The sequence below is a fragment of the Nakamurella endophytica genome, from assembly GCF_014646215.1.
GTDB classification, from domain to species: Bacteria; Actinomycetota; Actinomycetes; order Mycobacteriales; family Nakamurellaceae; genus Nakamurella; species Nakamurella endophytica.
The window spans coordinates 637,260-752,357 of sequence record NZ_BMNA01000001.1 but is presented as its reverse complement, the minus strand read 5'-3'; the positions used below and the strand labels follow the sequence as shown (position 1 = coordinate 752,357).

The window sequence follows — 115,098 nt, the reverse complement described above, 5'->3', positions numbered from 1 at the left end:
CGGCCGCTGGCCGAGAGCCCGAGGCCGATCAGGTACAGCAGGATGAGCGCCAGCAGGGACAGCACTCCCGAGAGCAGCAGCACCGCGGCCGCCGTGGCCGCACTCGCCCCGTTCTTGCGGTACTGCCGGTAGGAGTAGCCGGCCCCGAGGGCGCTGCCCGCCGGCATGCTCATCGAGATCGCGGTGCTGGAGTAGGTGATCGCGAAGACCCGGGACAGCGGGACCGGGACGCCGAACGCGCGCAGCAGCCGCCGCTGCTGGCGGATCAGCATGCCGATCGAGGCCAGCTGCAGCACGAAGGCGGCGACCACCCATCCCCAGTCGGCCGTGCGGAAGGCCAGCAGGACCTCGTGCGGGGACGGGACCTTGTCGCGGAGCACCGCCACGACGACCACCGCGACGACCACGAGCGCGGCCAGCCGCAGGGCGTGCTGCCACCAGGGCCGGCGGTGGGGGCGCCCGGCGTCGCCCAGCTCCTCCTCGACCTCGCGCTCGACCTCGTCCTCGACCAGGGTGGCTCGGGCCTGGACCTCCGCGTCGGCTCCGGCCGACGTCCGTGTCGCCGCGGCCGGGTTTTCGGGTCCCGACCCCCCGGTCCGGACGGGCCCGGCGCCCCGGGCGGTCCTGCGCGCCCGCGGCCGCCACGGGTGGCTGCCCGCGGCGTCGGGGGCCGCCGGTGCTGGCGCGTCCCGGCCGTCCGGTCCCTGCGCGGGTGCGCCGCCGGCCGGTCCCGTGGCGTCCGCGGTCCCGTGGTCCGCCGCCGTGTTCACCCGCCGGCGCCCGTCACGTCGCCGTCGATGTAGCGCTGCAGGGTCGGCGCCACGGCCGCCACCACCGCCTCGGGCGGCAGGGAGGCCAGCGGCTCGACACCGACCACGTACCTCGCGGTGATCACCCCGAGCACCTGGGAGACGACCAGCGCGCCGCGCAGGGCGGCCTCGTCGTCGGGCACCCGGTAGGTGCGCAGCAGCTTGACCACGACCTGGGAGACGACGAACTCGCGGAGCATCCGGGCGGTCGAGGCGTCGCCCAGCGCCGACCGCACCAGCGCCAGCAGCGCCGGACCGGCCGGCGACTCCCACTGCTCGAGCAGCGTGGACAGCAGCCGTCGACCGAGGTCGGAGATCTCGCCCTGCGCGAGCCGGCGGGCGATGTCGGCCGGGTCGATCGGCGCCTGGACGGCGGCCATGAACAGGGCGTTCTTGGAACCCCAGTAGTGGTGCAGCAGGGCCGTGTCGACGCCGGCGGCGGCGGCGATGCCGCGCATGGTGGCGCCGCCGTACCCGCTCCGGGCGAACTCGCCGGCCGCAGCGTCCAGGATCGCCTGCCGGGTGTCGGGATTGCCCGGCCGGCGTCCGGTCCGGCCGCGCACCGCGGGGTGCTGGCCGACCCGGACCGTGGTCATCTCGTCCGCCTCCGCATCGTGGCCGCTGCGAGGGCCAGTGCCAGGATCACACACCCGGCGAGGATGCAGACGTCCCGCCACAGGCCGGCCGTGTCGGGTCCGGCGGAGCGCTGGATCGCCTGGACGGCGTAGGACAGCGGCAGGGCGTCCGACACCGCGTGCAGGACCGAGGACATCGACTCCCGCGGCACGAACAGCCCGCACAGCAGCAGCTGCGGAATGACGACGACCGGCAGCATCTGCACCGCCTGGAACTCCGTGCGGGAGAAGGCCGACGCGAGCAGCCCCAGCCCGACGCCGAGCAGCGCGGTCAGCTCCGCGACCCCGACCAGCGCTGCGGCCGGACCGGCACCGTCCAGCCCGAACACCGCGAGCGCGACGGTCACCATGCTGCCGGCCTGGACCGACGCCGCCACCGCGAAGGCGAGCGCGTAGCCGGCGATGAGCTCGGCGGGCCGGGTCCGTGTCGTCATCAGCCGCTCGAGGGTGCCGGTGGTGCGCTCGCGCAGCATGGCGATGCTGGTCACCAGGAACATGACGGTGAACGGGAAGACGGCGACCATGATCGGGGCCACCCGGTCGAACGCCCCGGGCTCCTCCTGGAACATCCAGCGCAGCAGGCCGAGCAGCAGCAGCGGCACCAGGACCAGCAGGGCCACGGTGCGGCGGTCGTGCCGCAGCTGGCGCAGCACCCGTCCGGCCGTCGCCGGCACGACGGCGGCGCTCATGACGTGCTCCCGGACGTGGCGCCGACGGGGGTCCGCTGCTGCTGCCGGCGGATCAGGGTCAGGAACGCGCTGTCCATGTCGGTCTCGCCGGCCTGGGCCATCACCGATCCCGGCGTTCCGGACGCCAGCACCCGGCCGTCCCGCACCAGCAGCAGGTCGTCGCACCGCGCCGCCTCGTCCATGACGTGGCTGGACACCAGCACCGTGGCGCCGGCCGCCGCACGGGCGCGGAAGCTGCGCCACAGCTCGTCCCGCAGCACCGGGTCCTGGCCGACCGTCGGTTCGTCCAGCACCAGCAGGTCCGGCCGCCCCACGAGGGCGCACGCCAGGCTGACCCTCGCCCGCTGGCCGCCGGACAGCGCGCCGGCGAGCCGGTCGGCCCACCGTGCCATGCCCACCTCGTCGAGCACCTCGACCACGGCCCCGGGCGCCGCACCCGCCAGGGCGGCGAAGTAGCGGACGTTCTCGGCGACCGTGAGGTCCGCGTACACGGCCGCCGCCTGCGTCAGGTAGCCGATCCGCGATCGCAGCGCGGGGGATCCCGCCGGCAGCCCGAGGACCCGGACCGAGCCTGCGCTCCACCGCTGCACGCCGACGACGACGCGCAGCAGCGTCGTCTTGCCCGCGCCGGACGGCCCGAGCAGCCCGGTCACCCGACCCGCGGCGACCCGGGCCGTGATGCCGTCCAGCGCCGGCGGGCCGTGCCGGTCCCGCCGCACCACCACTGCGTCCACCTCGATGGCGTCCATGGTCGCCCACCCTCCTGCCCCGCAGGGCATGAACTTGTCGGTTGATGAGTTCACTGTCTCGCTCGATGCCCCGGAAGTCAACGCTTGATGAATAACGCTGTCCGCAGTGCTCGAAGGGGGGTCGTTGTGCACGGTCGGGCGGAGACGGGTCCGTCGGGCAGGGGACCGGCGGCAGCGGGCGGGCTGCGGCTGGGCTCGCGGGTCGGCCGCCGCGACGGGCGGTGCCCTAGCCTGGGCGGGTGGCCCGCAGCGTGTACATCGCCTCGCCGGAGGGTGACTCGGGCAAGTCCACGGTGGCGTTGGGCGTGGTGGACCTGCTCACCCGGCGGGTGGGCCGGGTCGGGGTGTTCCGGCCGCTCGCGGCGTCCGCCACGGAGACCGACCTGGTCGTCGAGCTCTTGCTGTCGCACCCGCTGGTCCGGCAGGACTACGCCGACGCCCTCGGCGTCACCTACGAGGCCATGCACCGGGATCCCGACACCGCGCTGGGCGAGATCGTCCGTCGCTTCCGGGAGCTGTCCACCCGGTTCGACGTGCTGGTCGTGCTCGGCAGCGACTACACCGACGTCTCGACGCCCAGCGAGCTCGCGTTCAACGCCCGGGTGGCCGCCAACCTCGGCACCCCGGTGGTGCTGGTGGTGCACGGCCGGTCGCGGACACCGGCGGAGATCCGCACCACGGCGGACGTCGCCCGCATGGAACTCGCCGCGGCGCACGCGCACCCGGTCGCGGTGATCGCCAACCGGGTGGCGGACGCCGACGTCGACGAGGTCCGGCAGGCGCTGGGTGAGGGCAGCACCTGGCCCGTCTCGGTCATCCCGGAGATCCCGCTGCTGTCGGCGCCCACCGTGGGTCGGCTGATGGCGGCCTGCGGCGGCCGGATGATCAGCGGCAACCCGCAGTGGCTGGACCGCGTCGCGCTGGGCTTCGTCGTCGCCGCGATGTCGCTGCCCAACGTGCTGACCCGGCTGCACCCGGACGCCACGGTCATCGCCCCCGGCGACCGGCCGGACCTGCTGCCCGGGCTGGTGCTGGCCCACCAGTCGGGCACCTTCCCGCACCTGTCGGCGATCGTGCTGACGGGCGGGTACCCGCCGCCCGAGTCGGTGACGCGGCTGCTCGACGGCGTCCCGACCGACCTGCCGGTATTGCTGTCCGACCTCGACACCTTCGAGACGGCCACGCTGCTCGCCGGCGTCCGCGGCCGGCTGACCGCGGGTCAGCGGGTCAAGGTCGAGACCGCCCTGCGGGTGTTCGCCGAGTCCGTGGACGGTGCCGCGCTGCTCGAGTCCTTCGACGTCGCCCGGTCCGGCGTGGTCACGCCGTTGATGTTCCAGTACCAGTTGCTGGAACGGGCCCGGGCCGACCGCCGGCACATCGTCCTGCCCGAGGGTGACGACGACCGCATCCTGACCGCCACCGCCACGCTGCTGCGGCTGGGCGTGGCGCGGCTGACCCTGCTCGGCGACGAGACCGCGATCAGGGCACGGGCTTCCGCTCTCGGCATGGACATCTCCGAGGCGGCGGTGGTGTCGCCGGACGATCCCGAGCTGGTGGAGCGGTTCGCCGCCGAGTACACCCGGCTGCGCGCCGCCAAGGGCATGACGCTGCAACGGGCCCGCGAGACCGTGCGCGACGTCTCGTACTTCGGCACCATGATGGTGCACCTCGGGTTGGCCGACGGCATGGTGTCGGGAGCGACGCACACCACGGCGCACACTATCCGGCCGTCCTTCGAGATCATCAAGACGGCACCGGGGACGGCCATCGTGTCGTCGGTGTTCCTGATGTGCCTGACGGACCGGGTGCTGGTCTACGGCGACTGCGCCGTCAACCCCGATCCCACCGCCGAGCAGCTCGCCGACATCGCGGTGTCGTCGGCCGCGACGGCGGCGCGGTTCGGCATCGAGCCGCGGGTCGCCCTGCTGTCCTACTCCACCGGCACGTCCGGCGGCGGCGCGGACGTCGACAAGGTCCGCGCGGCAACCGATCTGGTCAAGCGGGCGCGGCCGGACCTGCTCGTCGAGGGGCCGATCCAGTACGACGCCGCGGTCGACGCCGGGGTGGCCCGGTCGAAGCTGCCGGGGTCGGCCGTCGCCGGGCGGGCGACGGTGCTGATCTTCCCGGACCTGAACACCGGCAACAACACCTACAAGGCCGTGCAGCGCAGTGCCGGGGCGGTGGCCATCGGGCCGGTGCTGCAGGGCCTCAACAAGCCGGTCAACGACCTGTCCAGAGGAGCCCTGGTGGCCGACATCGTGAACACCGTGGCCATCACCGCCATCCAGGCGGCCGAGGCCGCCGGCGCGACCGAAGTCCCCGCCGGCGCGGGCACTGCCGAGGTGGCCCGGTGAGCCGCCCGGTGCTGGTGATCAACTGCGGCTCGTCGTCGATGAAGTACCAGCTGGTGGATCCCGTCGGCGGCGACGCCCTGGCCGCCGGGCTCGTCGAGCGGATCGGCGACGACGACGGCGGCCACGCCCGGCACACCCCTGCCGGCGGCGAGCCGACCGAGTGGTCCGGGCCGGTGCCGGACCACCGCCGGGCCGTCGAGCTCATGCAGGAGCTGTTCGCCCGGTCCGGGCACCCGTTGGACGGCCACGGCCTGGCCGCGGTCGGCCACCGGGTGGTGCACGGCGGCCCGGAGTTCACCGATCCGGTCCTGGTGGACCGCGACGTGCTGCGCCGGATCGCCGACCTGGCCGACCTCGCGCCGCTGCACAACCCGGCGAACGCCGCCGGCATCGAGCAGGCGATGGCCGCGTTCCCGGGCGTGCCGCAGGTGGCCGTGTTCGACACGGCGTTCTTCGCGGACCTGCCCGCCGCGGCCGCCACCTACGCCGTCGACCGCACCGTGGCGCAGCGGTACCGGCTGCGCCGGTACGGGTTCCACGGCACGTCGCACCGGTACGTCTCGGGCCGGGTGGCCGAGTTCCTGGGCCGGGACGCCGGATCCCTGCGCCAGATCGTGCTGCACCTGGGCAACGGCGCCTCCGCCTCCGCCATCCGCGGCGGCAAGCCGGTCGAGACGTCCATGGGCTTCACCCCTCTCGAGGGACTGGTGATGGGGACCCGTAGTGGGGACGTCGATCCCGGGGCCCTGCTGCACCTGCTGCGCGAGGAGGGCATGTCGCCGGCCGAGCTGGACACGCTGCTCAACCGGCGATCCGGCCTGCTCGGCCTTGCCGGGGTCAGCGACGTCCGGGACCTCACCCGGCGGGTGCAGGACGGCGATCCGGACGCGGACCTGGCCATGGACGTGTACTGCCACCGGATCCGCAAGTACGTGGGCGCCTACCTGGCGGTGCTCGGCGGACTGGACGCGCTGACCTTCACCGCCGGGGTCGGCGAGAACGCCGCGGAGATCCGGGCAAGGGTCACGCACGGCCTGTCCGGGCTGGGCATCGAGGTCGACCCGGCCCGCAACGGTGCCACCTCCCGCGAGGCACGGCGGATCTCGCCCGACGGGACCGCGGTGGCGGTGCTGGTGGTACCGACCGACGAGGAGCTGGCGATCGCCCGGGATGCCGCGGCTCTGGTCGGCGGCCAGCCCGCGCGCTGAGCCCTGTGGCCGCGGCGGCCGGTTCGCCGGCGGTGGCGGCACGGACTGGTGATTCCGTGCAGTCCGCGCCCCGGTGTGCGGTGCCACTGTCGTCCGGACCGAACACGGATCGTGGGCCGAGGAGACAGACGTGGACGCGCCGACCTGGACACCGTCGGGAGTGCGGTTGCGGGCCGCGCGCCGCAACCCTGGGACGACGGACTGGCTGTTCCTGCCGGGCGGGCCGGGCATCGGCTCGGAGAGCCTGGCCGAGCTGGTGGACGTCGTCGACGTCCCCGGCACCAGCTGGCTCGTCGATCTGCCCGGCGACGGCTCGAACGTCGACGCGCCCGGCGCTCCACCGGACCCGTACGCCCTGTGGCCGGGCGTCTTCCGGGAGGAGGTCGACGCGGTGCGCGAGCCCGTGTGCGTCGGTCACTCCACGGGCGGCGAGTACCTGCTGTCCGTGCCGTCGCTGGAGCGATCCATCCGCGGTCTCGCCCTCGTCGACACCGCCCCCGACGCCCGGTGGATGCCGGTGTACGAGGCCATGACCCGGGCCGCCCCCCTGCCGGGGGTCACCGCAGCGGCGGAGCGGTACGTCGAGGACCCCTCCGACGCCCGGCTCGCCCGGGTGGCGGTCGAGTCGGCGCCGTGGAACTTCACCGCGGCCGGCCTGGAGGCCGGTCGTGCGCTGCTGGGCCGGATGCCCTACAACCGGCGTGCCGTCGACTGGTCCGACCGGCATTTCGACCGCACCTACACCGCCGCCTGGTGGCCCGCGTCGCTGCCGACGCTGGTCCTCGGCGGGGGAGCGGACCGGATCGTCACCCAGACCCTGTGGACGACGAGCGTTTCCACGGGGATCACGTGCTGCACCGGACCGTCCCCGGAGCCGGGCACTGGCCGTGGATCGACCGTCCCTCGGCCGTCCGCGAGGCGTTCGCCGAGCTGACCGACCGCATCCTGCGGGGCGGCGGGCTCCCGCGCCGGTGACCCCGGCACCGCGGGCCGCGGGATCAGTCGGGGCCCAGGACCGTGGACTGCGCCGCGGCGGCGCGGTCGTCCGGCGGATCGGCAAGCGTCGCCTGGTCGCCCGGGCCCGCGGACGGGTCGTCCGCCCGGACGGGATCGTCCGGCCCGGAGGCCTCCACGTCGTCGAAGTCAGGGTTGTCGGCCGGATCAGCGGTCATGACGGTCCTCTCGTCGTAGTGGCGTGTTCCCCCAGCAGTTCCCGGCGGTCGGCGGGACAGTCGGCGGAACGAGCGGTGGCCCGCCTTCCCGGAGGGAGGCGGGCCACCGCAGGAGCGCCGGTCGCCCGGCGAACCCTCTCGGGTCAGGCGCGGACGCCGAGCGCCCGCGTCATGGTGCAGAACAGCGCGGTCTGGTCCGTGACCCCCAGCACGTTGGCGGCCTGGGGTCCCTTGGCGGCGATCCGCACCTGGGTGCCGGTGTGCTGCTGCGAGCCGGACACGGCCGTGGCGTAGCTGATGGTCATCTCGGCGTCGTCGGCGGTGATCACCGACGCGGTGACGCCCGCGGTGGTGCTGCCGGCCTCGACGATCTGGCTGGTGTGCCCGTGGTCCGCGGTCACCACGACGAGGGTGTCCGGGTTGCGCTTCTGGTACGACAGCGCCACCGCCACGGCCTTGTCGAACTCCAGGGTCTCGCCGATCTGGCCGCACGGGTTGGCCGCGTGGTCCTGCTTGTCGATCGAGGCTCCCTCGATCTGCAGGAAGAAGCCCTTGCTGCGGCCGCGGGACTGCTTGTCCAGGGTCGAGATCGCCATCGTGGCCATCGAGGACAGGTGCGGCTGGGCCTTGTCCCGGGCGGTGTTCACCGCGCACCGGGCCGGGGCGGTCCCGGTGCGGGTCGGCGTCGGGCCCACCAGCTCCAGGTCGAGATTGCCGGGAGCGAAGGTGCCGAGCACCGGCCGGTAAGGGTTGACCCGGCTCAGCTGGCCGGCGTCGGTGACCACCTGGTACCCCGCGGCCCTGGCCTGGTCCAGCACCGTCCGCCCGGCGAAGCGGCCGGCGGTCACGGTCTCCTGGAAGTACTGGCGACCGCCGCCGAGCAGCACGTCCGGGCGGGTCTGCACGAGCTGCTCGGAGATCGAGCCGGCGCCGCCGTTCTCCTTGGCGTTGGCCGGGCACAGCTCGGAGGTGGCCGACGGGCCTTTGCAGTCCCGGTCGACGACGTGGGCACCGAGCACCGCGGGCGTCGCGTCCTGCAGCTCGGCGGTGGTGACGTCGCCGGTGCGGTAGCCGGCGCGCTTGGCCAGCTCCAGCACGGTGGCCACCGAGCGGCCGTCGGGCAGCACACTGATCGCGCCGTTGTAGGTCTTGTGCCCGGTCGCCCAACCGGTTCCGGACGCGGCGGAGTCGGTGACGTAGTCGGGCTTGGATGGGCGGTCACGCTGCACGGAGTAGGTCGTGTAGGCGCCGGTCAGCGGCAGGGTGTCCATGGCCAGCCGGCCGGCGGCACCCTTGCCGTAGTTCCGCGCGATGGTGATCTCCGAGTCGCCCATGCCGTCACCGATCAACAGGATGACGTTGCGCGCCGTGCCGCCGATGACCGCGGCCCGTGCCGCGTTGGTCCGGTCGCTGTGCGACGACGCCGTCACCGCGACCGCCACGCCGCTGCCGCCCAGCACCAGCGTCGCCGCCGCGACGACGCCGATCCGGCGGATCATCCGTGTTCTCTGGGTCATCTCACTCCTCGCCACCGGCCCCGCCCGGGTGGTCCCGAGCGCCCAGGGGCCACGGAGGAGTGAACGGGCCGCTGGTGTACCGGGCGCGGGCACCGGGTGAACACAGGGCGGGGCTCAGGTAAGGAGCGCGTAAAGCCTGCGGCGGGTCGACGGTCCCGGGCGCGGGTGACGCCGCTCAGCCGAATCGGGCCGGGAACCCGCCGGTGGCGACGGGCGACCACCGGTCCGGGGTGACCCGGATCAGGCACTTGCCCTGGTCGACCATCGCCTGCCGGTACTCGGCCCAGTCGGGGTGCTCGCCGGAGACGGCGCGGAAGTAGTCGACCAGCGGTTCGACCGCGTCCGGCAGGTCGACCACCTCGGCGGCGCCGTCGACCTGCACCCAGGCGCCGCCGAAGTCGTCGGACAGCACCAGCACCGACGCCCGACCGGTGCGCCGGACGTTGACCGACTTGGCGCGCTCCGGGTAGCTGGCCACCACGACCCGACCCTCGGCGTCGATGCCGGCGGTCACCGGCGACGCCTGGACGCTGCCGTCCCGGCGCGTCGTCAGGAGCACCATGTGGTGACGCGGCCGGGCGAAGTCCAGCAGACCCGCCCGGTCGACCGTCGTGGTGGTGGCGATGGTCCTCGGCATGGTCCTCCTGTCGCGGGTGTCCGGCCACCCTACGCAGGCGGAATCCCCGGACCCGCTCCGGCGTTGCCGCTGTCAGACGGCGCCGCTCCGGGCGCCGCCCACGAGGTGACCGACGGACGAGCGGAGGACCGGCGATGGCGACAGCGACCTGGAACGGCACGGTGATCGCGCAGAGCGACGACACCGTCGTCGTGGAGGGCAACCACTACTTCCCGCGGGAGTCCATCGCCCAGGGCGTGACCTTGGCGGCGAGTGACACCCACACCGTCTGCCCGTGGAAGGGCACGGCGTCCTATTACACGGTCGAGGTCGGCGGCGCCGCGAACCCGGACGCCGCCTGGTACTACCCCGAGCCCAAGCCGGCCGCGCAGGAGATCACCGACCGGATCGCGTTCTGGCACGGGGTCACCGTCACCGACTGACGTCGATAGGCTGCCGGCGTGCCCCGCGAACCGCTGAGCCGCCGGCAGGCCTCGACCGACCGCCTGCTCGCGGCGGTGATCTACGTGGTGTCCGGGCTGTTCGTCGGTGTGGCGGTCGGCATCGCCACCGGCAGCGGCTGGCTGTGGACCGGGATCGGGCTCGTCGTCGGCGTCGCGGTGGCGGCGTTCATGGACCGGCGGGGTCGGCGCCCGACGGGCTGAGCCCGTCCTCGGTCGACGCGTCCGGGTGCAGCGAGAGCAGTGCGCGCCCCGTCGCCGGGTCGAACGGCACCGACTCGTGGTCGTGCACGATCCGCCAGCGACCGTCGACGCGGCGGCAGCCCAGCGTCGCCCGTACCCACATGTCGACCTCGTCGCCACCGCGCAGCCGGCCGCCGACGTGGTACAGGAACGAGCAGAAGCCGACGTCCGCGTCCGCGGTGACCTCGACGTCCCGGACCGAGTAGTCGATCGGCCCGTCGTAGCCGTCGAACCACTCCTGCAGGTGCCGGACCATCGGGCCGGTGCCGCGGGCCCGCAGCGGCGGCAGCACGTCGAAGGACAGCACGTCCGTCACCGGCCGCCCGGCGAGCGTGGCCACGTCCCGGTCCCGGACGGCCCGCACCCGCTCGTCGACCAGCGCCCGGAGCTCGTCCTCGGCGGTCACGACTGCCCCTGCAGCACGGTGTCGAGGCGGTCGAGCTGCGCCGCCGTGCCGGTGCGGCGGGAAGCCGCGGAATCCAGACCGTCCAGGTACGCGCCCTGTTCGGTGTAGGTCAGCCGGGTGCCGCCGGCGGTGCTGTCCAGCTCCACGGTGGCGACGGACACCGAGATCCGCCGGCCGTCCACGGTCATCTCGTAGGTCGTGACGATCCGCCGGCCGTCGACGATGTCCCGGTACTGCGCGTCGTAGGTGTAGATCGGCCGGACATCCGCCGGCGTGCGGAAGGTCTCCCGACCACCGACCCGGAAGTCGCTGCGATAGTCCGGATCCGGGGCACCGGACAGGTCGAACCACCGCACCTTCACCGCGGGGTCGGCCCACGCGGCGAAGACCCGGTCGGGCGGGTGCGGGTAGTCGCGCTGCACGGTCCAGGTGTCGTGCTCGACGGTCATGTCAGGGGTCCTTGCTCCCGGTCGTGCCGGGTGGTCGATGTCGGTCGGGGCTGCTCGTCCAGGACCGTGCCCAGCCGGTCCAGCCGGCGTTCCCACGTGGTGCGCCGGTCGGCGAGCCACTGCTCGGTGGCCCGCAGGGCGTCGGCGTCGATGGAGCACGTCCGCACCCGGCCGGTCTTGCGGGTCCGGACGAGCCCGCTGGACTCGAGGACCTGGACGTGCTGCACCACCGCCGCGAGCGTCATCCGCAGCGGGGCGGCGAGCTGGCTCACCGTCGCCGGCCCGTCCACCAGCCGGTCGAGCATCTGGCGGCGGCCGGCGTCGGCCAGGGCCCGGAACCGGAGGTCCAGCACGGCCAAATGGTCAAGCATGTACTTGACTATAGTGGCGGCCGCGCCGGCGTCAACCGGTGGCGGCGACGTCCTGCGGTGCGGGGGATGCGGAACCCGGTTGCCGACCGCCGCCGTCCCCGCGACGATCGCGGCATGCCGTCGATGCGCGACCAGGCCAGGTCCGTGGCGCTCGGGTTTCCCGAGGTGACCGAGGACCACCCCTGGGAGGACGACCGGGTGGTCAAGGTCCGGAAGAAGATCTTCTTGTTCCTCGGCGCCGACCATGCCGCCGACGAGGCCCGGATCGGCGTGAAGCTCACCGACTCGCTGGAGCAGGCGCTGGGGTTCGACGGTGTGGAGCCGTCCCGGTACGGGCTGGGCCGGCACGGCTGGGTGACCGTTGCGCAGGACGGCTCGGTGCCCGTCGAACTCGTGCTGGACTGGGTGGAGGAGAGCTACCGCACCGTCGCCCCGGCGACCCTGGTCCGGCAGCTCGACGCGGGTGTCGACCGGTGAACCCGGATCCGGGCGCCGCTGGACCGGCCGACGGGAGTGTCGAGATCGCCGGCCGCCGCAAGGGACAGCCCGCCCCGCCGCACATCGTCTGGCGGTCGCTGACCGACCCGCACGAGCCGGGTACCCGGCCCTGGCTGTCGTTGCGGGACGACGAGGTCGAACCGGTGATCCTGTCCGCGACCTCTCCGGTCGAGGTGGTCTGGTCGTCGATCTTCCCGCAGCGCCCGGACGACCGGATCCGCTTCCAGCTGGCGCCCGACGGATACGGCACCCTGCTGACCTGGAGCCTGACCGTCGCGGCGGACGACCTGCCCGACGCCGGCCACGTCGGCCACGCCCGGTACCGGCTGAACCAGCTCGTCAACGCCGAGCTCCGGTACAGCTACGGGTGAGGGCGGGTCAGGCGTCGAAGTCGACGGTCACCTGGTCGGAGACCGGCTCGGACTGGCAGGTGAGCACGTACCCCCGGTCCGTCTCGGCCGGCTCCAGGGCGAAGTTGCGTCGCATGTGCACCTGACCGCCGGTCAGCAGCGCCCGGCAGGTGCCGCACACGCCGCCGCGGCAGGCGAACGGCAGGTCGGGCCGGACCCGTTGCGCGGCATCGAGGATCGTCGTCCCGGCCGGCACGGTCAGGCTGCTGCTGCGACCGTCGAGCACGACGGTCGCGCGGCTGCCGCCGGCCGGTGCGGTGACCGGGTGCTGCGCCACCGGCGGCGGCTGGTCCTCGACGAAGAACAGCTCCCGGTGCACCCGTTCCGCTGCGACGCCCAGCTCACCGAGCACCGCCTGCGCGTCGGCGACCAGGCCGTAGGGACCGCACAGCCACCAGTGGTCCACCTCGGCCGGCTGGACCGTGGCCGGGACCAGCAGCCGCAGCTTCGCCGCGTCGAGACGGCCGGAGAACAAGGGGACCTCGTGCGGCTCGCGGGAGAGCACGTGCACCACCTGGACGCGGGTGGGATAGCGGTCCTTGAGGTCGCACACCTCGTCGGCCAGCATCACGCTCCAGGCGGCGCGGTTGCCGTAGAGCAGGGTGACGCGGGCGTCGGCCGACCCGGCCAGCACGGTCGCGGCGATCGACAGCACGGGGGTGATGCCGGAGCCGGCGGCGATCGCGACGTGCCGGCCCCCGACGGCCGGGTCCACGGTGAAGGTGCCGGTGGGTGGCTGCACTTGCAGGACGTCGCCGGGCCGGAGCCGGTGCACCAGGGTGCCGGAGACCCGGCCCCCGTCGACGGTGCGGACGGCGATCCGCGGCGCGGCACCGGCCGGGGAGCAGAGCGAGTACGACCGGCGTTCGTCGCCGATCCGGACGGTCAGGTGCTGCCCGGCCCGGTGGCGGAAGGTGTCGGCCAGAGCGGCCGGGACGGCGAGGGTGACCGCGGCGGAGTCGTCGGTGAGCCGGTCGACGGCGGCCACGGTCAGGGCGTGGAACGGGGCGCGCACCGGCTACACCGCCCGGACGGCTTCGAACGGCTCGCCGCAGGCGCGGCAGCGGTGCAGCCCGCGACAGGCCGCCGAGCCCCAGGCCGACGTCCGCACCGTGTGCCGGGAGCCGCAGCGCGGGCAGACCGCCGGCGCGGGCGGCCGCAGGTCCAGGTCCACCGTGCGCGAGCCGTCTCCGGTCGGCGCCGTCGCCGGACGGTCCGGCGGGGCGATGCCGGCGCCGGCCAGCGCCCGTCGGCCCCGCTCGGTGATCCAGTCGGACGTCCACGGCGGGGCCGGCTGCAGCACCACCCGCACCTCGCCGAGCCCCGCGGCGCGCAGTGTCCGTCCGGTCGCGGCGAGGATCTCGGCGGTCGCCGGGCAGCCGGCGAACGTCGGGGTCACCGTCACCTCGAGACCCGCGTTTCCGCAGGTGATCCCGCGGACCACCCCGAGGTCGACGATCGAGATGGCCGGCATCTCCGGGTCGGCGACGCCTGCCAGCACCTCCCACGCGCGCTGCTCGACCGGCGTCGTCGCGGGGCCGGTCACCACGAGGCCCCAGGATGTGCACGCGCGACGCTCTGCAACTCGTCGATCATCTCGGCGAAGTCGGGGCCGTGGTGGCCGTCGCGGCCGGCGCCGGTCGCCGGTCCGGGGGGCGGTCCGTCGACGCCCGCCCGGTCGAGCACGCCGGAGAGCGCGTCCTCGACGGCGTCGCGGACCGCGGCAGCCGGGACGGCGACACCGGGCAGCCGCGCGACGACCGGCGGATCCCGGTACAGCTCGCCGCGCAGCGGCCACAGCCGGTCCACCGCCGCCTGCATGCGCCGGTGGGAGAGCTCGGTACCGCGGCCCAGCCGGACCACCCACAGCGCGGCGTGCTCGCGGTGGTAGCGCAGCTCGGTGGCGGCTGAGGCGGCGATCGCCGCCAGCACCGGATCGGCGCCGTGGCGCAGCTCGAGGCACACGGCCTGGCGCCAGGTCGCCAGCAGCAGCACCCGGGCCACGAGCTCGGCGAAGTCGGCGTCCCGGTGGTCGGCCAGCGGGACGCTGAGGAACTCGTGCGGCGCGCGCCAGTACGCCAGGTCGTCCTCCGAGCGGCCGCTGCCGTCCGCCGTCCCGGAGCGGGTGAGCAGCCGGCGTGCCTGGCCGAGGAGGTCGAGTGCGATGTTCGCGATCGCGGTCTCCTCCTCCAGCTCGGGCGCGCGGGTGACCCACTCCTGCAGCCGCTGGCTGTGCACCAGCGCGTCGTCGCCGAGCATCCGGCAGTACATCGCCAGCGCGCCGCCGTCGATCCCGGCGGGGACGCGGGTGTCCACCCCGGCGAGCGGATCGGTGAAGCCCGTGCCGAACGCCCACCGCCCGTCGTCGGTCTCGTGCACCAGATCGGCGTACACGGCGAGATCGTCGGCCAGGTCGTCGGCCGGTCCGGCCGGTCCGGCCGGTCCGGCACCGTGGGGCTGGGGAGCGGTCACAGGTGCGGCACGTCCTCGGGCAGCCGGTAGAACGTCGGGTGGCGGTAGGCCTTGTCGCCGGACGGCGCGAAGAACGGATCCCGCTCGTCCGGGCTGCTGGCGGTGATCGCCGCCGCCGGCACCACCCAGATGCTGACCGCCTCGTTCCGGCGGGTGTAGAGGTCGCGGGCGTGGTGCAGCGCCAGTTCCGCGTCCGCCGCGTGCAGCGAGCCGACGTGCACGTGGTTGAGGCCGCGCCGTCCACGGAGGAAGACCTCCCAGAGCGGCCAGTCGGCGCGGACCGGGCCCGGGGCCGGCTCCACCGGGACACCGTCGGTCGGCACGGCGCCGTGCCCGCCCTCGGCCGTCCATCCCGCGGTCACGGTGACACCGCTGCAGCAGCAGCCTGTCCCGCCGCGTAGGCGGTGGCGGCTTCGCGCACCCAGGCGCCCTCGTCGTGGGCCGCCCGCCGGCGAGCGAGTCGCTCCGCGTTGCACGGGCCGCGGCCGGCCACCACCTCGGCGAACTCGGCCCAGTCGACGGCGCCGAAGTCGTGGTGTCCCCGCTCGGCGTTCCAGCGCAGCTCCGGGTCGGGCAGCGTCACGCCCAGCCGCTCGGCCTGCGGCACCGTCATGTCGACGAACCGCTGCCGGAGCTCGTCGTTGGTGTGCCGCTTGACGCCCCAGGCCATCGACCGCGCCGAGTTCGGGGAGCGGTCGTCGGGCGGCCCGAACATCATCAGGGCCGGCCACCAGAAGCGGTCCACCGATTCCTGCACCATCGCCCGCTGCGCGTCGGTGCCGGCCATCAGGGTCAGCAGCAGCTCGTAGCCCTGGCGCTGGTGGAACGACTCCTCCTTGCAGATCCGCACCATCGCCCGGGCGTAGGGACCGTAGGAGGACCGGCACAGCGGGACCTGGTTGCAGATGGCGGCGCCGTCCACCAGCCAGCCGATCGTCCCGACGTCCGCGTAGCTCGGGGTCGGGTAGTTGAAGATCGACGAGTACTTCTGCTGCCCGGCCAGGAGTTTCGCCGTCAGGTCGGCTCGGTCGGCGCCCAGGGTCTCGGCCGCCGCGTACAGGTACAGCCCGTGCCCGGCCTCGTCCTGCACCTTGGCCAGCAGGATCGACTTGCGGCGCAGCGACGGCGCGCGGGTGATCCACGCGCCCTCCGGCTGCATGCCGATGATCTCGGAGTGGGCGTGCTGGGCGACCTGCCGGATCAGCGTGCGGCGGTACTCCTCGGGCATCCAGTCGCGCGGCTCGACGCGCCGGTCGCGCGCCACCGTCTCCTCGAAACGGTCCCGCAGGGTCCCGGTCTCCACCGGGTCCGCCGGTGTCGGTGTCACCGCGGTCATGCCGGCTCCTTGGCGACCAGGGTCAGCACGTCGTAGGTCGCCGCGATCTCGCCGTCCTGCTTGGTGACGACGGCGTCCCAGCACACCTCGCCGTGGTCGGCGTCCGCGCGGGCCGAGAGCGCCTTGCACGTCAGGGTCACCGTCAGCGCGTCACCGGGGTACACCGGTGTGCGGAAGCGCAGGTGTTCGAGGCCGTAGTTGGCCAGCACCGGGCCGGGCGCCGGGTCGACGAACAGCCCCGCCGCGAGCGAGAGCACCAGGTACCCGTGCGCGACGATCCCGTCGAAGAACGGGTTGGCCGCCGCCGCCGCCGGGTCGGTGTGGGCGTAGAACCGGTCCCCGGTCAGCTCCGCGAAGCGCTGCACGTCCTGCTCGGTGACCGTGCGCGGGCCGGCCTTCAGGCAGTCGCCGATCCGCAACTCGCGCAACGACTTCCGGAACGGATGCGGCGGCTCCGGGTGTTGCGGAGCGCCAGCCACCCAGCGACCGGTGACAGCGGCGAGCGTGGCCGGGGTTCCCTGGAGGGCCGTCCGGCGCAGGTGCTGCAGCACGGCCCGGATGCCGCCGAGTTCCTCGCCGCCGCCCGCGCGGCCGGGGCCGCCGTGCACCAGCGTCGGCAGCGGCGAGCCGTGACCGGTGGACTCGGCCGCGTCGTCGGGATCGAGCACCAGCACCCGGCCGTGCCAGGGCGCGCAGCCCAGGACCACCGCCCGCGCGACCTCCGGGTCCGCGGTGACCACCGAGGCGACCAGGCTGCCCCGGCCGCGGGCGGCCAGCTCGACCGCGGCATCGACGCCGCGGTAACCGACGATCGTGCTGACCGGGCCGAACGCCTCGACCTCGTGCGGCTCCGGCCGGTCGGCCGATCCGGCCCGCAGCAGCAGCGGTGAGACGAAGGCGCCGCGGTCCGCGTCGGCCCCGACGACGGCGACCCCGTCGGGGTCACCGAAGACCACGACGGCGCCGGTCCGCAGGGCCTTGACGGAACGGCGGACCTCCTCGCGCTGCTCGAGCGACGCCAGCGGACCCATGCCGACCTCGCGGTCGCGGGGGTCGCCGACGCTGATCCGGGACAGCCGGTCGGCCGCCGCGTCCGCCACCGCGTCGACGAGGTGCTCCGGGACCAGGGCCCGGCGGATGGCGGTGCACTTCTGGCCGGCCTTGACGGTCATCTCGGTGACCAGCTGGCCGACGTACAGGTCGAACACCTCGGACCCGGGCTCGGCGTCGGGGCCGAGCACCGAGCAGTTGAGCGAGTCGGCCTCGGCGTGGAACCGCACGCCGCGGCCGACCACGACGGGGTGGGTGCGCAGCCGGGCGGCCGTCGCGGCCGAGCCGGTGAACCACACAGAGTCCTGCTCGCCCAGCTGGTCGAGCAGGTCGCCGGCCTCACCGGCCAGCAGCTGGAGCGAGCCGTCGGGCAGAATGCGTGCGGCGTCGACGATCTCGACCAGCCGCGCGGTCAGGTAGGCGGTGCTCACGGCCGGCTTGACGATGCTGGGCACACCGGCGAGCAAGGCCGGTGCCAGCTTCTCCAGCGGCCCCCAGACCGGGAAGTTGAAGGCGTTGATCTGCACGGCGACGCCGGGCGGCGAGGTCAGCACGTGCTGCCCGGCGAAACTGCCGCCGCGGCTCAGCATCTCGACCGCGCCGTCGGTCGCGACGGTGTCGTCGGGCAGCTCCCGCCGGCCCCGGCTGCCGTAGGACAGCAGGGCCCCGATGCCGCCGTCGACGTCGAAGCGGGCGTCGGCGCGGGTGGCGCCGGCCCTGGCGGAGAGCTGGTACAGCTCGTCGCGGTGGTCGCGCAGGTGGAGCCCGAGCTGCTTGAGCAGCGCGGCCCGCTGGTGGAAGGTCAACGCGCGCAGCGCAGGGCCGCCGACGGACCGGCCGTACTGCACCATCCCGCCCCGATCGATCCCGCGGGCGGACACCGAGGTGACCCGCTCCCCGGTGACCGCGTCCAGGACGGGCCTGCCGTCGTCGTCGGGGGCGACCCAGCGCCCGGCGACCAGACTGCGCAACGGCATCGGCGCTCCCTTGCGTCCGAATAACTGACCGACCGTTCGGTAATCACGATAGCGTGGCCGGTGGTCGGCGGCCAGACCCAGGGACGGGAGTGCTCGGTGGACGACGCCAGGGGCGGGAGGTCGGGACGGTTCGGTCCGCCCGCCGCGCCGGGGACGGCCGTCGTGGCAGCTGCCCGCCCTGCGGTGCACCGACCGCGGCGTGGTCGTCCGGGGCACGACCTGGATGCGGTGCTCGATGCGTCCGTCGCGCTCTTCAACGAGCGGGGTTTCGACCGCACCAGTGTCGCCGACGTCGCCGCCCGGCTGAACGTCGGCAAGTCGGCGCTGTACCACCACGTGCCCGGCAAGGACGCCTTGCTGGGGTTGGCGCTGGACCGCGCCCTCTCCGGCCTCGAGGCCGTCGCGGACGCGGTCCGGACAGCGGACGCCGACCCTGCGGAGCGGCTGCGGCTCCTGGTGTCCGGCAGCGTGCACGTGCTGGTCGAGCGGCTGCCCTACGTCACGCTGCTGCTGCGGGTCCGCGGCAACACCGACGTCGAGCGGGCGGCGCTGGAGCGTCGGCGCCGGTTGGACCGGCTGGCGGCCGACCTGGTGCGGGAGGCGGTCGCGGCCGGGCGGCTGCGTCCGGACCTGGAGCCGCGCACGACGGCCCGGCTGCTGTTCGGGACGGTGAACTCCCTGGCCGAGTGGCTCCGGCCGGGGGATAGTGGGGATGTGGCCGCGCTCGCGGACCGGGTCGTCGGCATGGTCTTCGACGGCCTCCGGCCGCGGTGATCACCGGGGTGCGACCGCAGGGACCGGCACGGACCGGCAGGGAGGTGACGCTTCGGTGGCGGATCGCCGGCTGGACCTGCGGTGCCGGTGGGGGCTGCACGACCTGCAGGACTTCCCGGACCCCAACCCCGAGTCGGGCGGACTGGAGAAGCAGGGCTACCGGGCGTGCTCGCGGTGCCCGAAGGTCAAGGACGCCAAGGCGTACCTGCCGCCGTACGGGCTCGGCGCCGGTTACCGCCGCTGAACCGGCGGCGCGAGCGCGGGATCGTCGCCGGCACGGCCCGCCGGGTCAGCCGCGCGGCGGCGGAATGGTCGTGGCCGCCACCGTCGGCACCCCTCGCCCTGGGCAGCCGGCGAGGACCCGGCGCAGCGCGTCGCCCTCCGCGGGCGTCACCCACAACCCGTAGCGCTGCTTCACGGCCACCTGCCGGGCCGCGTACAGGCAGCGCGCCTGGGTCAGCGGCGGAAGCCAGGTGGCCGCGTCGCCGTCGCCCTTGTCCTGGTTGACCTGGCCGGCCACCGCCAGGAGGTTCAACGGGTCGTTGGCCAGCTCCGCGCGGCGCTCGACGGACAGCTGCTGCGCGCCGGTGCGCCAGGCGTCGCCCAGTGCCACCACGTGGTCGATCTGCACGTCGGGGCTGGTGTCCGGGCCGCGGTGGAACAGCACCGTGCCGCCGGTGTACGGGTCGACGAGGACGCCGGACACGGCGACGCAGCCCCCGGTGCCAGGTTTCAGCGCCAGGTCCTCGAGGTCCCGCCGGAGCACGTCCTCCCGGGTGTCGCACCCGTTGTGGCCGCCGTCCACCGCGACGTCGTCGGTCCAGGACTCGCCGAACGCCGCGCGCCGGTAGCCCGCCCCGGAGGCGCGGTCCTGGACCCGGAGCCCGTCGAGGACGTCCATGGCCATCGCCGGATGTTCCGGGAAGGGCGCTCCGCTCCCCGAGCTGGGGGAGTCGGCGCGCGAGGGACCGAAGCAGCCGGCCGACACCAGGCCGGCGACGGCCACCGCGACCAGCGGGTGGACGAGGCGGCGACGGCGGGACACGCGGGCAGCATCGCATCCGGGGTCGTCCTGCCGTGCTGCTTCGCACCCAGTGCCGTCGGTGGCGGCGCCGCGCCGCGGAGGGACGGGGACCCGGCTCGCGCGGGGTCCTCCGGTCGCTCGCTCCCGCCCACCATGACTCGTGCTGCGACGAAGCCGATCTCGATGGGACGTCGACCGGTCGGATAGAGGTCACGATCCGATCACGGTGCTGGACGGCAGAATCTTCGGAGGTTAACTTACCGCCGAAGTAAGTCGATGAGGACGGAGGTGGCCGGTGCGGGGACGCGCGACGGTCGACCGCGGCGGGCTGCTGCCGTCGGCGATCCTGGCCCTACTGGGTTCCAGAGGGTCGGCGTCCCGGGCGGACCTGGCCCGGATCCTGAACGTCAGCTCGGCCACGGTCACCCAGGTGACCAAGGTGCTGCTGGCCCGGGGATTGATCGCCGAGCTCGACGTCACGCCGTCCCAGGGCGGGCGGCCCGCCACGCAACTGGGTCTCGTCCGGTCGGCCGGCCACGCCGTCGGCGTCAAGATCACGCCCGACCACGTCGGGGTGGTACAGGTCGAGTTGGACGGCACACTCGGCGCACCGAGCCTGTTCCCGTTCGATCCCGGCTCGCCCGGCTGCATCGACGAGCTCGCGGCGACGCTGCGCCAGCGGATCGGGGAGATGAGCGGCGGGCTGCTCGGCGTGGGTGTCGGTGTCCCGGGCGCCGTCGACGCGCAGGACTCCGGCATCGTCAGGGCGCCCACCCTCGGCTGGTCCGAGATGCAGGTGGGTCCGCTGCTGCGCGGCCAGCTCGGCGTCCCGGTGCTGGTCGAGAACGACGTCAACACCCTGGCTGTCGCGGACCGGCTCTACGGCCTCGGCGAGGACTTCAACACCTACATCGTCGTGACCATCGGCCGCGGGATCGGCTGCGGGGTGGTCATCGACGGATCCATCTACCGCGGCGCCTTCGGGGCGGCAGGCGAGATCGGGCACACGATCGTCGACCTGAACGACGACCAGGTGTGCGAGTGCGGTTCCACGGGGTGCGTCGAGGCGACCATCGGCGACGAGGGCCTGCTGCGCGCGGCGCGCCGGGCCGGCGTGGTCGGGGACGGCGACACGGTGGCCGAGCTGGTGGCCGCCGCGGACGCCGGGGACACCGCGGCGCGGGCGCTGTACGCCCGCGCCGGCCGACTGCTGGGTGCCGCGCTGTCCGGGGTCGTGCACACGGTGGATCCGGAAGTGATCATCCTGTCCGGGGAGGGCATCTCGGCGTGGCCGCACTGGGAGGCCGGCTTCCGGGAGATGTTCCGGCGGCACCTGCTCCCGCGGTGGCGCAGCATCCCGTTCCTGGTCGAGCAGTGGGACGAGACCAAGTGGATGCTGGGCGCGGCCAGCCTGGTGCTGACGACGCCGTTCGACACCGTCGGGGTGGGCGGGTCCCAGGGTCGCCTGGTCCGGGACCGGTTGCAGCGCAACGGCTCGATGGTGACCGCATGACCCTCGTCCAGGCGGCGCCGCCGCCGTCGACGGCCGCCGCCGACGCGGTGCCCGCGGCGCCGCGGGGCAGGCGCCGCGGAGGCCTGCGGAACCTCGGATGGGTGCTGTTCTTCCTGCTGCCGAGCGCCGTCCCGTTGCTGCTGTTCACCTTCGTGCCGATGGTCGGGTCGCTGTGGGTGAGCCTGCACCGGTGGAACCTGATCTCGTCCCCGAAGTGGGTCGGGCTGGCCAACTACGAGCGGCTGCTCAAGGATCCGCAGACCCTCAAGGTCTTCCTGCACACCGTGGCGTACATCGCCGGGTACCTGCCGCTGGTCTACGTCGGTGGCCTGGCGTTGGCGGTCGCGCTGAATCAGCGGATGCGTGGCCGGTCCTTCTTCCGGGCGGCCATCTTCCTGCCCGTGGTGACGAGCTGGGTGGTGGTCGCGCTGCTGTGGCAGTGGTTGCTCAACCCGGCCAACGGCCTGGTCAACCACGTGCTGGCGGCCCTGCACCTGCCGACACCGGGCTGGTGGACCGATCCGGACTGGGCCATCCCGTCGGTGATCCTGGCCTCGGCGTGGAAGGACCTGGGCTTCGTCATGGTCATCCTGCTCGCCGGGCTGCAGGCGATCCCGTCGGACCTGTACGAGGCCGCCACCGTCGACGGCGCCTCGGGTTGGCAGCGGTTCCGCAGGATCACCCTGCCGCTGCTGTCGCCGTCCACCTTCTTCGTCGTCGTCATCTCGCTGATCAACGGTTTCCAGGTCTTCGACCAGGTGTTCGTGATGACCGGCGGGGGACCGGAACAGTCCAGCCAGGTCGTGGTGGGACAGATCTACAACCTGACGTTCCGCTACGGGCGCGCGGGCGACGCCTCGGCCCTGTCCTGGCTGCTGTTCGTGGTCATCCTGGTGATCACGGCGATCCAGCTGCGGGTGCAGCGGCGGTGGGTGACCAATGCATGAACAGACCCGGTCGCCCGCCCGCCGTGCCGGGCTCTACGGGCTGCTGTCCGTCGCAGCGTTCGTCATGCTGTTCCCGTTCCTGTGGACGGTGGTGACCTCGCTGACCGCCGGGGGCAACCTCGGCGACGGTCCCACGCTGTGGATCAAGAACCCCACTCTCGACGCGTACCGGACGCTGCTGTCGGCGCTGCCGATGTGGCGGGTGACCGTCAACTCCTTCGCGGTGGCGGTGGTGTCCACCCTGGCGCAGCTGGTCACCGGTGCGATGGCGGCGTATGCCTTCTCCCGCCTGCAGTTCCGCGGGAAGGGACTGGTCTTCGGCGTCTACCTGGCGACGCTGATGGTGCCGCTGCAGGTGCTCGTCGTGCCCCTGTTCATCGAGATGAAGACGTTCAGCCTGCAGGACACCTACTTCGCCCTGCTGGCTCCGTCGTTCGCGTCGGCGTTCGGCATCTTCCTGGTCAAGCAGGCCATCGACGGGGTGCCGCGCGAACTCGACGAGGCGGCCACCATCGACGGCGGCAGCCACCTGCGGATCTTCGCGACCATCATCCTGCCGCTGGTCCGGCCCGCCCTCGCGACACTGGCCATCTTCGCCTTCATGGGCAGCTGGAACTCGTTCCTCTGGCCGCTGGTGGTCATCCGCTCGCCCGAGTTCATGACGCTCCCACTGGGACTGTCGACGCTGCACGGCCAGTACACGACCCAGTGGAACGTGGTCATGGCGGGCAGCGTGTTCTCGATCATCCCGATCGCCGTGCTGTACCTGGTCGCCCAGCGACACATCATCACCGGCCTCGCCCACACCGGCCTGAAGTAGTCCGCACCACGTCGCGTCCGGCCCGTGCCGGCGCGCGCCGTCCCACCGTCCCTGCACCCGCCGGCACGCCCGCCGGACCGAGAGGAACCGTCCATGAAGCGCTCATCCGCCGTCGGCTGGCTCGCCGTCGGCTGCACCGCACTCACCGTGCTCGCCGCCTGCTCGCAGGGCTCCGCCACCGCCGGGTCCAACTCCAGTTCCAGTTCGAGCTCCACGGAATCCGGCTCCACGGCTGCGAGCTCCGCGGACGCGAGCACGGCGGACGCCGGCACGACCGCCGGCTCGACCGCCGGGGGCTCGGGATCCCCGTCGACCGCCGCGTCGTCGTCGGCACCGTCCAGCTCGTCCTCCGCGCCGGCGGGCAACACCACGATCACCTACATGGACTTCTCCGCCAGCGGCGGGCACGAGAAGGACCTGCAGAAGATCGTCGACGGCTTCCAGAAGGAGAACCCCGGCATCACGGTGAAGGTCCAGAACGTCGCGTACGCCGACTACTTCACCAAGCTGCAGACGGCGGTCGCGGGCGGGACGGCCGCCGACGCGTTCGAGCTGGACTACCAGAACTTCATCAGCTACGCCGACAACGGTGCCCTCGCCGAGCTGTCCGGGGTCGACCGCAGCGTCTACCGCACCTCGCTCTACGACGCCTTCACCATGGACGGCAAGCAGTTCGGCCTGCCGGAGTCCTTCAGCGACGTGGTGCTGTTCTATAACAAGACCCTGTTCGCCAAGGCCGGCGTGCCGTTGCCGACCAGCTCGTGGACGTGGGCCGACGAGAAGGCGGCGGCGCAGAAGCTGACCGACAAGTCGGCCAAGGTCTGGGGCGACTACCAGCCGATCACCTACAACGAGTTCTACAAGGCGCTGGCGCAGTCGGGCGGCCAGTTCTTCAACGCCGACAAGTCCGAGGCGACGTTCAGCTCGCAGCAGGGCACCGAGGCGGCCGACTGGCTGATCGGCAAGTCGGGGACCGTGATGCCCACCGTCGCGGAAGGGGCGGGCACGCCGGACTTCGACACGAACCTGTTCAAGTCCGGGAAGTTGGCCATGTGGCACACCGGCATCTGGATGTTCAGCGCGATGGCCGACGCCCCGTTCGACTGGGACGTCGTCGTCGAGCCGGGCAACACCACCAAGGCGTCGGCGATGTTCGCCAACACGGTGGCGGTGTCGGCGAGCAGCAAGAACCAGGCCGCCGCGCAGAAGTGGCTGCAGTACCTGACCGCCTCGGACACCGCCGTCTCGACCCGGCTGGCCGCGTCCTGGGAGCTGCCGCCGATCGCCGACGACGCCAAGCTGGCCACGTACCTCAAGGCGGGCAAGCCGGCCAACCGCAAGGCGGTCTTCGACGCGCTGGAGAAGACCGTGCTGGCACCGGTGATCACCAACCAGCAGGAGATGCAGGACGACGTCAACGACGCGCTGACCGCGGCCGCGGCGGGCCGCACGCCCGTGGACAAAGCGCTCTCGGACGCGCAGTCCAAGGTGACCGCCCTGCTGGGTGGCTGAACCCGGCCCGCATCGACAGATCCGCTCCCGCCCCGACGCACCCCGACCGAGGTCCAGACCTGTGATCCGCCACCGCCCGTTCGGCTCCGAGCACCCCTACGCGACGACCGGCGACCAACGGGTCCCGGCCCGGCCGGAGGTCGGCCAGCAGGTGACCCTCGGGGTCGCAGCTGCTCCGGCCGTCACCGGGATCCTGTGCCGATGGGTCGCCGACCGGGACGGCGGGACGTCGGTCACCGAGCTGCCGATGACGCGGGAGCCCGACCCGGGCTCCCGCGCCGCGGCGGCGGACGCCGGGGTACACTCTGTCGCGCCCGAGGTCCCGGTCGGGACGGACGCCGCGACCGACGGCGACGGCCACCTGGCCGCGGCCCAGGCGCGGGCCGGCCGCGGCGCCGGTTCGCACTGGACGGTCGAGGTCCCCGCCGTCGAGGCGGGCACCCGCTACCGGTACCGGTTCACCGCGACGGCGGCGGACGGGCGGGTCCGCCGCAGTCGCGAGTTCGTGGTGGACCCGGTCAGCTGGGTGGCCGACGCACCGGGCTGCTCGCTGCGGGTGCCGACGGACCGGTTGATCGGCGACAGCATCCGGTGGCTGCATTCGGCCGCCGGTGTGCACCGGGTGCGGTTCGCCCTGCGACTGGACGACGGCGAGCGGGTCGTCGGCTTCGGCGAGCGCTTCGACCGGTTGGACCAGCGCGGGCACCGCCTGGACGCCGTGGTCTTCGAGCAGTACAAGTCCCAGGGCGAGCACGGCCGCACCTACCTGCCGATGCCCTTCGCCCACGTGGTGTCCCCGTCGGGTCCGGGGTGGGGGCTGCACGTGCGAACCACGCGGCGCAGCTGGTACGACGTCGACAGCACCGGTACCGGCCGGCTGGTCGTCGAGGTGGACCTGGGCGGGACCGACCGGGAGCAGCTCGACGTGGCGATCCACCACGGCACCCCGTCGCAGGTGCTCGACGCGTTCCTGGCCGAGGTGGGCCGGCCGGAGGAGTTGCCGGACTGGGTGTTCCGGCTCTGGGCGTCCGGCAACGAGTGGAACACCCAGCAACTCGTCCTGGAACGCATGGACGCCCACCGGGATCTGGACATCCCCGTCGGCGCCGTGGTGATCGAGGCCTGGAGCGACGAGCAGACCTTCGCCGCCTTCCGCGACGCCCGGTACGACGTCACGGCCGACGGCGCCGCGCACCAGGGGTCCGACTTCACCTACCCGGCCGAGGGTGCGTGGCCGGACCCGGCCGGGATGGTCGCCGAGCTGCACCGTCGCGGCATCAAGGTCGTCCTGTGGCAGATCCCGCTGCAGAAGATGCGTCCGCATCCCCGGGGTCAGGCGCGGGCCGACGCCGAAGCCCTGGTCCGGGACCGGCATGCCGTGCTGGAGGCCGACGGTCGCCCCTACCGCAACCGCGGTTGGTGGTTCCCGCAGGCCCTCGTGCCGGACCTGTCGGTGCAGCGCACCCGCGATTGGTGGACCGGCAAGCGGCGCTACCTGGTCACCGACCTGGACGTCGACGGCTTCAAGACCGACGGCGGGGAGCATCCCTGGGGCCACGACCTCCGCTACGCCGACGGGCGCCGCGGCGACGAGGGCAACAACCTGTTCCCCGTCCACTACGCCCGGGCGTTCGGGGACCTGCTCCGCTCGGCCGGCAAGGCGCCGGTCACCTTCTCCCGCGCCGGCTTCGCCGGATCACAGGCGCACGGCATCGTCTGGGCCGGCGACGAGGACTCCACCTGGCCGGCGTTCCGACACTCGATCACCGCGGGGCTCACGGCGTCGGCGTGCGGCATCCTCTACTGGTCCTGGGATCTGGCCGGCTTCTCCGGACCGGTCCCGGACCCGGAGCTGTACCTGCGGGCGGCGGCCGCGGCCACCTTCATGCCGGTGATGCAGTACCACTCCGAGTTCCACCACCACCGGCGCCCGCTGCGGGACCGCACGCCCTGGAACATCGCGGAGCAGAGCGGCGACGCGCGGGTCGTCGAGGTCTTCCGCAGCTTCGCGCACCTGCGCGAGACTCTGGTGCCGTACCTGGCCGCGCAGGCCCGGGACGGCATCGCCCACGCGCGGCCGCTGCTGCGGGCGCTGTTCTTCGACCACGCGGACGACCCGGAGGTCTGGAACCACCCGCTGCAGTACCTGCTCGGGTCGGACCTGCTCGTGCACCCGGTCACCGAGGCCGGCGCGGACTCGTGGGCGACGTACCTGCCGGCGGGCGACTGGGTCGACGTCTGGACCGGTGAGGCCATCTTCGGCGGACGGAGCGTCCGGCGGCCGACCCCGGTGGACGTCATCCCGGTCTACTGCCGCGCGGAGTCCTGGACGACGATGGCGGCGCTGTTCGGGCACCACGACACCGTGCCGACCGGCTGAGCCGCACCCGCGGCCGGGATCGGCGACCGCGCCGGCGGATCCGTGAACCGACGCGGCTCCTGGCCGGGGCGGGCGAGTGCCGCACCGCCGGCGCCCATCGGGTCTCTGCGCGAGCCGTGCCGTCGGCGGTGGCGGGACGCGGCCCCCGTCACCGTGCAGGCAGCAGGCGGACGTCGTAGTCCTCGAACCTGGCATCCGCCGTGACGACGGTCAGATCCCGACGGCGGGCTTGCGCGATCAACATCCGGTCGAACGGGTCGTCATGGTGTCGGGGGAGGGCGCCGGCAGCCAGTCCGTCGGCCACCGTGACGGGCAGCTCGTCGAAACCCTGTTCCCCGAGATGACTGTCCAGTCCGGCCGGGAGTCGCAGCTTGCCCGACGCCGCCTTGATCGACATCTCCCAGGCCGAAGCCGCCGAGACCGCGGCTGCCGTCCCGGCGGAGCCGATGGCCGCCCTCGCCCCGGCTCCGAGACGGTCGTCGTCGGCGAGCCACCACAGGACGACATGGGTATCCAGGAGAAGCCTCACGGTCGCGTCGGATCGTCGTCCGCGACGAAGGCGCCGGCGATCTCGGCGGGCGTGTCGTCGAAGTCGTCGGCGATCCAGAGCTGGTTCCGGAGTGATCCGGGCGTGCGGATCCGCGCGGATCCGGCGGCCACCAAGCGTGCCACCGGCTTGCCGGCGCGGGCGATGACGATGTCCTCGCCTCGTTCCACCGCCTGCAGCAGACGCGACAGCTGCGTCTTGGCCTCGTGGACGTTCACCGTACGAGTCATGCGGCCAGTATGCTGGCTAAGTCGGACTAAGTCGCGGCGCCTCGAGGAGGAGTCCGTGGCGCGACGGCGTCGCCGGTCGCCGGAAGTGCCCGCCGGCGCGCCCCGGCCACGGTGCACCGCCGGACACCGCGGCTGCCGTCGCCGACACGGACGGACGAACGGCCGGGGTTACCCTGGCGGGACCTCACCCCAGGAGCCTGCCGCCATGCCACCGCTTCGTTCCCGCACGTCCACCCACGGCCGCAACATGGCCGGAGCCCGCGCCCTGTGGCGCGCGACCGGCATGACGGACGGGGACTTCGGCAAGCCGATCGTGGCGATCGCCAACAGCTACACCCAGTTCGTCCCTGGACACGTGCACCTCAAGGACATGGGCGACCTGGTGGCGTCCACGGTGGTCACGGCCGGCGGGGTGGCCAAGGAGTTCAACACGATCGCCGTCGACGACGGCATCGCCATGGGCCACGGCGGGATGCTGTACTCGCTGCCCAGCCGCGAGCTGATCGCGGACTCCGTGGAGTACATGGTCAACGCGCACACCGCCGACGCCCTGGTGTGCATCTCGAACTGCGACAAGATCACCCCGGGCATGCTGATGGCCGCGCTGCGGCTGAACATCCCGACGGTGTTCGTCTCCGGCGGCCCGATGGAGGCCGGCAAGGCGGTGGTCGTCGACGGTGTCGCGCACGCGCCGACCGACCTGATCACGGCCATCTCGGCATCCGCGTCGGAGCAGGTGGACGGTGCCGGGCTCACCGAGGTGGAGCGGTCCGCGTGCCCGACCTGCGGCTCCTGCTCGGGCATGTTCACCGCCAACTCGATGAACTGCCTCACGGAGGCGCTCGGGCTGTCCCTGCCGGGCAACGGGTCCACCTTGGCCACCCACGTCGCGCGGCGGGACCTGTTCCTGCGCGCCGGTTCGCTGGTTGTCGAGCTGGCGCAGCGCTGGTACGCCGGTGGCGACGAGTCCGTCCTGCCGCGCAACGTCGCGAGCCGGGAGGCGTTCGCGAACGCCATGGCGCTGGACGTCGCGATGGGCGGGTCGACGAACACCGTGCTGCACATCCTCGCCGCCGCCCAGGAGGGCGAGATCGACTGGACGCTGGGCGACATCGACGCGGTCAGCCGCCGGGTGCCGTGCCTGGCCAAGGTCGCGCCGAACTCGGACTACCACATGGAGGACGTGCACCGCGCCGGCGGCATCCCGGCCATCCTCGGGGAGCTGGATCGTGCCGGCCTGCTCGACCGGTCGGTGCACTCGGTGCACGCGCCGGACCTGCAGAGCTGGCTCGCCGCCTGGGACGTCCGCGCCGCGGAGCCGACAGCGCAGGCGCTGGAGCTGTTCTCCGCCGCGCCGGGCGGAGTCCGCACCACGCAGGCGTTCTCCACGGCGAACCGGTGGAGCTCGCTGGACACCGACGCGGCCGCGGGGTGCATCCGCGACCGGGCGCACGCCTACACCGCCGACGGCGGGCTGGCGGTACTGCACGGGAACCTCGCCGAGGACGGCGCCGTGATCAAGACCGCCGGCATCGATGAGGAGCTGTTCCACTTCGTCGGGCGGGCGATCGTCGTGGAGTCCCAGGAGCAGGCCGTGGAGGCCATCCTCGGGAAGAAGGTGCAGCCCGGGCACGTCGTCGTGGTGCGGTACGAGGGCCCGGCCGGCGGGCCCGGCATGCAGGAGATGCTGCACCCCACCTCGTTCCTCAAGGGACTGGGGCTGGGCAGGGTGTGCGCGCTGGTCACCGACGGCCGGTTCTCCGGCGGCTCGTCGGGCATCTCGGTCGGGCACGTGTCGCCGGAGGCCTCCGCGGGCGGCGTGATCGGGCTGGTCGAGGACGGCGACGAGATCGAGATCGACGTGCACCGGCGCGTTCTCCGGGTCGTCGTGAGCGACGACGAGCTGGCCGTCCGGCGCGCCAAGATGGAGGCGTCCGAGCGGCCGTGGGAGCCGCGCGACCGCGACCGCACGGTGTCCCGGGCCCTGCAGGCCTACGCCGCCATGGCGTCGTCCGCGTCCACCGGTGCGGTGCGGCAGATCCCGGCGCGGCGGACCCCCGGCAGCTGAGCACTGCCGGTCCCGGGCGGACCTCCGGCCGGTCAGCGGTCCGGCGGGGAAGTGCCCGCGCCGCCCGGGACGTCGCCGGCGCGGCCGAGCAGCAGGTCGCGCTCGCGGGCGTTGCGGGTGAGCGCCGCCGCGGACCGGAACGCCCGCGCCGCCTCGTCGGTCCGGCCCAGCCGGGACAGCAGGTCGCCGCGGACGCTGTCGAGCAGGTGGTAGCCGCGCAGGGCGGGTTGCCGGGCGAGCTCGTCGACCAGCGACAGGGCGGCCTCAGGGCCGACGGCGTAGGACACGGCGACCGCGCGGTTCAGCTCCACCACGGGTGACGGCCGGACGTCGGCGAGCCGCTGGTAGAGCAGCGCGACCCTGGTCCAGTCGGTGTCCCCGGCCCGCGGCGCGCGGGCATGGCAGGCCGCGATCGCCGCCTGCAGCGCGTAGACGCCCGATGCGCCACCGAGGCGGACCGCGCGGTCGAGGGCGGCCAGACCGCGGGCGATGGCCAGCCGGTCCCAGCGGGACCGGTCCTGGTCGGCGAGCAGCACGGGCGCACCGCCGGCGTCGACCCGGGCGGCGGTCCGCGAGGACTGCAGCTCGAGCAGGGCCAGCAGGCCCAGCACCTCGGGTTCGTCCGGGAGCAGGCCGGCGGTGATGCGGGCCAGCCGGACCGCCTCGAACGTAAGGTCCGGCCGCAGCCACGTCTCGCCCGCGGTGGCCGCGTAGCCCTCGTTGAACATCAGGTAGAGCACCTCGAGGACGGACGCCAGGCGCGTCGCCCGCTCCGGCCCTTCCGGCACCTCGAACGGCACCCCGGCGCGCTCCAGGGCCTTCTTCGCCCGGGTGATCCGGGCGGCGACCGTCGCCTCCGGCACCAGGTAGGCCCGGGCGATCTCCGCGGTCGACAGGCCGCACAGCAGGCGCAGCGTGAGGGCGGACCGGCTCTCCGGACGCAGCACCGGATGGCACGCGGTGAACACCAACCGCAGCAGGTCGTCCTCGATGCGGCCGTCGACGGCCCGGTCGAAGTCCGGCAGCTCGGTGTCCGCACCGCGGCGGCGGGCCAGCTCCCGGTACTTGTCGCGCAGAGCGGCGTTGCGGCGGAACAGGTCCACGGCGCGTCGCCGGGCCGCCGTCGTCAGCCAGGCGCCCGGGTTCGCCGGCACGCCCTCGGCCGGCCACTGCTCGAGGGCCGCGACGGTGGCTTCCTGGGCCAGCTCCTCGGCCAGCCCGACGTCGCCGGTGATCCGCGCCAGGCCGGCGATCACCCGGGGCAGCTCCATCCGGAAGACCGTCTCGACGGCCCGGTGCGCCTCGCCGGACCGCCCCTCGCCCGCCCCGGTCACCCGGCACCGGCCGGCACCGGCCGCCGCCCGGCCACGGATCGCCCCACACGGCGATCGTGCCATCCGGACGACCGGCCGCCGGCCGTGCCACCGGCCGCCCACCGCCGGGGTGGACGGCCGGCCGGGACGGGGTCAGCGCGCCAGGATCACCCCCGGGCCGGCGGCCCGGCGACGACCCCCGGACCGAACACCTGCCGGATCCGGGTCTCGCCCGGGCCGGCGATGCCCAGGAACCGCTTCGCCCAGGCGACGGCCTCGTCGGCGTCCCGGCACTCCACCAGCGCCCACCCGCCGATGAGCTCCTTGGCCTCGGTGTAGGGCCCGTCCAGGACGGTGTAGTCGCCGCCGTCGGTGAGGGTCAGCCGGATCTCGCTCGCGCTCGGCGCGAAACCGCCGGTGGCCAGCAGCACGCCGGCCTTGACCGCGTCCTCGGCGAACCGGCCCATCTCGGCCATCAGCTCCGGCGTCGGCGGCGGGGTGGGGACGCTGTCGTCGCCGACGGAGTACATCAGGTACTGGGGCATCTCTTGCTCCTCGTGACAGTGATGGCCCGGTGGTGTCCGGGGCCCGGGCGCTCCGGTCGAGCGCCGTCGACACCGCGTCGAACAGGGTGGGTGCCGGATCGACAGCCGGGACGGTCCCGGGCGGGATTCACCCGTTCGGGGCCATCGGCGGCGCCTCGTCGGCCGCCGTCGGGTCGGCCGCAGCCCGGGGCCGGGCACCGGAGAGCAGGTCGCGCAGCACGGCGAGCGCGTCCCACACCGCGGTGAACGACGTGGTCAGCGGTGCCAGGCCCACCCGCACGACGTCGGGCGTGCGGAAGTCGGGCAGCACGCCCGCCGCGGCCAGCTCCGCGCACAGCCGGCGGGCGTCCGGGTGCCGCAGGCTGACGTGCCCGCCCCGCCGGGCCGGGTCCCGCGGCGACGCCACCTCGACGCCCAGCGGCGCCAGCCAGGCGTCGGCGAGGGCGACGGTCCACTCGCCGAGCGCCACCGACTTGGCCCGGATCGCCGGGACGCCGGCGTCGGCGACGACGCGGACCCCCTCCCGGACCGCGAGCAGCCCGGCGATCGGCGGGGTGCCGGAGAGCATGGAGCGGATGCCGGGCGCCGGCCGGTGGTCCGGACCCATCTGGAACGGGTCCGCACCGCCCAGCCAGCCCCAGATGGGTTGGTCCAGCCGGTCGTGGTGGCGACGGTGCACGTAGAGGAACGCCGGTGCGCCGGGGCCCGCGCCCAGGAACTTGTAGGTGCAGCCGGCCGCGAAGTCGACCTCGCAGCGGTCGAGTTCGACCGGCAGCACGCCGGCGGAGTGGCACAGGTCCCACAGCACCAGCGCCCCGGCGCGGTGGGCCAGATCGGTGATCGCCTCCATGTCGGCGAGGAAACCGGACCGGTACGCCACGTGCGACAAGGTGACCACCGCGGTGTCGTCGTCGAGCACCCCGGCCACGTCCTCGGGCCGGACGCCGCCGTCCGGATCGGCGGCGAGCCAGACGAGTTCCAGGCCGAGGTCGCGGGCCAGCGACTGGGCGACGTACCGGTTCGTCGGGAAGTTGTCGCGGTCGACGACGACCCGCCGGCGGCCGGGCCGCAGGTTCAGCGCGGCGCGCAGGCACTTGTAGAGGTTCACCGTGGTCGAGTCCGCCACCACGGTCTGGCCGGGGGCCGCGCCCAGGACCGAGGCGGCCAGCTCGTCGCCCACCGTCCCGGGCAGCTCCATCCAGCCCTCGTCCCAGCCCCGGATGAGCCGGCCCGCCCAGTCGCGGGCCAACCCGGCCCACGCGTCGGCGACCGCCGCGGCCGGTCGCCCCAGCGAGTTGCCGTCCAGGTACGCCACCACATCGGGACCGGTGGGCAGGAAGAGGTCCACCCGGTCCCGCAGCGGGTCGGCGCGGTCCCGCGCCAACGCAGCGGACCGGTCCAGGACGTCGCGGAACCCGTTCACGTCGCTCATCGTTGTCCCTCCGGCCGGACGTCGGCGTCCGGCCCGCCCGCGCGTCCGTCCCCCGGCCGGCGGGCCGACGGGTCCCTCCGTGGGACCCTGGTGCCCGTACAGCGGTGTCCCGGCAGGTCGGGACGCCGTCTGCAGCGCACGGACCCACCGTGGTCCGCAGCACAGAGAGGTATCCGCATGAGTGTCAGCCTGTCCAAGGGCGGCAACGTCTCGCTCAGCAAGGCAGCTCCCCATCTCACCGCCGTCACGGTGGCCCTCGGCTGGCAGGTCAGGGCGTCGACGGGCACCGACTACGACCTGGACGCCAGCGCGCTGGCGCTCGGTCCGGACCACAAGATCCTGTCGGACGCGCACTTCGTGTTCTTCAACAACCTGCGGTCGCCGGACGGCTCGATCGAGCACCTGGGCGACAACCTGGTCGGCGGCGCCGGCGGGGACGACGAGCAGATCAACGTCGACCTGGTGGCCGTGCCGCCGTCCGTCTCGTCCATCGTCTTCGCGGTGTCGATCTACGAGGCCGACCTGCGCCGGCAGAACTTCGGCCAGGTCCGGGGCGCCTTCATCCGCGTCGTCGACCAGGCCACCGGGACCGAGCTCACCCGGTTCGACCTGACCGAGGAGGCGTCGACCGAGACCGCCATGGTCTTCGGCGAGCTCTACCGGTACCAGGGCGAGTGGAAGTTCCGGGCCATCGGCCAGGGCTACGCGTCCGGGCTGCGCGGCATCGCCACGGACTTCGGGGTGAACGTCGGATGAGCGCGCCCGCAGCGGTCGCCGGCGGTGCCGGCCACAGCGCCACCCGGATCTTCGCCGTCTCCGCGATCATCTCGGTGCTGGCGGTCGTGGTCGCCTGGTTCTACGGCGGCTGGACGGCGGCCGGGCTGACGCTGATCCTCGGCGTCCTGGAGATCACCCTGTCGTTCGACAACGCGGTGGTGAACGCCAAGGTGCTCGAGCGGATGAGCGAGCGCTGGCAGCAGATCTTCCTGACGGTCGGCATCGTCATCGCCGTCTTCGGCATGCGGCTGGTCTTCCCGCTGCTCGTGGTGGGGATCACCGCGCACCTGAACCCGGCCGAGGCCGTCCGGCTGGCCTTCGCCAAGGGACCGCTGTCCGACCCGAACAGCTACGCCAGCCTGCTGCAGGCGGCGCACCCGCAGATCGCCGCCTTCGGTGGGATGTTCCTGCTGCTGCTGGCCCTCGACTGGTTCTTCGAGGACCGGGAGATCACCTGGCTCAGCTGGCTCGAGCGTCCGCTGGCCCGGATCGGCAAGCTCGACCAGCTGTCGGTGATCATCGCGGGCATCGCCCTGTACATCGTGGCGGAGCTGACCGCGGAGAAGCCCGGCACGGTGCTGGCCGCCGGCGTCCTGGGCATCATCACCTACCTCGCGGTCAACGGGCTGGGCGGACTGTTCGAGAACTACGAGGAGCACCAGGAGGAGGAGTTCCAGGAGCGTGCGCGGTCGGGTCCGTCGCAGCTGGCGAAGGCCGCCGGCAAGGCCGGCTTCTTCCTGTTCCTCTACCTCGAGGTGCTGGACGCGTCGTTCTCCTTCGACGGGGTCATCGGTGCCTTCGCCATCACCCCGGACCCGATCATCATCGCGCTGGGTCTCGGCCTGATCGGGGCGCTGTTCGTCCGGTCCCTGACGGTGTTCCTGGTCCGCAAGGGCACGCTGAACGACTACGTCTACCTGGAGCACGGGGCGCACTGGGCGATCGCGGCGCTGGCCGTGATCCTCCTGGTGTCGATCAGCGTGCACGTCGACGAGGTGGTCACCGGCCTGATCGGTCTGGTGCTCATCGTGGCCGCGTTCGCCTCGAGCGTCGTCCGGAACCGGCGCATCCGCGCCGCGGACCCGGACGCCGACCTGGTGTCCACCGGCAGCTGATCCCGCCGCGGCCGACCCCCTCGCCCGCGGGCGAGGGGTCAGTCGCGCAGCAGCGCGGCGACGCGCTCCGCCGCACCCGGATCGCAGCCGGCGAGCGCGGCGCGGTCGGCCAGCTCGAAGTCCGTCCACTCGAACCCCGGCGTGACGACCGCGGTGACCAGCGTCCAGTCGCCGGTGGTCCGCGAGCCCTGCCAGGTCCCCGCGGGGACCACCTGGTGCACCACCTGGCCGGCGGTGACGTCCGGTCCGAGCAGCACCTCGCGGACCCGGCCGGTGCCCGGGTCGAGCAGCAGCATGGACAGCGGGGCGCCGGCGTGGAACAGGTAGATCTCGTCGCTGGACCGCATCCGGTGCAGCGCCGAGAACCCCTCCGGGGTGACCAGGAAGTGGATGGCGGTGGTCGCCGCGCCGGTATAGGTGCGCCGGAACCAGCCGCCCTCCGGGACCAGCGGCTCCAGCCCCAGCCGGTCGATCACGGCGCGGGCCGAGGTGCCGGGGTCCGTTGCGTCCACCCGGGCATCCTGCACTCCCTTCGGCGTCCCGCCCTGTCCGGCCCTTCCCCCGGGTGTCCATCGGCCCGGGCCGGGGGCGTCCGGGAATCCGCACCGCCCCCGCCCGGTTGGCCGCTCTTGGACCCTGGTCGGCGCAGGGAGCAGAGGAGACAGGGACATGGCAGAGAAGGTCTGGTTCATCACCGGCGCCTCGCGCGGCTTCGGCAAGGAGTGGTCGACGGCGGCGCTGGACCGAGGCGACCGGGTGGCCGCCACGGCGCGCGACACGTCGACGCTCGACGACCTCGTGCAGGCCTACGGCGACCGGGTGCTGCCGCTGCAGCTGGACGTCACCGACCGGGCCGCGGACTTCGCGGCCGTGCAGCAGGCGCACCGGCACTTCGGCCGGCTGGACGTCGTCGTCAACAACGCCGGGTACGGCCAGTTCGGGATGATCGAGGAGATCTCCGAGCAGGAGGCCCGCGCACAGTTTGAGACCAACGTGTTCGGTGCCCTGTGGGTCACCCAGGCCGCGCTGCCGCTGCTGCGCGCCCAGGGCTCGGGCCACATCGTCCAGGTCAGTTCGATCGGCGGGATCAGTGCGTTCCCGAACATCGGCATCTACAACGCCAGCAAGTGGGCGCTCGAGGGGATGAGCCAGGCCCTCGCGCAGGAGGTCGCCTCGTTCGGCGTCCGGGTCACCGTCGTCGAGCCGGGCGGCTACAGCACCGACTGGGGCGGGGCCTCCGCCCGGCACGCCGCCCCGCTGGCCGACTACGACGACTTCCGGGAGGAGAGCCAGCGGCAGCGGGCCGCCCGGCAGGCCACCCCCGGCGACCCGACGGCCACCCGGGCCGCCATCCTCGAGGTGGTCGACGCGGACGAGCCGCCGCTGCGGGTCTTCTTCGGCTCGGCACCGCTGGGCATCGCCACCCGCGACTACGAGTCGCGGCTGGCCCTGTGGCGGGCGTGGGAGCCGGTGTCCGTGGCGGCCCACGGCCAGAGCTGAGCCCGACGCCCGCCGGCCGGTGAATGCGCCGGCCGGTGAATCCGCCGGCCGGTGACGCCCGCCGGCGGGGACAGGGTCGGTCGCGATCGGTCGGGCGGTCGGTGCGAGCCCCGGGGAGGTCAGCCGCCGGCGGGCGCGTGCCGCAGCCACACGCGCGCCTCCCAGGGCCGCAACGGGACCGTGTCCGCGCTGCCGTCGCCGCCGACCGGTCCGGACGGCCCCGCGTGGTTGTGCAGGATCTCCTCGCCGGCCACCGAGCCCGCCGGCAGCGACACCCGCACGGCGTCGTCCCCGAGGTTGGCGACCACCAGCAGCTGGTCGCCGGCGTGGGCCCGCCGGAACGCGAACACGTGCCCGGGGTCGACCGGCAGGTGCGTCCAGTCGCCCACGGCCACCACCGGCTCGCGGTGCCGCAGCTCGATCAGGGCGCGGTAGTGCTCGAAGACCGACCCCGCGCGGCCGCGCTGGGCGGCGGCGTTGATCCGGTCGTGGTTCCGGTTGACCGGGATCCACGGGGTGCCGGTGGTGAACCCGGCCTCCGGGCCGTCGTCCCACTGCATCGGCGTGCGGGCGTTGTCCCGGCCGACCGGGCGGACGGCGGCGAGCGCCGCCTCCGCGTCCACGCCGGAGAGCGTGGCGGCGCGCAGGAAGTTGATCGACTCGATGTCCCGCAGGTCGGCCGGCGAGGCCAGGTCGGCGTTCGTCATGCCGATCTCCTCGCCCTGGTAGACGTACGGCGTGCCGCGCTGCAGGTGCAGGACGGTGGCCAGGGCCTTGGCCGACTCCGCCCAGAACCTGCCGTCGTTGCCGAACCGGGAGACCGCGCGCGGCTGGTCGTGGTTGTCCCAGTAGAGGCTGTTCCAGCCGACGTCGGCCAGCCCCTCCTGCCAGCGCGACAGGTTCTCGATCAGCCGCCCGCGGTCCAGCGGGCGGTGGTCCCACTTGCCTCCCGGGCCGTAGTCCAGCCCGACGTGCTCGAACTGGAACACCATGTCGACCTCGGCCCGCCGCCGGTCGGTGTACAGCCGGGCCTGCTCGATGGTGACCCCCGGCGTCTCGCCCACGGTGATCAGCGCGGCGGAACGCCCGGCGAAGACCTCGCGGTGCATCTCCTGCAGGTATTCGTGGATGCGCGGCCCGTCCGTGTACGGCGACCGGTCCTCGGCGTAGGGACTGCCGGGCGTCGGCGGCGCGTCCTGCAGCGGCAGCCGCTTCGAGACCAGGTTGATGACGTCCATCCGGAAGCCGTCGACCCCCCGGTCGAGCCACCAGCGCATCATCGCGTGGACCGCGGCCCGCACCTCGGGGTTCTCCCAGTTCAGGTCGGGTTGCTTGGTGGAGAACAGGTGCAGCACGTACTGGCCGGTCTCCTCGTGCCAGAGCCACGCCGACCCGGAGAAGAACGAGCCCCAGTTGGTCGGTTCCGCCCCGAGCGCGCCGCCCTCGGTGCCGGGCCGCGGGTCGCGCCACCAGTACCAGTCGCGCTTGGCGGCGTCCCGCGACGAGGCCGACTCGACGAACCACGGGTGCTCGTCGGAGGTGTGGTTCACCACCAGGTCCATCACCAGCTTCATGCCCCGCTCGTGCAGCTCGCGGATCAGCTCGTCGAGGTCGGCCAGGGTGCCGAAGACCGGGTCGACGTCCTGGTAGTCGCTGATGTCGTAGCCGTTGTCGTCCTGCGGCGAGCGATAGATGGGGGACAGCCAGACGACGTCCACGCCCAGCTCGGCCAGGTGGTCCAGCCGGCCGATGATGCCGCGCAGGTCGCCGATGCCGTCCCCGTCCGCGTCGGCGAAGCTGCGCGGGTAGACCTGGTAGACGACGGCGGACGTCCACCACGGCGGAGCGGCCTCCGGCCCGGCGGCGGTCTCCGCCCCGGGCTGTCCCGGAGCAGGCGCGCCGTGGTGGGACCCGGGGTCGACGTCCGTGGTCACGCTGCCCTCCGCTGCCTCGCGGCCGCCCCGTCGGGACGGCGGTCCGGCCCACCGTACGGTGCCGCCGGCGGCCGGCGCCCGGGGAGGCGGCGACGGTCCGGCGACTGCGCCCGGGCCGGACGGGGAACAGCACACCGCCGCCGGACGGTCGGCGGGACGGCGACGAGCGGACGAGGTGGACCGTGGCGGGACGGATCATGGTTCCCGGTGTGCGGCGGGTGGTCGCCGTCCGCGGGTGGGCGGCGACCACCGCGGCGCTGGGCGTCGTCACCCTGGCGGCGCCGCACCGGCTCGGCCGGTGGGCCTGCGGGCGTGGCAGCGTCCCGGACGCGGCGGTGGTGCGCGTCCTCGGTGCCCGCCAGGTCGTGCAGGGGGCGGTGACGCTGTGGCGGCCGTCGCCGCTGGTCGCCGGTGCGGGTGTGCTGGTCGACGCGCTGCACGCGGCGAGCATGGTGCCGCCGGCCGTGGTGTCCCGACGGTTCCGGACGGCCGCGCTGGTCAGCGGTGCCGCCGCGGCGGTGTCGGCGCTGGCCGGAGCGCTGGCGCTGCGGCTGCCCGAGGTGCTGGACGCCGCCGGCCGGCACTGACCGTCCCGCCGGGACGTCCGCTCAGTCCGCGGCCCCGCCGGCCGGGCCGGGGAGCGGGCGCGGTGGTACGGCGGCCGCGTTCCGGCGTAGCTCGGCCAACGACAGCAGCGGGGTGTCGGCGTCGCCGCGGGCCTGTTCGTACCGGGTGAGCAGGTACGGCGCGGCGATCGGCATGGTCATCTCGACCCGGCCGCGGTGCGGGGCGTGGATGTCGCCCTCGCGCAGCAGTTCCTGCCGGATCCAGGACAGTTCCTGCGGCGTGCGGCGCAGCGTGGCGGCCAGCACGGCGGTGCTGGCCCGTCCGCCGTGCACCGCCAGGGCGGCCAGGTACTCCAGCTGCCGGTCCGCCATCCGGTCGAACCGCGGACCGAGCGTGCGGCGGGCCAGGTCGGCCTCGAAGTGGGGCATCGCCCGCCGGACGTCCGCCGCCGTCACCAGGTGCGGCCCGGTGGCCGCGGTCCACACCACGTGCGCCAGTTGCTGCAGGTGCGCCGGGTACGCGCCGCTGGCCCGCACCACCGCGGCGGCCGCGTCCGGGTGCCAGTTGACGCCGAGCCGCCGGCCGGGTTCGACGACGGCGTACACCGCGTCGGCCTCGGCGAGCGCGACCGGCAGGGCCTCCAGGTTGAACAGCCGGTCGGGGTGCGTCACGCCGGCCACCCGCAGCACCTCCAGGGTGTGCGGCAGCCCGGTGCCGGCGAAGACGACCGGCGCCTGCGGGTGGTCGACGTTGAGCCGGTGCAGCGCCGCGGCCAGCAGGGCCAGGTCACCGGCCGCGGCCACCTGCACCTCGTCCAGTGTGAGCAGCACGCCACCCTGCGGCGCGTCCCGGCGTACCTGCCCGGCCAGGTCCGCGAGCGCGGCGGCGAGGGTGTGCGCGCCCACGGTGACGGGCCGGTGCTCCTCCCGGGTGACCACCCCGACACTGACCCCGGCGGCGCCGAGGCTGACGCTGGCGATGCGGTCGAAGGACGCCCTGGCCCGCCGCCAGGGACCGGAGTGCTCGGCGGCGCGGCGGTCCGCCCACTGCAGCAGGGACTCGACCAGGCCGCCCTGACCGGACACCGCCTGCAGGCCGACGACCTCGAAGCCGCCCGCGGCGGCCCGCCGGCCGTAGGTGGTCAGGGCGACCGTCTTGCCGACCCCGCGCGGACCCAGCAGCAGGAGGTCCTGCGCGCGGATCCGGCCGACGACTGCCGCGTCGTTGAGACCGAGGGCCAGGCGGTGCAGCATGGCGTCGCGCCCGGCGAGCACCGGCGGCACCGTCCCGGCACCCGGGGTGTACGGGCTGTTCTCCACGGCACCACCTCTACTGTCCTATACGACGGCCGTTGTATAGGACATATTAGGCGGCGGGATTGCCGGACGCGATGGGCGGGCGGCGAAGTTACCCCCACTCGCGGACCCTGCCGGACGTCGACGACGCCGCCTTCGCGCGCAGTCTCGGCCTGGAGGCGGTGAACGTCGACCGCGGCGACCAGCTCGGCCCGGCGTGGGAGCGGGCGCTGGCGGCGGACCGGCCGACGGTGCTGGACGTGCGCTGTGACCCGGACGTGCCGCCGGCACCGCCGCACACCACCGTCGAGCGGGCCAAGGCCACTCTCGGCGCGATCGTGCACGGCGACGAGGACGCGTGGGGAGTCGTCCAGCAGGGCGTCGAGGAGAAGGTGGAGCAGTTCCTGCCCGGCACCAAGCAGTCGCCGGCGTCCCGCGCCGGTCCGGCATGATCGGCACGTGGCAGGAACGGTGCAGGCGCGCGGGCTGGCGGCCGGACACGGAGCACGGGTGCTGTTCTCCGGCCTTGACCTGGTGGTGGCGCCCGGGGACGTGGTCGGCCTGGTCGGGGTCAACGGGGCGGGCAAGTCGACGCTGCTGCGCCTGCTCGCCGGCGTCGACCGTCCGGAGCAGGGCACGGTGGCGGTCAGCCCGCCGGAGGCGACCGTCGGCTACCTCGCGCAGGAGGTGGAGCGCCGGCCCGGCGAGGACGTGGCCGGACACCTGGCCCGGCGGACGGGCGTCGCCGCCGCCGAGTCCGCGCTGTCGGCGGCGGCCGAGGAGCTCGCGGTGGATGCGCCCGGGGCCGACGAGCGCTACGCCCAGGCACTGGAGCGGTACCTGTCGCTGGGCGCGGCCGACCTGGCCGAGCGCACCGACCAGGTGCTGGCCGACCTGGGTCTGGCGGTCGACCTCGAGCTGCCGATGACGGCGCTGTCCGGCGGCCAGGCGGCCCGGGTCGGGCTGGCCGCGCTGCTGCTGTCCCGGTTCGACGTGCTGCTGCTCGACGAGCCGACCAACGACCTGGACCTGGACGGGCTGGCCAGGCTCGAGCGGTTCGTGCAGGACTGCCGCGCCCGCGGGACCGGCACCGTGCTGGTCTCCCACGACCGAGAGTTCCTCACCCGCACGGTGACCACCGTGGTCGAGCTGGACCTCGCGCAGCAGCATGTCGGGGTTTACGGCGGCGGCTACGAGTCCTACCTGGCCGAGCGGGAGGTGGCGCGCCGGCATGCCCGCGAGGCGTACGACGAGTACGCCGACACGGTGTCCGGGCTCAAGGAGCGGGCCAGGATGCAGCGCGCATGGATGGATGCCGGCACCCGCAAGGCGGTGACCCGGCAGCGGGACAACGACAAGATCGGCCGCAACAAGCGGGTCGAGCAGACCGAGAAGCAGGCGGCGAAGGCGCGGCAGACGGAGCGGCTCATCGAGCGTCTGCCCGAGGTCGCGGAGCCGCGCAAGGAGTGGGAGCTGCGGTACCGGATCCAGGCGGCGCCGCGGTCCTCGTCCGTGGTGGCGGTCGCGCGGGGGGCCGTGGCGCGGCGCGGGTCGTGGACGCTGGGACCGGTGGACCTGGAGATCGACGCCGGCGACCGGATCGGCATCACCGGTCCCAACGGCGCGGGCAAGACGACGCTGCTGCAGGTCCTGCTGGGCCGGGAACCCGTGGTCTCGGGAGCGGTCTCGCTGGGCCCGTCGGTGGCCGTCGGCGAGGTCGACCAGGCGCGGCGCTCGCTGGTCGAGGACGGCACAGTCGGCACAGTCGGCACAGTCGGCGCTGTCGGCACATCCGGCGCTGCCGGCGCTGCTTCCGCTGGCGGCGCTGCCGGTGCTGCCGGCGCTGCCGGCGCTGCCGGTGCGACGGTGCTGCGGCGGTTCGCCGACCAGGTCCCGGACTGGCCCGAGTCGGAGGTGCGGACCCTGCTCGCCAAGTTCGGGTTGACGGCGGACCACGTGCTCCGGACGCCGGTCTCGCTGTCGCCGGGCGAACGGACCAGGGCCGCCCTGGCGCTGCTGCAGGCGCGCGGCGTCAACCTCCTGGTGCTCGACGAGCCGACCAACCACCTGGACCTGCCGGCCATCGAGCAGCTGGAGGCCGCGCTGGAGCTCTACGACGGCACGCTGCTGCTCGTCACCCACGACCGGCGGATGCTCGAGGCGGTGCGGCTGAACCGGCGCTTGCACGTCGAGCACGGCGCGGTGACCGAGACCTGATCCCCGAGGACCGATCCGACCGCCGCCGGTGCCGGACGCGCGGCGCGGCAGGGCTGGTCGCTCAGCCGACGCCGTAACGGGTGAGCCACTGCGCCATCTCGTCGTAGGCGCGGCGCCGGGCCTCCGGCCGGGACAGCAGCACGTCGTGCAGCGCGTCGGGTACCCGCACGCAGGTGACGTGCCGGCCGAGCCGTGGGGACAGGTCGGCGATGCGGTCGGCGTCCAGCACGGCGTCCCCGCGCAGGAGGTCCTCGGTCCAGACGTTGGTCCGCACGGTCCTGGTCGAGCACAGCACCAGCACCGGGAACGGCAGGCCGAGGTTGTGGCGCAGCCGGTGCTGGCCGCGGCGGATCGCCGCCAGCCAGCCCAGGTGGACCGGCACGCCCTGCACCGGCTTCCACTGCAGGTCGAACGTCCACTCGCCGTCGTGCTGGGCGCTGATGCTGCGCCCGTACAGCCCGTGGTCGGGCAGCGGCAGCACGCCGCCGGGTCGCCAGCGGGAGGCCAGCGACACCCCGGGACCGACGACGGTGCGGACGAACGCCGAGGCGTTGATGGCCAGGAACGGGCTGTTGAGCACCAGGGCGTCCACCGGACCGGGGTCGGCGCGGTCGGCGAGCCACAGCGGCGTGATCAGGCCGCCGGTGGAGTGCGCCTCCACGGTCACCCGGTCGTGCCCGTCCGCGGTGATCAGCGCCAGCGCCGCATCGAGTTCCACCGTGTACTCGGCGAGATCGCCGGTCTGGTAGGGCGTCTGGCCGGGCAGCAGGGAGCGGCCGTAGCGCCGCAGGTCCACGGCGTAGAAGTCGGTGCCACGGGCGACGTGGAAGTCGGCCAGTTCCGTCTGGAAGAAGTAGTCGGCGAAGCCGTGCACGTAGAGGATCGCGCGACCGGTCGGCTCGGGAGCGCGGCGGCGCACCACCGTCGCGCGGAGCGGCTGCCCGTCCTCCGGCGGGAGGTGCAGCGGGATGGCCTCGTAGCCGTCGCCCAGGACGTCGGGCACCGGTTTCCCGACGGTGACGCGGCCGGGCGGCCCGCCGGCGAGCCCGGCGGTCGGAAGGGTGTCGGACACGCCGGTCAGCCTAGATCTCGAGGGCTCGTCCCGTCCGTCCCGTCCGGCTCGGGGACCGGCGTGACCGGGACGGTGTGCCGGCGCCGCACCCCGTGGGTCGGCCACAACCACCAGACCGTCAGGATCACGGCCGCGCCGACGGCGACGGCCAGCACGGCCGGCAGCCGGCCGTTCACCACGTCGACGGCCAGCCCCAGCGCCCCGAGGAACGACAGGGCCAGGAAGCACAGACCGGCGGCGGCCAGCCGGCCGGTGAAGAGGACGAGCTCGTCCTTGAGCCGGCGACGGAACAGGATGCGGTGGGCGGCCACCGGCGCCACGAACAGCACGACCGCCGCGCCTGCGCACAGCAGCGTCGTCAGGTACCAGTTCTTCTGTTCCTGGCTCAGCTGCGCAAAGCGGTTCTGGAACGGGATCGTCAGCAAAAAGGCGAAGAAGATCTGCACCCCGGCCTGGGCGACCCGGACCTCCTGCAGCAGTTCGGCGTAGTTCCGGTCGAGCCGCTGCGCCTCGCTCTCGTTGCGGACGTACGTCTCGCGGTCGGGTCGCGTCCAAGCCATGGCGCCAGTATCTGGCCGTCGCCGGGCGCCGGCGGGCTGCCGGCGCGCGCGGCCTCGCGCCCTGCGCCCTGCGGTGGTACATCGGGACGATGGCGGCGCATCCTGGCGGCCCCACCGGACCGAGCGGGGCCGGAGCGCGCGGCGGACCCGACGGGCGGGACGTGCCGGTCCCCGGTGACGACGGGACGAGTCGCGCGGGCGTGTCCCGCTCGGGCTCCCCGGCGGCGCCGGACACCGGCGGGTCCTCGCCCGGGCACCACGACCTGCTGGCGCAGCCGCACAGCCACGAGGAGGGGCCGGTCGCGGACGCCGAGCGTGCCGCCGCCCGGGACGCCACCCCCGACCGGCCGCTCGGGCGGCCGGGGCCGCGGTTCGACCGCCGGTCACCGTTCTTCGTCGGCATGTGGGGGTCCGCCGGGGTGGCCGTGACCTACGGCGTCGTGCAGGCCGTGCCGGCCGCGGGCCAGCCCCTGGTGCTGATCGGGTTCGGCTGCTTCCTGGCGGTCGGACCGGAGCCGGCGGTGTCCTGGCTGGTGCTGCGGCTGCGGATGCCCCGCTGGGCCGCTGTGCTCACGGTGCTGGCCGGCACCGCGGCTGTGCTCGCCACCGTGCTGTGGAGCGTGGTGACGCCGCTGGTCCGGAAGGGTGCCGAGTACCTGCGGCAGGCACCGCACTACTGGCAGCAGCTGCAGGACGAGCACTCGACGCTGGGCCGGCTCAACAGCCGGTTCCATGTCCAGGAGCGGCTGCAGCAGGCCGTCGACGCGTCGTGGAGCGGGCTGGCACACGGGGCGCTCGGCGTGGGGCGCCGGGTGCTCGGTGCGGTGTCGAGCTTGCTCGTCACGGTGGTGGTGATGGCCTACGTGCTGGCGGACCTGCCCCGGCTGCGGGCGGCCGCCTACCGGCTGGTGCCGGCGGAACGCCGAGCCCGGGCCGTCCTGCTCGGCGACCGGATGATGCTCACCGTCGGCGGGTACGTGCTGGGCAACCTCTCGATCTCGGTCGTCTGCGGCGTGACGACGTTCGGGTGGCTGTGGGCCGTCGGCGTGCCGTACCCGTTGCTGCTCGCCGTGCTGGCCGCGCTGCTGGACCTGGTGCCCACCATCGGCGTGCTGGCCAGCGGCATCCTGATGGGCGCGGCCGCGCTCACCGTGTCCGTGCCGACCTGCGTCGCCACCCTGGTCTTCCTGGTGGTCTACCAGCTGGTCGAGAACTACCTGCTCACACCGGTGATCATCGGCCGCACCGTGCACATCCCGGCGGTGGCGACGGTGGTGAGCATCCTGGTCGGCGGTGCGCTGCTGGGTGTGGTGGGCGCCCTGACGGCCATCCCGGTCGCCGCGGTGCTCGTCCTGCTGGCCCGCGAGGTGCTGTTCCCGCGGCTGGACCGGCGCACCGGTCCCGCGGCCCACCCACCGTGCGAGCGCGGGCTCAGTCCGTGACGCCGCGCAACAGCCGCAGCAGGGTGGTGACCTCGTCGGCCACCGCGTCGCGTCCCGGTCCCAGGTAGCGGCGCGGGTCGGAGACCTGGGGGTCGGCGGACAGCACGGCCCGGACCGCGGCGGTCATCACCTGGTTCAGCCGGGTGGCGATGTTGACCTTGCTGATGCCGGCGCGGACGGCCGCCCGCAGCCCCGGGTCGTCGACGCCCGACGAGCCGTGCAGCACCAGCGGGACCGGCACGGCGGCCGCCAGCCGGCCGACCAGCTCGAGGTCCACGACGGCCGACCGGTCCGCCATGGCGTGCGAGGTGCCGACCGCCACGGCCAGGCTGTCCACCCCGGTGGCCTCGACGAACCGGGCCGCCTCGGCCGGGTCCGTGCGCACCCCCGGGGCGTGGGCACCGTCCTTGCCGCCGATCTCGCCGAGCTCGGCCTCCACGGCCACTCCGCGTGCGTGGCAGCGCCGCACCACGTCGGCGGTGCGCGAGACGTTCTCGGCGTACGGCAGCGTCGACGCGTCGAACATGACGGACGGGAAGCCCAGCTCGACGGCCGCGGCGACCAGGTCCTCGTCCTCGGCGTGGTCCAGGTGCACGACGACCGGGACGGACGCCTGCGCCGCGACGGCCAGGCACGCCGAGCCGATGCCGGCCAGCCCGCGGTGGTAGTGGACGGTGTTCTCCGAGAGCTGCAGCACGACCGGCAGTCCCGCGGCCTCCGCGCCGGCCACGATGGCCTCCGCGTGCTCGAGCTGGATGACGTTGAAGGCGCCGACCCCCGCGTCGTCCGCGCGGGCCGCGCGCAGCAGGTCGGTGGGGCTGGTCAGCGGCATGGGGGACACCTCGTGGTCGGGGCGGGCGGGGCGTCCGCCGATCGTAGGTCGGGACCGGCGGTGCCCGGCCCGGCGACCGGAAGCACCACGGGTGCGGCGACCCGGACGACCACCGGGTCCCATCGGTCCCGCGGCCGGGTGTCGCGGCCGGTGGCGCGGGCAGGTACCGGCGGGCAGGCCGGTACCCGGTCGCCCGTCCCGGTGCGCCGGCCGGTACCCGGTCGCCCGTCCCGGTGCGCCGGCCGGTCGCTGCCCGGACGTCGAAGGGGGCGCCGGTCGGCGCCCCCTTCGGTGGCGGAGGATAGGGGATTTGAACCCCTGAGGGCGGTTAACCCAACACGCATTCCAAGCGTGCGCCATAGGCCACTAGGCGAATCCTCCGCGTAGCAGTGTAGCGGCGCCGGAAGGGTCGAGGGACCGGCCGCGGTGCGTCGCGGCCGGTGCCCCGTCGGCCGGCCTGCGCGCAACCGTTGTCGAGGTCCCGACAGCAGCGCCGCGGGCGGCGAGGGTTCGCCAGGGCCGGGCGGCGGCCGCTACAGTGGTCGGCGGACCCCCGCGGCGTCCATCTCATCAACCCCCCCAGGGCCGGAAGGCAGCAAGGGTCCGTGAGCTCTGGCGGGTGCGGGGGTCCCCTTCTGTTCCTGGCCGCTGCGGCCCGTCCGGTTCGGGCGGTCGAGACGGCCCCCGACCGGCGCTGGGCGAGGCTCGCCGCAGGTGGGGACGGGTCGGGTGGGACTGTCGGCGCGGGGCCGTACCCTCGCCTGGTGGCACTGGCTCTCTACCGGAAGTACCGCCCGGCGACCTTCGCCGAGGTGGTCGGCCAGGACCACGTCACCGTCCCGCTGCGTACCGCGCTGGCCGCCGGCCGGGTCAACCACGCGTACCTGTTCTCCGGCCCGCGGGGCTGCGGCAAGACGTCGTCGGCGCGGATCCTGGCCCGGTCGCTGAACTGCGTGCAGGGTCCCACCCCCGATCCGTGCGGCGTGTGCGCCTCCTGCGTGGCGCTGGCGCCGGAGGGGCCGGGGTCGCTCGACGTCGTCGAGCTGGACGCCGCTTCCCACGGCGGCGTCGACGACACCCGCGACCTCCGGGACCGCGCCTTCTACATGCCCGCCGAGTCCCGCTACCGGGTCTTCATCATCGACGAGGCGCACATGGTCACCACGCAGGGCTTCAACGCCCTGCTCAAGATCGTCGAGGAACCGCCCGAGCACCTGGTCTTCATCTTCGCGACCACCGAGCCGGACAAGGTGCTGCCGACCATCCGGTCCCGCACGCACCACTACCCGTTCCGGTTGATCCCGCCGGCCACCCTGCGCTCGCTGCTGGAGCGGCTGTGCGAGCAGGAGGGCGTGACGGTGGAGCCCACGGTCTACCCGCTGGTCATCCAGGCCGGCGGCGGCTCGGCGCGCGACTCGCTGTCCGTGCTCGACCAGCTGCTGGCCGGGGCCGGTCCGGAGGGCGTCACCTACCGCAGTGCTATGGCGCTGCTGGGCGTCACCGACACCGCGCTGCTGGACGAGACGGTCGACGCGCTGGCCGCGGGCGACGGCGGTTCCGTCTTCGGCGCCGTGGACAAGGTGGTCGAGGCCGGGCACGACCCGCGCCGGTTCGCCGCGGACCTGCTGCAGCGCCTGCGGGACCTGATGATCCTGGCCGCCGTCCCCGAGGCGGGCAGCAAGGACCTGCTCGACGCCCCCGCGGACCAGCTGGCGGCCATGGCCGGGCAGGCCGACCGGCTCGGCATCGCGACCGTCACCCGGCTGGCCGAGATCCTGCACACCGGGCTGGTCGACATGCGGGGCACCACGTCGCCGCGGTTGGTGCTGGAGCTGCTGTGTTCCCGCATGCTGCTGCCCGCGGCGACGGTGTCCGAGGGAGCGCTGTTGCAGCGGTTGGAGCGGCTGGAACGCCGCCTCGCGATCGCCGACGACGCCGCGCCGGCAGGGTCCGCGGCGTCCGCGCCGTCCGGCGCGGCATCTCCGGCCCGCTCGGCGGGCACCGCCCGCGGCACCGACGACATCCGCGGTCACGCCCCCGCGGCGCCGGACGGCGGCGTCCCGACGGGGTCCGCGGCAGTCAGGAAGCCCTCGGCCGGGCAGGCAGATCCGGTGCCCGGCTCGCCGGCCGGCGGCACCGATCGGACTCCGGCCGCTCCGGCCGATGCGGCGGGGGCGCAGCCGGCACGCCCGTCGGCGGACCGTCGCGCGGAGCCCGACCTCTCCGCAGCCGACGACCTCGGCCTCCCCAAGCCGCCGGAGCTGCTGTCGCGGCGGTTGACGTCCGGGCGCCCCGAGACCCCGCAATTCTCCGCACCCGCCGGCCGCGGTCCCGGCGCGCCGACCGCCGGCGACCCTGCGGCCGGGGACCGGCCGTCCGCCCGCGGTCCGGCCACCGGCGACGGCGCGCGTGCCACGGGGGACCGCGGTGCCGGGCGGACGGCACGCGGGGATGTCGCCGACCGTGCCGACCGTGCCGACCGTGCCGACCGGGCTCGGACGCCGGCGGGTGACCCCGGCCGCGAGCGCGCCGTGGACCGGGACGCCGACCGTCCACGGGGCGGTCAGGACCGGCGCGGTGCACCCGCCGACAGGCCGGCGGCGGGTGGACCGGCCCGGCCCGGGGTGCCGGGCGGCGGGCCGCCCGTGCCGTCCGCTCCGGCAGGCGCGCCGTCGGCTCCAGCCGGCGTGCCGTCCGCTCGAGCCGGCAGGCCGGCCGCCGCCGCCACCGCGCCGGACGTGACGGACGTCCGCCGGCTGTGGTCGGAGATCCTGGACCGGGTGCAGCGGCACCGGCGCAGCACCCGGATCCTGCTGGCCGACGCCACGGTGTCGTCGCTGGCCGGCGGCGTGCTGACGCTGACCATGCCGTCCGCAGGCCTGGCCAAGCGCGTGGTGGAGCCGGCCAACGCGGACCTGATCCGCGCCGCGCTCAAGGAGTTGCTCGGCGTCGACTGGCGGATCCGCTGCGAGGCTGCGGGTGGGGGTGGTGACGCCGCCGGCTCCGGTCGCGCGCCGGACCTGCCTGACGGTCCGCCGGACGACGACATCCCCGACGACTACGGCGAGGAACCGGATCCGTCCGCCCCGCCCGTCCCGGTCCGGGACCCGCAGGAGGTGGCGATCGAGCTGCTGACCGCGCAGCTGGGCGCGCGACCACTGGACCCGTCGGCCTGACGGCCGTCCCGCCGCCGGGCACCGACTGCCGGCTGCGCGCCGTCGCCACGGCTGCGGCAGGATCCCCGTCGTGGACGAGGATCTCGCACCGTTCCCGATGGACTGGCAGCGCGCCCTGGTGCTCATGGCGCATCCCGACGACCCCGAGTACGGCGCCGCACCTGCCGTGGCCACGTGGGTGGCCGCCGGGCACGAGGTGCGCTACGTGCTGGGGACCCGGGGCGAGGCCGGCATAGCCGGGCTGCCGCCGGCGGAGTCCGGTCCCCTGCGCGAGGAGGAGCAGCGGCGTGCCTGCGACCAGGTGGGCGTGCGGGTGCTCGAGTTCCTGGACCACCCCGACGGCCGGATCGAGGCCACGCTGGCGCTGCGGCGGGATCTCGCCACCGCCATCCGCCGGCACCGGCCGGACCTCGTCGTGACGTTGGGCAACCACGAGAGGTGGGCACCGGGCATCCGGAACAGCGCGGACCACCGCGCGTTCGGCACCTGCGTGCTCGACGCTGTCGCGGACGCCGCGAACGAGTGGATCTTTCCCGAGCTGGCCGAGGCCGGTCATGCCCCCTGGGCGGGGGTCCGGTGGATCGCCGTGTGCTCGCCGACCCCGACGCACAGCGCGGAGGTCACCCCGGAGGGCTACCGGGCGGCCGTGCGTTCCCTCGCCGAGCACCGCCGCTACCTCGCGGCGCTGTCCGACGACCCCGTCGAGGAGCAGGCGCGACGCGTGGTGGACATGGTCTGCCCGGAGCGGGAGGGTCGGCGGGCGGCGGCCTTCGAGGTGTACGCGGGCTGACCCGTCGCGCGGCTGCCCACCCGGATGCCGCGCCGCCCGTGCGCCTGCTCCACGGGTTCGTCGCTCCCGTGCGTCCGGCGCACGACCCCGGCGTCCGGCGCCCCGTTCGGATCCAGGTGCACCGCCGTTGCCCGTCCGTTCGCCTGCCGTTCTCCTCGGCCGAGCACGGTGGGGACGACCCACCGGCGGGATGTCGCCCGCCGGGCGGCACCGACGCGGGTCCGCCCGAACGGAGCTGGGGCATGGAGCAGTGGTACTGGTGGACCGGTCCGGTCGCCTTCGGGCTGGCGTGGCTGGCGGTCGGCCGGCCGACGCGCCGCTCGGGACCCCGGTCCGCCCGGCGCCCCCGGCCCGGTGCTGCCGCCGCCCGGGTCGGCTTCCGGCACGCGCCCGCGGTCCGGGAGCCGGTGCTGGTCAGCGCCGGCGGCAGCCGTCCGGCGGAGCCGCTGCACGCCCGGACGCTGCGCCCGGTGCCTGTCCGAGGTGCATCGGCGCTGTCCGCGGAGACCTCCGGTGGCCGCCGCTCCCGCGGCACCGCGGTCCGGTGGCGGCACTGCCACTACGGCGCGACCGTCGACCCGGGAAGGCGCCGGTTTGGCACCGGCTCCGGCACGGCACTGTGAGGCCACGGCGACGGCACTGCGACGCCGACGGACGGGATGGTGGACGGTGACGGCAACACGACCCGACGAGCTGGACCTGGGCAACTACCGGGTCCAGGTGGACGACCACGACGACGACCCGGTCCTGCTGGGGCCGGACGGCGAGCCGGTCGAGACCTGGCGGGAGGACTACCCGTACGACGAGCGCATGGCCCGGCACGAGTACGAGACCACCAAGCGGGCGCTGCAGATCGAGCTGCTGAAGCTGCAACGCTGGGTCAAGGACACCGGCCAGAAGATCGTCGTGCTGTTCGAGGGCCGGGACGCCGCCGGCAAGGGCGGCACCATCAAGCGGTTCACCGAGCACCTGAACCCACGCGGGGCGACCGTGGTGGCCTTGGAGAAGCCGAGCGAGCGCGAGCGGACCCAGTGGTACTTCCAGCGCTACATCACCCACCTGCCGGCGGCCGGTGAGATCGTGCTGTTCGACCGGTCCTGGTACAACCGCGCCGGTGTCGAGCGGGTGAGGGGCTTCTGCACGGCGGAGGAGTACCGGACCTTCATGCAGCAGACCCCGGACCTCGAGCGCATGCTCGTCGGCTCCGGCATCCACCTGGTCAAACTGTGGTTCTCCGTCACGCAGTCCGAGCAGCGGACCCGCTTCCTCATCCGGCGCATCGATCCCGTCCGGCAATGGAAGCTCTCGCCGACCGACCTCGCGTCGCTGGACCAGTGGGACGCCTACACCGACGCCAAGGAGGCCATGTTCTTCTACACGGACACCGCCGAGGCGCCGTGGACCGTGATCAAGAGCAACGACAAGAAGCGCGGCCGGATCAACGCCATGCGGCACCTGCTCTCCGGGCTGGACTACACGGACAAGGACCCGGAGCGGGTCGGCCCGGTGGATCCGAAGATCGTGGGGTCGGCCGCCGACCTGCTCGAGACCGGCACGCCGACCGGCCTGGTACCGCGCTGACCGGTCCGCGCCAACCCGCTCGGGCGGCGGCCGCGCAGCAGCCCGACGCGGCGTCGCACCCGACCGGGTCGACCCGGGTCGTCCATGCGGGGCCGTCAGGCGTCCCGGCCCGCCGCTGGTCCCGAGCGGGGACCGCCGGTACGCGCGCCCCCCGCGCAGACCGGCCGGGCACGCCCCGCCGCGACGCTGCCCGCGGTCCGCCTGCACGACCCGGCGGCGTCGAGAGTTCCCGTGCCGCAGACGGTTCAGCCGTTGTTCATCGGGTCGTCACCGCCACCTGCCTGTGCCGGGCGGGATCGACGGGGTGAGCTGTTCGCATGACGCGAGGACCTGACCGCCCCCTGACGGTCGACGAGTACAGCGAGTGGAACACCGCGCAGTTGTCCCGGAGCGCGGTCTCCCGCCGCACCGCCCTCAAGGCCGTGATGGCCGGAGCCGGCGGCTACGCCCTCTTCCAGTTCGGGCTCGCCCAGACCGCGTTCGCCGCCGGTGGCGGTGTCGCCGGGACGGCCGGGGTGGTGGTCTCCGGCCGCCACCTGTCGTTCGTGTCCGACCACGGTGGCCTGCCGAGCAACGCCATGGCGGTCACGGCGCAGCTGGTGAGCCGGACCGGCATCCTGCCCAGGGGCCTGCGCGCATGGGTGGAGGTGGGCACCGAGCCCGGTCGCTACGGCCACCGTTTCGAGGCCGACATCCAGCACCTGGTCGGGCAGTACGCCATCCCGTCCGGCCCGATCGGCAGCCAGTTCTACGCCAAGGCCCGGCTGAGCCACCTCGACCCGGAGACCGTGTACCACTACCGCTTCCGGCTCTCCGACGGCACCGTCTCCGGGCCGGCCTGCTTCACCACGGCGCCGCTGCGCCAGCTGCCGCGGGTCGGTGCCGCGCCGGCCAGGCCCTTCACGTTCACGGCCTTCGCCGACGTCGGGACCAACAGCGCCCCCAAGGACCCGCGGTACGCCTGGAGCCAGGACCCGGCCGTCGTCACGGCGGCCGGCGGGACCTGGCCGGCGGGAGTGTTCGACAACAACTACTACAGCCCGACGGATCCGGTGGCGGGTGTCGCCGGGACCGACCCGCGGCCCGCGGTCAGCCAGACCAACCTGATGGCGACGCAGAAGCCCCGGTTCACCCTGCTGGCCGGCGACATCTGCTACGCGGATCCCAGTGGCACCGGCCTGCCCGCCGACGACACCCTGGCGCTCACCGGTGGTTCGCCGGCCGGGAAGAACAACTACAACCCGTACGTCTGGGACGTCTTCCTCAACCAGATCGAGAGCCAGGCGGCGTTCACCCCGTGGATGTTCGCCACCGGCAACCACGACATGGAGCCGCTGTACGGCGCCACGGAGTTCGTCGGGCAGAGCCCGAACCACGGCTACGGCGGCCACCAGAAGCGACTCGACCTGCCGGGCAACGGTCCCAAGGGCTGCCCGTCGGTGTACAGCTTCGTGTACGCCAACGTGGCGGTGATCTCGGTCGACGCGAACGACCTGTCCTACGAGATCCAGACCAACACCGGCTATTCCGACGGTGCGCAGCTGCAGTGGATCGAGCGGACCCTCAAAGAGTGGCGGACCAATCCGCACGTCGCGCCGACCGTCGACTTCGTCGTGGCGTTCTTCCACCACTGCGCGTTCTCCACCACCAACAACCACGCCTCCGACGGCGGCCTGCGGGACGCCCTGGACCCGTTGTTCAGCAAGTACCAGGTCGACCTGGTCGTGCAGGGGCACAACCACCTGCTGGAGCGGACGGACCCGATCCGCAACGGCAAGGCCACCCGCCGGGCGCCGGACGGCAGCACCGTCGAGCCGGCCAAGGACGGCGTCACGTACATCTGCGTCGGATCCGGCGGTCGCCCGCGGTACCCGTTCCGCCCGGCGCCGAGCCCGGCCGCACCGCCGCCCGCCGGCGTCGACCCGTTCGGCCCGCAGCTGCTCCCCGAGGGGCAGCGGTTCCGCGGCTACCAGCCGCCCGGCGGGACGAACGCCACGGAGAACAACACCGAGAACGTGGTGAACAGCTACGTCTGGTCCAAGGAGGGCACCGCGGTCGGCGCGGGCGGCTACCCGACGGGCACCAAGGTGCCCGAGCAGATCGAGTGGTCCCAGGTCCGCTACGACGACTACGCCTTCATCGCCGTGGACGTCGTCCCGGCGGCCGAGGGCAGGTGCACGACGTTCACGGTGCGCACCCTGGCCGACGCGCTGCCCGGCTCGGGCAAGCCGTACGCCGAGATCGACCGGATCACGCTGCGCCGCACCGCAGGTCGCAGCGGTATCGGGGCCGGCCACCACCTCGCCGCCGGAACGGGTGCCACCGGGCTCGTCACCGCCCGGTCCCTGCCCGCCGGCGGCTGAACGGCCGGCCGCCCGACTTCGGACGGCCGTAGGGCGCCGCCCCCCTGACGCCGCGGCGCCCCGATCCGATGCGGGGCCGGCACTGTCACAGGTGCCGGCCCCGCATCGCCGTCCTCGGCGCGGGGACCGACCTGCGGGCACACCCTGCGGCTGCGGCGGCGCGGCCCCGCCCGCACCGGACGACCGGCGTTGTCATCGGACCGTCACACCGTGTTCAGCCCGCGGCGGCCGTACGGACCGTTCGGCCGCCCACCATCGAAGCGTGTCGACGATCACCGACGAGCCGCGGGTCGCGCGGCAGGACACCCGGTTCCCCGGACGCTACGAACTGCGGGTCGCCAGCACGGCGGCGGAGGTACTGGCGGCGGCCGCGCTGCGGCACCGCGTGTTCGCCCAGGAGTGCGGTGCGGTCACGCCCGGCCCGGACGGCGTGGACCTCGACCGGTTCGACGTCCGCTGCGACCACCTCGTCGTCTGGCACCTGCCGGAGGACGGATCGCCGGAGCAGGCCGTGGCCACCTACCGGCTGTTGCTGCCGTCGGCCAACCACCGCCGGCCGCGGCGGCAGGGCCTGTACGCGAACACCGAGTTCGACCTCGCGCCGCTGGAATCCCTGCTGGACACCACGGTCGAGGCCGGACGGGCGTGCGTCGCCGCGGAGCACCGTGGGTCCCGGGCCATCAGCCTGCTCTGGAGCGGCATCGCCCGCGCCATGCTGCAGAGCGGATCCCGGTACCTGGTGGGCTGCGCGAGCATCCCGGTCGCCGACGGCGGCGGCCAGGCGGCGTTGTTCGAACGGATGGCCAGGGACCGGCACTGGGCTCCGGCCGAGCGACAGTGCGCGCCCCGGCACCCGTACCGGGCGTCGACGGCCCCGCCGGTCGACCGGCTGCGGATCCCGCCGTTGCTGCACGGCTACCTCCGGCTCGGCGCGCAGATCTGCAGCGCGCCCGCGCACGACGAGCAGTTCGGGTCCGCGGACTTCCTGGTGCTGCTCGACCTGCAGCAGGCGGACCCGCGGTACCTGCGCTACTTCGTGCAGGACGCACTGATCCGGCCGTGACCGAGCACTGCGCCGAGATGCGCTGTGCAGCGGCCTGTGTCGCTGCGCCCACCCCGCGTGCGCCGCTCGGCACCCGGGTGCGCCGCCGGACGGCGCTGACCGCTGCGCTGCTGGCCGGCGGGGCCGCCATCGTGCTGGTCGCCCTGCTGCCCGGGTACGGCCGGCCGCACCGCACCGGCCGGGTGCTGCAGCACGCCAGCCGCTGGGTGCTCGCGGCGCTCGGGGTTCGGGTGCGCTGCACCGGACGTCCCCGGGCCGGTGCGAGTCTCGTCGTGGGCAACCATGTCTCGTTCCTCGACGTGCTCGCCCTGGCGGCGTGCGGCCCGATGCGGCCCGTCGCCAAGCAGGACGTCGCGTCGTGGCCGTTCGTCGGCGGCCTGGCACGTCGGACCGGGACGCTGTTCCTGCGCCGCGACACCTGGGCCGAACTGCCGGACCTGGTGCGAGCCGCCACGGCGGCGCTGCGGGCGGGACACCGCGTGCAGGTCTTCCCCGAGGGCACGACGCGCTGCGGCCGCTCGCTCGGCACCTTCCGGCGGGCGGCCTTCCAGGCCGCGATGGACGCGGCCGCGGTGGTGTCCCCGGTGGCCCTGCGGTACACCGACGGCACCGGTGCCCGGTCGGCGGCCGCCCCGTTCGTCGGCGACGAGACCCTGCTGCAGGCGCTGCGCCGGGTCGTCGCCGCGCCGCGGCTGGAGCTGCACGTGCAGTGGCTGCGCCCGGTGCCCGCCATCCCGGCCACCGGTCACCCGGCCACCGACCGCCGCCGGCTGGCGTCCGCGGTGGAATCCGCCGTGGCCCGCGCGCTGGGCCAGGACGTGGTCCGCTCGGCCCCGGTCCGGCCCTCCCGTCCGGTCGCGGTCGGCCTGCCGGTGGCCGACGGCGCAGAGCGGGTCGGCGCCGCAGAGGTGCTTGAACTCGCGGCCTGCGCGGCGCGCAGCCGGCCGCCGGTCCTGCAGTCGGCCTGAGCCTCGCGGACCGTGCCGCGTCCGGGACAGCGCGGTCCGCGCCGGGATGCGGGTCGTGCTCGACGGTCACCCCTCGGGCTCTCGAGCGTCCCCCGCAGACCGGCAGCACGCCGACCTCGCGAGAGCCCGGATCTGCCGTGCCGCTCGACCTCGTCGTCGAGCGTGGTGGTGAGCCGCCCTGACTCGTCCCGGGGTCGGTCCCACCGCCGGGCCGGCGGCAGACTTGCGCAGGTGTCAGGCCTGCCGTGCGGCATCGATGTCGTCGCGGATGTCGCGGATCGTCCGGTCCGGCATCAACGGCGGCAGCTCGCGCAGCTGCCGGATGCCTGCCGTGGACAGTCCGACCGCACCGGCGCTGAAGGCGGCGGTCACCACGACGGCGGCCAGCCGCGGCGGCAGAAACCTGTCGAACAATCGGAGGACGAGGGCGGCGCCCGTCCCGGCGGCCATCGCGCCGAGCGCAGTAGCCCCGCCGAGCAGAGCGAGCCCACCGCCGGCTTGACGGGCCTTGCCGGTCATCTCGTCGCGCGCCTTGCCGATCTCTTGACGCAGCAACGCGCCGACGGTGTCGGTCAGGCTGCGCAGTAGGTCACTGGTGGCGGACCCGGCTTCTGTACTCGACATCGGTCCTCCTGCGGTCCCTGGGAGTGGGGAAGGGCACGCACCACGGGGTGCAGGCACCCACCTTCCCCAGCACCGTTCCCGACCGGGCGCGACGGGAAACCGTGCGACGGCGGGCCGGGCTTCGACCGGTCGGTCCGCGCCCCGTGCGGTGAATCTCCGAGAGCACGTCGCTCCATCGGCTCCGTTTGACGGCGGACCGGCTCGGCAATCCGATTCCCACGCGTCATCCCGGACGGCGGGCCGTCCCGGTGACCTTTGCACGAGCGGGCCGTCGGACAGGTGCGGCGCCGCTCGGGAGGTGCACGATGCCGACGAGTTTCGTCAAAGAGGCCGTGAAGGGCAACAACAAGTTCCTGCTTCGCATCGCGGTCATCGCGGCGCTCGGCGGGTTCCTGTTCGGCTACGACACCGGGATCATCTCCGGCGCCCAGCTCTACATCCAGCGTGACCTGTCGACGACCTCGCTGGAACAGCAGTGGATCGTCGGCGCGCTGCTCGTGGGGGCGGTCGTCGGAGCCGCGCTGTCCGGTTGGCTCTCGGACCGCATCGGACGCCGCTGGACCAAGGTCGGCAGTGGGACGGTCTACGTCCTCGCCGGGTTGGCATCCGCGTTCTCGCCGGACACACCATGGTTGCTCGCCAGCCGGTTCGTCCTCGGTCTGGCCGTCGGGACCGCGTCGTTCGTCTCGGTGGAGTACATCTCCGAGCAGGCACCGGCCCGGCTGCGCGGCGGGGTGACGTCGTTCAACCAGCTGATGGTCACGACGGGGATCCTGGTGGCCTACCTGGTGGCCGCTGCCCTGCAAGGGGCGCCGGCCGGATGGCGGTGGATGCTCGGCCTGTCCGCCGTGCCCGGCCTGGCGCTGGCCGTCGGGATGCTGACGGTGCCGTCGTCGCCCCGATGGCTCGTTGCCCGCGGTCGGAAGGACGACGCCCGGCGCGTGCTGTCGCGAACACGCAGCGACGACGAGACCGACGACGAACTCGACAGCATCACCGAGGCGGTGGGGACCTCCCGTTCGACGCGGCTGCGAGACCTGTTCCGCCAGCCGCTGCGACCTCTGATGGTCGTCGGCCTGGTCCTGGCGATCGGTCAGCAGGTCATCGGTGTCAACACCGTCGTCTACTACTCGGCGACCATCCTGAACTACACCGGCCTGTCGGCGAGTGCCTCCGTCCTGCAGGCCATCTCGGTCGGGATCACCAACGTCGTGTTCACGGTGGTGGCGATCCTGCTGCTGGACCGCGTCGGCCGGCGGCCGCTGCTGCTGGTCGGGACGACCGCCGCCACGCTGGCGCTTGTCGCCCTGGGCCTGTGGTTCGCCGTGCCCGGACTGAAGGACCACCCACTGTTCGCGCTGGTGTTCCTCCTGGTGTTCATGGCCGGCTTCGCTGTCGGTCTCGGTCCGGTCTTCTGGCTGATGATCAGCGAGATCTTCCCCGTGGGTGTCCGCAGCAAGGCGATGAGCATCGCGACGGTGGCCAACTGGGCCGCGAACTTCCTGGTCTCCTACTTCTTCCTGCAACTGGTCGGCGCCATGGGCGAATCGGGCACGTTCTGGCTGTACGCCGGCTTCGGCGTGCTGTCCTTCTTCTTCTTCCTTCGTAAGGTGCCCGAGACCAAGGACCGATCGCTGGAAGAGATCCAGCAGGAGGTGGGCAGCCGGACGTGACGTCCGGCCGCGGTCAGGCAGCCGGGACCGGCGGCAGGTTCGACAGCTGCAGGTCGACGTCGTGCTCGCCGGACTCACCGGTCATCCGCGCCGTCCAGCGCAGCACGTCGCCGGACAGGTCGATCCGCGCCGGCCCGACGTCCGGCACCCAGGCCAGCAGCACGTCCTCGGCCTCCAGGGTCACGGTCCAGCTGAACGGGTCGAACGGCTCGCCGGCCGCGTCCGCGTGCCGGGCGGCCGCGTCCACGTCGTACCCGCCGTCACCGGTGTACCCGGGCACGAGCAGCGTCGCGCCCAGCAGCGGGTGGCCGCCGACCAGCGGCCGGTCGTCCGCCGGCACCACCACCTCGACGGTGAGCAGGTCCGGCTCGCGGTCCAGGCGCACCGGCAGGTACCCCCACCAGGAACCGTCGTACCGCTTGCCGGACACCGACAGCCGCACGGTCGCACGGGGCAGCGCGCGGACGGCCTCCTGCTCGGCCTGCCGGCGCCGGACCTCGTCGGCGTCCCGGCGGTCCTCCCAGTCGCGGTACGCCGGCACCAGCGCCCGCCCGGCCTGGTGACCGAGCTCGCGCTCCATCTCCCGCTCGGCCAGCCACGACTCGTGCTCGGCATACTCCCGGGTGCGCTGCACGCCGGTGGTCCACTCCACCCGCTTGGCGCGCAGCCACTTCTTGGCGATCGCCCCCAGGCCCTGCTCGCCGCTGTCCGCCATGCCCTCGCTCCACGCCCCGACCGGGATCCGCCGGTCGCGGATGCCTCCGGCGCCATCATCGGGGACCGCGCCGCGCCGGCCGGTCGGTATCACGCAACCGACACGAGCTGCAGCGGACAGTGACGGCCGCCGGATCCGGACGCCCCGCGAGGACGCCCGGCAGCGTCAGTGGCCGCGGAGCACCCAGTCGTCCAGGTGCGGGGCCTCCGCGCCGATCGTGGTGTCGTCGCCGTGCCCGGTGTGCACGACGGTGTCGTCGGGCAGGCACAGCAGCCGGTTGCTGATCGAGTCGATGATCGTCGGGAAGTCCGAGAACGACCGGCCGGTGGCCCCGGGGCCGCCCTGGAACAGGGTGTCGCCACTGAACAGCGCGTGCAGCGCCGGCACGTACAGGCACACCGCGCCGGGGGAGTGCCCGGGCGTGTGCAGCACGGTGACGTCGACGCCGGCGACGCCCAGGGTCTGCCCGTCGCTGATGCCGTCGTCCGGCTGGCGGTCCTGGTGCTTCATGCCCCAGAGCGGGGCGTCGGCCGGGTGGAGCAGCACCGGCGCGCCGGTGCGGCGTGCCAGTTCCGGGGCCGCGTCGATGTGGTCGTCGTGGCCGTGCGTGCAGACGATCGCGGTGACCCGGCGACCGCCGATCGCCCGCTCGATGGCGTCGGCGTCGTGGGCGGCGTCCACGACGAGCACCTCGTCGTCGTCGCCGAGCAGCCAGACGTTGTTGTCCACGTCCCAGGTGCCGCCGTCGAGGCTGAACGTGCCGGACGTGACCAGCCGGTCGATCCGCGCGGGCATCGGGTTCTCCTGTCTGGCCCGGCGCCGGGGGCCGGCGCGGGCAGGTCCGTCGGACGGCCGCTCCCCTCGGCGGCGTCCCCAGACTGCCACGGATCCGAGGGCGGCCCGCGCCACCGCCCGTGGCCGGGGCGCCGCCCGAGCGGCGGCCCCGGCCGTCCGTGGCGGGCGGCTCAGACGTACTCGGGCGCGGTGACCAGCAGCCACCGGGCCAGGTGCTCGGCGAACGACGAGCGCACCAGCACCCGGACGGCGTCCGTGTCCGAGCCCGGCTCGCCCAGCACCTGGAGCACCACGGCGCACTGCGCGAGCACGGTCTGCACGCACGTGCCCGGGCCGAGGCGGGCCAGGTCGACCGCGCATCCGTGCGCGAGGACCGCCCGGGTCCGCGGGCCGGAGATCCGCACCGCCGTCCGGGCCGCCGAGACGTCCGTCACCGCGACCACGGGGACGGCGTCCCCGAGCTCGGCGACGGCGCGCCGCACGGCGTCCTCCGTGGTGGCGGCCAGACCCGGCGACCGCACGACGAGGTACTCGTCCGGCCCGAGGGCCAGCGCGGTGACACCCGGGGCCTCGTCGACCCCGCCCGTCCGCAGCGGCAGGGCGCACCCGAGCGCCTCGGAGACCGCCCGGGCCGCTTCGGACCCGGCCGGCACCCGCACGTCGATCATTGTCCGCAGCGGTTCCTCGACGACGCGCACCCCGCCGTCCGGTCCCGACAGCTCCGCGAACGGCACCGCGAACCGCGCCAACGGCGAGACCGGCAGGGTCGCGGCCACGGCCGGTCCGGCAGCGCCGGCAGCGCCGCCAGAGCCGACCGGGCCGGCAGAGCCGGGGCCGGCGTCGTCGGGGTCGCCGTCGCGCCGGGCGCCGTCCGGGTCGACGAACACCGACGACACCACCGCGGCCGGCCGCGGGACGTCGTCGACCACGACGTGCACCGTGCCGCCGATCCGGGCACGGCCGCCGGAGAGCAGGGCCAGCGCGAAGGTCCGGCCGAGCGCGGCGGACCGGTAGGAACTGGTCACGTGGCCGAGCATCGGGACCGGCGGCGGTGGCAGCGGCACCTCGTCGACCAGCTGGGCGCCCTCCGGCAGCAGCAGCCCGGTGTCGACGGGCAGCAGGCCGACCAGCTCCTTGCGGTCCGCGCGGCGGGTGTCCGGGCGGGCGTGCGAGCGCTTGCCGAGGTAGTCGGCCTTCTTGGCCGAGACCGCCCACCCCAGGCCGAGGTCGAACGGCGTCTGGGTGCCGTCGGTGTCCTGACCGACGATGGGATAACCCTTCTCGGCGCGCAGCACGTGCATGGTCTCGGTGCCGTACGGCGTGAGGCCGTCCGGCTCGCCGGCCGCCCACACGGCGTCCCACAGGGCGGCCGCGTCGCTCCAGGACACGGAGATCTCGTAGGCCAGCTCGCCGGAGAACGAGATCCGCGCCACCCGTGCCGGGAGGTCGGCCACCGTGCCGTCCTGCGCCGTCATGAACCGGAAGGTCGCTGCGCTGCAGTCCATCTCGGGGGCCAGCCGCTGCAGCAGCCCTCGCGAGCGCGGCCCGATCAGCGCCAGGGTGGCCCACTGCTCGGTCACGCTGGTGCACCGGACCCGCAGGTCCGGCCACTCCGTCTGCAGCCACTCCTCCATCCAGTCCAGGATCTTGGCCGCATTGCCGGTGGTGGTCGTCACGACGAACCGGTCGGGGGCCAGCCGGAGCGCAGTGCCGTCGTCGACGACCATGCCGTCCACCCCGCAGAGCACGGCGTACCGGGCCGCACCGACCTTGAGCGTCGACAGCATCGTCGTGTAGATCCGGTCCAGGAAGGTGCCGGCGTCCGGACCCTGGACGTCGATCTTGCCCAGCGTGGAGGCGTCCATGAACGCCACCCCGGTGCGCGCGGCCAGACACTCCCGGGCCACCGCCTCGGGCATCGTCTCGACGCCGCCGCCCGCCAGCGGCCGCGGGTAGTACCACGGTCGCTTCCACTGGCCGACGTTCTCGAACACCGCCCCGTGCGCCACGTGCCAGCCATGGGCGCCGGTGGTCCGGACCGGGTCGTACAGGTCACCGTGCTCGCGGCCGGCGAGGGCGGCGAAGGCGACCGGTACGGCCGGTGGCCGGCTGGTGGTGGTGCCGAGCTCCTCCGCGACGATCCCGGTCAACCCCGACACCAGCGCGGTGGTCAGCGCGGCGGACGTCCGGCCCTGGTCGTGCGCCGTGCCGGCCGTGGTGTACCGCTTGACGTGCTCCACCGAGCGCAGCCCGGCGCCGGTCGCCCTGGCCAGGTCCGCGACGGTGACGTCCCGCTGCACGTCGACGAAGTGCTCGTCGAGAGCGGCCGGATCCTGGTCTCCGTCGGTCACCAGGTGGAGCTGCGCGGCCGGCTCCGGGTACTCGGCCAGGCCGTCGGCGGGCGGCGCCAGGTCGGGGATGCCGGCCCGGACGTCCTGGTGGCGCTGCGCCGCCGCGAGTCCGGCGGCGGTACCGGCGGCCTCGGCGGCGGCCAGCCCCGCACGCTCGCCGTCGTCGACGATCTCGCCGGTGGTGCGCAGTCCCGCCGCGGAGCCGGCCACGGCGACCCGCGGCAGCGCGGCGCCGGGCCGGAAGGTGCCGGCGGCGGCGTCCCAGACGGGACGCCCGCCGGCGTGGGACCACAGCGCCAGGTTGGGGTTCCAGCCGCCGGAGACGGCCAGCAGGTCGGCCGGCAGCCGCCGGCTGCGGCCGTCCGCCAGCCGGACGGTGACCGCCGAGAGCTCCCCGGAGTCGTCGGCGTGGGCGCGGGTCACCACGGCGCCGGCCAGCACCGTCCCGGTCGGGACCGGACCGTCCGGCACGTCCACGGGCTGCCTGCTCGGGGTCCGCGGATCCACGATGACCACCGAGGCCCCGGTGGCGAGCAGGTCGCCGGCCACCCGGTAGGCGTCGTCGTGGGCGGTGAACAGCACGACCTGCTCCCCGGCGAGCACGCCGTGCCGGTGGAGGTGGGCGCGCACCGACTCGGCCAGCATGACGCCCGGGAGGTCGTTGCCTGCGAAGACCACCGGCCGCTCGTACGACCCGGTCGCCAGCACCACCTCGGCGGCCCGGATGTGCCAGACCCGTTCGCGGACACCGTCCGCCGGTCTGCGGCCGGCCCGCGCCGGGTCGTGGTGCGCCGGCATGCGCTGCACCGCGACCAGGTAGTTGTCGTCGTAGAGCCCGGTGGCCGCGGTGCGCTGCAGGTGCAGCACGGTGGGCAGGGCGTCCAGCGCGTCCGACACCTGCTCTGCCCAGGCCAGTTCCGCACCTCCGAGCAGCGCGCCGCCGGCGCGCGGCCGCTCGTCGAGCAGCACGACGCGCACGCCGCTGCGGGCGGCCTCGAGCGCCGCGGCCAGTCCGGCCGGGCCGGCCCCGACGACGGCGACCTCGCAGTGGTGGTGGACGGCGTCGTACTGCGTCCGCGCCGCCCCGTCGGGTGCGGCGGTCAGCAGGCCCTGCCCCTGCAGCGACCGGCCGGTCATGCCGTCCAGGGCCTCGACGGTGGTCGCGGTGACGACGGGATCGGGCAGCGGACCGGCGATCGACAGCAGCGCGGCCGGCTCCTCCGGGCCGGCGGTCATGATGCCGCGCGGGCGGCCCCGCCGCACGGACCGGCCGACCGTCCGCACGCCCGAGGCCAGCAGTGCCGACGCCAGGGTGTCGCCGGGGAACGCCTGTAGCTGCAACCCGTCGACCACCACGTCCAGCAGCACGCCGCGGTCCACCGCTCCGCCGGACGACAACCGGGACGGGGTCACGCGGTTCCTCCGCTCGTGGCGCTGTGGTGGTCGACGCGGTGCCCGCCGACCGGGTGCCCACCGACCGGGTGCCCGTGGACCGGGTGCCGGTGGACGTGCCCGCCGTGCAGCTCCGGCGGCGGCTCGCCGACCCGGTACACCGCCAGGAACCGGTTGGTCACCGTGTCCCGGACGGCGTTGAACCAGCGGCGGCAGCCGGCGGCGTGCATCCAGCGCTCGGCGAAGGGGCCCTTGGGGTTCTCCCGGTAGAACAGGAACTCCGCCCACTGCTCGTCGGTCAGATCCCGGCCGCCGTCCTGGGGGTAGGGCACATGCGCCTGCCCGCCGTAGTGGAACTCGTCCTCGTTCCGCGGCCCGCACTCCGGGCAGTCGATGAGCATCATCAGTGCGCCACCGCCGCGGCCCCGTGCTCGTCCACGAGCCGGCCCTGGGTGAACCGGTCGAGCCCGAAAGGCTGTGCCAGCGCCGGCACCTCGCCCTTGTCCAGCAGCTCCGCCATGACGTGCCCGATCCCGGGGGTGGCCTTGAACCCGCCGGTGCCCCAGCCGCAGTTGACGAACAGGTTCTCCACCGGCGTCGCCCCGATGATGGGCGAGGCGTCCGGGGTGACGTCGACGATGCCGGCCCAGGTCCGCAGCACGTGGGCCCGGGCGAAGATCGGGAACAGCTCCACGGCGGCGGCCATCTGGCGCTCGATGACGTGGAAGGCGCCGCGCTGCCCGTAGCCGATGTACGGGTCGACGCCGGCGCCCATGACGAGCTCGCCCTTGTGCGCCTGCGAGACGTAGACGTGCACGGCGTTGGACATGACGACCGTCGGGTGCACGGGCTCCAGCAGCTCGGACACCAGCGCCTGCAACGGGTGCGACTGCACCGGTAGCCGGAAGCCGGCCAGCTCGGCCAGGGTCGCCGAGTGTCCGGCGCCGATCAGTGCCACCCGGTCCGCGCCGATCCGGCCGCGCGAGGTCCGGACGCCCTTGACCACCCCGTGCTCGACGTCGATGCCGGTGACCTCGCAGTTCTGCACCAGGTCGACACCGGCGGCGTCGGCGGACCGGGCCAGGCCCCAGGCCACGTAGTCGTGCTTGGCGATGCCGGCGCGGGCCTGGTAGGTGCCGCCGAGCACCGGGTAGCGCAGGTCCGGCGAGGTGTTGACGATCGGGCAGAGCTCGCGCACCCCGCCGGCGTCGACCCACTCGGCGTCGATCCCGTTCAGCCGGTTCGCCGCGACGCGTCGCCGGGAGTCCCGCACGTCCTGCAGCGAGTGGTCCAGGTTCAGCACCCCGCGCTGGGAGAACAGGATCGGGTAGTCCAGGTCCTCCTCGAGGTGCTCCCACAGCCGCAGCGCGTGCTCGTAGATCGCCGCGGAGGCGTCCCACAGGTAGTTCGACCGGATGATGGTGGTGTTGCGCGCCATGTTGCCGCCGGCCAGCCAGCCGCGCTCGAGCACGGCGACGTCGGTGACGCCGCGCCGGGCCAGGTAGTGCGCGGTCGCCAGCCCGTGACCGCCGCCGCCGACGATCACCACCTGGTAGTGGCGCCGCGGCTCCGGGTTGCGCCACAGCGACGCCGGGTGCTCCGGCAGGTCCGCTCCGGGCGGGGGAGCGTCGAACTGCGCGGCAGGCGTCACGGGACCTCCGGTCGACTAGAGCGAGGCGTACAGCGGGCGGCGCCCGGCCAGGGCGGCGACCCGGCCGGACAGCGAGGACGCCAGTGCCGGCTCGAGCTCGCCGACCGGCGCCTTCAGGGCCTCGGCGATGACGTCGGCGACCTCGGTGAAGTCGGCCGCGTCGAAGCCGCGGGTGGCCAGCGCGGGCGTGCCGATGCGCAGGCCCGAGGTCACCATCGGCGGCCGCGGGTCGAACGGCACGGCGTTGCGGTTGACCGTGATGCCGATCGAGTGCAGCCGGTCCTCGGCCTGCTTGCCGTCCAGCTCCGAGTCCCGCAGGTCGACCAGGACCAGGTGCACGTCCGTGCCACCGGTGAGCACCGACACCCCGGCCGAGCGCACGTCGTCGGCGACCAGGCGCTCGGCGAGCAGCCGGGCGCCGGCCAGGGTGCGCTGCGCCCGCTCGGTGAACGCGGGGTCGGCGGCCATCCGGAAGGCCACCGCCTTGGCGGCGATGACGTGCTCCAGCGGCCCGCCCTGCTGGCCGGGGAAGACGGCCGAGTTGACCCGCTTGGCCAGGTCTGGGTCGTCGGTGAGGATGACGCCGCCCCGGGGGCCGCCCAAGGTCTTGTGGGTGGTGGTGGTCGTGACGTGCGCGTGCGGCACGGGCGACGGGTGCAGCCCCGCCGCCACCAGTCCGGCGAAGTGCGCCATGTCCACTAGCAGGTACGCGCCGACCTCGTCGGCGATCTCCCGGAACCGCGCGAAGTCCAGGTGGCGCGGGTAGGCCGACCAGCCGGCGATGATGAGCTTGGGGGCGTGCTCGCGGGCCAGCCGGGCCACCTCGTCGAGGTCGACGCGGTGGTCCTCCTTGGACACCTCGTAGGCCGCGACGTCGTAGAGCAGGCCGGAGAAGTTGATCCGCATGCCGTGGGTCAGGTGGCCGCCGTGGGCCAGCGACAGGCCGAGGATGGTGTCGCCCGGCTTGATCAGCGCCTGCATGGCCGCGGCGTTGGCCTGTGCCCCCGAGTGCGGCTGGACGTTGGCGTAGCCGGCGCCGAACAGGCCCTTGACCCGCTCGATGGCCAGCCGCTCGATCACGTCGACGTTCTCGCACCCGCCGTAGTAGCGCCGGCCCGGGTACCCCTCGGCGTACTTGTTCGTCAGCACGCTGCCCTGCGCCTGCATGGCCGCGACCGGCGCGAAGTTCTCGCTGGCGATCATCTCCAGGGTGTTCTGCTGGCGGCGCAGCTCGGCGTCGATCGCAGCGGCGACCTCCGGGTCCGCCTCGGCCAGCGGGGCGTCCAGCCCGGGCCAGGGGGTCGGGATCGGGTCGCCGGACTCCGCCGGTACCGCGGACAGCGTCGGACCGTGCGCGCCGCGCGCCGAGGTCGAGATGCTCACCTGCTCGTTCTCCCTGCGATCGCCGCCCGGACGGGCGGATGGTGCGGTGGGGACCCGGCCCGCCGGACGACGGGCCGCCGGGTCCCCACGGTAGTGACGTCGGCGGCGGACCGCCGAACCGGCGGCACCGGCCCGGCCTGGCTCAGCACCGCATCCGCTTACCCTCGGGGTCGAACGCCGGCTCGGCCGTGACGACGGCCCGGTAGCGGCGGTCGAACCAGCCGATCTCCACGGCGGTCCCGGGTTCGGCCAGGTCCGCGTCGAGCAAGGCGTAGGCCAGCGGCGCCCCGAGGGTGTAGCCGTAGGCGGCGGACGTGACGTAGCCGACCGCCGCCTCGCCGGTGTCACGGGCATCGGCGCGGCCGCCCGCGGTGCCGTCGGGACCGGGTCGGTGGACCGGTTCGCCGCCGAGCACGATGCCGTCCGGCTCGTCGACGACCAGCAGGGCCAGCCGGCGGGAGCCGGGTGCCCGTTGCTCCAGTCCCGCCCGGCCGTGGAAGTCGGCGGTGCTGCGGACCGCGAAGCCCAGGCCGACGTCGGCCGGGCCGTGCTCGGTGGTCATGTCGGTGCCGTAGGACCGGTAGCCCTTCTCGATGCGCAGCGCGGTGAACGCGCCGCGGCCGGCGGCGATGATGCCGTGGTCCCGGCCGGCGGCCATCAACAGGTCCCACAGCGCCAGCCCCTGGTCCGCGGTGGTGTACAGCTCCCAGCCCAGCTCGCCCACGTAGGACAGCCGGAGCGCGGTGACCGGGACGGCACCCAGGTACAGCTCACGACCCCGGAAGTACCGGAAGGCGGTGTGGGACAGGTCGGTGCCGGTCAACGGCTGCAGGACGTCCCGCGCGGCGGGCCCCCAGATGCCGATGCAGCAGGTGCCGGGGGTCAGGTCGCGGATCTGGACGGTGTCGCGCCACGGCGAGGCCCGCAGCCGGCGGGTGAGCCACACCTCGTCCACGGCCCCGTTCACGCCCAGCTGGTAGCGCTGCTCGGCGAGCCGGGCGACCGTGACGTCCGAGCGGATCCCGCCGTCCGGCTCGAGCAGCAGGCAGTAGGTCACCGCGCCGACGGCGCCGCCCACCGGCCCGGTGACCACCGACGCGAGGAAGTCGGCGCTGCCCGGGCCGGCGACCTCGAGCCGCCGGAGCGAGGTCATGTCGAACAGCGCGACGTCCGTCCGGGCGACCGCGGCCTCGGCCGCGACGACCGGGGACCAGTGCCGGGCGGCCCACTTGTCGGGCGCGGGGACGTGCCAGCCGGTGTTCCGGTCGGAGGTGAGCAGCGCCTCGTTGGCGGCGTACCACTGCGGCCGTTCCCAGCCGTTGGCCTCCAGGAAGACCGCGCCGAGCTCGACCTGCCGCTGGTGGAACGGCGAGACCCGCAGCGGCCGGGAGTGCTCCATCGGGTCCAGCGGATGGAGGATGTCGTAGACCTCGACGAAGTTCTGGCAGTCCTTGGCCACGATGTAGTCCGGGGCCAGCTGGTGCCGTTCGAACCGGTTCACGTCGCAGGCGTGCACGTCGAACCCGGTGTAGCCGTCGACGATCCACTCCGCCATCGCCCGCGCCACGCCGGCCGAGTGGGTGACCCACACGGCCTCCGCGGTCCAGAACCCGTCGACCGCCGCGTGCGGGCCCAGGAGCGGCAGGTTGTCGGTGGTGAACGAGAAGACCCCGTTGAACGGCTGTGCCAGCGTCACCTCGCCGAGAGCCGGCATCAGCCGGGCGGTCTCGGCGAGCGGGAACTCGAAGTCGGCCGGGGTGAAGGGCAGCACGCTGGGTTGCCCCGGCCGGTCCTCGCCGAACCGGGACCAGTGCTCCAGCTCCTGCACCTCGACCGGCATCGGGCGGTGGCGGTAGGAGCCGATGCCCAGCCGGTCGTGGTTCTCGCGGTAGTACAGGTCGGCGTCCTGGTGCCGGAGCACCGGCCTGACGGACTCGGTGCGGCGACCGGCGAGCGGTCTCACCGGCGCCGTCCACGCGAACTGGTGCGCCAGCGGGGTGAGCGCGAGCGTCTGCCCGACAAAGCCGGCGACGCGCTGGCCCCAGATGCCGGCGCAGCACACCACCACGTCCGCGTCGAGCACCGCGGTGCCGTCGGGTGTCCGGACCTCGACGCCCGAGATCCTGGTGCCGGACCCGGTGTCCGCGGTCCGGAAGCCCAGGACCTCGTGCCGGTCCAGCACGGTGGCGCCGCGCTCGGTGGCCCGGGCCAGCTGTGCCTGGACGGCCCACACCGCCTTGGCGATGCCGTCGTCGGGGACGAACAGGCCGCCCAGCACCGCGCCGGGATCGAGCAGGTCCCACCGGGCGGCGGCCTCGCCGGCGTCGAGTAGGAGCGCGCCGGGGATGCCCCAGGACTGCGCCCAGCCGTACCGGCGGTGCAGCTCGGCGGCCCGCTCGGGGGTGGTGGCGATCTCCAATCCGCCCACCGGCAGGTAGCACGAGGATCCCTGCCACTGCAGTGCGGAGAACTTGGCCACGGAGTACCGGGCGAAGTCGCTCATCACCTTGGTGCCGTTGGTCTGGAAGACCACGCCGGGGGCGTGCGACGTCGAGCCGCCGGGCGTCGGGAGCGGGCCGGCGTCGACCACGGTGACCCGGTCCCAGCCCCGTTCGGTCAGCTCGTCGGCCAGGCTGGCGCCGACGATCCCGGCGCCCACGATGACGACCCGCGGCCCTGCCATGCAGGCCTCCGTTTCTGGATGCGCAACGGTGTGCGCCGACCGCAACGAGTGTGGGGTGGCGACCGGACGCCGTCAAGGACGCCGGCCGTGGCGGGCCGGACCGCTCACTTGCCGAGCCAGGCGGCCACCTTGTCCGGGTTGGCCTGCACCCACTTGGCGGCGGCGTCCTCCGGCGACATCTTGTCGGCGGTGATGTACCTGGCCACCAGGTCCTGGTCGGCGTTGGTCCAGCGGAAGTTCCGGACCAGGTTCACCGCCGCGGACCCGGAGTCCGCGAACCGCTTGGAGATGATCTTGTTCAAGGTGTAGTCGGGGTAGTCGCAGGCGATCGTCGCGGGATCGGAGTCGCAGCCGTCGGTGTACGGCGGCAGCGCGACCTTGACCAGCGGCACCTCGGACAGGAACCACTGCGGCGAGTAGAAGTACCCGATCACCGGGGTCTTGTTCTGCTCGGCGTTCCGGAACGCCTGGATGAGGGCGGCCTCCGACCCGGCGTAGACGACCTTGTAGTTCAGCTTCAGGTTCTTGACCAGGGCCTCGTCGTTGGTGACGAAGGACGGGTCGCCGTCGAGCAGCTGTCCCTGGCCGCCCGACTCCGACGTCTTGAACATGTCGGCGTACTTGTTGAGGTTCTTGTAGTCGGTGATGTCGGGGTACTTCTTGGCCAGCCACGGCGGCACGTACCAGCCGATCTGCCCGAGGTTGCCGGTGGGACCGGCGTCCTCGGCGACCTTCTGCTGGTCGATGTACTTGGCGACGAGGTCGGCGTGGCCCCAGTTCTCGAGGATGACGTCGACCTGGCCGCTCGAGAAGCCCTGCCAGGCGATCTCCTCCTTGAGCGCCTTCTGGTTCACCTTGCAGTTCAGGTTCTTCTCGGCGACGTAGGTCAGCACCGCCGCGTCGGCGGTGTACCCGACCCAGTCGTTCATCGCCAGGGCGAACGGTGCGCAGGACCCGGTGACCGGCAGCATCGACGCGGACCCCGCACCGCCGGAGCCGGTCGAAGCCGTCGGGGACGCGGCCGCCGACCCGCCGGAGCCGGCGGCGGTCCCGGATGCGGTGGCGGTGCCGGGCGTGGTGCCCGCCGTGGCGGCTCCGGCGGCGGTCGAGGACCCGGTGGCCGCTCCGGCGCCGGTCGAGCCGCCCACCGTCGCCGCGGTCGAGCTGGAGCTGGACGACCCGCCGGCGTTCACGGTGGCGCCGCCGCAGCCGGCCGCGGCCAGCAGGGCGACAAGGGGCAGCAGGGCGGCGATCCGGCGGCGGCCGGCGCGGGTCCGAGGATGCATGGGGGTCTCCTGGGTCGAGGGGCTCGGTGGTCGGGGGCCGCGGTCGGTGGTCCGCGGCCGGAGGTGGTGGGTGTCCGCGGGTGGGTCAGCCGCCGGCGGCCGGCAGCGCCGGGGCGGTGGAACGGGCGCGCGGCCGTGCGGCACCGGGGCGGCGGCCGGACCGGCCCGCGGCGGCCTGGGTGATCCGGTCCAGGACGATGCCGAGGGCGACGAGGGTCAGGCCGGCCGCGAGTCCCTTGCCGAACAGCTGGTCCTGCGACAGCCCGGCGACGACGTCGTAGCCCAGGGCCCCGGCGCCGACCATGCCGCCGATCACCACCATGGACAGCGCGTAGATCAGCCCCTGGTTGGTGGCCAGCGCCAGCGAGCGGGCCGACATCGGCAGTTGCACGCGGGTGACCACCTGCCACCGGGTCGAGCCGAACGCCGTCGCGGCCTCGACAGTGGCGGCCGGGACCTGCGCGATGCCGTCGGCGACGATCTTGATGGCGGCCGGGGCCGCGTACACCACGGCGGCCACGATCGCGGTGAACCGGCTGGCGTCGAACAGGGCGAGGAACGGCACCAGGTACACGAAGGCCGGCATGGTCTGGGCGGCGTCGAGCACCGGCCGGATGATCCGGTCGGCCATCCGGGACCGACCCATCCAGACGCCGACCACGACGCCCAGCACCACCACCGCGACGGTGGCGAGCAGCGTCGCGGCCAGCGTGGCCATGGCGTCCTGCCACACGCCCAGCCAGACGATCGCGGCCAGGCACAGCACGGCGGTCAGCGCGGTCCGCCAGCGACCGGCGAGCCAGGCCACGACCGTCACCACGATCCCGGTCACCCAGAACGGCGACCCGGTGAGCAACGCCTCGAGCGGGTTCAGCACGCCGTAGGTGACGGCGTCCTTGAGCCCGCCGGTGACCGTCGACAGGTGCGCCTGCAGCCATCCGGAGACCGTGTCGCCGACGTCGGTGAGCAGCCGGCCGAGGTCCGGCCAGCCGGTCGGCGGCTCGGCCGCCCACAGGTACGTGCGGGACAGGTAGACGGCCAGCACCGCCACAAGCAGCGCGGCCGCGACGGCGATCCGGCGCGCCCGCCGCCGGCTCCGGCCGGACCGCAGGGCGGTCTCCGTCCGCTCGCCGGCGGCGGTGGCCACCCGGTCGAAGGCGATGGCCATCAGCACGATGGCCACGCCGGCGTTGAACGCGGTGCCGACGTCCAGGCTCTGCAACGCCTGCGCGACGGTCAGGCCGAGCCCGGGTGCGCCGATCAGCGAGGCGATCGTGACCATGGACAGCGCCGCCATGAACGTCTGGTTGATGCCGATGACCACGGTCCGACGGGCCATCGGCAGCAGTACCGTCCGCAGCCGCTGCCAGCCGGTCACCCCGAGGGAGTCGGCCGCCTCCCGGGTCACCGCCGGCACCTGCTGCAGCCCGTGGGCGGTGAGCCGGATGACCGGCGGCGCGGCGAACACGACGGTCGCGATGATCGCGGACGCCGGGCCGATGAGGAAGATCAGCACCAGCGGCGCCAGGTACGCGAACGACGGCAGGATCTGCATGAAGTCCAGCACCGGGGTGAGGATCCGGTGCACGCGCCGGCTGGTGCCGGACCAGATGCCCAGCGGCAGGCCGATCGCCAGTGCGAACAGCACGGACGCCAGGACCAGCGCGAAGGTGTCCATGGCGTCGGCCCACAGTCCCTGCAGCACGAAGCAGCAGAACACCGCCAGGGTCAGCACGGCGACCCGCACGTTGCCCACGGCGTAGGCGAGCGCCGTCACCAGCACGGTGGTGCCCAGCCAACCGATCTCGGGGATGCCCAGCCCGACGTCGGTGCGCGACAGCACCTGCGTGAACGCCGTGCCGACAGTGTCGACGGCCAGGCGGATCTCGTTGAAGAAGTAGAGGAACAGTGGGCTGGTGTTGCGGTGACCCGACACCCAGTCGTTGAGGTCGTTGAGCCGCAGCTGCAGCGGCGTCAGGTCGGCGGCGGCCAGCGGCAGCGTCCACCGCCCGCCCAGCAGCAATCGGGCGAGCAACCACAGCGCCAGCAGCGCCAGCAGCGTCGTGCCGGCGGCGGGCAGTCGCCGGCGGCGGGTCCGGTCGCGCGCGACGGCCGCCGTGGTGGCCGGGAGCTCGCCGACCTGGGCGGCCTGCGCCGGCGCCGTCACGCCGGCGCCCCCGTCGCGGCGGCGGGCTCGATCGCGGCGGACTCGGTCGCGGTGGCGGCATCGCCGGCGTCGGCACGGCGCCGGTGCGGCGGGCGACCGGCACCGGCGACGAGCGCCAGCACGTCGTCCCGGCCGACCCACCCGAGCGTCCGCTGGTCGGTACCGGTGCCGTCCACCACCCGGACCGGGCCGGCCGACCCGGACACCACCGGGATGGCGGCGCGCACCACGGTGTCCGCCGGCAGCGTCGCCGCGCCGGCCGCGTCCGGCGGGTCGTCGGGCCGGGCGATCCACCGCAGGGTCAGCACGTCGGCCCGCGGCACGTCCGCGACGAAGTCCGCGACGTAGTCGTCGGCCGGTGCGCCGACCAGCTCGTCGCCGGTGCCGATCTGGACCAGCTCGCCGTGCCGCATGATCAGGATCCGGTCGCCCAGGCGCAGCGCCTCGGACAGGTCGTGGGTGATGAACAGCATGGTCTTGCCCATGTCCCGGTGCAGGCGGATCACCTCGGCCTGCATGTCGCGCCGGATCAAGGGGTCGAGCGCCGAGAACGGCTCGTCGAAGACCAGCACGTCCGGGTCGCCGGCGAGCGCCCTGGCCAGCCCGACCCGCTGCTGCATGCCACCGGAGAGCTGGTCCGGGAAGCGCTGCTCGTACCCGGACAGGCCGACCAGGTCGACGACCTCGGCCGCCCGGCGGTTGCGTTCCGCCCGGCCGACGCCGCGGACCTGCAGCCCGTATCCGACGTTGTTCAGCACGGTGCGGTGCGGCAGCAGCCCGAAGTGCTGGAACACCATGGAGATCCGGTTCCGCCGGACGTCCCGCAGCCGCGCGGGCGGGAGCGCGGTGAGGTCCTGGCCCTCCAGCAGGACGCGGCCGGCGGTGGGCTCGACCAGCCGGGTCAGGCAGCGCACCAGGGTCGACTTGCCGGACCCGGACAGCCCCATGACCACGAAGACCTCGCCGCGGGCCACGTCGAAGCTCATGTCCCGCACGGCCGGCAGGCATCCGGTGCGGGCGAGCACCTCCGGACCGGTGAGACCGTCCAGCGATCGGTCACCCGGGATGCGATCCGGGCGGTGCCCGAACACCTTCCACAGCGATCGGACCGAGAAGTCCGGCGTGCCGTCCGCTGTCGCGGGCCGACCGGGCGCGGTCCGTCCGGCGGTGCGGGGGAGGGGATGCGCTGCTGCGGTCACGGGACGCTCCTGCGGAGGACGGCCGGCGGTCCGGCGACGGCGCTCGGCGGGCGCCGCCTCACCCGGCGAACCACCCCGCCGGCTCCGGTGCGGTGTTCTGCCAGATGTGCTTGATCTCGCGGTACTCGGCCAGGCCGGTCGGTCCCAGTTCGCGGCCGTTGCCGGAGCGGCCGAAGCCGCCCCACTCCGCCTGCGGCACGTACGGGTGGTAGTCGTTGATCCACACCGTGCCGTGGCGCAGCGCCTGCGCCACCCGCTGGGCCCGCCCGGCGTCCGCGGTGACCACCGCGCCGGCCAGCCCGTAGTCGGTGTCGTTGGCCAGCGCGACGGCTTCGGCCTCGTCGCGGAACGTCTCCACCGTGAGCACCGGACCGAACGACTCCTCGCGCACGCAGGCCATCCGCGACGAGCAGCGGTCCAGCACGGTCGGCGGGTAGTAGAAGCCGTCGGCCAGGCGCGGGTCGTCCGGCGGGGCGCCACCGGTGCGCAGCTGCGCCCCCTCGGCGAGGGCCTGCCGGACGTAGCCGTGCACCTTGTCCCGGTGCGCCTGCGAGATCAGCGTCCCGGTCTCGGCGTCCGGGTCGAACGGGCCGCCGAGCCGGATGCGGCCGGCCCGCCGGACCACCTCGTCCACCAGGTCGTCGTGCAGGTCCTCGTGCACCAGCAGCCGGGCGCCGGCCGAGCAGACCTGGCCCGAGTGCAGGAACACGGCGGTGAGCGCCAGGTCGACGGCCAGCTCGCGGTCGGCGTCCGGGAAGACCACCAGGGGGTTCTTGCCGCCCAGTTCCAGTGCCACCCGCTTGACGGTGGGTGCGGCGGCCGCCATGACGGCGGACCCGGTGGCCACACCACCGGTGAACGAGACCATGTCGACCCGCGGATCGGCGGTGAGCAGGGCGCCGACCTCCGTGCCGCTGCCGGTCACCAGGTTCGCGACCCCGGCCGGTACGCCGGCCTCCGCCAGGGTCTCCATCAGGGCGACCGTGGTGGACGGCGTGAGCTCGGACGGCTTGAGCACCAGGGTGTTCCCGGCGAGCAGTGCCGGGGCGACCTTCCAGGACGCCTGCAGCAGGGGATAGTTCCACGGGGTCACGAGGGCGCAGACGCCGACCGGCAGGTACACGATGCGGCTGATCGCGGTGGGCCGTCCGGTGTCCACCACGCGGCCGGCGTCGGTGCCCGCGATGCCGGCGTAGTAGCGGAAAGCCGAGACGACGTCGGCGATGTCGTAGCGCGCCTCGACCAGACGCTTGCCCGTGTCGAGCGCCTCGACCCGGGCGTACCGCTCGGCGTCGCGCTCCAGCAGGTCGGCCACCCGGGCCAGCACGCGGCCGCGCTCCTGCTCGGCGCGGTGCGGCCAGTCGCCGTGGTCGAACGCGCGGCGGGCGGCGGCGACGGCGGACTCCGCCTCGACCCGGGTGCCCTCGGCGACCCAGCCGACGTCCGTGCCGTCGGCCGGGCAGCGGATCAGCCGCCGGCGGGCCGGGCGCTGCCAGGCACCGTCGATCCACAGCCCGGGAGGCACGGTTCCGTCCGGCAGCAGGTCGCGGACCTCGAACGACCCTCGGGCGGCCGGCGCGGCGGCGCCGGCGCCCGTACCTTCCGTGTCGTCGGGGCGGCGAACGGTCGGGGTGAGCGTCGCCTCGGCCACGGCCCACCTCCGTGTTGCGTCATACGCACCCGCCCGCTGATCGAGCAACAGCATGGTGGCGGCCGGATCGGGGTGTCAAGAGATCCGTGGTCGGGGCGGGCGGGTGTCGCGCAGTGTTGATCTGTTCGTGACACGGCCGTCCGACGGCGCGCTCGGAGGCGGGGACGTCGGTCGTCGACGGCCCGATCGATCGGACCTGGTCCGGGCCGACGCGGCGGCTCGGCCGGGCCGCGCGGTGACGCACGGGTCCGCACACCCGACACGCGGCCGCCGTGTCCGCGGGCTGCCGGCGGCTCACCGCGGCCGAGCCGACGACGGACCGCCGCGGAGGACGACCGGTCCGCGCGACAGGTGCCGGCCGGCGCGAGGCGGCCGCCCGGCTCAGTCCGAGGCGGCCGGCAGTGCCGGGCCGAGCAGGTCGTCGGCGTCCACGATCCGGTAGGCGTAGCCCTGCTCGGCGAGGAAGCGCTGCCGGTGCGCGGCGTAGTCGGTGTCCAGCGTGTCGCGCGAGACGACCGAGTAGAAGTGCGCCTGCTTGCCTTCGGCCTTGGGTCGGAGCAGCCGGCCCAGCCGCTGGGCCTCCTCCTGCCGGGAGCCGAACGTCCCGGACACCTGCACGGCGACGGTCGCGCCGGGCAGGTCGATCGAGAAGTTGGCCACCTTGGACACCACCAGCGTGCTGATCTCACCGCTGCGGAAGGCGTCGAACAGCCGCTCCCGCTCCGCGTTCCGGGTCGATCCCTGGATGACCGGGGCGTCCAACGCCTCGCCCAGCTCGTCGAGCTGCTCGAGGTAGGCGCCGATCACCAGGGTGGGCTCGCCCTTGTGCCGGTCGAGGATGGACCGCACCACCGGCAGCTTGGTGCGGGCGGTGGAGGCGATCCGGTACCGCTCCTCGGGCTCGGCCACCGCGTACTGCAGCCGCTCGTTGTCGGTCAGGGTGACCCGCACCTCGGTGCACTCGGCCGGGGCGATCCAGCCCTGGTCCTCGATGTCTTTCCACGGCGCGTCGTACCGCTTGGGCCCGATCAGCGAGAACACGTCGCCCTCGCGGCCGTCCTCGCGCACCAGGGTGGCGGTCAGCCCGAGCCGCCGGCGCGACTGGAGGTCGGCCGTCATCCGGAAGACCGGGGCCGGCAGCAGGTGCACCTCGTCGTAGACCACCAGGCCCCAGTCGCGCGAGTCGAACAGGTCGAGGTGGCGGTAGGTGCCGCCGACCTTGCGGGTCATCACCTGGTAGGTGGCGATGGTGACCGGGCGGATCTCCTTGCGCTCGCCGGAGTACTCACCGATCTCGTCCTCGGTCAGCGAGGTGCGCGCCAGCAGCTCGCGCTTCCACTGCCGGCCGGAGACCGTGTTGGTCACCAGGATCAGCGTGGTGGCGCCGGCCCTGGCCATCGCGGCCGCGCCGACCAGGGTCTTGCCGGCCCCGCAGGGCAGGACCACCACGCCGGAGCCGCCCGCCCAGAAGTTGTCGACCGCCTCCTGCTGGTAGGACCGCAGCTCCCAGCCGTCGGTCTCCAGCTCGATGCGGTGCGCCTCGCCGTCGACGTAGCCGGCCTCGTCCTCGGCGGGCCAGCCCACCTTGAGCAGCGCCTGCTTGAGCCGGCCGCGCTCGGACGGGTGCACGGCGACGGTGTCCGGGTCGATCCGCGCGCCCAGCATCGGCGCGACCTTCTTGTGCCGCAGGATCTCCTCGAGCACCGCCCGGTCCCGGGAGATCATGATCAGCCCCTGCGTCGGGTGGCTCTGCAGCACCAGGCGGCCGTAGCGGCTCATCGTCTCGACGACGTCGACAAGCAGCGCCTGCGGCACCGGGAACCGCGACCAGCGCACCAGCGCGTCCACCACCTGCTCGGCGTCGTGCCCCGCGGCGCGGGCGTTCCAGAGCGCCAGCGGCGTGATGCGGTAGGTGTGCACGTGCTCCGGCGACCGTTCCAGCTCGGCGAACGGGGCGATCTGGGCGCGGGCTGCCGGTGCGTCCGGGTGCCCGACCTCGAGCAGCAGGGTCTTGTCCGACTGGACGATCAGCGGTCCGTCGGTCACGGGCGGTTCCTCTCAGACGGTGTGCCCCGGCCGCGGGATGGGCGGCGGCGGGCGGCGGCGGGCGGCGGCGGGCGGCGTGACGCCGCGACGGGGCGGACAGCCCCTCCAGTGTGCCCGCCGGGTCCACCGGCGGGGCGCGTACCGGGTACAGCGACCGGGCTCCGGCGGGCATTCCCGGCCGCCGGGCGGCCCGGCGGCGACACCGCCGCAGCACCGCACGGCGCCGCCGTACTGCCGTCGCCGCACCGCCCCGCACCGCACCGCCCCGCACCGCACCGCCGTCGCCGCACCGCCCCGCACCGCACCGCCGCAGCACAGCACCGCCGCAGCACAGCGCCCTGCGCAGTCGCGGCGCCGGCCGAGGACCCTGCAGCCTGGTGCCGCCGCCGCACTGGCACGCGCCCGTCCCGACCCGCCGGACGGCGCCGCCGTAAGGTGACGCGGGCGGCGCCGCGTGGTCGCCGTGCGGGCCGGTGCGCCGGCCCGGCGACCGTGGCGCTCCGACGCCGACAGGGGATCTGCATGGGTGTGGTGGAGCTCGTCCTGGTGCGGCACGGCGAGAGCACCGGCAACGTCGCGGCGACCGCGGCGGCCGCGGCCGGGCTGCCGGTCATCGACGTCGGCCTGCGCGACGCGGACGTGCCGCTGAGCCCGACGGGGCGCGACCAGGCCAGGGCCTTCGGCGACTGGCTCGGCGACCCGTCGTCGGGGTTCGCCCCGGACAGCGTGTGGTGCTCGCCGTACCTGCGCGCCCGGGAGACCGCCGAGATCGGCCTGGCCGCCGCCGGGGTCGACCTGCCGGTGCGGGTGGACGAGCGGCTGCGGGACCGCGAGCTGGGCATCCTGGACCTGCTCACGGCCGTCGGCGTCGAGCAGCGGTTCCCGGAGGAGGCCGCCCGGCGGCGCTGGCTCGGCAAGTTCTACTACCGGCCGCCCGGCGGCGAGTCGTGGGCCGACGTGGCGCTCCGGCTGCGGACCCTGCTGGCCGACCTGGACCGCACCGACGACGGTCACCGCGTCCTGGTCGTCGCCCACGACGCCGTCATCACGCTGGTCTGCTACGTCTGCCTGGGCATGTCCGAGGCCGACCTGCTGGACCTGGCGGCCCGGACGACGGTGACGAACGCGTCCGTCACCCGGCTCTCGCGGCCGGCCGGGACCGGGCCGTGGCAGCTGGACGTCTTCGCGGCCGCCGAGCACGTCGCGGCCGGCGGCGCCGTGATCACCGAGCACCAGGGGGACACCGGTGTCCGGCCAGGGTGAGCCGCACGGGGGCGGGCCCGTCGTGATCACGCCGTCGCTGCTGCGGGAGTGGGCGTTGCCGGAGCCTGGCGCCTCGAAGTACGGGCGCGGGCAGGTGCTCGCCGTCGGCGGCGCCCGCGGGACCCCGGGCGCCGTGCTGCTGGCCGGCCTGGCGGCGCTGCGGGTGGGAGCGGGCCGGCTCACCGTCGCGGTCGCCGACTCGGTCGCCGCCGCGTCCGCCGTGGCGGTCCCGGAGGCCGGTGTGGTGGGGCTGCCCGAGGACGCCGACGGCTCGGTGACCGGTGGCGGGGCGCGGCTGAGCCGCGCGGTCACCCGGGCGGACGCCGTCCTGGTCGGTTCCGGGCTGGACGAGCCGGAGGGCACCGTGGCGCTGCTGTCCGAGGTGCTGCGGACCGTCGGTGACGACACGTCCGTGGTGCTCGATGCCTTCGCGCTCGGCGTGCTGCCCGGGATGGGCGACGCCGTCGGGCCGCTGCGCGGGCGGCTGGTGCTCACGCCGAACGAGGCCGAGGCGGCCCGGCTGCTCGGCGAGCCGGACGGCGACGTCGATGTGGAACGCGCGGTCCCCGAGGTCGCCGAGCGCTTCGGCGCCGTCGTCACCTGTCGCAACCTGGTGGCGGCGCCGGACGGCCGGCGCTGGCAGGTCGCCGCCGGGCACAGCGGCCTGGGCACGTCGGGCAGCGGGGACGTGCTGGCCGGCGCCGTGCTGGGGCTGCTCGCGCGCGGCGCCACCCCGGAACAGGCGGCGTGCTGGGCGACGCACGCGCACGCCGCCGCGGGCGACCGGCTGACCGCCAGGGTCGGCCGGCTCGGTTTCCTGGCCCGGGAACTGGTCGACCAGCTCCCGGCGGTGATCACCGAGCTCGGCGTCTGACCGGCGTCACGACTCCTCGGACGGCTCCACCGGGTGGTTGGAGGCGCTGGCCACCAGTTGGACGGCCAGCTCGGAGAGCCTGACGTTGGTGTCCTGCGAGAGCTGGCGCAGCATGCCGAAAGCCGTGTCGGCCGAGCACTTCTGCTGCACCATGATGATGCCCTTGGCCTGCTCGATGACGGCCCTGGACCGCAGGGCCAGCCGCAGGTTCTCGGCGGTCCGCCGGTACTCGTCGGCCGACTCCGCGGCGCTGAGCGCCGACGTCAGGTGCACGGACAGCGCCGCCCCGAGGGTGATGCTGTCCGCCTCGAACGCCCGCGGGGTGCGGGAGTAGACGTTGATCGCCCCGACCAGGTGGTTCTCCACGGGCAGCGGGAACGACACCGAGCTGCCCAGGCCGCTGGCCCGGCCCCGCTCCAGGTAGCGCGGCCAGCGGGTCTCGGTCCCGGCGTCCTCGATGTGCAGGATCTCGTCGGTGCGGCCGGAGTCCAGGCAAGGCCCGTACCCCTCCTCGTACTGCAGCTCGTCCAGGTCGACGGCCAGCGGACCGGTGGCCGCGGCGGTCGCCGCGGTGCCCTTGCGGATGAGGGTGATCGACGCATCGTCGGCACCGGCGATCCGCCGCCGCGCCATCTGCACGACGTCGTCGAGGATCTCCGCCATGTCCCGGCCCGCGGTGACGGTCTGGGCGACCTCGCCGAGGGCGCCGGTCGGATCGATCGGATCCGTGGCCCGCTGTTCGGTCACCGTGACCGTCCCTTCGACGCAGGTGGTGCGGATGCCGCCGCAGCTGGTCGAACGGTCGGACGAAGGGATGCTACCGACGCCCGCGCCCGGTGGCCCGGCTCCGCCCGGGGCTCTCCCGGCCCTTCCGCCGCGGCGGGGTGCCGGCCGCTGCCGCAGCGCGGCGCGGTGCCCGCCCGGATAGCATCGGCGCGCACAGGGTCGGGGCGTCGGGGGCGGGACGACGCCGGTCGCCCCCACGGAGGACAACGGTGGCTCTGTCCGCCAGCCGCTCGCTCGCCGGCTACCGGGCGCTGCCGCGGCTGACCGGCCGCGGGTTCCTGCCGGCCGCGTTCCTCGCCCGGCTGCCCCTGTCGATGGTCCAGATCGGGACCGTCGTCCTGGTCACCACCGGATACGCGTCGGTGGCGTCGGCCGGCGCGGTGGCCGGTTGCCTGGCCGGCGGAGCCGCCGTCGGCGGCCCGCTGCTGGGCCGGTGGGCGGACCGGTACGGGCAGCGTCCCGTCATGCTGCCCAGCTGCCTGGTCAACGGCGCGGTGGTGCTGGCCGTCGTCGCGCTGGTCGCCGGACGGGCGCCGCTGGCGCTGGTGGGCGTGGCCGCGGCGCTCGCCGGTGCCTCCAGCCCGCAGGTCGGCTCCATGGTCCGGGCGCGCTGGGTGCGGCTCACCGGCGGCGGCCCCGACCTGCACTACGCGCTGTCGTACGAGGGGGCGGCCGACGAGACGGCCTACGTGCTCGGGCCCGCGGTGGTCAGCCTGCTGAGCGCGCTGGCGTCGCCGAGCTGGGCGCTGGTGGTGGCCGCCGTGCTGGTGACCGTCTTCGGGTCGGCGGTGGCGCTGCACCCCAGTGCGGACCTGTCCCGCCCGGACCGCCGGACCGTCGCGGCCGGAACTGCCGCCGGAACCGCCGCCGGAACCGCCGCCGTGACCGCCGGGACCGCCGCCGAGGTGCCCGGGGCGGAGGCGGGCACCGTGGCTCCGGCGGCACCGGGTCGGGCCGCGGACCCGGAGATCCGACGGACGGGGGCGGCGGCGACGGTCCCGGGCCGGGGGAGCCGTGGACGGATCGCCACCCTGGTGGGCGGCAGCGCGGCCATCGGGCTGTTCTTCGGCAGCAGCCAGACCGCGGTCACCGGTGTCGCGACCGCGGCGGGCACCCCGGGCAGCGCCGGCGCCTTGTACGCCGCCATGGGGGTCGGCAGCGCCGTCGCCGCGCTCGGCTGCGCAGCCCTCCCGCAGCGCTTCTCGCTGCCCGCCCGGCTCACCGTGTTCGCCGCGGCCCTGGTGCTGCTGACGCTGCCGCTGCTCGCGCTGTCCACCCCCGTCGGGATCCTGGTGCTGCTGCCGTTGCTCGGTGGTGCGGTCGGTCCGTACCTGATCACCCTGCTGGCATTGGCGCAGCGGCAGGTCACCGCGGACCGGGTGGCCGGCGTGATGACCCTGCTGTCCAGCGGCACGGTGGTCGGCGCGGCGACGGGCGCGGCGGTCGGCGGCGCCCTCGTCCAGTCCGGTGGCGCCCCGCGGGGATGGGCGCTCGCCGTGCTCGGGATGACGGTGGGCACGGTGCTCGCGGCCGGGCTGTGGTGGGACGCCCGACGGTCCCGACCGTCGGTCGACCGGGTCGGCTGACCGCGTCGGGCGTTCCGCACGACGCCGGTCAGACCGGCTCCGTGCCACCGGCGGCGACGGCGACTCCGGCCGTCCGCGCCGGTGCCTCCGGGGCGGGACCGGCCGTGCGCGCACCGTCCGGTACCCGCCGGCCGGTCGGGGGAAGGCGCAGCCGCAACCCGAGCACGACCAGCGACCCGGCCAGGGCAGCCGCCTCGACCGCCGCGGCCGCCGCCAGCGGGATCGGCGTCGTGTGCCACAGGAACGGCGCGTACGCGGCCAGCGACGCCAGCTGGACGGCGGCGGCCACCGGCCACATCCACCGGTTCCGGACCGCCGCCACCACGGTCAGCACGTCCGCGAGGAAGAAGTACCGCTCGTGCATGGACGGCAGGAAGAACGGCACGGCGACGGCCAGGGCCGCGGCAGCGAGCAGCAGCACGTCGGTCGCCGACCGGTCCGGATGGGGCAGCACCAGGGCGGCGACCGCGATGACCGACAGGACCACCAGCAGGTACCCCGACCAGGTCCACACGGTCGGCGCGCCTGCCGGCAACCACTGGTAGAAGTTGGGCGCGTTGTAGGTGTACGGGGCCGAGGCCACGGCGCCTCCCACCCCGCGGCCGCCCCCACCCACGCCGCCACCGGTCACCTGGTTCGGATAGACGGCCAGCAGGACGGACAGTGGCGCGCCGGCCAGCAGCGCCGGCACCCACAGCGCCACGAAACCGGCCACGGCCGCCCCGGCCGCGCCGGCAACGGACCGGATCCGCTCCCGGTGCGCCAGCACGACGAGGAGCAGCATCGGCGCGGCGAAGACGGCCTGCAGCTTGAAGGCCACCGCGATCCCGAACAGCAGCCCCGCCCACACCGGTCGCCGGCGCACGGCCAGCAGCAGCGCGGCAATCGTGCAGCTGGCGTAGATCGAGTCGCACTGACCCCAGCCGGCTCCGTTGACCACGACGGTGGGCAGCAGCAGCACGACGGCCGCCGCGACCAGCGGCGCCCACCCCGGCGACCGCCGGGCGGCGAAGCGCGACGCCACCAGCGCCAGCACGACGTCGAAGACGATCGAAATGGACTTCACCGCCAGCAGTTTCGGCACCGGCAGGTAGCCGACGAGGGCGAGCAGGTACAGGTAGGGCGGGTTGTAGTTGGCGAAGGTGGGATCGCGCAGCGCAGCGAGATGTCCGTGGCTGGCGATCCAGTCGTACCACCGCGACACGAAAGCCGTGTAGTCACCGCTGATCTCCGGCAGGAACGGGATCCGCACCCCCACGGCCACGGCAATCACCGGCAGCGTCCACCACCACGCCGGACGCAGTCGGGACCGCCGGACGGCGACGACCGTCGTCCGTCCACCGGCCGGCGGCCCACCCTCCGGCGCTGGGCCGCCGCGGGGACGCACGCCGGGACGCGCGCCCTCCGCCCGGCCACTCCCCGCATCCCGCACCGTCACCGTCGCCTCCTGCCCGGGCCCCGCCCGCCCGTCCCGTTCCTGTCCCAGGTGCCGCGGGCGACGCTAGGCACCGGTGCTGGGCACCGGCTGTGCCGATGCCGTGCGCCGCCGCCGGCCGTCGCGACCTCGGCGCGCGGCCGAGCGCAGCGCGGGCGGTCCACCCCGGGCTCCCCGACGGAAGTCGCGACGGTGCGCACCGGAGCGATTACCCTCGGCTTTCGGGGGAACAGTGCGGTCCGGGAAGGGGGCGACGGACGTGACGGTGGTGGCGGACGGGGACGCCGCGCCCCGGGGTGCCGACGGGCTGCTCGCCGCGGTCCGCGGCGAGGGATTGCGCCCCGCGTACCAGCCCGTCGTCGATCTCCAGTCCGGGGACGTCGTCGGTCTGGAGGCGCTGGCCCGCTGGCCCGGGATCCCCGGCGCGACGCCCGATCGGGTGTTCGCCGAGGCGGCCAGGACGAGCGGGCTGATCGCGCTCGACTGGGCGTGCCGGGCGGCGGCCGTCCAGGGTGCCCTGGACGCCGGGCTGGGACCCGACGTCTGCCTGTTCCTCAACGCGGAGCCGGCCGTGCTGGCCCGCACCGCCCCGCGCCACGCCGTCGAGGTGATCGAGCGCGCCGGCTCCCGGCTGCGGGTGGTGATGGAGCTGACCGAGCGGTCCCTGCTGGTGCGGCCGGCCGCGGTGCTCGCGCAGGTCGCCGAGGCGCGTGACCGTGGCTGGCTGATCGGCCTGGACGACGTCGGCGCGCACCCCGACTCGCTCGCGCTGCTCGACCTGGTGGCCCCGGACGTCGTCAAGCTGGACCTGGCGCTGGTGCAGCGGCTGCCGGCCCGGGGTCAGGCCCGGACGCTCGCCGCGGTGATGGCGCACCGCGAGCGCACCGGTGCCCCGGTGGTCGCCGAGGGCATCGAGACCGACGCGCACCTCGAGCAAGCGGTCGCGCTCGGTGCGACCCTCGGCCAGGGCTGGAAGCTCGGCCGACCGGCCGCCCTGGACGCACCGCCCGTCCCGCGCCGCCCGCTGCGACCGCAGCCCCGCCCCGCGGCGGCGCCGGTCACCCCGTTCGACCTGGTCGCCGGCCTGGACGTGCAGCGGGTGGCCCGCAAGGAGTTCCTGGTCGCCTTCTCCCGGCACGTCGAGGCGCAGGCGCACAACCCGGCGGACCCGCCGGTGATCCTGTCGGCGCTGCAGTCGATCACCCACCTCACCCCCGGCACCCGGACCCGGTACGAGCGGCTGGCCGCAGCAGCGCCGCTCGTCGCCCTCTTCGGGGCGGACGTCCCGGCGCAGCCGGCCGCCGGCGTCCGCGGTGTTGCGCTCGCGGACGACGACCCGCTGCGCCGGGAGTGGACGGTCATCGCGCTGGGGGCGCAGACCGCCGCCGCCCTCATCGCCCGGGACTGCGGCGACGACGGGCCGGACGCCGACCGCCGGTTCGACTTCGTCATCACCTACGACCGGCCCCGCGTCACCCGGGCCGCCCGCTCGCTGCTGTCGCGGCTGGCCGGCTGACCGGCCGGCCCCGGGCAGATCCGGTCCGGGGCCGGCGCGTGACAAGCTGGGCGGGTGAGCAGCGTCCCGACCGCCGCCGTCGGGCCCGACCCGCTGGCCACCGCCGAACTGCTCACCCCGCCGCCGGGCACCGACGCCGGCGACCTGTTCGACCACTTCACCGCCTGGACCCGGGAGCGCGGGTACGCGCTCTACCCGCACCAGGAGGAGGCGCTGCTGGAGATCGTCTCCGACGCGCACGTGATCGTGGCGACGCCCACCGGATCCGGCAAGAGCCTGATCGGCACGGCGGCCCTGTTCGCCGGGCTGGCGACCGGCCGGCGCGCGTACTACACCGCGCCGATCAAGGCGCTGGTCAGCGAGCGGTTCTTCGACCTGGTCGACATCTTCGGGCCGGCGCAGGTCGGCATGATCACCGGCGACTCGGCGGTCAACGCCGGTGCGCCGATCATCTGCTGCACCGCGGAGATCCTGGCCCTGGTGGCGCTGCGCGGCGGCGCGGACGCCGACCCCGGCGTGGTGGTGATGGACGAGTTCCACTACTACGGCGACCGGCAGCGGGGGTGGGCCTGGCAGGTGCCGCTGCTCGAGCTCTCCCGGGCGCAGTTCGTGCTGATGTCCGCCACGCTGGGCGACGTCCGGTTCTTCGCTGACGACCTGCGCCGGCGCACCGACCGCCCGGTCACCCTGGTGCAGAGCGTCGAGCGCCCGGTGCCGCTGCACTGGTCGTACGTCACCCGGCCGCTGCAGGAGACGGTGGAGGAACTGCTGGCCACCGGGCTGGCGCCGATCTATCTCGTGCACTTCACCCAGGCCGCGGCGCTGGAGCGGGCGCAGAGCCTGACCAGCATCGCCGTCGCCACCCGCGCCGAGCGCGACCGGATCGCCGAGCTGATCGGCGACTTCCGGTTCTCCGCGGGCTTCGGCCGGACGCTGTCCCGGCTGGTGCGCCTGGGCATCGGCGTCCACCACGCCGGCATGCTGCCCAAGTACCGGCGGCTGGTGGAGAAGCTGGCGCAGTCCGGGCTGCTCAAGGCCGTCTGCGGCACCGACACCCTCGGCGTCGGGATCAACGTGCCGATCCGGACCGTGCTGCTGACCGGGCTGTCCAAGTTCGACGGCCAGCGCACCCGGCTGCTCACCGCCCGCGAATTCCACCAGATCGCCGGCCGGGCCGGCCGGGCCGGGTTCGACACCGCCGGCGACGTCGTGGTGCTGGCGCCCGAGCACGTCATCGAGAACGAGCGGGCGCTGGCCAAGGCCGGCGACGACGCGGCCAAGCGGCGCAAGGTGGTCCGCCGCAAGGCTCCCGAGGGGTTCGTCTCGTGGACCGAGGCGACCTTCGACCGGCTGGTCGCCGCCGAGCCCGAGCCGCTGACGTCCCACCTGCGGGTCAGCCACGCCATGGTGCTCAGCGTGCTGAGCCGGCCCGGGGATGCCTTCGCGACGATGCGGCGGCTGATCGAGACGAGTCACGACCCGCGGCCGCGCCAGCTGCGCACCATGCTGCGCGCCCTGGCCATCGGCAAGGCGCTGCTGTCCGCCGGGGTCGTCCGGCGGCTCGACGTCCCCGACGCGCAGGGCCGGCGCTTCGTGCTCACCGAGGACCTGCAGGTCGACTTCGCGCTCGACCAGCCGCTGTCCCCGCTGGCGCTGGCGGCGCTGGACCTGCTGGACCGGGAATCGCCCGAGTACGCCCTGGACGTGGTGTCGCTGATTGAGGCCACCCTGGAGGGGCCGTCGCCCGTGCTGTCGGCGCAGCGGTTCCGGGCCAGGGGCGAGGCGGTGGCCGCGATGAAGGCCGAGGGCATCGAGTACGAGGAACGGATGGCGCTGCTGGAGGACGTGGAGTACCCGCGGCCGCTGGCCGACCTGGTCGAGGTGGCCTACGAGAGCTACCGGCGCGGCCACCCCTGGGTCGCCGAGTACCAGCCGGAGCCCAAGTCCGTCGTCCGCGAGCTGTACGAGCGCGCCATGACGTTCGGCGAGTACGTCGCGTTCTACGGGTTGGCCCGGTCGGAGGGCGTGGTCCTGCGGTACCTGGCGGACGCCTACCGCGCCCTGCGCCGCACGGTGCCGGACAGCGCCCGCACCGAGGAGCTCACCGACCTGGTGTCGTGGCTGGGTGAGCTGGTGCGCGGCGTCGACTCCAGCCTGCTGGACGAGTGGGAGGCGCTGGCGCACCCCGACGCGCCCGGCGGCGCCGCACCGGGCGAGACGGTGCGGCCACCCACCGCGACCCGCGGCGTCACCGCCAATCAGCGGGGGTTCACGGTCATGGTGCGCAACGCGCTGTTCCGCCGGGTCGAGCTGGCCGCCCGCGGCGCCTGGGCGGAGCTGGGCGAGCTGGACGGCGGCGCCGGGTGGGACGCCGGCCGCTGGCGGGAGGCCATGGAGGACTACCGGGACGAGTACGACGACCTGGGTACCGGCGCGGATGCCCGGTCGGCGGCGATGGTGCTCGTCGACCGCGGCCCGGAACGCTGGAACGTCCGTCAGGTCTTCGACGACCCGGCCGGTGACCACGACTGGGGCGTCTCCGCCGAGGTCGACCTGGCGGCGTCCGACGAGGCGGGGGAGCCGGTGCTGGTGCTGACCGACGTCGGCCCGTTCACCGGCCGGTGAACGGGTGAGGTTGCCGCGTTACCGGTGGGGCGCCCGGTTCTACGACGTGCTGTCCCTGGAGCGGCCGCTCTACCGGTCCGGGCGGCTGGCGGCGCTCGACCGGCTCGACCTGCGGCCGGGCGACCGGGTGCTGGACGTCGGCTGCGGCACGGGGCTCGACTTCGGCCCGCTCGTCTCGCGTGTCCGGCCGGGCGGCCGGATCGTCGGACTCGACCCGTCGGCCCAGATGCTCGCCCGAGCCCGGCGCCGGGTCGACCTCGCCGGGCTGGCCGAGGTGACGCTCGTCCGGGCCCGCGCGGACGACGTCGCCGCGGTGACCACCGGCCCGGTCGACGCGGTGGTGTTCGCGTACGTGCTGAGCATCGCCGACGGCTGGGAGCGGGCGTACCGGGACGCCGTCGCGCTGCTGCGGCCGGGCGGGCGGGTCGCTGTCGTCGACACCGCACCCCCGACCGGCCGGTGGGCCTGGCTGCGACCGGCGGCCCGCGTGCTGTTCGCGGTCGGCGGCGTGCACCCGGACAGGCAGGTCTGGACCGCCGTGCTGCGCGGGGCGGACCGGGCGGACCACCTGGTGCTCCGAGGCGGGCATGTCCATGTCGCGGTGGGGACCTATCGGGAGCCGGCGGCGTCCCGGACGGGAGGACGGTCATGACCGGAGAAGCGGGCGTCGTCGATCTCTTGGTGGTGGGCGGCGGGACCGCGGGGCTGGTGGCAGCCCGCACCGCGGCACGGCTCGGCGCCTCGGTGCTGCTCGTCGAGCGCGTCCGGACCGGCGGTGAGTGCCTGTGGACGGGGTGCGTCCCCAGCAAGGCGTTGCTGGCCGCTGCGCACGCGGCCGCCGACGCCCGCGCGGCGGCGCGCCTGGGGGTGCGGGTCGGTGACGGCACGCACGGTGCGGTCGCCGTCGACTTCCCCGCGGTGCTGGCCGGCGTGCGCCGGGCGATCGCCGCGGTGCAGCCGGACGACTCCGTCGAGAGCCTGGAGGCCGGCGGTGTCGAGGTGCTGTCCGGCACGGCGCGGTTCACCGGTCCGGCGGCCGCCGAGGTCGACACCGGGGCGGCCGGCGTCCGGGTCGTGCGGTTCCGGTCGGCTGTCCTGGCCACCGGGTCCGACCCGGTGGTCCCGGACGTCCCCGGCCTCGCAGGCGCTGCGCCGTTGACGAACGAGGACGTCTGGACGGTGGACGACCTGCCCCGCCGGCTGCTGGTCGTCGGCGGCGGCGCGATCGGCTGTGAGCTCGGTCAGGCGTTCGCCCGGCTCGGATCCGCCGTGACCCTGGTCGAGTCGGGGTCGCGGCTGCTGGTCCGCGAGGACCCGGAGGCGGCCGCGCTGCTGGCCCGGGCGCTCGCCGCCGACGGCATCGACCTGCGCACCGGCGTCGCGCTCCGGTCGGTGCACCCGGCGGCGGACGGGGCACACCGGGCCGAGCTGTCGGACGGGACGACCGTCGGGTTCGAGCGGGTGGTGGTGGCAGCCGGTCGGCGGCCGCGGACCGCCGGTCTCGAGCTGGCGGCGGCGGGCGTGGACGTCGACGAGCACGGACAGGTCGTCACCGACACCGCGCTGCGCACGTCCAACCCCTGGATCTTCGCCGCCGGCGACGTCACCGCCCATCCCCGGTTCACCCACGTCGCCGGAGTGCACGGGAGCACGGCGGCCGGCAATGCCGTGCTGGGTCTGCGGCGCCGGGCCGATCCGGCGGTCCCCCGGGTCACCTTCACCCAACCGGAGGTGGCCGCCGTGGGGGTGGCGGCGCAGGACGGCCGGCACGTGCTCACGGTGCGGCATGAGGAGGTCGACCGGGCCCGCGCCGAGGACGCCGGCCCGGGCTTCACCCGGCTCGTGCTGGACCGCCGCAACCGGATCGTCGGGGCGACCGTCGTCGGGCCGAGAGCGGGGGAGATGCTGTCCGAGCTCGCCCTGGCCGTGCGGCTCCGGTGCACCGCGGCCGACCTCGCCGGGACGATGCACGCCTACCCGACCTACGCCGACGGCAGCTGGAAGGCGGCGATCGCCCGGGTCCAGGACCAGCTCGACGGCCGGCTCGCCCGGCTCGCCGTGCAGGTGCTGCGCCGGTGGCACCGCAGCGCGACCACCCGAGGCCGAGTCCCGGTCAGCCGCCGCCGGTGACGGTCGGCGACCCGGCGAAGACCGTGCCGGCGGCGGGGTCCGCGCCGAGCTCCAGCACGCGGCCCACCTCCACCGACGTCCCCAGCGGCAGCTGCGCCGCGAGCGAGGTGCCGTCGGGGAGCCGCAGCTCGGCCGCCAGGTGGCTGCCGGCGAAGCGCGCGGCCACCACGGTCCCGGTCGCGGTGATCCCGCCCGGTACACCGCCGGGGCCTGCGACCGGCCGCCACGACTCGGGCCGCACGACCAGCACGGCCGGGCCGTCCGGCACCCCGGCGGCGGGCACGTCGCGCCCGGGGCCACCCTGGAACCGGCCGTCCCGGACGTGCCCGGGCAGCTCGTTGGCGGCGCCGAGGAAGCGTGCCGCGGCCAACGACGGAGGCCTGGTGAAGAACCGCTCGGCCGGCGCGTGTCCGGCGATCCGACCGTCCATCATGAGCGCGATGTCGCCGCCGAGGTCGACGGCCTCGGCGAGGTCGTGCGTGACGAACACGGTCGTCACCTGCGACCCGGACACCAGGTCCCGCACCAGGGCCCGCATCTGCAGCCGCAGCGGCGCGTCCAGCTGCGAGAACGGCTCGTCGAGCAGCAGCAGCCGCGGAGCCAGCACGAGCGCCCGGGCCAGCGCGACCCGCTGCTCCTGGCCACCGGAGAGCTGACCCACCCGCCGGTCGGCGAGGCCGGTGAGCTGGACGCGCTCGAGCATCGCGGCCACCCGGTCCCGGACCTCGCGACGCGGTGTGCGGCGCACCCGGAGCCCGAACGCCACGTTGCCGGCGACGGTGAGCTGAGGGAACAGCAGCGGACGTTGGAACACCAGACCGACCGGCCGGCGCTCGGCGGGGATGGCGGTGAGCGACCGGCCGTCCAGCCGGACGTCGCCGCGGTCGGCACCGAGCAGTCCGGCGACGACGCGCAGCAACGTGGTCTTGCCGCAGCCGGACGGGCCCAGCAACGCGGTCCTGGACCCGGGCGCCAGCGCGAGCGACGCTGACCGGATGACCGCGCTGCCGCCCAGGGTGACGGCCACGTCGTCCACGACCAGGCCCGTCCCGGTCGGCCCGGTCGGCCCGGTCGGCCCGGTCGGCCCGGTCGGCCCGGTCGGCCCGGTCGGCCCGGTCGGCCCGGTCGGCCCGGTCGGCCCGGTCGGCCTGGTCGGCCCGGTCGGCCCGGTCGGCGTCGTCACCAGTGCCCCAGCCCGACGGCGGCGCCGTTGCCGCCGGTCAGCACGCGGGCGTTGAGCGCGACCAGCACCAGCGGCGGCGCGACGACGAGCAGGGCCAGCGCCGCGGCGACCGTCGAGTCGGCGGAGCCCACCGCCGCGAACAGCATCAGCGGCAACGTCTGCACCTGGCCGCCGCCGATCAACAGCGTGAGGATGAAGTCGCTCCAGGAGATCAGGAAGGTGAACAGCAGCGCGGCCCGCAGCGCGGGCCAGACCAGTGGCACGGTGACCCTGGACAGCACCTGCCACGGCCGGGCGCCGAGCGCCCTGGCCTGCGCCTCGTACTCCCGGTCGACGTTCGCGAAGCCCGCGCCGAGGAGGGTGGCCGCGTACGGCACGGTCGGCACCAGCTGCACCAGCACCACCCCGGCGACGGTGTCCGCCAGGCCCACCCGGATGGCGAACACCTGCAGGCCCAGCGTCACCGCCAGCCCCGGCACCAGGACCGGCGCCAGCAGCAGGAACTGCACCGCCCGGCGGCCGCGGAAGCGGTGCAGTCCCACCGCGCGGCCCGCCGGGAACCCGAGCAGGCAGGCCAGCACCGCGACGGTCACGCCGATGCCGACCGAGAGCGCCAACGCCGGCAGGATCCGGTTGGCGGGGTCCACGAGCTGGCGGACCCCGCGGAGCGAGAGCCGCTGCGGCCACAGGGCGGGGTACCGCCACTGCCCGGCGAAGGCCCAGACGAGCAGCGGCACCAGGGGTAGCAGCGCAACGACGGCGGCGAGCGCGGCCAGCGCCGGCGGCACCACTGCTCGGGCCCTGGGCCCGGCGGTCGGCCGGTCCGGGCGACGGGACGGCGCGGCCCGGCCGGGACCGGGCCGGACCGGCACGGTCGCGCGGGTGCCGCTCACAGCGCCCGCCTGGCCAACCGGCCCACCAGTGCCAGGTAGCCGGCGGCGGCCAGCAGCGCAGCCACCGACAGCACCACCGCGACCGCCATGGCGACCGGGCGCTGCCGGAGGTCCGGATCGGTGGCGTACTGGTAGGCGACGACCGACAGCGTGGCGGGGTACGGCCGCCCGAGCAGGTAGGGCACCTCGTAGGACCCGATGGCGAACGCCAGCACCAGCACGGATCCCGCGGCCACCGGTGGTGCCACGACGGGCAGGGTGACCCGCCGCAGCCGCTGCCAGGCGGACGCGCCCAGCACCCGGGCGGCGTCGGCCAGGTCGTCGGCCCCCCGCCCGAGCGCGGTCAACGCCAGGACGGTGAGGAACGGCGTCTCCTTCCACACGTACTCGGCGACGATGCCGATGCCCCAGCGGTCGCCGACGAGTTCCGGGAAGCTCGCCGGGCCGGCGGTCAGCCCGGCAGCGTGCGCGAGCCGGGACAGCAACCCGGACGGCGCCAGCAGCAACGCCATGCAGACCGCGCCGACCAGGTGTGGCACGGCCAGGTTCGCCTGGACCAGCAGTGCCGCCCACCGGCGTCCGCGGCCGAGCCGGCGCAGCAGCAGTGCCAGTCCGATCGCGGCCACCGCGGACAGCAGGGTCGACAGCAGGGCCACCCGCGCCGTCAGCCCGACGGCGGCCACCACCGCCCGGTCCGCGGTCAGGGCCCGGTAGGCGTCCAGGGACAGGCGCCAACCGCTCAGGTACGGCTGGTAGCCCAAGCTCTGCGCCAGCGCCTGCCCCAGGCCGGCCACCGCGAACACCGCCACGACGGTCAGCGCGGGCGCCAGCAGCACGGCGACGCGGACGCCTTCGGGCAGCCGGACGCCCGGCGGGCGGCTCACCGCTGGAGGACCTCGGTCTTCCAGTCCTTCTCGATGCGGGTGACGTAGCCGCTGGCCAGCTCCGGCTGGGTGTGGGCGGTGAGCCGGTCCAGCGGCAGCACGGACTCGGGCACCGGGACGGCCGCGAACTGCGCCCGGGTCGGCGCGTCCAGCCGATCCAGGTCGATCGCCGGGTACGCCCCCTCGGCCTTGTACAGCTCGAGCTGGGTGCGCGGGTCCTGCAGCACGTTCGCCAGGACCAGTGCCGCGTCGTGGTGCGCGGCCGCGGCCGGCACCGCCAGGAAGCTGACGTTGCCGATGTTGCCGACGGACAGCACCGCCTCCCGGGTGGTGTCCGGGAACTGGCCCTTGCGCACCTGCTCGCCGACGGCGCCGGGTCCGTAGGTGAAGTACGCGCTGATCTCGCCGTCGGCGTAGAGCTTCTCGACCTGGTCCTGGCTCTGCGGGTAGGTGGCGCCGCCCTTCCACAGCGACGGCGCCAGCTCCCGGAGCCGCGGCCAGAGCCGCTGCGCGGCGGCCGTGTACCGGGTCTCGTCGAAGGCGCCGGCCAACGCGGACGGCCCACCGACGGTGTCGTACAGCACGGTGCGCACGGCCATGGACCCGGTGAAGTCCGGGAGCGCCGGGTAGGTCAGCCGCCCGGGATGGGCCTTGGCCCAGGCGAAGAGGGACGACACCGACGCCACGTCCGCCGCGGTGAGCGCGGCGGAGTCGTAGACCAGCGCCGAGTCGGCGCGCTGCCACGCGGCCTCGCATCCGTCGACGGGGACGCCGAAGTCGTTGGCCACGGCCGGGTCGGCGAAGTCGACGTACCGGGCGTTGGGCAGCTGCCGCGGCCACCCGCACGACCACAGTCCGGCCTGCACGCCGGTGGCGAAGTTCTCCCCGTTGACCCAGATGGCGTCGACCGATCCACCCGACGTACGCCCCGCCTGCTTCTCGCCCAGCACCTTGTCCAGCGCCTGCGCGGTGTCGGTGATCCGCACCTGCTGCAGCGTGACGCCGTCCGCCGCCAGCTGCTGGGCGACGTACCCGGTGACGAAGCGGTTCAGGGTCTCGTCGCCGCCGTACATGTACCAGTTGACGGTCTGTCCCTTGGCGCGGGCGAGGACGGCGGCCCAGTCCGCCGTGGCCGCGCCGGACGTCCCGCCGGCGGCCGGGGAGCTCGTCGCGGTGCCGCCCGCACTGCCGGCCGCCGTACTGCCGCCCGCCGTACTGCCCGCCGCCACACTGCCGGCCGCCGCGGTCGAGGACGACACCGAGCCGGACGCCGCGGTGGTCGGGGATGCGGCCGGCGAGCTCCCGGCCGGTGCACCTGCGCCGCAGGCCGCTGCCAGCACGGCGACCGCCGCCAGTGCCGCGGTCCGGCGTCGGCCGATCCCTCGGCCGCCGCGGCGGGACAGGACGGGGCGTGTGCTCATCGGGTCTCCCGGTGGGTGCGGTGCGTCCCGGCGGTGACCGGGGCGGGTGCCGGCGTGCCGGCCGGGTCGGGCTCCGTGTCCGCGATGCGGTCGGCGGGGACGCCGCCGGGGTCGACGGGCCGGCGCAGCAGGGCGATGCCGAGCCGGACCCGCTGGCCGGCCGTCACGGCGACGGCGGCGGTGAACAGCCAGGCGATCAGCGCGGCGTGTCCCGGCAGCAGGCAGAACAGCACGTACACCAGCACGGTCTCGGTGCCCTCGGCCAGGCCCGGCACGAATCGCAGCGAGCGGCCGTCGGCGTAGGCGTCCGGGCTCCGGCCCGTCCGCCGTTCCAGCAGCGAGGAGAGCGCCAGGAACGCGGTCCCGGAGACGTAGTACGCGGTCAGCAGCGCCAGGCAGGCCACCCGGGCGTCCGGCACGGCCACCGCGACGCCGACCACGAAGCCGGCGTAGACGGTGAAGTCGGCGACGACGTCCAGGAAACCGCCCAGTTCGGTCGCCCCCCGGCGCCGGGCCACCGGGCCGTCCAGGCCGTCCAGGACCCGGTTGACCAGCCACAGGCCGAGGGCCAGCGGCCAGTACCGCATCCCGGCGGCGACGCAGGCGCCGACGCCGACGACGAAGCCCGCGCCGGTGAGCGTCAGCGGTGCGACGCCGAGCCGGGCCAGCCAGCCGGCGACCCGATCGAGCCCGGGGGCGAGCAGGCGCCGGGCGGGGGCGTCAAGCACCGACCGGCCGGGCGGGCGAGCGCCGCACCGTCAGCGGCAGCAGTCGGCGCAGTTCGGCGTTCTCACCCGGATCCAGCACGCTGTGCTGCACGCACGCCGGGACCAGCCGTCCGGTCTCCGGGTGCGCCATGGCGTAGGAGCACGCCCGCAGCCGCTGCTGGGTGACCGCGATGCGCGGGTCGGCGGCCTCCTCGCCGCGCTCCATCGCCTCCCAGGCCGGCCGGACGTCGGCGGCGTCCATGAACGAGTGCAGCACGAAGCTGACCGACCGGATCTCCCGGTGCCGCACCAGCCGTCGCAGACCGATCCGGCGCAGCATCCGCGCCGTCCAGCCCAGCGCCGTGGTCAGCACCACCGGATGCCGGGCGGTCACCCGCAAGAGCTTGCCCAGCAGCAGCGGCACCGGCGTCCCGGAGAAGTTGACCCCGCCCAGGTGGCGGAAGAACACGTCGCGGACGCGCAGGTCCTCCGGTCGACGTTCGTCCAGCACCGGGAAGTAGTCGTCGCCGACGAAGAAGCCGTAGGTGGTGCGGTTGCACCGGAGATCGCCGGTGTGCAACGCCTGGTACGGCAGCCGGGTGCCGACGCCCTCCTCGATGCGCGCCCAGACCTCGTCGTTGGTGTGCTCGCGGTAGTCCTCGTGCCAGCGCCGGTCGTCACCGATGAAGGCCGCCGGTTGGAACGAGAACATCCCGAAGCCCATCCGGCGGCACGCGCGGATCACCTCCGGGATCTGGTCCATGTTCTTGGGCGTGATGGTCATGTTGTGGGCCAGGAAGAAGCGGACCCCGTGCGCGGCCCGCAGCCGGCGGAACCGGTCGACGAAGGCCTGACGGTAGGGGTGCAACGCCGCCTCGTCGGGTGGCCGCTCGATGCCGCGCCGGCCGAACATCAAGGAGTCGAAGTGGCCGGCGAACGACAGCCGCGAGAACCGCCGCCGACCGTCCGGCCCGAGGGCGAGCCGCTGCAGGTACTCCTCGTCGAAGTCGCCGTGCGTCATGCTCATCGGCTCGCGGCCCTGGTCGATCATCAGACGCAGGGTGGCGGCGTGGTCGTCCGGGGGCAGCAGCGTCACCTCGCCGCCGATCAGCTGGGCATGCGCCCGCGGGCCGCGCAGCCGACGCAGCAGCGCCATCTGCTCGCGCACCTCCGTGCGGGTGTGGCCGCCGTCCACCCGCACCCGGTTGGCGTCCCGCGAGTGGTAGCACGGCGTGCAGGCCAGGTCGCACCGCGGGAAGACGCCGTGGGTGCCCTCGCACCCCACCGCGTGCTGCCCCAGCGTCTGCGCCGGCGTGCGCACGTGGTCGGGCAGCTCCGCCCAGCGCCGGGCCAGCGCCGCGGCGGTCTCCGGGTGCACCGGCCGGGTGCGGCGTTCCAGATCGCGGACGCGGCCCCACAGGCCGGTTCGGGCACGAAGCACCGGTTCCTCCTTCACGATCCACGGCCAGTGACCACACGGCCACCCGCGGTTCGGATCAGTGTGCGCTGGCCGGCGATCACCGGCGGCCAGGAGTTCGACGCCGCGCCGGTGCCGGACTGGCCGGCACGCCTGGCCGCCGCGGCCCGTCCGCGATCGGGCCCCGGCCGGGCACGGCCGCCCGTACCCGAGGAGGGGGCGGCGGTGGGCCCGGAGGTGAACCCCGGACATGGGTCGGCCCGGTGACCTCCGGGAGGTCACCGGGCCGGGGAGTGCCGGCGGGGCCGGCGGTGCTAAATGGGCCGGTTGGCGGTGCTGGACCGGCCGGCGGGGCCGGCCTCAGCTGGTGCTGTTCGACGGGTGCAGCGCGGAGAGCGTGACCCACTCGCTCCACGGGATCGCCCAGTCGTGGATGTCCCCGTCGGCGGCCGACAGCGGGATGTCGGAGCCGGTGATCTCCACGGGGTCGCCGTACATCGTCTGGTCGTAGAACGCCTTGGCGTTCTCCGTCGTCAGGTTCGCGCAGCCGTGGGTGACGTTGTCGTAGCCCTGGTCGCCGGCGGTGCCGTCGTTGGCGTGGATGAAGGTGCCGTTGTTGGACAGCCGGACCGCGTAGTACGCCGGGAAGTTCTTGTAGTGGTAGGCCGGGTTCGACATCAGGTGCAGGTATTCCTTGCTCATCACGACGTAGGTCCCGCTGTGGGTGACCCGGCCCGGGTCGCTCTCCAGCCCGAACGAGGTCGGGAAGTCGAAGACGAGCTTGCCGTCCCGGTAGACCTTCAGCCGGTGCGTGTTGATGTCGCCCTTGGTGATCTCGGCCCGGCCGATCGTGAAGCTGGAGGTGACGTCCTGCGCCCCGTACATCCCGTCGCCGAAGTCGACGCCGTACAGGTTCGCGGTGACGGTGACCTTGGTGCCGGGCTTCCAGTAATCCTTCGGCCGCCAGTCCAGGCCGATGCCGTCGTCGTGCTGGATCCACGCCCACGAGCCCTCGGTGCGCGGGCTGGTGGTGACGGTGATGGCCTTCTCGATGCGCGCCCGCGCGTCCTGGTCGGTGACCTCGGCGTCCAGGCTGAGCAGGATCGGCGCGGCGATGCCGACGGTCGAGCCGTCGTCCGGCGAGATCGAGGCGTCGATCTGCCCGTCCGGCGTGACGGTCTCGTAGGTGCCCTTGACGGTGCGGCTGCCGCCGTTGGCGCCGACGGCCTTGCCGGACACGGTGTAGGTGGCGCCGTAGCCCAGCGGCTCGCCGAGCGTCCAGCTGGTCTTCGCCGCGTTCAGCGAGCCCTTGAGCTGCTTGCCCTCGGCGTTGGTGACGGTGAGGGACGCCCACGAGCCGTTCCTCGCGGACAGGGTGATCGGGGTCCGCGGTGCGATGCCGGTGGTGCCCAGCGCCGGGCTGGCCGCCACGGTCGGCACGACGGGCTTCGGCGGCGCCGGCGGCGGCGTGCTGCTGCTGGAGGAGCTCGACGACGTCGTGACGTCCGGCAGCGACGAGGTGCCCGACCCGGACGACGTCGCGCCGGTGGACGTCGCGGAACCGGAGGTCGAGGGCAGGGACGGCACCGACACCGAGCTGCCGGTGCCGGCGCTCGCGGTGCCCGCGCTCCCAGTGGCCGCGGTCGCGGTGGCCGCAGTGGTGGCCGCGGCCGCAGTGGTGGCCGCGGCGGGGGAAGGGCCGCTGCCGGTGCTGCTCGAGCCGGTGCACGCCGCGGCACCCAGCAGGACGGTCGCGGACAGGGCCAGGACTGCAAGGTGCAGGGGTCGTGCGTTCATGTGTTCCGTCCCGCCGGTGATCACGGACAGCAAAGGGGTGCAGAGCAGCTTCACAGCAGCGGGGCAGGCGCACCGCGTGCGGGTCCGAGGTCCCCCCGCGGGCCCGCACCGGGCTAGACGCACGAGGTGCCCACGCGGTTCACACCGCGGGCACACGGACCCGAAGATCACCGGTCCGCCGTGCCCACCACCTGTTCGGCCCAGCAGGGACCGCGACCGGCGAACTCAGGGTGACCGGTCACCGCACCCGCGGGGGACGCCCGCGCCCCGGTCCGGCGGGTACCGGCCCGAACCCGGCACACCGGCGACCGGCGCCGACCCTGCCCGACACCACCGGTCGGGCGGGACACCCGTCACTCCCCGCCGTCGACCACCGGTTGCACGTCGCTGATCCGGTGCAGGGCGAAGGTCCGCATGGACTGGCGCAGCCGGTCGAACGCCGCGACCGTGCCGCCGGACACCGCGATCGGTTCGATGACCCGGCGGGACGTGCCGCCCTCGGAGTCGACGTACCCGATCCACACGGCGTCGCGGTGGTCGGCGGCCCGGCGCAGGAGCTGCAGCGCCTCGCCGGAGGACTGCTCGGCGGCCCGGCCGAGTGCCATCGCGGCGTCCGCTCCGCGCATCCGCTGCACCAGCGCCGCCAGCTGGTCGACCGACGGCGGCGCCGGTTCGCGGCGCGCGGACAGCGGCGTCCCGGGCGCGGCCCTGGTGCGGTACGGCGCGGGCGCCAGGTCGACCAGACCGCCGGAGACGTCCTCGGCCGCCGGTACCAACCCGGCGCCGCGCAGCACTTCCAGCAGGTCCTCGGGCCGCGCCGGGCTCATCGCCACCGTCGGCGCCAGCCGGCGGACGGGCAGGCCCGCCGACTCCACCCGGGCGACGGCGGTGTCGACCAGCGCCGTGTCCTCGCTGCGCAGGTAGCTGGACGCCGCGCCGACGCGCAGCACGCCGTGCCGGCGGGCCACGTCGTCGATGAGGTACGCGAGCGCCTGCGGAACGCCGGTCGCCGAGTGCTGGCCGAACAAGGCCTGGATCTCGCCGGCCGGGATCCCGGCGTCCAGCGCCCGGCGCAGGCTGTCGGGCGTCACCCGGTACACGGTCGCGCTGCCGGCCGACTCGACGTCGGCCACCTGCTCCAGCCGGGCCGCCAGCGTCGGGACCAGCCGGCCCGGGGCGACCACGGTCATGTCGGCCTGCACCAGGACGGTGTCGACCGGTTCCGGCAGCGCCCGGTGCAGCGCCTCCGCGGCCGCCGCCACCGCGCCGGGGGAGGCCAGGGCGCCGGTCGCGCCGGCGTCGTCCTGGTCGACGTCCAGCAGCGCGCGGCCGGTGGCCGCCAGCGCGTCGAAGGCGGCCAGGCCGAGGAATGTCGCCTGCGCGACCACCGACCGGACCAGCGCGGCCCGCCGGTCCGCCGCGCGCAGCGGGGCCAGCCACTCGACGCGGGTCACCAGGTCGTCCGGGGACAGGCCCTGCCCGGGCGGCAGCGCGGCCAGCACGCCCAGCACGAACCGGCGGTCCGCGGGCCCGCGCAGCCACGACACCTCCGCGGACAGCGCGGCCACCACCTTGTCGGACAGGTCGCGGGCGCCGATCCGGTCCGGGTCGCGGCGCAGCGCCAGCCAGGTGGCCCCCAGCGACGCCCACACCTGCTCGTCCTCGGCGTCCAGGAAGTCGTCGGCCTCCCCGGTCGGCGTCCAGGACGCCGGCTCGCGGGACCGCGGTTCGGAGGCGGCGATCAGGCCGGCGCCGGCGAGCAGCTCGAGCTCCAGCGCGACCTGCGACTCGTCCTGGTCGACGGTGCGGGCGATGCGGCGCAGCTCGCGCACCCCGAGCCCGCCGGAGCGGAGCACCGGGGCCGGGGCGCGGCCCAGCGCCTGCAGCACCGCGCGGGTCGCCGCCAGCGCGGCCAGCGCCTGCCCGGCCGCGGTGCCGTCCACGGTCGCGGCGCCGGGGGTGGTCGGCGCCGCCGGCGGCACGTCGACGTGCACCTCGCCGAGCGGGGCGGCGCCGCGCAGCTCCAGGCACACCTCGCGCGGCAGCAGCACCGTCCCGCTGTCGCCGCGCAGCAGCAGGCCGGTGTCGACCAGTTCGGCGGCGCGGGCCGCGGCCGGGCCGGACGCGCCGACCTGGCCGCGGGGCTGGCCGTGGGAGAGGCGTTCCAGCAGCGCCCGCTGCTCCGGGGTTGCGGCGGCCAGCGCCGTGGACACCTCCGCGGGGGAGAGCCGCCCCGGCGGGCCGAGCCCGGCGGGGAACTCGCCGAGCGCGGCGGCGACCGCCGGGGAGAGCCGGGCCGGGTCGTCGCCGCGGACCAGCCCGAGCGTCTCCAGGCCCGTCAGCACGGAGCGGACGTCGTCGGTGGTGGCCGGTGCGCCGACGAAGGCGGCGACGGCGTCGGCGGTGGTGCCGGACCCGTCGCGGCCGCCGAGCAGCAGCACCGCCTGCAGCACCTGCAACCGGAACCGGTGCAGGGTCTCCATGGCGCGCCACACCGACGGCGGGCTGTCCAGCCGGCGGGCCAGCACCGACAGGTCCGACGGCGCCGGTACGGCCAGGTCCGGCCGGGCGCGCAGCAACGCCACGAGCGCGTCGTCGGTGCGCCCGCGCAGCCAGTCCAGCGTCGAGGCCATCCCGTCCACGCTACTGACCCGGGACGCGCGGGCCGGCCGGGTTGAGCCCTGCGCGCCGCGTGCGGGAGAATCGGCCGGGGAACCGCCCCCGGCGACGGGTGGGCGGTCGAGCTCGAGGAGGACCGGTGGCCGGCAAGCGCAGCAAGAGGGTGGACCCGACCTGGCCGCAGACGCCCGACGGCGAGCACCCCGTGACGGAGTTCAACTCCGACCGGCAGGGCGCGCTGTCCCCGTTCGGCGAGATGGAGTTCCCGCTCGACCCGGACCGGCTGCCGTACATCCACCCCACCACGGTCATCAACCGCTGACCCGGCGGGTCGCCGGGCTGCTGCTCGCCGCCGGTGCGGGCCGGCGCTACGGCGGTCCCAAGGCGCTGGCCGGCACGCCGGACGACCCGTGGCTGCTCCGGGCCCTGCGCGCCCTCGCCGACCTGCCGACCACGGTCGTCGTGGGCGCCGAGGCCGACCGCGTCGCCGCGCTGGCGCCTGCCGGCACCCAGGTGGCGCGCAACCCGGCGTACCGGTCCGGGATGGGCGGGAGCCTGCGCACCGGCCTGCTGCACCTGGCCACCGCCCTCGACCCCGCGGACGCGGCGCTGGTGCTGCTGGTGGACCTGCCGGGGGTCGACCGGGCGGTGGTCCGGCGGGTGGCCGCCGCCGCCACCGGCCCGGACGTGCTGGCCCGCGCCGTCTACGGCGGCCGTCCGGGGCACCCGGTGCTGCTCGGCCGGGACCACTGGACCGGCGTGTGCGCGGTCGCGACCGGCGACCGCGGCGCCCGCGACTACCTCCGCGACCGTCCGGTGCGGGCCGTCGAGTGCGGGGATCTGGGCCACGGCGAGGACGTCGACGTGCCCGCCGCGGACTGACCGGACCGGCGGACCCGGCGTCCCGCGGCGCGGTCACGGCGTCCGGAGCCAGCGCGCCGAGCGCTATCCTCGGCCGGCCGGTGGGACGTCGCACCGGCCGGAAAGGCAGCGCGCGATGGCGATCCCCGGTCCCGGCTACTCGATCACGATGCGGGTCGCCGCACCGCCGTCGGCGTCCGCCGCGGGCGACCTGACCAGCGCCGTCGGGCGCGCCGGCGGGGTGATCACCGCGTTCGACGTCGTCGAGTCCACCGCCGCGCTGATGGTCGTCGACCTGTCGGCCAACGCACTGTCGGCCGACCACGCCGGCGAGATCACCGCCGCGGTCGACGCGCTGCCCGGCGTCGCCGTCCGCAAGGTGTCCGACCGCACCTTCCTGGTGCACCTGGGCGGCAAGATCGAGGTGACCTCGAAGGTCCCGCTGCGCAACCGCGACGACCTGTCCCGCGCGTACACGCCGGGCGTCGCGCGGGTCTGCCAGGCCATCGCCGAGAACCCCGAGGACGCGCGGCGGCTGACCATCAAGCGCAACACCGTTGCGGTCGTCACCGACGGGACGGCGGTGCTGGGGCTGGGCAACATCGGTCCCGCCGCCGCGCTGCCGGTGATGGAGGGCAAGGCGGCCCTGTTCAAGAAGTTCGCCGGGGTGGACGCGTGGCCGGTCTGCCTGGACACCACGGACACCGAGGAGATCATCCGCACCGTCGAGCTGATCGCTCCCGTCTACGGCGGCATCAACCTCGAGGACATCGCCGCGCCGCGCTGCTTCGAGATCGAGAAGCGGCTGCGGGAGCGGCTCGACATCCCGGTCTTCCACGACGACCAGCACGGCACCGCCATCGTGGTGGTGGGCGCGCTGCGCAACGCCCTGCGGGTGGTGGACAAGCGGATCGAGGACTGCCGGATCGTGGTGTCCGGGGTGGGCGCCGCGGGGAACGCCATCATCCGGTTGCTCCTGCTGCAGCATCCCGCGGACATCGTCGCGGTGGACATCGACGGCATCGTGCACACCGGCCGGCCCGGCATGGACCCCAATCTCGCGGCGGTCGCCGCGGCCACCAACCGGCGCGGCCTGACCGGGACCCTGGCCCAGGCGGTCGCCGGCGCGGACGTGTTCATCGGGGTGTCCGCGCCGAACATCCTCTCCGGTGCGGACGTCGCCACCATGGCCGACCGCGCGGTGGTGTTCGCGCTGGCCAACCCGGACCCGGAGATCGACCCGCTGGAGGCGCAGCAGCACGCCGCCGTGGTGGCGACCGGCCGGTCGGACTTCCCGAACCAGATCAACAACGTGCTGGCGTTCCCGGGGGTGTTCCGGGGGCTGCTGGACGCGCAGGCCAGGAACATCACCGACGACATGCTGGTGGCCGCAGCCCACGCGATCGCCGACGTGGTCCAGCCGGACCAGCTGAACGCCTCGTTCATCGTCCCCAGCGTGTTCGACGACAAGGTCGCCACCGCGGTCGCCCGCGCGGTGGTCGGCGCGTCGCGCCACGCCGCCGGCGGGGCCGACCACAGCACCCGCAGCGTCACCACCGACGACGGCGGCGAGGCGACCGGCAGTGCCGGCAGTGCCGACCGTGCCGACCGTGCCGACCGTGCCGACCGTGCGGACGGTCGGGGCAGCGCCATCGGCGCACCGACCGACCACGCCCCCGAGCTCGCCGACGTCACGCATGACTGACCCCGGCGCCGGGACGCCCGCGCTGACCCACACCGACCGGTCGGGTGCGGCGCGGATGGTCGACGTCGGGGACAAGCCGGTGAGCGACCGGACCGCGGTGGCCACGGGCGTGGTGCGGACCACGGCCGAGGTCGTCGGGCTGGTCGCCGCGGACGGCCTGCCCAAGGGCGACGCGCTGGCCACTGCGCGGATCGCCGGGATCCTCGGGGCCAAGCGCACCAGCGACCTGGTCCCGCTGTGTCACCCGCTGCCGCTGTCCGCGGTGCGGGTCGAGCTGGAACCGGCCGGGTCGGAGATCCGGATCCGGGCCACGGTGCGGACCACCGGCCGCACCGGGGTCGAGATGGAGGCCCTGACCGCCGTCGCGGTGGCCGGCCTGACGATGCACGACATGATCAAGGCGGTGGACCCGGCCGCGGTGCTGGACGCCGTCCGGGTCGAGACCAAGGACGGCGGGAAGACCGGTTCCTGGTCGCGGCCCGCGGACAGGTAGGACCCGTGACCACGCCGCCGCTGCTGCCCGACCTCCCGCCCCGCACCGCGGTGGTGATCATCGCGTCCAGCCGGGCGGCCGCCGGCGTGTACGCCGACCGGACGGGGCCGCTGCTGACCCGGTGGCTGGCCGACCGCGGCTTCGCCGTGGGCGACCCGGTCGTGGTGGCCGACGGGCCGGCGGTGCTGACCGCGCTGCGCGGCGCGGTCGGCGCGGCCCTGGTGATCACCTCCGGTGGCACCGGTCTGACCCCGACGGACGGGACCCCGGAGGCCACCGTCGCCGTGCTGGACTACGAGATCCCCGGACTGGCCGAGGCGATCCGCCGCGAGGGGGCCGGCGCGGTGCCGACCGCCGCGCTGTCCCGCGGGGTGGCCGGCGTCGCCGGCCGCACGCTCATCGTCAACCTGCCCGGCTCCACCGGCGGCGTGCGGGACGGGATCGCGGTGCTGGACCGGGTGCTGGACCACGCCCTGGACCAGCTGGCCGGCGGCGACCACCCGCGTGCGGACCCCGAGGCGGACGACCGGTGACCGGCGGCCGCGTCGCGCTGGCCGCGGTGTCCGGGTCGGTCCTCGACCCGGCGCTGCACCTGGCCGCGGTGGACGACCCGCACGCCGGGGCGACGGTGCTGTTCACCGGGGTGGTCCGCGACCACGACGGCGGCCGCGCCGTCCGGCTGCTGGAGTACGAGGCCCACCCGTCGGCGGCCACCGTCGTCGCCGGGATCGCGGCGGACGTCGCGGCGCTCGACGGAGTGGTCGCCGTGGCCGTGACGCACCGGTTCGGCCGGCTGGCGGTCGGCGACACGGCGGTGGTGGCGGCGGTGTCGGCCGCGCACCGGGCCGAGGCGTTCGCCGCCTGCTCGCAGCTCGTCGACACCGTCAAGCACCGGATCCCGGTCTGGAAGCGACAGGAGTTCGCCGACGGGTCGGACGAGTGGGTGGGCTCGGCCTGACCGGCCCCCGCCGGAAGGCCCAGGCGGTCGGTGCGGTCGGTGCGGTGGCTGCTGGTCGGTGCCGGTGAGTCCGGTCAGTGCCCGAAGACCTGGGTCACCTGGATGACGATCGGCCCGAGCAGCACGATGAACAGCGCGGGCAGGATGCACAGCATCAAAGGGAAGATCACCTTGACCGGGATCTTCATCGCCTTCTCCTCGGCGCGCTGCCGGCGCTTGAGCCGCATCTCGCCGGCCTGGGTGCGCAGCACGTCGGCGATGCCGATGCCGTACAGGTCGGCCTGGATGACGGCGCGGACGAAGCGGCGCAGGTCCGGGGCGCTGGTCCGGTCGCAGAGCGCCTGGTAGGCCTCGCGCCGGGACTGGCCCAGCTGCATGTCCTGCAGCGTGCGGACCAGCTCCTGGGTTAGTGGCCCGGTGCCGTTCTGCGCGGCCCGCAGCATGGCGGCCTCGAAGCCCAGCCCGGCCTCCACGGCGATTGTCATCTGGTCCAGGGTGTCCGGCAGCTCCAGCCCGATGCGCTGCTGCCGCTCCTGGCCGCGGCTCTGCAGCAGCAGGTCGGGGACGAAGTGCCCGACCACCACGACCACCGCCACGAGCAGGATCCGCCCGGCGGACGGCGAGCCGGCCAGGAAGAGCACCCCGACCCCGGCGACGGCCACCGGCAGCAGCAGCTTGGCCACCAGCAGCCGCTCGACCGTCCAGGTCGGCGGCCGGCCGGCCCCTGCGGCGAGCCGGTCCAGCCGGGCCACGGTGCCGGAGGTGGCGAGCAGCCGGGCCAGCCGGGCGAGCGTGCCCGGCCGGCCGGGACCGGCCGCCGGGTCCGGGTCGGCCACCAGGCCGTGCCGCGCGTTGTCCAGCACCTCGCGGCGGACGGCGGCCTGCGGCGCGGTGGCCAGCCAGACCAGTGTCGCCGCCGACAGCGCGACGGTCAGCAGCGCCAGCAGCACGACGGGCGGCATGGCTGTCCTCTCGAAACGGTGGAAACGGTTGCGCGATGGCGGGTTCGGGCGCCCGCCTCAGAACTTGAACGACACCGTCCTGCGCAGCCACAGGCCGCCGATGACCATCAGCAGCACCGCGCCGGCGATCATCGACCAGCCCAGCACGCCGTGCGTCAGCGCGGCCAGGTGCGCCGGGTTGGTCATCAGCAGGAACCCGGCGACGCCGAACGGCAGCAGCATCAGCACGACGCCGGACATCCGGCCCTCGGCGGACAGCGCCTTGACCTGCCGGCGGATCTGGTTCCGCTCGCGGATGGTGTGGCCGACGGTGTCCAGCACCTCGGCCAGGTCCCCGCCGACCTCCCGGTGGATGGCGATCGCCTGGGACACCCAGACGAAGTCGTCGCTGGCCATCCGCCGGGCGGTGTCGTCCAGGGAATCGATCAGCTCGCGGCCGACCCTGGTCTCGTTGAGGATCCGCTGGAACTCGGCGGACGTCGGTTCCTCCGCCTCGCGGGAGACGGCGTCGACGGCGCGCAGCAGACTGTGCCCGGCGCGCAGGCTGCCGGCCAGCAGCTGCAGCGAGTCGTCCAGCTGGTCGGCGAAGGCCGCCCGGCGCCGCCCGGCCGCCGTGCCCAGCCACACCCGGGCCAGCACCGGCGGCAGCAGGGCGAGCAGGGCGGCGGGCAGCGGGCCGCCGAGCAGCATCCCGACGGCGGCCGCGGCCAGCGCGGCCGCGGCGACCACGAGCACGAAGTCCTGAGGGCGGGTGGTGCGGCCGGCGCTGTCCAGGGCGGCGGCGATCCGGTGCGACCGGCCGGTGCGGGCCAGCATCCGCTCGATGCCGCCGGTGACCCGGCGGCTGGGCGCGGCGAGCACGCCGGCGGGCGCCTGCGCGCCGGGCCGCCGCCGGCGTTCCGGCGCGACCCGGCGCGAGCCCGGCCGCACCAGCGCGACGACGCCGACCAGGACGGCCAGCCAGCAGGCGGCGACGCCGGCGAACAGGGACGGGTCCACGGCTACCGCCGCCCGGCCGGCGAGGCGCCGAAGACGCTGGGGGACAGGCTGATGCCCATGTCGCGGATCCGGTCGGTGAACCGCGGCCGGACGCCGGTGGGGACCGCCCGGCCCAGGAAACGGCCGTTGGCGTCGACGCCGGCCGAGTAGTCGAAGACGAAGGCGTCCTGCAGGGTCACCACGTCGCCTTCCATGCCCTGCACCTCGGTGACGTGGGTGACCCGCCGGGACCCGTCGCGCAGCCGGGTCAGCTGCACGAAGACGTCGACGGCGGAGGCGATCTGCTCGCGGATGGCGCGCAGCGGCAGGTCCATGCCGGCCATCAGCACCAGGGTCTCCAGCCGGGACAGCGCGTCCCGGGGCGAGTTGGCGTGCACCGTGGACAGCGACCCGTCGTGGCCGGTGTTCATGGCCTGCAACATGTCCAGGCTCTCGCCGCCGCGACACTCGCCGACCACGATGCGGTCCGGGCGCATCCGGAGCGAGTTGCGCACCAGGTCGCGGATCGTCACCGCGCCCTTGCCCTCGATGTTGGGCGGCCGGCTCTCCAGCCGGACGACGTGCTCCTGCTGCAGCTGCAGCTCGACGGCGTCCTCGATCGTGACGATCCGCTCGCCCTCCGGGATGAACGAGGACAGCACGTTCAGCAGCGTCGTCTTGCCGGTGCCGGTGCCGCCGGAGACGATGATGTTCAGCCGCGCCTGCACGGCGGCCCGCAGCAGCTCGGCCATCTCGGGGGACAGCGTGCCGAATGCGACGAGATCGTCGACCTCGAACGGGTCCTTGGCGAACTTCCGGATGGTCAGCGACGAGCCACTGAACGCCAGCGGCGGGATGATCGCGTTCACCCGGGAGCCGTCTGGCAGCCGGGCGTCCACCAGCGGCGACGACTCGTCGATCCGCCGGCCGACCCGCGACACGATGCGCTCGATGACCCGCCGCACGTGGTCCTCGGACGCGAACCGCGCCGAGGTGCGGACCAGCCGCCCGTTCCGCTCGACGAAGACGGTGTCCGGGCCGTTGACCATGATCTCGGTGACGGAGGCGTCGTCCAGCAGCCGCTGCAGCGGCCCGTAGCCGAGCACGTCGTCGCTGACGTCCCGGAGCAGGCGCTGCCGCTCGTCCGGGGACAGCGGCACCTCCTCCTGCTCGACAACGTGCCCGAGCTCCTCGCGGACCAGCGCGTGCAGGGCGTCCTCGGCCATGCCGGCGTCGTTGAGCCGGGCGCCGATCCGCTCGAACAAGGCCTTGGTCGCCCGGTCCTTCAATGCCGCCAGGGCGTCGACCGGCGGCGCCGCCACCGGTTCCAGCGCCGGCCGGCGGGGAGCCGTCGTGGTGGCGGCGCGGGTGGTGGCGGCCCGGGTGGTGCCGAGGGAGGCGGGGGCGGCCGGCGCCACGTCCCGGACCACCTGCAGCCGTTGCGACAGCTTCACCGGGCCACCGCCCGGTGCTTGGGCGCGCGGCCGACGGCCTTGCGCAGTTGCGGCTGGAACCGTCCGACGAGCGTCTGCAGTCCCTTGCTGACCGGGTCCCGCGGGCGGCCCTGCAGCAGGGGAACACCGCGATTGGTCGACAGTGGAACGGCTCTCGACCGGGGCAGCACGAGATCGACCGGTGTGCCGAGCACCTCCTCGACGTCCTTGACGGTCAACCCGCTGTGCCGGTCGGCGAAGTTGAGCAGGATCTGCCGGTGCATGCGGGTCAGCGACAACTCCTGCAGGATCTCGAGTTCCTTGTACAGGCCGCGGATGCTGGGCACGTCCATGGAGCACATCAGGACGGCGTCGGTGGCCTGGTCGAGCACGGCGAGGGTGTGCTCGGTGAGTCCCGGGGCGGTGTCCACGACGACGTACCGGAACTCCGTGGCCAGGAAGTCCAGCAACCGCCCCACCTGTTCGCCGCTGATGGCGTCCGCGGCGGCGGGCGACTCGGGCGCGCACAGCGAGTACAGGCCGGTCGGGTGCGGCTTGAGGAAGGTCTTCAGCCCCATGGCATCCAGGTCCCGCACCTGCGCCGCCTCCGCGATGCCCTGCTCGGGTGCCAGCTGGAGCGCGGTGGCCACGTCGCCGAACTGCAGGTCCAGGTCGACGATGACCGTCTGGTGCGGCGCCAGTTTCGCCAACCCGACCGCCAGGTTCGTCGCGACGGTGGTCTTCCCGCAGCCGCCCTTGGGCGAGCCCACCGGGATGACGCGGCCGCGGGGGCGTCCGACCTCGGTGTCACCGGCCTGCCGGCGGGCGACGGCGACCGCAGCCGTGCGCTCCAGCACCGACCGGATGTCGCCGACGTCGGCGTCCGGCGGGAGCACGTCCTTGACGCCGGCCCGCATGGCGGTGAGCCACTGGTCGCTGCCGACGCCGTTCGCGAGCACCACGGCCGTCGGCAGGTGCCGCTCGTCCAGGTGCGTCGCGACCTCGAGGGCGGCGCCGGTCGGGACCCCGGGTCCGAAGACGACCAGGTCGGGCAGCCCTCGGGCAGCCAGTTCCGCCACGATCCGCGCGGGACTGTGCCCCGGGTAGGCGCCGTCCTCGCGCCGGTCGACGGTGCTGTCCGCGGTGATCACCACGACGCTGTCCGCGCCCACGGCCAGCCGGACCCGCCGGACGAACTCGTCCGAGGTCGTGCACACCGCCATCGCGCTCATCGGTACACCTTCTGTCCGTCGACGATCCGGGTGCCGTTCTCGTCCGCCGTGGCCGGGTCGTCGGACAGCCAGATGGAGCCGTGCTCGGCGGCGAAGACGACCTTCTCGCTGTCCGGGGTGGAGAGCGCGAAGGTCACCAGCAGGGCGACCGTCGGGTCGACCGCAGGAGTGCCGGTGCCGGTGCTGGTGGTGGTGGCCGCGGCGGCGTCGGCTGCGACGGCGGCGGCGTCGGCGGCGACCGGCGCGACGGTGCCGGCCGGTGCCGCCGTCGAGGTCCCGGTCGCGGCGGCGTCCGCGCCGGCCGCGGCGTCCCCGGGCTGTGGCGTGGTGGACGCGGTGGTGCCGGTGGCCGGCGCCGGGGCTGCGTTCTTCTGCACCGCGGTCACCAGGACCTTCTGCACGGCCAGATGCGTCTGCCCGCTCTTGAGGGAGATGAAGATGCCCACGGTCTGGCCGGGCGCAACCCGGCCGCCCAGCGCGCGCTCGGCCGGCAGCAGCACGGTGACCTGCTGAAAGGACGGCGACACGGACACCGTCGGTGTGGCGGCCGTCGTCGCGGGCGGCGGCGTCCCGAACTTGGCGAGCAGCAACTGCTCTCCGGCGGCCAGCGGCACCAGTGCGACCCGGCCGGCGAGCTGCGCGGGATCGGTGATCCGGTCCGGCAGGACCGCCGACTCGGGCAGCTCCACCGAGGTGACGGCGGCGGCGACCGCGGCGGCCGGGGCGCCGGCGGGGATGGGCCGGGCGGCGACCAGGACCGCGACCGTGCGGGGGGCGGCGGCCCGGGCCGCCTGCGCGGCGCGGACGTCGACGCCGCGCAGGTACGAGACCAGCACGACGGTGCCCGCCGCGGCGAGCACCAGGGCCACCGCGGCGGCCAACAGGCGACTCTTCATGGGATTCCTATGCGACGAGGGTGACCAGGCGGGCTCCGAGATCCGGAGCGGCCGCGCCGTAGGTCCAGCCCTGGGATGGTTCGACGTAGACGGTGAAGTAGCCGGCGATGCAGCTGTCGTTGCCCGAGCAGGGAGCGGGCGAGCTCTTGTTCTGGCCGCCGAAGTTGTAGCCGGTGACCCGGAAGGCGGCGTAGGCGTACACGTGGTACCAGGCGTTGCTGCCGCTCAGCCCGAAGGTGTCGAATACCGGCAGCAGCACCGTCCGGTTCAGCACGGCCGCGAAACTGGCGGCACTACAGGAGCTCGGGGCCGAGCGGCCGGGGTCGGAGTAGACCCGCGCCGTCGAGATCGACGTGGTGGCCCAGCATCCGCCGCTGTCCGCCGTCAGCCAGGCGAAGCCGCCCGGCACCGGGTTGCCGGAGGGTCCGGTGCAGGCCGTGGCGTCGGTCTTGGGGAACAGGATGGTCGTCGGCGTGGTGCGGGTCGGCAGCCCGCCGCCGGTCTGCGCCTGGAACGAGCACCACGAGAAGGCCAGCGGGAGCACGGACCGGCCACCGGTCGGCGCACCCCAGCCTGCCGTGCTCGACGCGCCCACGGTCCGGCCGCGGATGCCGATCAGCGGCGCGAACGTGTAGTCGACCGGGCCGCTGGTGCGGACGGTGACCTGGTGCCCGGTCACCGTGGCGATGGCCGTGGTGCCGCTGCGGCCGACGTTGGCCGCGGCGAGAGTGGTTGCGGTGGTCGCGGTGTTGCCGCAGGCGCCTCGGCCGCAGTCGGCCGCGACGGCGAGAGCGGCGGCGTCGGCGGCGTTCTGCAGCTGCCGGCGCTCGACGTAGGCGGTGCCGACGTCCACGACGAGGGCGGTCAGCAGCAGCATCGGGACCAGCAGCACGGCGACGAGAACGCCGACGGCACCACGGTCGTCGGTCAGCCGCCGCATCGCATGACCCCGGTGCCGGTCAGGTTCCGTCCGGCGAACAACCCGGTGAAGAAGCCGCTCACCGACGACAGCGGATAGGTCACCGTGACCCGCACCGTCGTGCCGATGGAGCAGGTCGCCGGGGAGATCTGGATCTGCGCGTCGGTCAGCGCGGGGGACAGCTGCGGGGCGGCGGCCCGCGCGGCGCTGCGGGCGGCGGCGGTGCTGTTCTGCACCGCCATGGTCCGGACACCCTCGCGGGCGGCGGCGGTCAGCCCGAGCTGCTGGTCGTAGACCCGGCCGAAGTCGATGATCCCGAAGAGGATCAGCACCAGCGGCAGCAGCACGAGCGCGAACTCGACGGCCACGGCGCCGCTCTCGGGGTCCTGTCGGCCGGCGGCCCGCCGGCGGGTCGCGCTGCGGGCGGGGCGTCCGTGACCCGCCACGGCGGTCCCCGCCGGCCGGGCGCCCGTGCCGGGCGTCCCGTCCGGGCGGGAACCGTCCGTGGTGGTCATGGGTGTCGTCCGTCCGCTACGAGATGGGCGTCAGCTGGTCGGCGTGGCGCCGGAGGTCGCGCCGGAACCGCCGGGCAGCTTGTCGTTGACGGACGTGAAGATGCCGCTCAGCTTCGGCCCGAGCAGCAGCACTGCCGCGATGATCACCACGGCGATCAGCCCGACGAGCAGCCCGTACTCGACGGCCGTGGCCCCGCGCTCCTCACGGCGGAGGCGGTCCTTGGTGGTGACGGCGAAGCTGTACAGCGTGGCGTAGAGGGCGTTCATGACGACTCCTAGCTGGGAGATCCGGGACGATGTCGGCGATCCGCTCGACCCACTCAGCGTAGCGGCAGGTTGACACAAAGTAGCGGTATCGTCCGGGTGGACCTGCGGCGCGCGACCGCTACGACCCGTGTGTAGGTCACCGGCGTTACCGACGGAGCGAGTGAACCGCTCTCCCGGAGCGGTGATGTGACCACTCCTCAGTGGACGGCAGGTCGACCCGCACCTCCGGACCACCCGAATGCCTGCGGGCTGTTCGCGGCCGTTCGGGGACCGGTCGTCCCGAGAGGGACGACGGGTGCCCGCACGGCGCCGTCCCGACCGGCCCAGCGCCGCCGGTCCGCCCGTCACTGACCGTGCACGAGCACCGTGATCAACGCCGCCGCCACCATCGCGGGCCCGAACGCCAGCTGCGTGCGGCGGTCCGCCCGCCGGGCTCCGAGGAGGAACAGGCCGGCCACGGCCACCAGGACGAACCCGCCGAGCCCGCCGAGGACCAGCGGCCGCCAGCCGAGGTACCCCAGGTACAGCCCGAGCGCGCCGGCCAGCTTGACGTCGCCCATGCCGAGGCCGCTCGGTGCGAGCAGTGCCAGCACCAGGTAGGCCGCGAACAGCGCTGCCGCCCCGGCCAGGGCACGACCGAACGGTGCCCAGCCGGCGCCGCCCAGCGACGCGACCGCCAGCAGGGCCAGCCCGGCCACCGCGGTGGCGGCCACCCCGCGGTTGGGCAGCCGGTGTTCCCGCAGGTCCACGGCCGCCAGCAGCACGCCCGCCACCGCCAGCGCCGCGTAGGCCGGCAGGCTCCAGGTCGCCCCGAGACGCACGGCGACCAGCGCGGACAGGACTCCGGCGATCACGGCGACCACGGCGACGGCTCGGTGAGAGACGGCGCGCGGCAACCCGTTCGCGGCGGATGCCGCTCCGGGTGCGGCGGGCGCCGGCTGCCGGCCGCCGACCGGACCGTGCTCGGTCGGTGCCTCCGGTCGGACGGTCGGCACCGGGCCGGCCGCGTCGGCGCCCGCCGGGTCGTGCTCGGCGGCCGGTCGAGCGGCGACACGGCGCAGCAGGACCGTGGCGGTCAGCATTCCGACGACGGCGGAAGCACCGACGGTCACCGTGTACAGGCTTTCCGTGCTCACGGGCCGACCGTAGCCGTCGCCGGTGCCGTCGCCGGTGCCGTGACGGCCCGCGTCGTCGGAGAGCGCGCCCGGAGCCACCCGGTCCGGGTCCTCGACCCCGTGGCGCGTGCCATGGTGCGAAACGGCTCGCGCCGGCGGGCGTTCGTCGCGGACGCTGTCCGGGTGCACGACAGCCCTTCCGGCGCCGGCGCGCCTTTCGTGGTGGACGCCGCGCTGGCGGCCGCGCTGGTGGCGCTGCAGTTCCCCCACTGGTCGCACCTGCCGGTGCGGGCGGCCGACCCGCAGGGTTGGGACAACCGGACGTTCCGGCTGGGTGACCGGCTGTCGGTGCGGCTGCCCAGTGCCGCCGGGTACGAGCCGCAGATCGACAAGGAGCACCACTGGCTTCCCGTGCTGGCGCGCCGGCTCCCGCTGCCCGTGCCGGAGCCGGTGGCGCTCGGCCGGCCGGCGCTCGGCTATCCGTTCCGGTGGTCGGTCTACCGCTGGCGGGACGGCACCGTCGCGGCCGACGCCCGGTGGGAGCCGTCGGTGCTGGCCGCCGACCTGGGCGGCTTCCTGGCCGCGCTCCGGGACGTCCCCCCGGACGGTGGGCCACCGGCCGGCGGTCACAGCCTGTTCCGCGGCGGCCCGCTGGCGCACTACGCCGGCGAGGCGGTGCGGGCGCTCGACCGGCTGCCCGCCGGCGCGGCGCCCGGTGCCCGTGACGTGCTGGACCGGGCGCTGGCGAGCCGCTGGCGCCGGGATCCCGTCTGGGTGCACGGCGACGTCGCCGTGAACAACCTCCTGGTGCGGGACGGGCGGCTCGCCGCGGTGCTGGACTGGGGGTGCAGCGCCGTCGGCGATCCGGCCTGCGACACCGTCCCGGCATGGACGATGTTCGACGGGGCGGCGCGGCGCACGTTCCGCGCGGCCACCGCCCTGGATGCCGACACCTGGGACCGGGGTCGCGGTTGGGCCCTGTGGAAGGCCGCGATCACTGCCGCGGACCCGGGCGCCGCGGCCGCCGGGCGTTCCGCCGCGCTGGCGACCCTGGCCGCCGTCTGCCGCGACGCGACCGACGACCGGTGAGGGCGGCCCGGCCCGAGGACCGCCCGGACCGGCGGGGACTGCCCCGCGGCGCCGGGCGACCGGGGTGCGGACGGCGGCGCCCCGGCGCGACATCGGCCGCCGGTCCGGTGTCGATCCGCGGGGGGGGGGGGGGGGGGGGGGGGG

The 115,098-nt window shown here is 74.6% G+C and carries 103 protein-coding genes, 1 tRNA gene, 1 other RNA gene and 1 pseudogene (1 of these 106 cut by a window edge); 45 read left to right on the top strand and 61 right to left on the bottom strand.

Annotation, left to right across the window (positions count from 1 at the left end):
- The 4 genes in view from IEY37_RS03320 to IEY37_RS03305 are tightly spaced (at most 29 nt apart) and all read right to left on the bottom strand, a layout consistent with a single transcriptional unit that may run on beyond the window.
- Positions 1-770, bottom strand: the 5' portion of a protein-coding gene (locus tag IEY37_RS03320; RefSeq protein ID WP_188940006.1) for a lysylphosphatidylglycerol synthase transmembrane domain-containing protein. 571 nt of this gene lie to the left of the window's left edge; only the first 770 of its 1,341 coding nucleotides appear in the window; its start codon is at positions 768-770; its stop codon lies beyond the left edge, outside the window.
- Positions 767-1,372 carry a TetR/AcrR family transcriptional regulator gene (locus tag IEY37_RS03315; RefSeq protein WP_188940207.1) on the bottom strand — a complete coding sequence of 202 codons (606 nt, stop codon included), beginning with the start codon at positions 1,370-1,372 and terminating at the stop codon, positions 767-769. The genes IEY37_RS03320 and IEY37_RS03315 overlap by 4 nt, the downstream gene beginning before the upstream one ends.
- Positions 1,373-1,401: 29 nt before the next feature.
- A complete protein-coding gene (locus IEY37_RS03310) occupies positions 1,402-2,133 on the bottom strand; it encodes an ABC transporter permease (RefSeq protein ID WP_188940005.1) in 732 nt (243 codons plus the stop codon).
- The gene (locus tag IEY37_RS03305) at positions 2,130-2,882 is read right to left on the bottom strand and encodes an ABC transporter ATP-binding protein (RefSeq protein WP_188940004.1); all 753 of its coding nucleotides are present in this window, start codon (positions 2,880-2,882) and stop codon (positions 2,130-2,132) included. The genes IEY37_RS03310 and IEY37_RS03305 overlap by 4 nt, the downstream gene beginning before the upstream one ends.
- Before the next feature lie 239 nt (positions 2,883-3,121).
- Between IEY37_RS03305 and pta the strand changes: the two genes are divergently transcribed.
- The 3 genes from pta to IEY37_RS03290 all read left to right on the top strand — a co-directional run bounded on the left by pta (position 3,122) and on the right by IEY37_RS03290 (position 7,378).
- Complete coding sequence (gene pta, locus IEY37_RS03300; protein WP_188940003.1) at positions 3,122-5,236, top strand: phosphate acetyltransferase; 2,115 nt, start codon at positions 3,122-3,124, stop codon at positions 5,234-5,236.
- A complete protein-coding gene (locus IEY37_RS03295) occupies positions 5,233-6,444 on the top strand; it encodes an acetate/propionate family kinase (RefSeq protein WP_188940002.1) in 1,212 nt (403 codons plus the stop codon). Before pta ends, IEY37_RS03295 begins: the two co-directional genes overlap by 4 nt.
- 130 nt (positions 6,445-6,574) lie before the next feature.
- Positions 6,575-7,378, top strand: coding sequence for an alpha/beta hydrolase family protein (locus IEY37_RS03290; RefSeq protein ID WP_188940001.1), 804 nt, complete (start codon positions 6,575-6,577; stop codon positions 7,376-7,378).
- Between the two features lie 64 nt (positions 7,379-7,442).
- Here the strand turns inward: IEY37_RS03290 and IEY37_RS03285 are convergent, their stop codons facing one another.
- The 3 genes from IEY37_RS03285 to IEY37_RS03275 all read right to left on the bottom strand — a co-directional run bounded on the left by IEY37_RS03285 (position 7,443) and on the right by IEY37_RS03275 (position 9,770).
- Positions 7,443-7,616, bottom strand: a complete 174-nt coding sequence (locus IEY37_RS03285; RefSeq protein ID WP_188940000.1) for a hypothetical protein — start codon at positions 7,614-7,616, stop codon at positions 7,443-7,445.
- Between the two features lie 143 nt (positions 7,617-7,759).
- Positions 7,760-9,133: an alkaline phosphatase gene (phoA, locus tag IEY37_RS03280; RefSeq protein ID WP_229673701.1), complete on the bottom strand. Its 1,374-nt coding sequence runs from the start codon at positions 9,131-9,133 to the stop codon at positions 7,760-7,762.
- A gap of 175 nt (positions 9,134-9,308) precedes the next feature.
- A complete protein-coding gene (locus IEY37_RS03275; RefSeq protein ID WP_188939999.1) occupies positions 9,309-9,770 on the bottom strand; it encodes a PPOX class F420-dependent oxidoreductase in 462 nt (153 codons plus the stop codon).
- Positions 9,771-9,904: 134 nt separating this feature from the next.
- Here IEY37_RS03275 and IEY37_RS03270 point away from each other — a divergent pair, with 134 nt between their 5' ends.
- Together IEY37_RS03270 and IEY37_RS03265 are read left to right on the top strand one after the other, a co-directional pair.
- Positions 9,905-10,192 (top strand): DUF427 domain-containing protein, encoded by a 288-nt coding sequence (locus IEY37_RS03270; protein ID WP_188939998.1) that lies wholly within the window; start codon positions 9,905-9,907, stop codon positions 10,190-10,192.
- A gap of 18 nt (positions 10,193-10,210) precedes the next feature.
- Entirely contained in the window at positions 10,211-10,414 is a 204-nt protein-coding gene (locus IEY37_RS03265; RefSeq protein ID WP_188939997.1) for a hypothetical protein, read from the top strand.
- Here IEY37_RS03265 and IEY37_RS03260 read toward each other — a convergent pair.
- The 3 genes from IEY37_RS03260 to IEY37_RS03250 are packed head-to-tail and all read right to left on the bottom strand — an operon-like array spanning position 10,380 to position 11,679.
- Complete coding sequence (locus IEY37_RS03260) at positions 10,380-10,859, bottom strand: YybH family protein (protein ID WP_188939996.1); 480 nt, start codon at positions 10,857-10,859, stop codon at positions 10,380-10,382. The two genes, IEY37_RS03265 and IEY37_RS03260, sit on opposite strands and share 35 nt — an antisense overlap.
- The gene (locus IEY37_RS03255; RefSeq protein WP_188939995.1) at positions 10,856-11,308 is read right to left on the bottom strand and encodes an SRPBCC family protein; all 453 of its coding nucleotides are present in this window, start codon (positions 11,306-11,308) and stop codon (positions 10,856-10,858) included. Before IEY37_RS03255 ends, IEY37_RS03260 begins: the two co-directional genes overlap by 4 nt.
- Positions 11,305-11,679 (bottom strand): ArsR/SmtB family transcription factor, encoded by a 375-nt coding sequence (locus IEY37_RS03250; RefSeq protein ID WP_188939994.1) that lies wholly within the window; start codon positions 11,677-11,679, stop codon positions 11,305-11,307. The genes IEY37_RS03255 and IEY37_RS03250 overlap by 4 nt, the downstream gene beginning before the upstream one ends.
- Positions 11,680-11,793: 114 nt before the next feature.
- Here IEY37_RS03250 and IEY37_RS03245 point away from each other — a divergent pair, with 114 nt between their 5' ends.
- Entirely contained in the window at positions 11,794-12,156 is a 363-nt protein-coding gene (locus IEY37_RS03245) for an MmcQ/YjbR family DNA-binding protein (protein ID WP_188939993.1), read from the top strand.
- The gene (locus tag IEY37_RS03240) at positions 12,153-12,548 is read left to right on the top strand and encodes a hypothetical protein (protein WP_229673699.1); all 396 of its coding nucleotides are present in this window, start codon (positions 12,153-12,155) and stop codon (positions 12,546-12,548) included. The genes IEY37_RS03245 and IEY37_RS03240 overlap by 4 nt, the downstream gene beginning before the upstream one ends.
- 7 nt (positions 12,549-12,555) lie before the next feature.
- Here IEY37_RS03240 and IEY37_RS03235 read toward each other — a convergent pair whose 3' ends face one another.
- The 6 genes from IEY37_RS03235 to paaZ are packed head-to-tail and all read right to left on the bottom strand — an operon-like array spanning position 12,556 to position 18,422.
- Positions 12,556-13,602, bottom strand: a complete 1,047-nt coding sequence (locus IEY37_RS03235) for a 2Fe-2S iron-sulfur cluster-binding protein (protein ID WP_188939992.1) — start codon at positions 13,600-13,602, stop codon at positions 12,556-12,558.
- Positions 13,603-13,605: 3 nt separating this feature from the next.
- Positions 13,606-14,136 (bottom strand): 1,2-phenylacetyl-CoA epoxidase subunit PaaD, encoded by a 531-nt coding sequence (gene paaD, locus IEY37_RS03230; RefSeq protein WP_229673697.1) that lies wholly within the window; start codon positions 14,134-14,136, stop codon positions 13,606-13,608.
- Entirely contained in the window at positions 14,130-14,999 is an 870-nt protein-coding gene (paaC, locus tag IEY37_RS03225; RefSeq protein ID WP_188940203.1) for a 1,2-phenylacetyl-CoA epoxidase subunit PaaC, read from the bottom strand. Before paaC ends, paaD begins: the two co-directional genes overlap by 7 nt.
- A gap of 56 nt (positions 15,000-15,055) precedes the next feature.
- A complete protein-coding gene (paaB, locus tag IEY37_RS03220; protein ID WP_188939991.1) occupies positions 15,056-15,421 on the bottom strand; it encodes a 1,2-phenylacetyl-CoA epoxidase subunit PaaB in 366 nt (121 codons plus the stop codon).
- A complete protein-coding gene (gene paaA / locus IEY37_RS03215; protein WP_188939990.1) occupies positions 15,418-16,395 on the bottom strand; it encodes a 1,2-phenylacetyl-CoA epoxidase subunit PaaA in 978 nt (325 codons plus the stop codon). Before paaA ends, paaB begins: the two co-directional genes overlap by 4 nt.
- Entirely contained in the window at positions 16,392-18,422 is a 2,031-nt protein-coding gene (gene paaZ / locus IEY37_RS03210) for a phenylacetic acid degradation bifunctional protein PaaZ (protein ID WP_188939989.1), read from the bottom strand. Before paaZ ends, paaA begins: the two co-directional genes overlap by 4 nt.
- Positions 18,423-18,605: 183 nt before the next feature.
- On the opposite strand from paaZ, the gene IEY37_RS03205 reads away from it, so the two are divergent.
- Entirely contained in the window at positions 18,606-19,196 is a 591-nt protein-coding gene (locus IEY37_RS03205; protein ID WP_188940202.1) for a TetR/AcrR family transcriptional regulator, read from the top strand.
- A 55-nt stretch (positions 19,197-19,251) separates the two neighbouring features.
- Positions 19,252-19,440 carry a hypothetical protein gene (locus IEY37_RS03200; RefSeq protein ID WP_188939988.1) on the top strand — a complete coding sequence of 63 codons (189 nt, stop codon included), beginning with the start codon at positions 19,252-19,254 and terminating at the stop codon, positions 19,438-19,440.
- 45 nt (positions 19,441-19,485) lie between these two features.
- On the opposite strand, the gene IEY37_RS03195 is transcribed toward IEY37_RS03200, so the two are convergent.
- A complete protein-coding gene (locus IEY37_RS03195; protein WP_229673691.1) occupies positions 19,486-20,241 on the bottom strand; it encodes an HNH endonuclease family protein in 756 nt (251 codons plus the stop codon).
- 274 nt (positions 20,242-20,515) lie between these two features.
- Between IEY37_RS03195 and IEY37_RS03190 the strand changes: the two genes are divergently transcribed.
- The 5 genes from IEY37_RS03190 to IEY37_RS03170 all read left to right on the top strand — a co-directional run bounded on the left by IEY37_RS03190 (position 20,516) and on the right by IEY37_RS03170 (position 27,392).
- The gene (locus IEY37_RS03190; RefSeq protein ID WP_188939987.1) at positions 20,516-21,733 is read left to right on the top strand and encodes an ROK family transcriptional regulator; all 1,218 of its coding nucleotides are present in this window, start codon (positions 20,516-20,518) and stop codon (positions 21,731-21,733) included.
- Entirely contained in the window at positions 21,730-22,680 is a 951-nt protein-coding gene (locus tag IEY37_RS03185; RefSeq protein ID WP_188939986.1) for a carbohydrate ABC transporter permease, read from the top strand. The genes IEY37_RS03190 and IEY37_RS03185 overlap by 4 nt, the downstream gene beginning before the upstream one ends.
- Positions 22,673-23,500: a carbohydrate ABC transporter permease gene (locus IEY37_RS03180; RefSeq protein ID WP_188939985.1), complete on the top strand. Its 828-nt coding sequence runs from the start codon at positions 22,673-22,675 to the stop codon at positions 23,498-23,500. Before IEY37_RS03185 ends, IEY37_RS03180 begins: the two co-directional genes overlap by 8 nt.
- Positions 23,501-23,593: 93 nt before the next feature.
- The gene (locus tag IEY37_RS03175; protein WP_229673689.1) at positions 23,594-25,012 is read left to right on the top strand and encodes an ABC transporter substrate-binding protein; all 1,419 of its coding nucleotides are present in this window, start codon (positions 23,594-23,596) and stop codon (positions 25,010-25,012) included.
- Between the two features lie 61 nt (positions 25,013-25,073).
- Positions 25,074-27,392, top strand: a complete 2,319-nt coding sequence (locus tag IEY37_RS03170) for a glycoside hydrolase family 31 protein (RefSeq protein ID WP_188939984.1) — start codon at positions 25,074-25,076, stop codon at positions 27,390-27,392.
- 148 nt (positions 27,393-27,540) lie between these two features.
- Here the strand turns inward: IEY37_RS03170 and IEY37_RS03165 are convergent, their stop codons facing one another.
- Both IEY37_RS03165 and IEY37_RS03160 read right to left on the bottom strand, forming a co-directional pair.
- Positions 27,541-27,921: a type II toxin-antitoxin system VapC family toxin gene (locus tag IEY37_RS03165; protein WP_188939983.1), complete on the bottom strand. Its 381-nt coding sequence runs from the start codon at positions 27,919-27,921 to the stop codon at positions 27,541-27,543.
- Positions 27,918-28,169, bottom strand: coding sequence for a type II toxin-antitoxin system Phd/YefM family antitoxin (locus IEY37_RS03160; RefSeq protein WP_188939982.1), 252 nt, complete (start codon positions 28,167-28,169; stop codon positions 27,918-27,920). The genes IEY37_RS03165 and IEY37_RS03160 overlap by 4 nt, the downstream gene beginning before the upstream one ends.
- 205 nt (positions 28,170-28,374) lie before the next feature.
- Between IEY37_RS03160 and ilvD the strand changes: the two genes are divergently transcribed.
- On the top strand, positions 28,375-30,237 hold the full coding sequence (gene ilvD, locus IEY37_RS03155; protein WP_188939981.1) for a dihydroxy-acid dehydratase: 1,863 nt from the start codon (positions 28,375-28,377) through the stop codon (positions 30,235-30,237).
- Positions 30,238-30,269: 32 nt separating this feature from the next.
- Here ilvD and IEY37_RS03150 read toward each other — a convergent pair whose 3' ends face one another.
- The 3 genes from IEY37_RS03150 to kynU form a co-directional block, all read right to left on the bottom strand.
- Positions 30,270-31,571 carry an RNA polymerase sigma factor gene (locus IEY37_RS03150; RefSeq protein ID WP_229673687.1) on the bottom strand — a complete coding sequence of 434 codons (1,302 nt, stop codon included), beginning with the start codon at positions 31,569-31,571 and terminating at the stop codon, positions 30,270-30,272.
- Between the two features lie 146 nt (positions 31,572-31,717).
- Positions 31,718-32,095, bottom strand: coding sequence for a YciI family protein (locus IEY37_RS03145; RefSeq protein ID WP_229673685.1), 378 nt, complete (start codon positions 32,093-32,095; stop codon positions 31,718-31,720).
- Between the two features lie 127 nt (positions 32,096-32,222).
- Positions 32,223-33,527 (bottom strand): kynureninase, encoded by a 1,305-nt coding sequence (gene kynU, locus IEY37_RS03140; RefSeq protein ID WP_188939979.1) that lies wholly within the window; start codon positions 33,525-33,527, stop codon positions 32,223-32,225.
- 177 nt (positions 33,528-33,704) lie between these two features.
- On the opposite strand from kynU, the gene IEY37_RS03135 reads away from it, so the two are divergent.
- Both IEY37_RS03135 and IEY37_RS03130 read left to right on the top strand, forming a co-directional pair.
- Positions 33,705-34,283: a TerD family protein gene (locus IEY37_RS03135; RefSeq protein ID WP_188939978.1), complete on the top strand. Its 579-nt coding sequence runs from the start codon at positions 33,705-33,707 to the stop codon at positions 34,281-34,283.
- The gene (locus tag IEY37_RS03130; protein WP_188939977.1) at positions 34,280-35,419 is read left to right on the top strand and encodes a DUF475 domain-containing protein; all 1,140 of its coding nucleotides are present in this window, start codon (positions 34,280-34,282) and stop codon (positions 35,417-35,419) included. The genes IEY37_RS03135 and IEY37_RS03130 overlap by 4 nt, the downstream gene beginning before the upstream one ends.
- Positions 35,420-35,457: 38 nt before the next feature.
- On the opposite strand, the gene IEY37_RS03125 is transcribed toward IEY37_RS03130, so the two are convergent.
- The gene (locus IEY37_RS03125; RefSeq protein WP_229673683.1) at positions 35,458-35,931 is read right to left on the bottom strand and encodes a cupin domain-containing protein; all 474 of its coding nucleotides are present in this window, start codon (positions 35,929-35,931) and stop codon (positions 35,458-35,460) included.
- 157 nt (positions 35,932-36,088) lie between these two features.
- On the opposite strand from IEY37_RS03125, the gene IEY37_RS03120 reads away from it, so the two are divergent.
- Complete coding sequence (locus tag IEY37_RS03120) at positions 36,089-36,919, top strand: SDR family oxidoreductase (RefSeq protein ID WP_188939975.1); 831 nt, start codon at positions 36,089-36,091, stop codon at positions 36,917-36,919.
- Between the two features lie 119 nt (positions 36,920-37,038).
- Here the strand turns inward: IEY37_RS03120 and IEY37_RS03115 are convergent, their stop codons facing one another.
- Positions 37,039-38,853, bottom strand: a complete 1,815-nt coding sequence (locus tag IEY37_RS03115; RefSeq protein ID WP_188939974.1) for an alpha-glucosidase — start codon at positions 38,851-38,853, stop codon at positions 37,039-37,041.
- A gap of 182 nt (positions 38,854-39,035) precedes the next feature.
- On the opposite strand from IEY37_RS03115, the gene IEY37_RS03110 reads away from it, so the two are divergent.
- Positions 39,036-39,440, top strand: coding sequence for a hypothetical protein (locus IEY37_RS03110; RefSeq protein ID WP_229673681.1), 405 nt, complete (start codon positions 39,036-39,038; stop codon positions 39,438-39,440).
- Between the two features lie 21 nt (positions 39,441-39,461).
- Here the strand turns inward: IEY37_RS03110 and IEY37_RS22445 are convergent, their stop codons facing one another.
- Complete coding sequence (locus tag IEY37_RS22445) at positions 39,462-40,739, bottom strand: DUF8462 domain-containing protein (protein ID WP_188939973.1); 1,278 nt, start codon at positions 40,737-40,739, stop codon at positions 39,462-39,464.
- 71 nt (positions 40,740-40,810) lie between these two features.
- On the opposite strand from IEY37_RS22445, the gene IEY37_RS03100 reads away from it, so the two are divergent.
- Both IEY37_RS03100 and IEY37_RS03095 read left to right on the top strand, forming a co-directional pair.
- The gene (locus IEY37_RS03100; RefSeq protein ID WP_188939972.1) at positions 40,811-41,167 is read left to right on the top strand and encodes a thiamine pyrophosphate-dependent enzyme; all 357 of its coding nucleotides are present in this window, start codon (positions 40,811-40,813) and stop codon (positions 41,165-41,167) included.
- 7 nt (positions 41,168-41,174) lie between these two features.
- Entirely contained in the window at positions 41,175-42,932 is a 1,758-nt protein-coding gene (locus IEY37_RS03095; protein ID WP_188939971.1) for an ABC-F family ATP-binding cassette domain-containing protein, read from the top strand.
- A 61-nt stretch (positions 42,933-42,993) separates the two neighbouring features.
- Here IEY37_RS03095 and IEY37_RS03090 read toward each other — a convergent pair whose 3' ends face one another.
- Both IEY37_RS03090 and IEY37_RS03085 read right to left on the bottom strand, forming a co-directional pair.
- Complete coding sequence (locus tag IEY37_RS03090; protein ID WP_188939970.1) at positions 42,994-44,004, bottom strand: alpha/beta hydrolase; 1,011 nt, start codon at positions 44,002-44,004, stop codon at positions 42,994-42,996.
- A gap of 5 nt (positions 44,005-44,009) precedes the next feature.
- The gene (locus tag IEY37_RS03085; RefSeq protein WP_188939969.1) at positions 44,010-44,564 is read right to left on the bottom strand and encodes a DUF6328 family protein; all 555 of its coding nucleotides are present in this window, start codon (positions 44,562-44,564) and stop codon (positions 44,010-44,012) included.
- Between the two features lie 200 nt (positions 44,565-44,764).
- On the opposite strand from IEY37_RS03085, the gene IEY37_RS03080 reads away from it, so the two are divergent.
- Positions 44,765-46,006, top strand: coding sequence for an AI-2E family transporter (locus IEY37_RS03080; RefSeq protein ID WP_229673679.1), 1,242 nt, complete (start codon positions 44,765-44,767; stop codon positions 46,004-46,006).
- Here the strand turns inward: IEY37_RS03080 and IEY37_RS03075 are convergent.
- Together IEY37_RS03075 and IEY37_RS03070 are read right to left on the bottom strand one after the other, a co-directional pair.
- A complete protein-coding gene (locus tag IEY37_RS03075; RefSeq protein WP_188939967.1) occupies positions 45,996-46,838 on the bottom strand; it encodes a class II fructose-bisphosphate aldolase in 843 nt (280 codons plus the stop codon). The two genes, IEY37_RS03080 and IEY37_RS03075, sit on opposite strands and share 11 nt — an antisense overlap.
- A gap of 292 nt (positions 46,839-47,130) precedes the next feature.
- A tRNA-Ser gene (locus tag IEY37_RS03070) sits at positions 47,131-47,219 on the bottom strand.
- A gap of 161 nt (positions 47,220-47,380) precedes the next feature.
- Here IEY37_RS03070 and ffs point away from each other — a divergent pair.
- From ffs to IEY37_RS03030, 8 genes are all read left to right on the top strand, one after another.
- Positions 47,381-47,477, top strand: an RNA gene (gene ffs / locus IEY37_RS03065) — signal recognition particle sRNA small type.
- A 125-nt stretch (positions 47,478-47,602) separates the two neighbouring features.
- Positions 47,603-50,014, top strand: a complete 2,412-nt coding sequence (locus IEY37_RS03060; RefSeq protein WP_188939966.1) for a DNA polymerase III subunit gamma and tau — start codon at positions 47,603-47,605, stop codon at positions 50,012-50,014.
- A gap of 97 nt (positions 50,015-50,111) precedes the next feature.
- Complete coding sequence (locus IEY37_RS03055; RefSeq protein WP_188940197.1) at positions 50,112-50,804, top strand: PIG-L deacetylase family protein; 693 nt, start codon at positions 50,112-50,114, stop codon at positions 50,802-50,804.
- Between the two features lie 242 nt (positions 50,805-51,046).
- Complete coding sequence (locus tag IEY37_RS03050) at positions 51,047-51,427, top strand: hypothetical protein (protein ID WP_188939965.1); 381 nt, start codon at positions 51,047-51,049, stop codon at positions 51,425-51,427.
- Positions 51,428-51,473: 46 nt separating this feature from the next.
- Entirely contained in the window at positions 51,474-52,385 is a 912-nt protein-coding gene (ppk2, locus tag IEY37_RS03045) for a polyphosphate kinase 2 (RefSeq protein WP_229673675.1), read from the top strand.
- A gap of 317 nt (positions 52,386-52,702) precedes the next feature.
- Entirely contained in the window at positions 52,703-54,748 is a 2,046-nt protein-coding gene (locus tag IEY37_RS03040; protein ID WP_188939964.1) for a purple acid phosphatase family protein, read from the top strand.
- Positions 54,749-55,010: 262 nt separating this feature from the next.
- Positions 55,011-55,811: a GNAT family N-acetyltransferase gene (locus tag IEY37_RS03035; protein WP_229673673.1), complete on the top strand. Its 801-nt coding sequence runs from the start codon at positions 55,011-55,013 to the stop codon at positions 55,809-55,811.
- Positions 55,808-56,779, top strand: a complete 972-nt coding sequence (locus IEY37_RS03030; RefSeq protein ID WP_188939963.1) for a lysophospholipid acyltransferase family protein — start codon at positions 55,808-55,810, stop codon at positions 56,777-56,779. Before IEY37_RS03035 ends, IEY37_RS03030 begins: the two co-directional genes overlap by 4 nt.
- Positions 56,780-57,013: 234 nt before the next feature.
- On the opposite strand, the gene IEY37_RS03025 is transcribed toward IEY37_RS03030, so the two are convergent.
- Positions 57,014-57,403, bottom strand: a complete 390-nt coding sequence (locus IEY37_RS03025; RefSeq protein ID WP_188939962.1) for a phage holin family protein — start codon at positions 57,401-57,403, stop codon at positions 57,014-57,016.
- A gap of 305 nt (positions 57,404-57,708) precedes the next feature.
- Here IEY37_RS03025 and IEY37_RS03020 point away from each other — a divergent pair, with 305 nt between their 5' ends.
- Positions 57,709-59,076, top strand: coding sequence for a sugar porter family MFS transporter (locus IEY37_RS03020; protein ID WP_188939961.1), 1,368 nt, complete (start codon positions 57,709-57,711; stop codon positions 59,074-59,076).
- A gap of 13 nt (positions 59,077-59,089) precedes the next feature.
- Here the strand turns inward: IEY37_RS03020 and IEY37_RS03015 are convergent, their stop codons facing one another.
- The 12 genes from IEY37_RS03015 to IEY37_RS02960 form a co-directional block, all read right to left on the bottom strand.
- Complete coding sequence (locus tag IEY37_RS03015; RefSeq protein ID WP_188939960.1) at positions 59,090-59,791, bottom strand: hypothetical protein; 702 nt, start codon at positions 59,789-59,791, stop codon at positions 59,090-59,092.
- 165 nt (positions 59,792-59,956) lie between these two features.
- Positions 59,957-60,586 carry an MBL fold metallo-hydrolase gene (locus tag IEY37_RS03010; protein ID WP_188939959.1) on the bottom strand — a complete coding sequence of 210 codons (630 nt, stop codon included), beginning with the start codon at positions 60,584-60,586 and terminating at the stop codon, positions 59,957-59,959.
- A gap of 170 nt (positions 60,587-60,756) precedes the next feature.
- Complete coding sequence (locus tag IEY37_RS22635) at positions 60,757-64,350, bottom strand: 2Fe-2S iron-sulfur cluster-binding protein (protein ID WP_188939958.1); 3,594 nt, start codon at positions 64,348-64,350, stop codon at positions 60,757-60,759.
- A complete protein-coding gene (locus tag IEY37_RS22940) occupies positions 64,347-64,733 on the bottom strand; it encodes a sarcosine oxidase subunit delta (protein ID WP_188939957.1) in 387 nt (128 codons plus the stop codon). The genes IEY37_RS22635 and IEY37_RS22940 overlap by 4 nt, the downstream gene beginning before the upstream one ends.
- Entirely contained in the window at positions 64,733-65,980 is a 1,248-nt protein-coding gene (locus IEY37_RS02995) for a sarcosine oxidase subunit beta family protein (RefSeq protein ID WP_188939956.1), read from the bottom strand. Before IEY37_RS02995 ends, IEY37_RS22940 begins: the two co-directional genes overlap by 1 nt.
- 15 nt (positions 65,981-65,995) lie before the next feature.
- Positions 65,996-67,288 (bottom strand): serine hydroxymethyltransferase, encoded by a 1,293-nt coding sequence (glyA, locus tag IEY37_RS02990; RefSeq protein WP_373298248.1) that lies wholly within the window; start codon positions 67,286-67,288, stop codon positions 65,996-65,998.
- Between the two features lie 217 nt (positions 67,289-67,505).
- Entirely contained in the window at positions 67,506-70,046 is a 2,541-nt protein-coding gene (locus IEY37_RS02985) for a GcvT family protein (protein ID WP_188939955.1), read from the bottom strand.
- A 104-nt stretch (positions 70,047-70,150) separates the two neighbouring features.
- Positions 70,151-71,332, bottom strand: a complete 1,182-nt coding sequence (locus IEY37_RS02980; RefSeq protein ID WP_229673671.1) for an ABC transporter substrate-binding protein — start codon at positions 71,330-71,332, stop codon at positions 70,151-70,153.
- A gap of 85 nt (positions 71,333-71,417) precedes the next feature.
- Positions 71,418-73,499 carry an ABC transporter permease gene (locus tag IEY37_RS02975; protein ID WP_188939954.1) on the bottom strand — a complete coding sequence of 694 codons (2,082 nt, stop codon included), beginning with the start codon at positions 73,497-73,499 and terminating at the stop codon, positions 71,418-71,420.
- On the bottom strand, positions 73,496-74,599 hold the full coding sequence (locus IEY37_RS21830; protein WP_373298247.1) for a quaternary amine ABC transporter ATP-binding protein: 1,104 nt from the start codon (positions 74,597-74,599) through the stop codon (positions 73,496-73,498). Before IEY37_RS21830 ends, IEY37_RS02975 begins: the two co-directional genes overlap by 4 nt.
- A gap of 157 nt (positions 74,600-74,756) precedes the next feature.
- The gene (locus IEY37_RS02965; protein ID WP_373298246.1) at positions 74,757-76,223 is read right to left on the bottom strand and encodes an aldehyde dehydrogenase family protein; all 1,467 of its coding nucleotides are present in this window, start codon (positions 76,221-76,223) and stop codon (positions 74,757-74,759) included.
- A 507-nt stretch (positions 76,224-76,730) separates the two neighbouring features.
- Positions 76,731-78,395, bottom strand: a complete 1,665-nt coding sequence (locus IEY37_RS02960; protein ID WP_188939951.1) for a DNA repair helicase XPB — start codon at positions 78,393-78,395, stop codon at positions 76,731-76,733.
- Positions 78,396-78,917: 522 nt separating this feature from the next.
- Here IEY37_RS02960 and IEY37_RS02955 point away from each other — a divergent pair.
- Complete coding sequence (locus IEY37_RS02955) at positions 78,918-79,658, top strand: histidine phosphatase family protein (RefSeq protein ID WP_188939950.1); 741 nt, start codon at positions 78,918-78,920, stop codon at positions 79,656-79,658.
- A 22-nt stretch (positions 79,659-79,680) separates the two neighbouring features.
- A complete protein-coding gene (locus tag IEY37_RS02950) occupies positions 79,681-80,532 on the top strand; it encodes an NAD(P)H-hydrate dehydratase (protein WP_229673666.1) in 852 nt (283 codons plus the stop codon).
- Positions 80,533-80,538: 6 nt separating this feature from the next.
- Here the strand turns inward: IEY37_RS02950 and IEY37_RS02945 are convergent, their stop codons facing one another.
- Entirely contained in the window at positions 80,539-81,279 is a 741-nt protein-coding gene (locus IEY37_RS02945) for a GAF and ANTAR domain-containing protein (RefSeq protein ID WP_188939948.1), read from the bottom strand.
- A gap of 248 nt (positions 81,280-81,527) precedes the next feature.
- Between IEY37_RS02945 and IEY37_RS02940 the strand changes: the two genes are divergently transcribed.
- The gene (locus IEY37_RS02940; RefSeq protein WP_188939947.1) at positions 81,528-82,904 is read left to right on the top strand and encodes an MFS transporter; all 1,377 of its coding nucleotides are present in this window, start codon (positions 81,528-81,530) and stop codon (positions 82,902-82,904) included.
- Positions 82,905-82,932: 28 nt separating this feature from the next.
- Here the strand turns inward: IEY37_RS02940 and IEY37_RS02935 are convergent, their stop codons facing one another.
- On the bottom strand, positions 82,933-84,168 hold the full coding sequence (locus IEY37_RS02935) for a glycosyltransferase 87 family protein (RefSeq protein ID WP_188939946.1): 1,236 nt from the start codon (positions 84,166-84,168) through the stop codon (positions 82,933-82,935).
- A gap of 430 nt (positions 84,169-84,598) precedes the next feature.
- Here IEY37_RS02935 and IEY37_RS02930 point away from each other — a divergent pair, with 430 nt between their 5' ends.
- From IEY37_RS02930 to IEY37_RS02915, 4 genes are all read left to right on the top strand, one after another.
- A complete protein-coding gene (locus tag IEY37_RS02930) occupies positions 84,599-85,855 on the top strand; it encodes a sensor domain-containing phosphodiesterase (RefSeq protein WP_229673664.1) in 1,257 nt (418 codons plus the stop codon).
- Positions 85,856-85,948: 93 nt separating this feature from the next.
- The gene (locus tag IEY37_RS02925) at positions 85,949-88,480 is read left to right on the top strand and encodes a DEAD/DEAH box helicase (RefSeq protein ID WP_373298245.1); all 2,532 of its coding nucleotides are present in this window, start codon (positions 85,949-85,951) and stop codon (positions 88,478-88,480) included.
- 4 nt (positions 88,481-88,484) lie between these two features.
- On the top strand, positions 88,485-89,132 hold the full coding sequence (locus tag IEY37_RS02920; protein ID WP_188939945.1) for a class I SAM-dependent methyltransferase: 648 nt from the start codon (positions 88,485-88,487) through the stop codon (positions 89,130-89,132).
- On the top strand, positions 89,129-90,610 hold the full coding sequence (locus IEY37_RS02915) for a dihydrolipoyl dehydrogenase family protein (RefSeq protein WP_188939944.1): 1,482 nt from the start codon (positions 89,129-89,131) through the stop codon (positions 90,608-90,610). Before IEY37_RS02920 ends, IEY37_RS02915 begins: the two co-directional genes overlap by 4 nt.
- On the opposite strand, the gene IEY37_RS02910 is transcribed toward IEY37_RS02915, so the two are convergent.
- The 8 genes and pseudogenes from IEY37_RS02910 to IEY37_RS02870 all read right to left on the bottom strand — a co-directional run bounded on the left by IEY37_RS02910 (position 90,594) and on the right by IEY37_RS02870 (position 101,545).
- Entirely contained in the window at positions 90,594-91,646 is a 1,053-nt protein-coding gene (locus tag IEY37_RS02910) for an ABC transporter ATP-binding protein (RefSeq protein WP_188939943.1), read from the bottom strand. The two genes, IEY37_RS02915 and IEY37_RS02910, sit on opposite strands and share 17 nt — an antisense overlap.
- 143 nt (positions 91,647-91,789) lie before the next feature.
- On the bottom strand, positions 91,790-92,686 hold the full coding sequence (locus tag IEY37_RS02900; protein WP_229673660.1) for an ABC transporter permease: 897 nt from the start codon (positions 92,684-92,686) through the stop codon (positions 91,790-91,792).
- Positions 92,683-93,570, bottom strand: a complete 888-nt coding sequence (locus IEY37_RS02895) for an ABC transporter permease (RefSeq protein ID WP_188939942.1) — start codon at positions 93,568-93,570, stop codon at positions 92,683-92,685. The genes IEY37_RS02900 and IEY37_RS02895 overlap by 4 nt, the downstream gene beginning before the upstream one ends.
- Positions 93,567-94,991: an ABC transporter substrate-binding protein gene (locus IEY37_RS02890; protein WP_188939941.1), complete on the bottom strand. Its 1,425-nt coding sequence runs from the start codon at positions 94,989-94,991 to the stop codon at positions 93,567-93,569. The genes IEY37_RS02895 and IEY37_RS02890 overlap by 4 nt, the downstream gene beginning before the upstream one ends.
- Before the next feature lie 116 nt (positions 94,992-95,107).
- A pseudogene (locus IEY37_RS02885) lies at positions 95,108-95,719 on the bottom strand (CDP-alcohol phosphatidyltransferase family protein); the annotation flags it as partial.
- A complete protein-coding gene (locus IEY37_RS02880) occupies positions 95,712-97,139 on the bottom strand; it encodes a radical SAM protein (RefSeq protein WP_229673658.1) in 1,428 nt (475 codons plus the stop codon). The pseudogene IEY37_RS02885 and the gene IEY37_RS02880, both read right to left, overlap by 8 nt.
- A gap of 336 nt (positions 97,140-97,475) precedes the next feature.
- Positions 97,476-98,912, bottom strand: a complete 1,437-nt coding sequence (locus IEY37_RS02875; protein ID WP_188939939.1) for a L,D-transpeptidase — start codon at positions 98,910-98,912, stop codon at positions 97,476-97,478.
- A gap of 353 nt (positions 98,913-99,265) precedes the next feature.
- Positions 99,266-101,545: a helicase C-terminal domain-containing protein gene (locus IEY37_RS02870; RefSeq protein WP_188939938.1), complete on the bottom strand. Its 2,280-nt coding sequence runs from the start codon at positions 101,543-101,545 to the stop codon at positions 99,266-99,268.
- Positions 101,546-101,670: 125 nt separating this feature from the next.
- Here IEY37_RS02870 and IEY37_RS02865 point away from each other — a divergent pair, with 125 nt between their 5' ends.
- The 6 genes from IEY37_RS02865 to IEY37_RS02840 all read left to right on the top strand — a co-directional run bounded on the left by IEY37_RS02865 (position 101,671) and on the right by IEY37_RS02840 (position 105,548).
- Positions 101,671-101,853, top strand: a complete 183-nt coding sequence (locus IEY37_RS02865; protein ID WP_188940188.1) for a hypothetical protein — start codon at positions 101,671-101,673, stop codon at positions 101,851-101,853.
- A complete protein-coding gene (locus tag IEY37_RS02860) occupies positions 101,850-102,413 on the top strand; it encodes a nucleotidyltransferase family protein (RefSeq protein WP_188940187.1) in 564 nt (187 codons plus the stop codon). The genes IEY37_RS02865 and IEY37_RS02860 overlap by 4 nt, the downstream gene beginning before the upstream one ends.
- Positions 102,414-102,528: 115 nt before the next feature.
- Positions 102,529-104,097: an NAD-dependent malic enzyme gene (locus tag IEY37_RS02855; protein ID WP_188939937.1), complete on the top strand. Its 1,569-nt coding sequence runs from the start codon at positions 102,529-102,531 to the stop codon at positions 104,095-104,097.
- Positions 104,090-104,590 (top strand): cyclic pyranopterin monophosphate synthase MoaC, encoded by a 501-nt coding sequence (moaC, locus tag IEY37_RS02850; protein ID WP_188939936.1) that lies wholly within the window; start codon positions 104,090-104,092, stop codon positions 104,588-104,590. Before IEY37_RS02855 ends, moaC begins: the two co-directional genes overlap by 8 nt.
- 53 nt (positions 104,591-104,643) lie before the next feature.
- Positions 104,644-105,123 carry a MogA/MoaB family molybdenum cofactor biosynthesis protein gene (locus IEY37_RS02845; RefSeq protein ID WP_188940186.1) on the top strand — a complete coding sequence of 160 codons (480 nt, stop codon included), beginning with the start codon at positions 104,644-104,646 and terminating at the stop codon, positions 105,121-105,123.
- Entirely contained in the window at positions 105,120-105,548 is a 429-nt protein-coding gene (locus IEY37_RS02840; RefSeq protein ID WP_188939935.1) for a molybdenum cofactor biosynthesis protein MoaE, read from the top strand. Before IEY37_RS02845 ends, IEY37_RS02840 begins: the two co-directional genes overlap by 4 nt.
- A gap of 74 nt (positions 105,549-105,622) precedes the next feature.
- Here the strand turns inward: IEY37_RS02840 and IEY37_RS02835 are convergent, their stop codons facing one another.
- The 9 genes from IEY37_RS02835 to IEY37_RS02795 all read right to left on the bottom strand — a co-directional run bounded on the left by IEY37_RS02835 (position 105,623) and on the right by IEY37_RS02795 (position 113,886).
- Positions 105,623-106,510, bottom strand: a complete 888-nt coding sequence (locus IEY37_RS02835) for a type II secretion system F family protein (RefSeq protein ID WP_188939934.1) — start codon at positions 106,508-106,510, stop codon at positions 105,623-105,625.
- A gap of 57 nt (positions 106,511-106,567) precedes the next feature.
- On the bottom strand, positions 106,568-107,509 hold the full coding sequence (locus IEY37_RS02830) for a type II secretion system F family protein (protein WP_188939933.1): 942 nt from the start codon (positions 107,507-107,509) through the stop codon (positions 106,568-106,570).
- A gap of 2 nt (positions 107,510-107,511) precedes the next feature.
- A complete protein-coding gene (locus IEY37_RS02825; protein WP_188939932.1) occupies positions 107,512-108,942 on the bottom strand; it encodes a TadA family conjugal transfer-associated ATPase in 1,431 nt (476 codons plus the stop codon).
- Positions 108,939-110,153 carry a CpaE/TadZ family protein gene (locus IEY37_RS02820; protein ID WP_188939931.1) on the bottom strand — a complete coding sequence of 405 codons (1,215 nt, stop codon included), beginning with the start codon at positions 110,151-110,153 and terminating at the stop codon, positions 108,939-108,941. Before IEY37_RS02820 ends, IEY37_RS02825 begins: the two co-directional genes overlap by 4 nt.
- On the bottom strand, positions 110,150-111,049 hold the full coding sequence (locus tag IEY37_RS02815; RefSeq protein WP_188939930.1) for an SAF domain-containing protein: 900 nt from the start codon (positions 111,047-111,049) through the stop codon (positions 110,150-110,152). Before IEY37_RS02815 ends, IEY37_RS02820 begins: the two co-directional genes overlap by 4 nt.
- Positions 111,050-111,056: 7 nt before the next feature.
- Complete coding sequence (locus tag IEY37_RS02810; protein WP_188939929.1) at positions 111,057-111,989, bottom strand: pilus assembly protein TadG-related protein; 933 nt, start codon at positions 111,987-111,989, stop codon at positions 111,057-111,059.
- Positions 111,977-112,483, bottom strand: coding sequence for a TadE/TadG family type IV pilus assembly protein (locus tag IEY37_RS02805; RefSeq protein WP_188939928.1), 507 nt, complete (start codon positions 112,481-112,483; stop codon positions 111,977-111,979). The genes IEY37_RS02810 and IEY37_RS02805 overlap by 13 nt, the downstream gene beginning before the upstream one ends.
- 30 nt (positions 112,484-112,513) lie before the next feature.
- Positions 112,514-112,750, bottom strand: a complete 237-nt coding sequence (locus IEY37_RS02800) for a Flp family type IVb pilin (protein WP_188939927.1) — start codon at positions 112,748-112,750, stop codon at positions 112,514-112,516.
- 344 nt (positions 112,751-113,094) lie between these two features.
- On the bottom strand, positions 113,095-113,886 hold the full coding sequence (locus IEY37_RS02795) for a prepilin peptidase (RefSeq protein ID WP_188939926.1): 792 nt from the start codon (positions 113,884-113,886) through the stop codon (positions 113,095-113,097).
- A gap of 162 nt (positions 113,887-114,048) precedes the next feature.
- On the opposite strand from IEY37_RS02795, the gene IEY37_RS02790 reads away from it, so the two are divergent.
- On the top strand, positions 114,049-114,954 hold the full coding sequence (locus IEY37_RS02790; protein ID WP_229673654.1) for an aminoglycoside phosphotransferase family protein: 906 nt from the start codon (positions 114,049-114,051) through the stop codon (positions 114,952-114,954).
- The last annotated feature ends 144 nt before the right edge of the window (positions 114,955-115,098 follow it).

Excerpts from the sequence above, each read along its gene's own strand:
- paaZ (WP_188939989.1), bottom strand. The coding sequence starts at position 18,422 with ATGCCGTTGCGCAGTCTGGTCGCCGGGCGCTGGGTCGCCCCCGACGAC.
- IEY37_RS02875 (WP_188939939.1), bottom strand. The coding sequence starts at position 98,912 with ATGAACGCACGACCCCTGCACCTTGCAGTCCTGGCCCTGTCCGCGACC.
- IEY37_RS03175 (WP_229673689.1), top strand. The coding sequence starts at position 23,594 with ATGAAGCGCTCATCCGCCGTCGGCTGGCTCGCCGTCGGCTGCACCGCA.
- IEY37_RS03185 (WP_188939986.1), top strand. The coding sequence starts at position 21,730 with ATGACCCTCGTCCAGGCGGCGCCGCCGCCGTCGACGGCCGCCGCCGAC.
- IEY37_RS03310 (WP_188940005.1), bottom strand. The coding sequence starts at position 2,133 with ATGAGCGCCGCCGTCGTGCCGGCGACGGCCGGACGGGTGCTGCGCCAG.
- IEY37_RS02890 (WP_188939941.1), bottom strand. The coding sequence starts at position 94,991 with ATGAGCACACGCCCCGTCCTGTCCCGCCGCGGCGGCCGAGGGATCGGC.
- IEY37_RS03015 (WP_188939960.1), bottom strand. The coding sequence starts at position 59,791 with ATGGCGGACAGCGGCGAGCAGGGCCTGGGGGCGATCGCCAAGAAGTGG.
- IEY37_RS03285 (WP_188940000.1), bottom strand. The coding sequence starts at position 7,616 with ATGACCGCTGATCCGGCCGACAACCCTGACTTCGACGACGTGGAGGCC.
- kynU (WP_188939979.1), bottom strand. The coding sequence starts at position 33,527 with ATGAGCGACGTGAACGGGTTCCGCGACGTCCTGGACCGGTCCGCTGCG.
- IEY37_RS03135 (WP_188939978.1), top strand. The coding sequence starts at position 33,705 with ATGAGTGTCAGCCTGTCCAAGGGCGGCAACGTCTCGCTCAGCAAGGCA.
- IEY37_RS02980 (WP_229673671.1), bottom strand. The coding sequence starts at position 71,332 with ATGCATCCTCGGACCCGCGCCGGCCGCCGCCGGATCGCCGCCCTGCTG.
- IEY37_RS02815 (WP_188939930.1), bottom strand. The coding sequence starts at position 111,049 with ATGAAGAGTCGCCTGTTGGCCGCCGCGGTGGCCCTGGTGCTCGCCGCG.
- IEY37_RS03050 (WP_188939965.1), top strand. The coding sequence starts at position 51,047 with ATGGAGCAGTGGTACTGGTGGACCGGTCCGGTCGCCTTCGGGCTGGCG.
- IEY37_RS02800 (WP_188939927.1), bottom strand. The coding sequence starts at position 112,750 with ATGAACGCCCTCTACGCCACGCTGTACAGCTTCGCCGTCACCACCAAG.
- IEY37_RS02810 (WP_188939929.1), bottom strand. The coding sequence starts at position 111,989 with ATGCGGCGGCTGACCGACGACCGTGGTGCCGTCGGCGTTCTCGTCGCC.
- IEY37_RS02855 (WP_188939937.1), top strand. The coding sequence starts at position 102,529 with ATGGCGATCCCCGGTCCCGGCTACTCGATCACGATGCGGGTCGCCGCA.
- IEY37_RS03085 (WP_188939969.1), bottom strand. The coding sequence starts at position 44,564 with ATGGCTTGGACGCGACCCGACCGCGAGACGTACGTCCGCAACGAGAGC.
- IEY37_RS03145 (WP_229673685.1), bottom strand. The coding sequence starts at position 32,095 with ATGCCCCAGTACCTGATGTACTCCGTCGGCGACGACAGCGTCCCCACC.
- IEY37_RS03055 (WP_188940197.1), top strand. The coding sequence starts at position 50,112 with ATGGACTGGCAGCGCGCCCTGGTGCTCATGGCGCATCCCGACGACCCC.
- IEY37_RS03040 (WP_188939964.1), top strand. The coding sequence starts at position 52,703 with ATGACGCGAGGACCTGACCGCCCCCTGACGGTCGACGAGTACAGCGAG.
- IEY37_RS03025 (WP_188939962.1), bottom strand. The coding sequence starts at position 57,403 with ATGTCGAGTACAGAAGCCGGGTCCGCCACCAGTGACCTACTGCGCAGC.
- IEY37_RS03305 (WP_188940004.1), bottom strand. The coding sequence starts at position 2,882 with ATGGACGCCATCGAGGTGGACGCAGTGGTGGTGCGGCGGGACCGGCAC.
- IEY37_RS02870 (WP_188939938.1), bottom strand. The coding sequence starts at position 101,545 with ATGGCCTCGACGCTGGACTGGCTGCGCGGGCGCACCGACGACGCGCTC.
- ilvD (WP_188939981.1), top strand. The coding sequence starts at position 28,375 with ATGCCACCGCTTCGTTCCCGCACGTCCACCCACGGCCGCAACATGGCC.
- IEY37_RS02915 (WP_188939944.1), top strand. The coding sequence starts at position 89,129 with ATGACCGGAGAAGCGGGCGTCGTCGATCTCTTGGTGGTGGGCGGCGGG.
- IEY37_RS03255 (WP_188939995.1), bottom strand. The coding sequence starts at position 11,308 with ATGACCGTCGAGCACGACACCTGGACCGTGCAGCGCGACTACCCGCAC.
- IEY37_RS22940 (WP_188939957.1), bottom strand. The coding sequence starts at position 64,733 with ATGATGCTCATCGACTGCCCGGAGTGCGGGCCGCGGAACGAGGACGAG.
- IEY37_RS03270 (WP_188939998.1), top strand. The coding sequence starts at position 9,905 with ATGGCGACAGCGACCTGGAACGGCACGGTGATCGCGCAGAGCGACGAC.
- IEY37_RS02820 (WP_188939931.1), bottom strand. The coding sequence starts at position 110,153 with ATGAGCGCGATGGCGGTGTGCACGACCTCGGACGAGTTCGTCCGGCGG.
- IEY37_RS03130 (WP_188939977.1), top strand. The coding sequence starts at position 34,280 with ATGAGCGCGCCCGCAGCGGTCGCCGGCGGTGCCGGCCACAGCGCCACC.
- IEY37_RS03275 (WP_188939999.1), bottom strand. The coding sequence starts at position 9,770 with ATGCCGAGGACCATCGCCACCACCACGACGGTCGACCGGGCGGGTCTG.
- IEY37_RS03010 (WP_188939959.1), bottom strand. The coding sequence starts at position 60,586 with ATGCCCGCGCGGATCGACCGGCTGGTCACGTCCGGCACGTTCAGCCTC.
- IEY37_RS03100 (WP_188939972.1), top strand. The coding sequence starts at position 40,811 with ATGGGCGGGCGGCGAAGTTACCCCCACTCGCGGACCCTGCCGGACGTC.
- IEY37_RS03250 (WP_188939994.1), bottom strand. The coding sequence starts at position 11,679 with ATGCTTGACCATTTGGCCGTGCTGGACCTCCGGTTCCGGGCCCTGGCC.
- IEY37_RS02985 (WP_188939955.1), bottom strand. The coding sequence starts at position 70,046 with ATGGCAGGGCCGCGGGTCGTCATCGTGGGCGCCGGGATCGTCGGCGCC.
- IEY37_RS02805 (WP_188939928.1), bottom strand. The coding sequence starts at position 112,483 with ATGACCACCACGGACGGTTCCCGCCCGGACGGGACGCCCGGCACGGGC.
- IEY37_RS03245 (WP_188939993.1), top strand. The coding sequence starts at position 11,794 with ATGCCGTCGATGCGCGACCAGGCCAGGTCCGTGGCGCTCGGGTTTCCC.
- IEY37_RS03160 (WP_188939982.1), bottom strand. The coding sequence starts at position 28,169 with ATGACTCGTACGGTGAACGTCCACGAGGCCAAGACGCAGCTGTCGCGT.
- IEY37_RS02835 (WP_188939934.1), bottom strand. The coding sequence starts at position 106,510 with ATGCCGCCCGTCGTGCTGCTGGCGCTGCTGACCGTCGCGCTGTCGGCG.
- IEY37_RS03075 (WP_188939967.1), bottom strand. The coding sequence starts at position 46,838 with ATGCCGCTGACCAGCCCCACCGACCTGCTGCGCGCGGCCCGCGCGGAC.
- phoA (WP_229673701.1), bottom strand. The coding sequence starts at position 9,133 with ATGACCCAGAGAACACGGATGATCCGCCGGATCGGCGTCGTCGCGGCG.
- IEY37_RS03180 (WP_188939985.1), top strand. The coding sequence starts at position 22,673 with ATGCATGAACAGACCCGGTCGCCCGCCCGCCGTGCCGGGCTCTACGGG.
- IEY37_RS03120 (WP_188939975.1), top strand. The coding sequence starts at position 36,089 with ATGGCAGAGAAGGTCTGGTTCATCACCGGCGCCTCGCGCGGCTTCGGC.
- IEY37_RS03020 (WP_188939961.1), top strand. The coding sequence starts at position 57,709 with ATGCCGACGAGTTTCGTCAAAGAGGCCGTGAAGGGCAACAACAAGTTC.
- moaC (WP_188939936.1), top strand. The coding sequence starts at position 104,090 with ATGACTGACCCCGGCGCCGGGACGCCCGCGCTGACCCACACCGACCGG.
- IEY37_RS02955 (WP_188939950.1), top strand. The coding sequence starts at position 78,918 with ATGGGTGTGGTGGAGCTCGTCCTGGTGCGGCACGGCGAGAGCACCGGC.
- paaA (WP_188939990.1), bottom strand. The coding sequence starts at position 16,395 with ATGACCGCGGTGACACCGACACCGGCGGACCCGGTGGAGACCGGGACC.